We start from the raw sequence: 115,343 nt of genomic DNA on the forward strand, positions 1-115,343 counted from the left end.
AGTCCGCCGGCTTCCCGCGCTCGACTTGCATGTATTAGGCACGCCGCCAGCGTTCGTCCTGAGCCAGGATCAAACTCTCCGTAAAAAGTTTGATGCTGTGGCATCAGTGATGCCCTAAAAAAGTGTTGCTTTTGATTGGGGCTCTGGCTTGTCTTTCCTTTTCAAAGAACAATCTGTCGTTATTTTTGCGACTTTTATATGTTAACACCGCAGTGTTAATAAGTCAATAACTTTTTTCAACTGCCTAAGCAGCTTGCCGCTTTCGTTACGGCGACAAAAAATAATATATCATCGTTTCTTATTTGTACGCAACCCATTTTTATATTTTCTTTTAATTTTTTATATAAATGCCGGCTTTCGAGTCAGAAAGCCGGCAAAAAACTATCTACTCTTCGTGGGGGGCCTGGCTCCGCATTTGCGGAAACAAGAGCACATCTCTGATAGAAGCAGAGTTCGTCAGCAGCATAACCAGCCGGTCAATGCCTATTCCGAGCCCTCCCGTTGGTGGGAGTCCGTATTCCATTGCTTCAAGATAATCATAGTCCATCATGTGAGCTTCTTCATCTCCGGCTTCTCTTTCTTCCACCTGTTTTTCGAAACGCTCCCGCTGATCTACAGGGTCGTTTAATTCACTAAAGGCGTTTGCATGCTCACGCCCTACAATAAATAACTCAAAACGGTCTGTAAATCTGGGATCTTTTTCGTTTTTCTTCGCAAGTGGAGAAATAGCGAGCGGATGCCCATACACAAATGTAGGCTGAATTAGTTTCTCTTCAACAAAGTGCTCAAAGAATTCGTTAACCACATGACCGAAGGACATCGTTTCCCGGATAGGCACATTATGTTCTTTAGCTAGCGCTCTCGCTTCTTCGTCACTCATTTCTTGCCAGAAATCCACACCAGTTTCTTCTTTAACAGCGTCTACAATGTGCATTCTTTTCCACTGGTTGCCGAGTTCAATCTGTTCTTCCCCATATTGAAGAGTCGTGCTCCCGAGCACGTCTTCCGCAATCTGCACGATTAAGCTTTCGGTCAAATCCATAATATCTTCATAGTCTCCAAAAGCTTCATACAATTCCATCATAGTAAATTCGGGGTTGTGGCGGGTCGAAATTCCTTCATTACGGAAGACACGTCCAATTTCATAGACCTTTTCCATGCCTCCGACAATGAGTCGCTTTAGATGCAATTCAATTGCAATACGAATATAAAGCTCCATGTCCAGGGCATTGTGATGAGTAACAAACGGCCGCGCAGATGCTCCGCCCGGTATCGTATGCAGCATCGGTGTTTCCACTTCCAAAAAACCCTGGCGGTTCAAATGATTTCTCATAGATTGGATAATTTTACTCCGCATGATAAACGTGTCTTTTACTTCCGGATTCGCAATAAGATCTAAATAACGCTGACGGTAGCGCTGCTCAATATCCTGAAGTCCGTGGTATTTATCAGGCAGTGGGCGAAGAGCCTTTGTTAAAAGCGTTACTTCTGTTGCCCGCACAGATAATTCCCCTACATTTGTTTTAAATGCACGGCCCCGCACCCCAACAATGTCTCCGATATCCATATCCTTAAAGCCTTCGTACGCTTCGTCGCCGACTTCGTCTTTCCGCACGTAAATCTGGATCTGCCCTTCAAGGTCCTGCAGGTGTGCAAACCCCGCTTTTCCTTTTCCCCGCTTAGTAACCATGCGTCCTGCAATCGTAATATCCGTATTTTTTTCACTTAGCTCTTCTTTAGAGAAAGCGTCGAACTCCCGGTGCATGGTTTTTGAATCATACGTACGCGCGAAGCGTTGCCCAAAAGGATTTCTCCCTTCGTTAATCAATGCTTCTCTTTTTTCCCGCCGTACACGGAACTGGTCGTTCAGCTCTTGATCCTGGCTCATAGTAGTCTCCCCTTTAGATCGTTTTAATTTTCCTTCTATATAATTACCTTTTGCTTCCATTTTTATTCCGACAGTCATAAACAGAGCGGCTTCCCTGGAAGAAGCCGCTCTTAGTACAAATACTTATGCCATACTGGGAGCTTCCGTAGAACCGACAAAATTATATAGTGTTTCCGCCACTTCATCGCGTGTATTCAATTCATTTACTCTGCCCCGTACCTTAGAACCTCCGTGCATTCCCTTCAGATACCAGGCCACGTGCTTGCGCATTTCCCTTACAGCTACGTCTTCGCCTTTCAACTCTATCAAACGGTCCATATGCACGATACATACATCCATTTTTTCCTTCGGAGTCGGTTCTTCTTCCACAAGCTTTCCTGTCTCCAAATACTGGACCGTGCGGTAGAACATCCAAGGGTCCCCGAGAGCAGCACGGCCAATCATGACCCCATCCACTCCAGTTGTATCAAGCATCGCCCGGGCATCCTGAGGGGTAGATACGTCCCCATTGCCAATTACCGGAATATTCACTGAGTCTTTTACTTCCTTCAGTATGTCCCAGTTCGCCACGCCTTCATACATCTGCACCCGGGTGCGCCCGTGTACCGCAACGCCTTCACCACCAGCTGCTTCAATAGCCTGGGCGTTCTCCACAGCCAGTATATGCTCGTCGTCCCAGCCCATCCGCATTTTCACCGTTACGGGCTTATCTACTGCGCTCACAGCTGCTTTTACCATTTGATAAATTTTGTCCGGGTCAAGCAGCCACTTGGCCCCTGCATCACACTTAGTGATTTTCGGGACAGGACAGCCCATATTTATATCAATGATATCTGCATTTGTATGCTGATCCACTACTTCAGCAGCTCCAGCCATCGTTTCTTGGTCTCCGCCGAAAATCTGGAGACTGAGCGGTTTTTCCCTTTCATCCACGTAGAGCATCCGCATCGATTTTTCATTTTCGTGCAGTATTGCCTTGTCGCTTACCATTTCTGCGCACACCAGGCCTGCCCCAAATTCCTTCGCAATCAGTCGGAAAGCAGGGTTGCTGACTCCCGCCATCGGAGCAAGCACCACCGGGTTATTCATTTCTATGTCACGAATTTTTAACACCACAGCAACCTCCTATGTGTTGTCTTTATTTTCACGCGTCTTCTTCTATTAACAGATCGCCCCAGTAGACTACCTCGGCCCGTTCCTTCTCCGGGAGTTTTTTCACATACCAACGAACCGTCCTGTCCTCGTGAACAAAACGGTCCGGGGCAATATCAAAAAACGGCACCAGCACAAACGCCCGCTCAGTTAACCGGGGGTGCGGAATAATTAAATGCTCCTTGTTGATATTTTCTTCATCATAGATAAGAATGTCAAGGTCCACTGTCCTCGGTCCCCACCGTTCTTCACGTATGCGCTCAAGTTCATGCTCAATCCGGTGAAGCCTCTCCAGCAGTTCCTCCGGTCCGTAATCAGTATTCCATTCGGAAACCATGTTCAGAAAATGCGGCTGATCGGTCACTCCCACCGGCGCGGTTTCATACACCGGTGAAAGCTTTGTCAGCTTCATCTTTTCTTCCTGCTTCATACTCAGAACCGCCCGCTTTAAATACTCTTCCCGCTTCCCAAGGTTCGAACCCAGCGCAATAAAAACCTGGGGCATTATGGACGAACCCTGGTCATCTCGATGGCGACGTGATCATAATGGCCGGGGATGGGCGGATCCGGCTTAATCACTTTCACGTGAAGCTGCTCCACAATATTAAAACGCTCAAATATTGTTTCCGCAATCTTTTCAGCAATCGTTTCTACCAGACGGTACGTTTGATTTTCCACTGCCTCTTTAACCGCTTCAAATGCTTCGGCATAATTGACGCTTTTTTCTACATCATCTTTAGCAGCGGCCGGCTTTAAATCAGCTTCCAATATTAAATTCACACGAAACCGCTGGCCCAGCCTGTTTTCTTCTTCAAACACCCCGTGATAAGCGTAAAACTCCATTCCCTGCAAATGAATTTTATCCAACCGAATGCTCCTTTCTTACTCCAAGCATAGCGTCCATCATCCGGGCTACGCGCGTCATTTCTTTTACCTCATGCACACGGATGATATCGCACCCGCGTTCAATACCGAGGCTCACCGTCGCACCTGTGCCTTCCACACGGTCATGAGCTGGAAGCTCAAGTGTTTTTGATATGAGCGATTTACGGGAACTGCCAAGAAGCACAGGGTACGAAAGCGACGTAAACTGATCCATTTTCCGCATAGCTTCCAGATTCTGCTCATAGGTTTTTGCAAAGCCAATGCCTGGATCCAGAATAATGCGGTCTGCTTTGACCCCGGCCCGGTCGCAGATAGCTATGCTTTCATAAACATCCTGAATCATGTCAGGCATCAAATCCTCGTACTCCGTATTATCACGGTTATGCATTAAAATTATCGGCACATCGTATTCAGCTGCTATCCGGGCCATATCGGGATCTGCTTTCGCTCCCCATACATCGTTAATGATGTCCGCTCCGGCTCTGAGAGCTGCCTCGGCCGTGGAGGCTTTGTAGGTGTCCACACTGACAGGCACGCCTATCCATCCCCTCAGGGCTTCGAGTACCGGAAGGATCCGCCGCTGCTCTTCTTCTGCTTCTACAAATGTTGCCCCTGGGCGGGTTGATTCCCCGCCGATATCGATAATATCCGCTCCGTCCTCCACCAGCTTTTCTGCCTGCACGACAGCCCGCTCCACCTCGCTGTACCGGCCTCCGTCAGAAAAAGAATCCGGCGTCACGTTTAAAATTCCCATGACAAACGTTTTTTTGGAAAAATCAAGCTCCCAGCTTTTCCATCGCATTACCTGATTACGCATTTTCTCTCCTCCCTGTCGTGCCAGCTGTTATTTTGTCTCTCTTTCTTCCCGGTAGCGGCTGTGCAGCAGCTGGGCCGCTGAACAGCTCGGAAAATAACGATCTTCAAGGGCACGTACGAATGCAATTTCCTGAATAGAGTTCGTGACGAACATTTCTTCTGCTGCTTCTATATCCTGCGGGAGAAAGTAACCTTCCTCCACGATGTAGTCATTTTCATGTGCTAACTGTATCACAAATTGACGTGTAATGCCGTTTAAAATACCTGTGTCCACTGCCGGCGTATATAAAGTATTTCCCCTGCGCCAGAAAATATTGGACACCACTCCTTCAGCAGCATATCCTTGTTCGTTGAGGAAAATACCTTCCGCTTCCGGCCGGTCTTTCATTTCCTGCTTGGCAAGCCAGTTGTTCATATAATGATGGGACTTCATGCGCTCCCGTCCTTCCGGGCTGTTCCGTCTCAGCTGGAGCCACAAGGCGTCCTTTTGAATAGGTTCCGCTCCCGCTGCCGGAAGCGGCTTCATGTAAATAACAGTAACCGGATCAAGGTAGGGCGTTGTTTGAAGCCCCAGACCCCCGGGCCCTGCAGAGACGTTGTAGCGTACATAGGCATTGTGCAGCCCGTTGGCATCGAGCAGCTGCTGAATTTCTTCCTTGACCATTTCGCGTTCATAGCGGAAGACAATGCCGAGCTCTTCTGCGCTGGCTTCGAGTCTTTCCATATGAGCGTTCAGCAAAAACGGATGCCCATTATACACCCGAAACGTCTCAAACAAGCCAAGGCCATACATAAAACCATGATCAAATACAGAAAGACGAGCTTCGCCCGCCTTCTTTATCTCACCGTCTATATATACATACAATGCTACAGCACCTCTTCTGACTGCCGGTGCCGGTCCACAAAGCGCTTGAGCATCTGTTTTCCTTCACCGGTCATAATCGATTCGGGATGAAACTGCACGCCTTCCACAGGAAGCGCCCGGTGACGGATCCCCATAATCTCTCCGGCTTCCGTTTCAGAGGTAATGTCAAAGCAGTCCGGCAGCGTTTCTCTTTTCACTATTAACGAGTGGTACCTTGTAGCCGTTAATGGATTGGGGAGATCGGTATAAATACTTACACCGTCATGGTGGATCTCCGACGTTTTTCCGTGCATCAGCCGCTCCGCCCGTACAACATCGCCGCCAAAGGCCTGCGCAATCGCCTGATGGCCCAGACATACCCCAAAAATCGGGATTTCTCCGGCAAAGCGGCGTATCGCTTCGACGCTGATCCCCGCCTCATCCGGACTGCAGGGTCCCGGGGAAATCATCAGGATGTCCGGATTTAATTGGGCGATCTCCTCCACCGTAATTTGGTCGTTACGCCGTACTTCGAGTTCTTCTCCCATTTCTCCGAGGTATTGCACGAGATTGTACGTAAACGAGTCGTAGTTATCAATCATTAAAATCATGCGAAAATCTTCCTTTCTATTCTAATCTCAGCTCTGCTCATGAGTAATGCCGGCCTCTGCTTCACTTTGTCTTTTCGCTTCCCATAACGCTCTGGCTTTTTTGATTGATTCTTTGTATTCTGCTTTCGGGTCGGAGTCGATAACAACGCCGGCCCCTGCCTGAACGTGAGCGTACCCGTCCTTGGCAAGCATCGTCCGGATCGAAATGTTCAGCTCCGCATCCTTGTTGTAGCCTATCCAACCAAACGCTCCTGTATAGAAGCCCCGGCGCACCGGCTCAAGCTCTTCGATAATTTCCATCGTACGCACTTTAGGGGCTCCGGTGATCGTTCCTCCAGGAAATACTGCCCTTATCATATCATATACCTGCTCTGTTTCAGCAAGTATTCCTCTTACATTGGAAACGATATGCATTACGTGAGAATACCGCTCCACTGCCATTAATTCATCTACTGTTACCGAACCATAACGGCAGACCCGGCCGAGATCATTTCTTTCAAGATCGACGAGCATGACGTGCTCGGCCCGCTCTTTTTCCGTTCCCATTAATTCCTGTTCAAGCGCCATGTCCTCCTCTTCGTCTTTTCCTCGCGAACGAGTTCCGGCAATCGGGCGGGTGGATACCTCCGCGCCTCGTTTTTTAACCAGCAGCTCGGGGGAGGCACTGACCGTTTGCCAATCCGGGGTATGCATGTATCCCATATACGGGGATGGGTTCAGCTCCCTTAACTTCTGATAAATATGAAAGGCAGAGGTATGCAACAGCTGGGTCTGGCGGGTAGATAAATTCACCTGGAACGCGTCCCCGGCGGTAATATACTCTTTAATCTGTTCCACTGCTCCGCCGAACAATTCCTCGGAAAAAGAAGGTACCGACTTTTCAGCGGAGACAGCCTTCTCCGCTTCTAAACGCTCTTGCCCGGAAGACTTTTCCGCCGCCTCCAGCCATGCTTTTTTCCATCCTTCAACGAATTTAACGGTGTCTTCCCCTTCGGCATGTAAATGCCATACCCAAGTTTCCCCCGTTTTTTTATCATGGATGAAAAACAAATCGTAAAGAAGAAAATAGACATCCGGCATCCTCAAATCATCCACCGCCAGCTCCGGCAAATGTTCTACGTATCTGACATAGTCATAGCTTATCTGGCCGACTGCTCCTCCCTGGAAAGCCGGGAGAGCTGAAGCCGTGGGCAGATGGTACGGCTCCATCCATTTCGCCAACGCTTCAAGCGGGTCTCCCGCGTGCATTTCAGTACTCTCATGTCTATGAAAACTCGTCTCCCCATTTTTTCCTTCTATTACCGCAAAAGGGCGAAGAGCGGCGATATCGAGTTCGCCCTGGCGTCCACTTTCAAGCAGTACGTGATAAGGTTCTTCCCTGGCAAGAAACTCAAACGCCTGAAAAAACTGGTCATTCGTCTGAAAAAACGATGTCGTAGTCTGTGTATATGATTCTCCTGCTTGAGGCCCTCGGGCCAGTCGCTCATCCATTATGTTTATGCCCCCGGTTTTATCCAATTCTCTCTCTTTCACAGAAAATTCTCTTTATATTTTCTCCAAGTCTACGAAATTTTTTATAAAAAAACAATCAGAACGCTGTGATCCTCCCACCAATAGTATAGAACCTAAAAAAAGCCCGGCCCATTACGGGACACGGACTCTTTAAGGGTTTTTTGTTAGTCTGCAGTATCTTCAAATTGGTACAGCGGTGTACTCAGGTACCGCTCCCCGTTACTAGGAATCACAGCCACGACCTTCTTGCCTTTGCCGAGCTTTTTCGCTTCCTCAAGTGCAACGTAAATAGCCGATCCGGAAGAAATACCGCCTAAAATGCCTTCTTCGCGGGCAGCACGGCGGGCATATTCAAACGACTGCTCCGTCGTTGCTTCCGCAACTTCATCGTAAATATCCGTATTCAACGTGCCCGGTACAAAGCCAGCGCCGATACCCTGGATTTTATGAGGGCCTTTATTTCCGCCATTCAGAATTGGAGAATCGGCTGGCTCAATACCAACAATACGCATATCCGGGTAGTGCTCCTTCAGGAGACCGCCGGCACCGGAAATCGTGCCGCCGGTGCCAATACCCGATACAAAGGAATCAATCGGTCCGTCAATCTGCTCTAGCAGTTCACGGCCAGTGGTTTCACGGTGAATTTTCGGATTCGCTTCATTTTCAAACTGCTGCGGCATAAAGTAGCCCTTTTCTTCAGCGAGTTCATTCGCTTTGGAAATTGCACCACCCATGCCGTCAGGGCCAGGTGTAAGCACCAGTTCTGCGCCGTAGGCACGAAGAAGATTGCGACGCTCCATGCTCATTGTCTCCGGCATTACCAATACCGCTGGGTAGCCTTTGGCAGCAGCTACCATAGCCAGGCCGATGCCTGTGTTACCGCTTGTTGGTTCAACAATTGTATCCCCTTCTTTTAAGCGGCCATCCCGCTCGGCAGCTTCGATCATCGCAAGACCAATACGGTCTTTTACGCTGCTCCCTGGGTTCATATATTCGAGTTTCAAATAAACATCTGCATCGTTTTCCCCGGTTAAACGGTTTAGTTTTACTACGGGAGTATTTCCAATGAGTTCTGTAACGTTATTTGCAGCCTTCATTCATGCTCCTCCTTCAAACACCAAGTAAATTTATTGGTTTTATAATAGTTTAATCGTATCAATTTGGTCAACTTCTGTCAATCTGTAGATCAAAAGACGCAGAAATAACCTAGGAACGGTTTTCAATTTCTGCAGTTCGCTCTTTCAGGCGCTCCAGATCGTCTACGCTCAAGTGATAAACCTCATTGCAAAAGTGACATGTAGTCTCTGCTCCCCCGTCTTTTTCGATCATATCCTGAAGTTCATCGGTGCCAAGGGAAATAATCGCATTTTCTACCCGCTCTTTGGAGCACTGGCAGGCAAACTGTACCGGTTGCGTATCAAGCACATTTACTTCTTCGCCGAGGATAACATGAAGAATTTCCTCCGGGGTTTTGCCATGCTCAATCAGCTTAGATACCGGCGGCATCTGCTGGATTTGCTGTTCGAGGCGGGCCACGTATTCCTCTTCAGCATCCGGGAGTACCTGAATAATAAAACCTCCGGCTGCTTTTACGGAGTTATCCGGGTTCACAAGTACTCCGAGCCCCACAGACGAAGGCAGCTGCTCGGAATTTGCGAAGTAATACGTAAAATCATCTCCAAGCTCCCCGGAGACAATCGGCACATTGCCGGTAAACATATCACGCATGCCGAGGTCTTTAACGACTGACAGAGTGCCGTCTGTGCCGACGGCGCGTGCTACGTCTAATTTACCGTGTTCATTTAAATCGAAATGCACCTGCACATTGTGAGCATACCCACGGGTGTCGCCGGAAGAATTACTATCAACAATAATTGGTCCCATCGGGCCGTGACCTTCAATCTTAATGGTTAGTTTGTCGTCGCCTTTAAGCATTGCCCCCATCATGGAACCTGCCGTCATCGCACGGCCTAGAGCCGCCGATGCCGTGGGCCAGGCCTGATGGCGTCTGACCGCCTCGTCCACCATTTCTGTCGTGTGCACGGCGTAAGCACGGACCTGGTGATTAAACGCTGTTGCTTTTACGAGATAATCTTTCATCGCTTTATTTCCTTCCTTTCCACTCTTGCTCTCTATATCATTATATTATCTTTGAAAACCTGATTTATAGTATTGTACAAAACTGTTCGAAAAACAACTAATCCGCTTGCATTCTTTCTTTTATGCTATACCGCAGAACAGGCAGGAGAAAACATTTACTTCTTTTCGCATACAAAAAAGGATGCCTGCTTACAGGCACCCTTTTATATTAATCACGACGGTTCGTATCGTCACTATCGGAGCTCGAATCTGAAGAGGTTGTCGTTTTTTCAGAGGAATTGTCCTCCGAAGAAGATTCACCGCTGTCGTCTTTTAGGACATGGTCAGCCTGTTCCTCTTCACGCTTTTGCTCTTCGCTTTTTGTAGCGCCCATCTCTTCATCCGATTTATTCGAATAGTGATCCTCTGGAAGCTTACCGTCTTCAACAAGGGAGCGAATCTGCTCTGCGTCCAACGTTTCCAGTTCCAGAAGACTTTGAGCTACAAGCTCAAGCCGGTCTTTGTACTGCGTAAGAATCTGTTTACAGCGTTCATAAGATTCCATAATGATTCTTTGCATTTCATTATCAATTTCATGCGCAATAGCGTCACTGTAATTTTGTTCGTTCTGCATGTCGCGGCCGAGGAATACCTGGCCTCCGCTGCTCGAGCCAAACTGCAGCGGGCCAAGCTTTTCACTCATACCATATTCGGTAACCATACGACGGGCAATGTCTGTCGCACGCTGGAAGTCGTTGTGAGCACCTGTGCTCACTTCGTTAAACATAACTTCCTCTGCTACACGTCCGCCCAGCAGGCCGACAATTTTGTCTAACAGCTCCGGTTTGGTCATGAAGTAGCGGTCTTCCTTCGGAAGCATCATTGCATAACCGCCGGCCTGGCCACGTGGCACGATCGTTACTTTGTGAACCATATCCGCGTTTTCAAGCTTCATGCCGACAACTGTATGGCCTGCCTCGTGGTGGGCCACGATGTTACGTTCTTTTTCGGAAATAACGCGTGATTTTTTCGAAGGACCGGCAATAACGCGGTCGATCGCTTCTTCCACATGCGTCATTCTGATTTTCTGCATATCAGCCCGGGCTGCCACAAGCGCCGCTTCGTTCAGAAGGTTTTCGAGGTCTGCCCCGGTAAAACCAGGCGTACGCTGGGCGATAGCCCGGAAATTAACGTCTTCTGCGAGCGGTTTGTTACGCGCATGCACCTGAAGAATTTCCTCCCGGCCGTTTACGTCCGGCCGGCCGATAAGAATCTGGCGGTCAAAACGTCCCGGACGGAGCAGTGCAGGGTCCAGCACATCGGCACGGTTAGTTGCCGCAATGATAATAATACCCTCATTGCCGGCAAAGCCGTCCATTTCCACCAGGAGCTGGTTCAGCGTCTGCTCCCGTTCGTCATGGCCGCCGCCGACACCGGCACCACGCTGGCGTCCTACTGCGTCAATCTCGTCGATGAAAATAATACACGGTGAATTTTTCTTCGCGTTTTCAAAAAGGTCGCGTACACGGGAAGCACCGACACCGACAAACATTTCCACGAAGTCTGAACCACTGATGGAAAAGAACGGTACGTCTGCTTCTCCGGCAACTGCCTGGGCAATTAACGTCTTACCTGTACCCGGAGGGCCGACAAGAAGTACACCTTTTGGAATACGGGCACCAATATTGGAGAATTTCCGGGCGTCCTTCAGAAAGTCAACGACTTCTACAAGCTCCTGCTTCTCTTCTTCCGCACCGGCTACATCTTTAAAGCGCACTTTCTTTTTGTCTTCCTGGTACATCTTCGCCTTACTTTTACCAAAGTTCATCATTCGGCTGCCGCCGCCCTGGGACTGGCTGAGCAGGAAGAAGAACAGAAGGAAAATAATGATAAATGGAATCATCGTCGTAAGGAAGGTAACCCAGCCGCTCGTTTCTTCTTCCGGCTGTGTATCAAATTCGACAGCATTGCCGTTCGGGCCCTGCGCTGTCTGCAGCTGCTGTGTGGATTCATTCGTCATCGGAAGATACGATTCGTATGTCTCCGCATTTTCGGCGTTTTCACTCGTAGCAGCTGTTACATTATAAACTCCGCCCTCAGGCTGGAGCGTGATAGTAGCAAATTCGTTCTCACTAAGGCGTTCATTAAACTCTGTGCTGCTGATTGTATTTGTATCTCCACCATCGTTTTGGGCAAAGCTGATAATCCCTATAATTACCAGGAATAAAAAAAGCCAAAACACAGTGTTACGAAAAATTCGGTTCATTCCTGACCTCCTCCTGCATACATCGAAAGCTGCAATAATAGTATCATATTCACTTGTCTGTTCCTAATCATCCGCCTTGATAAATCTCCGGCTTCAACACACCGATATACGGCAGGTTCCGGTATCTTTCTGCGTAGTCCAGACCATACCCCACAACAAACTCGTCCGGCACAGTAAAGCCGACCAGGTCTGCAGTGAGGTCCACAACGCGTCCCTCCGGCTTGTCCAGAAGCGTTACTACTTTTAATGACCTTGCCCCCCGGGTCTGCAGAAGGCTGATTAAGTATTTAAGCGTACGCCCGCTGTCGATAATATCTTCAAGTATCACGATATCCCGGTCGTAAACCGTTGTGTCCAGGTCTTTAATAATTTTTACTTCCCCGGTAGACACCGTGCCCCCGGCGTAACTCGAAACATCCATAAAATCCATTTCAAGATGTATGTTCATACGCTTAACGATATCTGCCATAAAGGGAAGCGCTCCTTTTAATACTCCAATCACTAAAGGAAAACGCCCGTCGTATTCTTCTGTAAGCGTCGTGCCTAGTTCTTTAATTTTCGTCTGCAGCTCTTCTTCCGAAATTAGTATATCCTGTATTTCATCGTGCATCTGAATGTCTTTACCCTCCCAAGCGAATTTCATTCTTTCATCCGGGCTGTTTTTTAATAACCCCTATTTTGTAAAACTATAGTCACAAAACAGAAGCCGCACTACCACATTATAAGCCGCCATCATTAAAAATGGTCCGTTTTTAATCATAGCACGTATAAAGGGAATTTGCTTCCCTGCGCAAAAAATTTTCCGAAATTGTCACTTCTTATTTTAAGTGGCTGGTCCACCCTCTTCCCATACAAGGTATGCCGCTTCCTTTTCATGGCGAAAGGAGGCACGGAGGCCGGGGACCCATAAAATGCTTCCCTGCTCATCTGTAAATACGGGGCGGCGTGCACGCTCATGCTTTGGAACTTTTTCGTCTATAAACAGACGGTGGATTTTTTTAGCTTCTTTCATACCTGGTATATGTATTCGATCTCCTGCTCGTGGAGGTCTTACGTATAACGGGAACGAAAGGTTTTCTTCCGGTACGGCCACCCAAAAATCCGCGCCTTCCGGCCGCTCCCGGATCACTGAGGCACTGCTGCTGCCGTATTGATAAGTGCCAAAATCGGGGATTAATATTTGTTCAGGAGAAGATGCATCCGCATCTTTCCTGCTTAAAAACTCCAGTCTTCCGTAAGACTTCCGGACCAGCAGCTCTCCTGGCAAATGAAGTTCTCCTGAAGAATTAAAAGCAGAAGCAAAGCGAATACAGGAATCTACTAAAGAAGCCGAAATGCCTGTTTCTTCTGCAGAAAAATAATAATTCAATAGTAGCGAAACCGTTTCCCTTTGTAAAGCAAGAGGGGTTTCATGAAAAAAGTTTATGCATAATACTGCATAATTGCGTTCGAGCCTTTCTCCGTAGAAATGCAGTGAAGCCTCAGCCTGGCTGCGCATATAGTGCTGTTGATCCTTTTGCCATTCATATTTTTCCTGCACATGCCGGTGGATCGAAGGAAATTCTTTAGTCAGTGCTGGAATAATATGTCGGCGCACCCGATTACGCCTGTAATCGTCCGAATAATTGCTTTCGTCTTCCACATAAGGTACGCCAAGCTCTTTACAATAGGCCAGCACTTCAGTTTTTTTCACACCAAGCAGAGGACGCGCAACCTCGAAGTTATTCATTGCACGCTTTGGAGCGATCCCTTCTTCACCCAGAAGCGACCGGCCGGAAGCTGCCTGCATGATCATTGTTTCAAGTTGATCATCTGCATGGTGGCCAGTTATCAGCACATTGTAGTCAAACCGCTGCATGATACGAAAGAAAAAATCATATCGCTTTTGCCGTGCCGCTGCCTGTGTGGCTTTTTCTTCGGGGTCTTCTTTCATAAACAGCGCTGCAGAAAATAAAGGCAGGTGATGGCGCTCAGCCCATTCCCTTACCATCTGTGCCTCTGCCCTGGAGGCCTCCGGCCGGAAACCATGGTTTACATGGACAACCCCGAGAGTAAAATTATATTTATTCTGTAAGCTCTCTAAGATGGAAGCAGCTGCCATGGAATCTGGACCTCCGGACACTGCAGCCAGCACCTTCGATCCCGGGCGTATCATTTCCCACCTGGTGATCCACTCATCAACGATGCGTTTCATAACGCTGGCCCACCCCTTTGCCAATAGAAAATACCGAAAAGGCAAACACCAGCCCGGCTGCAATCGCAATCGCCTGGAGTACTGTTTCCACGCCTTGCTCGAGGCCATACAAATACCTCTCCTGCACAAATGCAAGCATTGTTTCATACGCCCGGCTGCCCGGGATGAGCGGGATAATCCCGGGCAGGCTGAAGGTTGTTACCGGTACTTTCATAAACCGGGCAAACCATTGGCTGACAAACGAAGCAAAAAAAGCCGCCACCGCTGCTGCAAAAACGAGCGAAAGTCCCAGAACCGGCATCAGCGAATAAATTGCCCAAGTACACACACCGATAAACCCGCCCCACCAGACGAGCCGGAGCGGAATATTAAAAATAATCGCAAAAGCGACTGTTGCTACAAAACAAAAACCCAGTTCAAATGCAAACATCGCCATTGTTATTTACCTCTTTCCCTCAAACTATACGAAAAAAATTGTGAGTGCCACTGCTACCCCGCCTGCTATAGACATACTTGAAACGGCCGCCTCTGCCCCTCTGGCCACCCCTGCAACTAAATCTCCCGACATTAAATCACGCACTGCGTTTGTCAGCGGCACACCTGGCACCAGGGGAATAATAGTACCTATAATTACCTGATTGGTATTTATTACAAGGCCCATCCGCACCATCAGCAGAGCAATTAAAGCACCCGTGAAGGACGCCAGAAATTCAGAGAAAAATTTCACCTTCAGCCTCATCTGGTAGCGCACGAGCGCAATCGCTGTTACAAGTCCTCCGAGGGCGGCTGGCAGCATATCCATAACGCTTGAGCCAATTAAATAGGAGAAAGCTCCGCCGCCGATACCTGAAGCCAGATAAATGAACCATACGGGATAATTCATCGGAGCCTCTTCAATTTCTTTTAACTGCTTCTTTACTTCTCTTGAAGTGAGAAGGCCATTCACATATTCCCTCGAGAGCTGGTTGACTGAAGTCACTTTACTTAAATCCTGATAACGCTCATCAATTCGGAGCATTTGTATATGATCACGCTGGTCTACAGGCGATTTAAATGACAAAAAAATAGCTGTTGTCGTAACAAAAGTGTTCACTTGCTCCATTCCGGCAGCTCGTCCCATTCTACGCATTGTATCCTCCACCCGGAACGTTTCTGAACCGTACCGAAGCATAAGCTGTCCGGCATGCAGACACATGGCCATAATGTCCTCTGTTTTTTCCACGTGCCTCCCCGCCCTTCCTCAATTATTATGTTAATGTGCTTTGGGTTAAAGTATAGAATACTCGTCAGCGGAACAAAAGTAGTTTTCTTATTGAAACCGCTTTAATTAATTGGCACAAAATAAAACCACTGCCTGATTAGCAGTGGAAACATTCAAATTATAAATTGGTAGCGGCGGAGGGGATCGAACCCCCGACCTTACGGGTATGAACCGTACGCTCTAGCCAGCTGAGCTACGCCGCCATTTATTGCGACATTGACGATTATAAATTGTTTTTATACTAAAAGTCAATATGCAAAATGAAATTAGTTTTCCGGCCAAACATTTTCCAAGCAAAGAGAGCCTGCCGTGCACTGGCAGGCTCTCTCCAGGGTTGGACAATTCCGGCATTACTTACGGGATTTTTTCCCTCGTTTTTCTGTATGCTTACGGATCGTAGCTAATCGCTCTTCACTGTCTTTCATGAAGCTGCTCATTTTGTCTTCAAAGCTTGCTGGGCGTTGAGGAGGCTTCGAGCCACCGCGCGGCCGGTCTCCACCGCTTTTCGGACGGCCACTGCCGCTGCTTTTCGGGCGGTCTTCCTGAGGGCGGTCCTGCGCCTTACGGATAGAGAGGCCTATCTTTCCATCATCCTCTACTTTCATCACTTTCACTGTCACTTCATCCCCAACGGACAGAAAATCACTGATGTTTTCCACGTATTTATCCGCGACTTCACTAATGTGAACGAGACCTGTTTTTCCCGGCTCCACTTCTACAAAAGCACCAAACTTCGTAATGCCGGTAACCTTACCCTGTACCTTGCTGCCCACTTCAATTGCCATCTAAAAAATGCTCCCCCTTATGGATCCTATATGAAATAAAAAAAGAGATAAATGCAAAAGAAAGAGAAACGCATCACGTTTCAATTTCTTTGTGTCCAAGTAATTATACTTGAAGCAAAAAAACAATGTCAATTAGATGAATCGCTTTCCGGGAGTTTATAAAGTGTTTCCCCTTCTTTAGTTAAATAATATTCTTCCCGTGCAACTTCCGCTATGTAATCAAGGTCATTATAATCCTTTACCTGTTGTTTCAAGTCTGCTTCTTTCTCTTCAAGGCTCACCATCTGCTCTTCCATCTGCTGTTGTTCTTCATTATTGGCTGCAATGGTCTGCCACTGTGAAAACAACGTAATGCCCATCAATATAACTACAAAGGCAGTAACGACCGTTAAAGCAGTCATTCTTTTTTTCAGTCCCCGGCGCTGTTTTTGGACGGCAGCTTCTTTCCGGGCATCGGTCTGTGTTTTTTGGTGGGAGTGCGGTCGATGAATGTTTGTTACTTTTTTCTTTTCTTCAATCAATCAAGAGCCCCTCCTTTGCTCGTCTATGCAAGCTTTGTTGTAAATCCCGGACTTTACAAACTATTTACAATTTTAGTTATGTTAATCATAACGGAGCAGCGAAAGAGTTTCAACACGGTTTTTCCTCTTTATGCCAGTTTTTCGCTTTATTTTTTCTATTTTCGCAGATTTTCTTCCACATAAATTAATAAAGCCGTCCCAAAAGGAACGGCCGTTCGTATTATTTACTTTCTTCTTCCATCAACGTATACATAGATTCAGCTTCGTCTTTTTTCGTTGTATCCTTAATAGTTTCTACTCTTAACTTCAACGTCTTTGAAGCAAAGCGTACGACAATTTCATCTCCTGGTTTAACCTCTGTGCCGGCTTTTGCCTGATTGCCGTTTACTGTAATCCTCCCCTGAGCAGCTACTTCTTTTGCAAGTGTTCTCCGTTTGATCAGCCTGGACACTTTTAAAAACTTATCTATTCTCATGCTAACGCTCCTCCTTCTTCGCTTCCTGCCACCATGCTTCCGCTGTCTGCAGAAAATTTTTTTCCTTCCAATCCCGGTTTTCTTCGATCATTTTCTGTTCAATATAGGAAAAACGCTGAAAGAATTTCTGATTTGTCTGTTCAAGCGCTTCTTCTGGGTGTACGCGGAAGAACCGGGCGAGATTAACGAGTACAAACAAAACGTCCCCAAACTCTTTCGAACTGTTTTGTTCATTCTTTGCCCGAAGCTCTGCTTTCCATTCCTCTATTTCCTCTTGGAGCTTATCCCACATTGGAGCATCATTGCCCCAGTCAAATCCAGCCTTTGCCGCTTTTTTCTGAATTTCATAGGCTCTCATCAGCGCCGGCATTGCTGGCGGAATATCGGCCAGTATAGAAGTTTTTCCACTTTCACTGCCTTTTTCGGCTTTTTTAATCTGTTCCCATTGAGAGTTTACTTCTTCCGGGGTCGTCGCTGCGGCGTCTGCGAAAACATGCGGGTGGCGGCGGATCATTTTTTCCGTTATTGATTCCACTACGTCATCGATAGTAAAAAAGCCTTCTTCTTCCCCGATTTGGGCGTGAAGCATTACTTGAAGTAAAATATCTCCCAACTCTTCCTGCAAGTTGTCGTCATCTTCTGCATCGATAGCACTTAATACTTCGTAGATTTCTTCGAGCAGATACCTTTTCAGTGATTGATGCGTCTGTTTTCTGTCCCACGGGCACCCGTCCGGCGCTCGAAGAGAGGCAATAACGCTGCGGAGTTTTTCCCAGTTGCCGAACCGGGCTGAAAAAGGCAATGGCGGCACATAGACTGACATTAGATTATCGACAAAATCCTCCCGGTCAAGCTCATACAGCGGAAGTTCCCGAAGCCGTTCTGCGGCAGTGCCCGCTCCGGAAATCATGTGCACCGGATGCTCTTCCGGATACAGCTCCATCAGCGTCAGCTTCACTTCTGAAGCCGTCATACGATCATACACCTGTGTAAGCAGCAGGTGGGTGGAGACTTGTACGTCCTCTCTTTCCAGCGCTGTTGCATCCAACAGCTGAAACCCTTCACTCGGGTCAAGCCGGAGTGCCGCAAAAACCGGATCCAGGAAGCTCTGGCCGCCTGCGATAACCACCCGGCACTTCTCTGCCTTTTCTGCCTCAAGCAGCTGCTGGACCACCATCTCCGCCACCAGCGGGTGACCCGGCACAGCATAACAGATGTCCCCGGACATCCCGGCAGCCTTCAGCAATTCTTCCGTCATGAAACCGTACGCCTGTTCAAATGAATCTGTCTGTTCGTAGATCTGGTCGAAGGTTTTATATTCCGGAAGCTCTTCTTCAAGCTCCTTGACCACCGGGTGTTCTCTGGTACGTAAATATAAAGGTGAAGCTGCACGGAGACGACGGTAAACGTCCAGGGGAAGCTGTCCAGCATCTCCGGCTCCAAGTCCTAAGACAGTAATAACCGGTCGTATGTTTGTATCATTCATTAGGAAATCTCCCTCGTTTCATTCGTGTTTCTGCCCTGCGGAAAACATGCTCCACTCCTGGTGCCCGAACAGTTTTAAGCCTTTGACGAGAACAAGACAAAGCACTACTCCGGACCCGGCAAGGCCAAGAGACCATACACCTGCATCCAGACGCCCACGGACGCTTTCGGCAGGCAGCTGCAACAACCATAGAACAGCACTAAGTAAAACTAGAAGAACCAGCCATCGAAAGCACCATCTGCTGGAAGGCCATAAGACCAGCCGGTGTTTCTGTAAAAGCACTACCTGCAGAAGGCTCGTCATAGCAAGCCCGGCAATCGTAGCCGCAGCTGCCCCCATAGCGCCGAAGGCCGGAATAAGTACTATATTTCCCACAAGCTTCAGTCCGCCTCCGGCCAATATTGCCCCCGCCGCCGTACGGACGTGGTCCGCCCCCTGGAGAATCGCGTTCGCGGTTACAATCCATCCACTAAATAAAAGTGACACAGCGAGTGCAGCCATAAGCTCTGTTCCTTTGCTGTTTTCAAACAGCATCACGTTCACAAAATCAGCCACCATATACAGGCCCACAGCTGCCGCTCCACCAATAACCAGGCTGATCCGGAGTGAAAGTCCACCAAGAAAAACTCCTTCGTTTCCGCGCAACGACGGGAGTACAGCTGCTGCTAGCGCCGTAGATACCACCGTGCCGAACTGAAGAAGCGGCTGTGCCCGGTCTAGTACGCCTTTTGTTTCTTTCGCCTCCCGGCCCGAAACACCGTGCGCCTCGAGGCCAGGAACTACAGTAAATGCATCGATCCACTGATAAAATATAAAAACCATTGCCCCAAGGCATACGACTACGCCAGGCACGAGCAGTTTCTTTACCATAGTTTTGTAACCTGCGACAAAGTTCCGGAAATGAAAAGGCAACGATGCACGACGATGGTGAGACCACCAGAGAAGCAGCAGAATCACCGCTCCGACGCCAGCGCCGGCTACGGACGCCCCCATCGCTCCAGCTCCTATATCATATACTCCCTGGCCGGCTGACACGGCCGCCCAAACAAATAACAAAATAAAGCTTACCCGGCACACCTGTTCCACTACATGCGACATAGCGGTCGGCTCCATCTTCCCTATGCCCTGATAGTATCCACGTCCAAGTGAAAGCACTGGCACGAGGAGAAATACGAACGAAGTTATCCGAAGCACCGGCGTAAGCTGCCTGTCCCCCATGCTGGCCGCCACCGCCGGCGCAAGAAAAAAAAGAAGCATAAAAGCCGCAGCACCCGCAGAAGTCAGCACCACCCCGGCTGCTTTCATTGTTTCCAGCCGGTCAAATGCTTTTTTCTGCTGTGCCATTTCCCTGGCCAGTACCGCCGGAAACCCGTAGAGAGCAAGAATCATTGCTATACCATAAAACGGATACGCCTGCTGATACACATAATACCCTATATCTCCAGTCATGTTCTGGTATGGAATCCGGTAAACGGCGCTGAATACTTTTCCAATCAGGGCAGCTGCTGTCAGCAGAGAAACGCTTTTCAGCAGATGGGCGAACGAGCGTCTGTCGTTTGTCATCTTCTATCCCCTCAATCTTCCCGCTCTACTTCGAAGACGTTGTTTCTTCCGGCTCTTTTTTTGCTTCCTGTACGCCTTTAACGACCGCCTGCACAGAGGTGAGAATTTTCATCTCTTCGAGCCGCTGGTGCTGTACTGATATTTGAATCTTTTTCCCGCTGGTGCCAATACCGATATGACGTCCCAGCTCATTTACAAGTCCGAACAGCGAAGCGCCATCTGCTTCACTGCTTGCTGCTTCTCCTACCAGAATAATGGTTTTGTTTGCTTCCTGGGAAATGGATTCCACTCCGGAAGCTACCGCGCGCAGACGAATATTACTGAGAATAAACAGCTTTTCCACCTCCACCGGGTATTCCCCGAAGCGGTCCATCATTTCACTCTGCAGGTCTTCCATATCATCAAGCGTTTCAAGCCCCCGGAAGCGCTTATACATCTCTATTTTCTGCTTGGAGTCGTCAATATAGAAATCAGGGATATAGGCATCTGCTTTCATATTCATTTCCATCTCCGGCTCCTGCTGCTTTGGCTGATCGCCCTTACGTTCTTCAATAGCTTCTTTGAGCATTTGCGAATATAAGTCAAAGCCCACGGATTCAATGTAGCCATGCTGCTCCGCGCCGAGCAGGTTACCCGTCCCGCGGATGGAGAGGTCTCTCATGGCAATCTTAAAACCGGAGCCGAGTTCCGTAAATTCCTTAATTGCCTGCAGACGCTTTTCTGCCACTTCAGAAAGCACTTTGTCACGCTGGTACGTGAAATACGAGTACGCTACGCGATTAGATCTACCGACCCGGCCGCGGATCTGATATAGCTGGGAGAGCCCCATCCGGTCTGCATTGTTAATAATAAGCGTATTTACGTTCGGGATATCGACCCCTGTTTCTATGATCGTTGTCGTAACCAACACATCTTTATTTCCCTCTAAAAATTCCACCATGACCGACTCAAGCTCCTGCTCATTCATCTGTCCATGAGCGTAAGCAACCTCCGCCTCCGGCACAAGCATAGAAATCTGGTCTGCCATCCGACTGATGTTATCTACCCGGTTATGCATAAAATACACCTGGCCGCCGCGGCTGATTTCGCGTTCTATGGCTTCTTTGACAAGCGTTGGATTATATTCCATCACATACGTCTGAACAGGAAAACGATTTTCCGGAGGCGTCTCGATTACTGATAAATCACGAACGCCGAGCATCGACATGTGCAGCGTTCTTGGAATCGGTGTCGCCGTCAGCGTTAACACATCAATGTTTGCCTTGAGCCGTTTGATTTTTTCTTTATGAGTAACCCCAAACCGCTGCTCTTCATCGACGATCAGCAGCCCTAAATCATGAAACTGTACGTCCTTGGAAAGTACACGGTGCGTCCCGATCACAATATCAACGCTTCCTGCTTTCAGTCCGCGGGTCGTTTCGTTCTGCTGTTTTTTCGTCCGGAAGCGGCTCATTAAGCCGATGTTGATCGGCTGGTCGGCGAAACGTTCTGTCAGCGTATCGAAATGCTGCTGGGCCAGAATCGTTGTCGGCACTAAAATGGCCACCTGCTTGCCATCCATCACTGCTTTGAACGCTGCCCGTATCGCCACCTCTGTCTTTCCGTAACCAACATCCCCACATAAAAGACGGTCCATCGGGCGTTCGCGTTCCATGTCTTCGCGGATTTCTTCAATTGCTTTTATCTGGTCCTCGGTTTCCTGGTAAGGGAACGCAGCAGCAAATGCCTGCTCCTCCATCTCGTACCGGTTAAAGGCGTGCCCTTTTGTAGCCTCCCGCTCTGCATACAGCTTGATCAGGTCGTCAGCGATATCTTCCACCGAGGACTGCACCTTACGTTTAACACGTTTCCAGTCGTTGCCGCCGAGCTTATAGATTTTAGGGTCCTTTTCTTCAGAACCTACATACTTTTGAACCTGGTCAATCTGCTCGACCGGCACATACAGTTTGTCGTTACCCGCATAGGATACATTTAAGAAATCCTGGTGCACGCCCCCAACATCAAGCGTTTCCATTCCCAGGTATTTCCCGATGCCGTGGTTTACGTGAACGACCAGGTCTCCCACCTGAAGCTCTGAATAGCTTTTAATGCGTTCAGCATTATTCAGCTTTTCCCGTCTTCTTGACCGGCGCACCTGCTTTGTAAACGTCTCCTGCTCTGTGATAACAGCAAGCTTTTCAAGCGGCAGCTCAAACCCGCTGTCGAGCCGTCCCTGCACGATGGCCGGGCGCCCCGGTGTAAATGGTCCGTCTTTCGCAGCCCGTTCGGCCTCTATTCCGTAGTCATCAAGAATTCTCTGCAGCCGTTCGAGCCGGTCCTTTGTCTCAGCAGCAAAGACGATACGAAATCCGCCATTCTGCCAACGTTCAATTTCATTTTTCAGCACCGGCAGCTGGCCGTGAAACTGCTGCATGGCCTTGCTCGTGATATTGGCCACCCGGCGCGGATGAAAATAGGATAAACTGCGGGTAAATAAAGAAAAAAGCACCTTCGGAAAATCAATATTTTTTATCAGCGTATGAAACGGTAATGAAAGCTGCATCTCTACTGGCAGCTCTCCCTGTTCCACCATATTTGTACGCCATTCGGCTTCTTCTTCATCTAACCGTTCTGCGGTTTCCTGCACCCGGCTCACTTCATCGATAAAAAGGATTGTTTCCTGAGGAAAGTACTCGCTCAAGGTAGCCGGCTGTTCATAGAAAAACTGCATATATTTGTATAAACTTTGAAAACGTACGTGCTGCAGCAGCTGCTCCCTTTCTTCCGAAAGGCGCTCCTGCACCTTCTGCTTTACTGTCTCGTCTTTAACCGTTTTCAGCGTTTTGCTGAGTCCCGCTTCGAGCTCCATTGCTGCACGCTGAAATTGCTCCGGATAAAGAATCGTTTCCTGGGCAGGACTGATATTCACTTCGGTGATCTGCTCAATTGTTCGCTGGTCTTCCGGGTTAAATAAGCGGAGGGAGTCAATTTCTGTATCAAACAGCTCCAGACGCACCGGGTTATCCGCCGTAAGCGAATAAATATCGATAATACCGCCCCGTATGCTGAATTCTCCGGGTGCAGCTACCATATCGGCCCGCTGATATCCCGAAGCATAAAGAAACTGCTGAAACTTATCCAGGTCAAGATCCTCCCCAGTATGCAGCGGCCATTGGGCTGCTTCCCACACGGCAGCAGGCGGCAGCAGGCGGCGCAGGCCGGCAACCGGGCTTACGACAATCCCATCAAAGCCGCTGACCAGACGGTCGAGCACTTCGATCCGCTGCGATCTCATTTCCGGGCTCGCCACCGCAATTTCAGCAGAAATCAGTTCATTAACCGGGTATAACAGCACTTCCTTCTCCGACCATTCCAACAAATCATCGTACAGTTTTTGCGCCTGATACAGCGTATGTGTCACAACCAGCTGAGGGTTTTGTGTCTTATCCTGGGCAAGCGCCATAAATAGTGTTCTTGCCGAGCCGCTGAGCCCTGAAATCAGCTGCTCCGGCACACCGTTTTGGAGATCACTGACAACTGCTTCGATCTCTGGGTTGGAGACCAATATTGATGGTAAACCCTTCATGCTCATTCCTCCCTATTCATGATGTTATTTTTTTATCACGCAAAAGGAGAGCGGAACGCTTCAGTCCCACTCCGGCCCTCTATTAATTAAACTCGTTCATTACTTCATCAAATGATTTACTGCTCCACGCTTCTGCTGACGCTGCCGCCTTCTTCACAGCTTCATCCATCTGCTTTCGCTCCCCGGGCGGAAAAGTACCCAGAACATAGTCAATGACAGACGCCTTCTCCGGTTTCCCGATACCAATACGCAGGCGCTTAAACTCCTTCGTACCTAAATGTTCAATTAATGACCGTATACCATTATGGCCTCCGTGACCGCCCTTCTTGCGCAGGCGAACCGTACCGGGCGCCAGGTCCAGGTCATCATATACTACTAAAATGTCCTCTGGCGCGGCTTTGTAAAAATCAAGCATCGGGCCTACTGCTTCTCCTGATAAATTCATATAAGTTACCGGCTTTACCAGTATTACTTTTTCGCCCCCTGCCATTGTTTCGGCAGTTTCGCTCTTCCATTTGCTTTTTTTCCATGATAGCTGCCACATGGAAGCAAGCTCTTCTACAGCTTCAAATCCGATATTGTGGCGTGTTTTTTTATATTTTTTTCCCGGGTTGCCTAACCCGACAATAAATTTCATGCTGGACCCCCGCTCTGCCTCGTACATATAGGTTGGACTGCTTCTTTGTATTATACTAAAAAAACTGATTTTTGACGTTCGAAACGATTGCAGTGCTTGTCTTATTTTAAGATATTTCAGCTTTACAGCATAGCATAAATAAAGATCGCAGGGCGCCTGTCGAGCAGCGTTGCCTGCGATCTTTATTTATGACGGAGAGCCTGAAGCCCTCCGTCGCTTTGATACAGAAATTATGAATTGTTATTGTCGTTGCCGCCTTCTTCAGAGCCGCCTTCTTCGGATTCTTCATCCGCATCTACAAGCTCAGGCTCTTCTACTTCTTCTTCGCCTGGCTCTTCCGGCTCTTCTTCCGGTACAAGAACAGTAACAATCGTTTCTTCCGGCTCGCTCGTGATCGTGTAATTCAGACCTTCTGGCAGATCTGCTACTTGGATGGAGTCGCCGATGTTCAATGTTGAAACGTCCACGCTGATGCTGTCAGGAATTTCAGCAGGCAGTGCGCTGACAGTAATATTGAACATCATGTGGGAGACAACGCCGCCTTCTTTTTCCCCTGGCGCTTCGCCCTCGAGGTTTACAGCAACGTCTGCTTCCATTTCGGAAGTCATGTCTACTTCAAAGAAGTCAACATGGATAAAGTAATCCTTAATAGAGTCCACCTGCATATCATGCACAATGACCTGGTGTTTTTTGTTTTCGCCTTCAATAGTCAGATCAATGATGCCATTCTTTCCAGCTTCACGGATCGTTTTTAAAAATGTAATGTTGTCGACAGAAATAGGCTGGCTTTCCGTTTTCTTGCCATAAATAACGGCTGGGATTGTGCCTTCTCTGCGTAGTTTTTTCGTCACTGACTGTTTTGTCTCAGGACGACGAGCTGCAGTTAACTGCGTAGCCATGGTATTCACCTCATAAGTTAAATTTTATTTTCACGTGTTCGCGTAATTTTGCCCACTTGAGACAGAATTATACCAGAATCCACATCAAAAATCAATGGCTTATTCAAACCATTGATTTTCTTGTCGATTAATTAAACAAACGGCTTACCGAAGTCTGCTCGAAGACGTTAATAATCGCTTTAGCCATAAGCGGGCCGACGGAGAGCTGAGTTACTTTATCAATATTTTTCTCTTCCGGAAGCACAATGGAATTCGTTACTACAAGTTCTTCAATCTTAGAGTTTTCAATTCTCTCTATGGCCGGGCCGGAAAGTACCGGATGAGTGCAGCACGCGTACACATGGTTTGCACCTGACTCAATTAACGCGTCTGCTGCGAGCGTAATCGTTCCGGCAGTATCAATAATATCATCAATAATAATCGCCGTTTTGCCTTTTACATCACCGACAATATTCATGACCTCTGAAACGTTCGGCCGCGGCCGGCGCTTATCGATAATTGCGATAGGCGCCTTTAAGCGGTCTGCCATTCTACGCGCTCGCACCACGCCCCCGTGGTCTGGTGAAACAATAACGAGGTCTTCCAAACCTTTTTCGTTGAAGTGACGGGATAAAATAGGTTCTCCCTGCAATTGATCCACCGGAATATCAAAAAATCCCTGAATTTGTGTTGCGTGCAGGTCCAGGCTTAAAATCCTTGTCGCTCCAGCTGTCTCCAGCAGATTGGCAATCAGCTTGGCTGTAATAGGTTCCCTAGCCCGGGCTTTGCGGTCCTGCCGTGCATAACCATAATAAGGGAGCACAACGCTGATCGTTTTTGCCGACGCCCGCTTCAAGGCATCAATCATGATTAACAGTTCCATAATATGCTCATTGGCCGGGTCTGAGGTCGACTGGACCAAAAAGACATCGCAGCCGCGGATACTTTCTTCGATATTTATCTGCACTTCTCCGTCGCTGAATCGTTTTACAGAACTAAGCCCCATTGTTGTGCCGATCTGCTCAACAATTTCTTCGGCCAGCCTTGGATTCGAGTTCAGGGTGAATACTTTCAAATTGGAGCGATCCATCGTGGACATTTTTTAATTCCCTCCGTCACTTGTTTTGCTTTTTACCTGTGTTTAATTTTTCACTTACATAGTTCTCTTTATTTGTCTGCCTTGACCTCGCAATAGAAAGGGCATCCTCCGGAACATCCGAAGTGATCGTGGAGCCAGCCGCTACGTAAGCGCCTTTCCCCACGTTTACCGGCGCTACAAGATTGGAATTGCATCCGATAAATACCTCATCTTCGATTTTCGTTAAATGCTTACCCGCACCGTCGTAATTAACAGTAATGGAACCACAGCCGATATTCACATTTTTCCCTACCTCTGCATCTCCGATGTAGCTTAGATGGGAGGTTTTGCTTCCCTGGCCGATAGAAGCTTTTTTAATTTCAACAAAGTTGCCGATTTTAGCTTCGTCCCCAATTAATGAGGCCGGGCGGACATGAGCGTAAGGCCCGATTTGTACCAAGTTCCCTACCTCGCTGTCTGTCACTGTCGATTGCCGGACCACCGTTTCGCTGCCGATGACAGCGTTGCTGATTTCTGAATGAGGGCCGAGCTGGCAGGAGGTTCCTACATGCACACTGCCACGAAGAATTGTTCCCGGCTCAATGACTGTATCAGCACCGATCACGGCTTCTTTAGAGATATAAGTATTCTCCGGATCGATAATAGTTACCCCCTGGCGCATCCAATGTTCATTAATGCGGCGCCTCATAGCTTTCTCAGCCTGGGATAAAGCCACCCGGTCATTCACCCCAATTGTCTCAGAAAAATCCGGAGTGGTCCAGGCGGCTACTGTTTCGCCCTTTTCCTGAAGTATGCCGATGACATCAGGAAGGTAATATTCCCCCTGTACGTTATTGTTATCTACCTGGCTGAGCGCATGAAATAATGCTTCGTTATCGAAGCAGTATGTGCCTGTGTTAATTTCCCGTATCCCTTTTTCCGTTTCGTCTGCATCTTTATGTTCCACGATCCGCACGACTTCTCCGCTGCTGTTCCGGACGACCCGTCCGTATCCGGCAGGTTCATCTGCTATGGCTGTCAGGATGCTTGCTTTTGCTTCCATTTGTTCATGATGGTCCATCAGTGCCCGCATCGTACTCCCCTGGATCAAAGGGGTATCTCCGCAAGCGACGATGGTTGTGCCTTTTTTGCCTTCAAGCAGCTTTTTAGTCTGCATCACGGCATGAGCAGTTCCGAGCTGCTCCTCCTGAAGCACATAAGAAGTACGCTCTTGTAAACGCTCCTCGACAGCTTCTGCCCCGTGGCCGGTCACTGTGACTAATTGATCGGCACCGGCTTCTTCGAGCTCATCCACGACGTGCTCCACCATCGGTTTTCCGCAAACAGGATGGAGTACTTTATAAAGACTGGATTTCATACGGGTGCCTTTCCCGGCAGCTAAAATAACGGCATAGCGATTGTTCATGTAGGTTCCTCCATATGCGCATTTTTGTCCATTAAGAATAATATCTTAAAAGCTGTAGGTTTTCAAGAATACACTATTACCTATTCTACATAATGAAAGCCCGCCTATCCACCTGATTTCGCTTACAGACCAAAATAAATAACGGTCCCTCTTTGAGACCGTTATTGCTGCGGTGGTACGTTATAATGTTACGAAGCGCCGGCTTCGTTAAAATTTTTTTCTGTAGGCTGTTCATCCTGCTCTTCATATTCTGCTAATACAGCGGATTGGATCTTCTCTCTTGCCGCTGACGAAATAGGATGGGCAATATCACGAAATTCCCCATCAGGGGTGCGTTTACTCGGCATAGCAACAAAGAGACCGTTATTTCCATCAATGACCCGGATGTCATGAACAACAAACTCTTCATCGAATGTAATCGAAGCAATGGCTCTCATTCGTCCATCAGTATTTACCCGGCGCAGCCTGACGTCTGTTACCTGCATGTTTTCACCACCTTTGATTTATTAACTCACCTGTCTCTATGTATCTCTCCAGCTGAACATGGAGAGGATGATTAGTGACTTCTATATTGCTCTGCAAAATCCTGCCTGGGTCTGTAATCACCCGCAAATATATTTAATTTTTAAGTATATAAACATATATCCAGTATAACGATGTTTTAATTATGTTACCACATCTTTTTACGCGAGCTAAAAGTCCTGTATTCAAAATTTTTTTCGTTATAACTCTTATCGGCTTATCTTGTGGCCTTTTCTACCCTTATCATAAAAAAACAGCGCTCCAGCTGCCATTAGCGCGATTCACGCAGGCAGCAAAGAGCGCTGTTTTTTTATGAAGACAGTAAAGCAATAACTTCGATTTCCACCTTTACATCCTTCGGCAGGCGGGCCACCTCCACACACGAGCGGGCCGGCTGATGTTCTTGGAAGTAAGATCCGTACACTTCGTTAATAACCGGAAATTCATCCATATCTTTTATAAACACTGTGGCTTTAATAACATGATTCAGCGAAGAGCCGGCTTCAGCGAGTACCGCCTGCAGGTTTTGAAAAACCTGGTGCGTCTGTTCTTCCACGCCGCCGCTTACAATTTCGCCTGCGGTCGTCAGAGGAATCTGGCCGGAGCTGTAAAATACGTTATTTACCTTAATCCCCTGGGAATACGGCCCAATGGCCTCTGGTGCCTGCTTAGTAAATACTTCCTTCATCTCGATCTCTCCTTTTCCAGCTTTGTTAGAAAGTTTCCGGGCACTACGCGGATGTTTTTCGTCTTTTCGTTTACCTCTTCTACCCGAGCAATGCTTACATAGTCGTCCACCAGCCGTTCGCCTGCGCCTTCAGCTTCTACGAGCACACCAATGCCTGCCACATTCGCCCGGAACTCTTGGAGTAGTTCTATCATTCCGCTTACTGTGCCGCCTGCTTTCATGAAATCGTCTACTACAAGGACATTGGATCCTTCCGGCAGGCTCCGGCGCGCTAAAGACATCGTCTGGATACGCCTCGATGATCCTGATACATAATTGATGCTCACCGTCGATCCTTCCGTAACCCGGTGATCTCTTCGCACAATGCTTACAGGAACGTCCAAGTATGTACCAATTGCATAGCCAAGCGGAATACCTTTCATTGCCACAGTAACAATGGCATCAATTTGCCGGTCCGCAAAAACAGAAGCAAACATCTTTCCTACTTCATTCATCGTGCGCGGACGGCCAAGGATATCCATCATGTATAAATACCCTCCCGGGAGCAGCCGTTCTTTGTTTTCAAGCTTCTCGCACAGCCCGTCGACAAACAATTCTGCAGTGCTTTTTTCCACTTTCGGCACATACTGCACACCGCCGCTCGCGCCTGCCACCGTCCGCAGGGCCCCCACGCCCTGCGTTTCAAAAATTTCTTTAATAATAGTCAAATCTTCACTTACCGAGGATTTGGCGGATTCATACCTCTCTGTAAAATAACCAAGAGAGATAAGTTCATGTGGATGCTGCAGCAAAAAGTTGGTCATATCCACCAATCGGCCGCTTCGTTTCAGTTTTTTCATGCTTACCTCCGTAAAATCCGAATATTTAGCAAGAATATACCATTTTTATACGGATTTTATCAAGCATTTCGGTTGTTCAACAGTCGAACCGCGTACACTTGGGAGCAGAAGCCGCGAAGCGCGTTATACACACGGCTCACTTTACTTTCTTTATCTACCAGCCCGAAAACGGTAGGGCCACTGCCGCTCATCAGCGCAGCATCCACTCCCGAATCAAGCATACGGGCTTTGATCTGGCCCACTTCGGGATACAGCGGAAGAGTGACCTCTTCAAGGGCATTGGATAAAGACTGGCAAAGTTGTTCATAATTGCCGTTCCGAATCGCTTCCACCATTGCCGGCGTCATTTCCTTACGTTTTTTAGCCGCGTCGATTCTGCGGTAAATCTCCCCGGTAGAAACACCTGTAGGAGGCTTAGCTAAAATTACCCAGCAGGACGGGGGCGGATCAATGTGTTCAATTCGCTCACCCCGTCCGGTAGCGATCGCCGTTCCTCCGTGCACACAAAAGGATACGTCTGATCCGATCAGCGCTCCTATTTCCGCCAGCTCCTCCGTATCTGCACCGATCTCCCACAGCTCATTAACCCCCCGCAGCGTAGCTGCAGCGTCACTGCTTCCTCCGGCAAGCCCGGCAGCCACAGGAATGTTTTTATGTATGAAGATCGACACGCCATAAGCAATCTGGTATTTATCCTTTAACAGTTTTGCAGCCTGGTAGGCCAGGTTTCTGTGGTCTTCCGGAAGAAAACCTTCTGACATCTGCACGACAATTTTTCCATCTTTTCTTCGCTCAAACTCCAGTCGATCAGCCAAATCCACCTGGGCCATCACCATTTTCACCTCGTGATAGCCGTCCGCCCGTTTACCTAAAACGTCGAGCGTCAGATTTATTTTCGCCGGAGCCTTTTTTGATAACTTCACCATCATTCTCCTTCTCTCATCTTCCTCCACGTTTACCGTACTTTCAACCTTCTAACATTTTAGTGGAAAAACAGCAGCATGTACAGCAGGAAAAGCTCTCCAGGATGCGACTGGAGCATGGAGCGCGGGAAACTAAAGTCTTACGCCCACTTCAGCAGGGCTCTGCCCACGCAAAAAAGCTTTCCGCTTAGCGCAGAAAGCCTGTATGCTGTCCGGGGACTGCATTCGTATGTGTTAGTTAAGCCTGAAGCTCTTCTTCTTCCGTTAGATACAGTTTGACTGTCTGGGTGAGTACATCTGTATAGCTGTAAGAAAGACGTTCGACAGGATGCTGGGCTCTGTCTAGTTTGACAATAAAGACGGAAGGATATGTTTCCTCTAAATAACCGGAACGTTCGACGGTTTTCTTGCGTCCGCCATTAGCAATCACCGTAACTCGTTTACCTACTTTTAAATCCAACGCTTCTTTAATCTCCACCAATGTTTTTCCCATTGTCTAACCCACCTCACTAAAAATCATGTTAACATAACTCGGGTTAGTTGTCAAAAATTTTTCATTATAACAATTCTTTAATTTGAATGTCAATTACTAAATCTTTCTTTTTGGCAAGGTCTTAAAATTCTTGAGAAAAAGGAGCAAGTTCATTGGCTAAAAGCGCAAACTCTTCCATAGAAAGCGTTTCGCCCCGCCTGCCGGAATCGATGCCGGTTTGTTCAAATACCTGCATCAGCCTGTCTTTCCCTTCTGTTCCAGTGAGCTGGTGAAGCAGGTTGTTCCAAAGAGTTTTTCGACGCTGCGTAAATGACGCCCGCACCACCTGGAAAAAGAATTCCTCGTTTACTACGTGCACTGGCGGCGCCTCGCGCTTTTTCAAACGAAGGATCAGTGAATCGACTCTCGGCTGCGGAATAAATACGGTTTTAGGAACAGTCATTACTTTCTCTGTTTCTGCAAAATACTGCACCGCTATGGACAGGGAGCCGTAGGCTTTTGTGCCTGGCACGGCCGCCATCCGCTCTGCCACTTCCTTTTGCAGCATGATTACGATATTTTTAATTGGCAGCCTTTGTTCAAGCAAAGCCATTAGAATAGGAGTCGTAACGTAATACGGAAGGTTTCCCACCACGGATATACTGCGGCATTCACTCATGCGGTTTTGAATAAACGGCCCGAGGTCCACCTGCAGAATATCGTGGTGGTGCACGTGCACATGCGGGTAAGGAGCCATCGTTTCTTCCAGAATCGGAAGCAGGCGCTGATCAATTTCAAACGCCTCCACCTGGCCTGCCTGTTTTGCGAGATGCTCTGTCAGGGCCCCAATGCCGGGCCCTACTTCTATGACTCCGTCTTCCCGCTCTATACCTCCTGCTTCTGCGATACGCGTTAAAATGTTTGCGTCGATCAAGAAATTTTGTCCCAGGCTTTTTTTAAACGAAAATCCGTGTCGCTCCAAGATGTCTTTTGTGCGGCCGGGGGTCGCTATATCCTTCACTCCTTTTCCTCCTCTTTCATTAATTGTTCATAAGCTGCAGTGAATTCAGCTTGACTGATCTGAAACATTTCCAGCCTTTTTAGAAGCTGCTTCCCATTGGCATAACCAATGTTCAGTATTTCCCCCAGGCGGGCCCGTTTCTCTCTTGAGCCTCTTCCGGCAAACAATCCCAGTTCCAGAAGCTCCTGCCTTGTTACTGCGGCTGTCACTTCTGGGTGCTCCTTCTCACTACGAACGTGTCTTAACGCCTCCCGGATCGTCTCCGCCGAGGCGTGCTCCACACCCAGGCTCTCGCCCGGGCGCCCGGATGCTTTATCTTTTGTTAAGAAAGCATGCCTGCAGCCCGGCACACGCCGGCTGACGATTCGGCGGATTCTCTCGCCCGGCACATCTGGATCGGTTAGAATGATGATTCCTCTCCGTTTCTGAGCTAGTTCAATCCGCCGCAGTGCCTCCTCGCTTACTGCTGAACCGTTTGTTTCAATTGTGTCCGCCTCCACAGCATTACGGACAGCTGCGGTATCAGATTTGCCCTCCACTACGATACATTCATAAATACGCACGGCTACCTTCCTTTGAAACCATTTTAGTCTATTTCTATGATACAGCCCGCCTTCCCATTTTATGGAAATAGCGGGCCGGATCCTCTTTTACAGACGAAAAAGCTGTTTAGCGTTTTTCGTCGTTTGTTCAGCCAATTCTTCGTACGGAATTTCCTTTAATTCTGCGATTTTTTCAGCCACCAGCTTTACATAAGCTGGTTCGTTTCGTTTACCACGGTACGGGTGGGGCGCTAAAAATGGACAGTCGGTTTCCACTAACAGCCGGTCCATAGGGATTTCTCTGCTTACTTCCTTTGGCAGTCTGGCATTTTTGAATGTAACCGGTCCACCAAAGGAGATATAAAAATTCATATCCATACAGCGCTTAGCCGTTTCGGCGGTTCCTCCAAAGCAGTGCATAATACCGCCGACTTCTCCTGCATTTTCTTCCTCCAGCAAATCGACAATATCATCATGAGCTTCGCGGTCATGAATAATGATCGGCATATTTACTTTCTTCGCCAGGTGTATCTGCCGGCGGAATACGTCTTTTTGCACGTCCTTCGGAGATTTGTCCCAGTGGTAATCGAGTCCCATTTCCCCGAGAGCCACCACCCGTGGATGGGCGGTGAGCTCTTCCAGCCAGACCAGGTCCTGCTCGGTCATGTCGACAGCATCAACTGGATGCCAGCCGACTGCTGCGTAAATAAAATCATACGTTTCCGCGAGTTCTATCGCTTTAGGGATCGTCTCCCTGTCAAAGCCGACGACCGTCATGTATCCAACCCCGGCTTCTTTCGCCCGTTCGATGGTTTCTGCGACTTCTCCTTCGAATTGTTCTACGTTCAAATGAACATGTGTATCAAAAAGCATCACGTTCTCGTCCTTTCCTTAATTTACGACCGACCCGTTTGGAAGAGTCTGGTCGATGGTAGCAAGCGTAAGCTCTTTTCCTTTGGAAGCAGCCAGAATCATTCCTTCCGACCATTCTCCCCGAAGCTTCACTGCTTTCAGATTGGTAACACAGATCACCTTCCGGCCCTTCAAGTCCTCCGGGGCATAATGCTCTGCGATGCCGGAAACGACCTGGCGCTTCTCATCGCCTACGTCGAGCTGGATTTTAAGCAGTTTATTCGCTTTTTTCACCGGCTCTGCTTCGATGATTTCTGCTACCTTCAGCTCGACTTTTCCGAAATCATCAATCGTAATTTCATTGCTTTCTTCCGCTTCTTCCTCTTGGTCTTCTTCCTCTTTTACCGTTCCGCCCATCGACTCGATAATATACTTCACTTCATCTTCGTGCTGGAGACGAGGGAAGACCGGAGTGGCCTTGGTGGCTACCTTGGTGCTTTCTTTTATATGCCCGAAGGATTTTGTCGTCTCCCAGTCCATAATTTCTTCATTTATTCCAAGCTGCGACCAAATACTTTTCGGTGTCTCTGTCATAAACGGCTGAATCAGTATGCTGATTACCCGCAGAGACTCTGCTAGATGGTAAAGCACAGAACCGAGCACTTCCCGCTCGCTCTCGTCTCGTGCAAGAATCCATGGCTGGGTTTCATCAATATATTTGTTTGTGCGGCTAATAAGCTGCCAGATAGCTGTTAAAGCTACCGAAAATTCCATTTCTTCCACCGCATCTTCCACTTTGACGACAGTAGAATCTATCAATTCAAGCAGAGAAGCGTCATATGGGCTTGCATCTTTTACGTAGGCCGGGATCGAGCCGTCAAAATATTTATTCACCATCGCTACAGTCCGATTTAACAGATTACCCAGATCATTCGCAAGGTCATAATTTAGGCGATCCACAAATCCCTCTGGCGTAAATACCCCGTCCGAGCCAAACGGCACTTCCCGGAGCAGATAGTAGCGCACGGCGTCCAGACCGTACCTGTCAACAAGAGGAATTGGATCAACGACGTTCCCTTTGGATTTCGACATTTTTCCATCTTTCATTAACAGCCAGCCATGGCCAAACACCTTTTTCGGCAGCGGCAGATCGAGTGCCATCAGCATAATCGGCCAATAAATAGTATGGAAGCGCACGATTTCTTTACCAACAATGTGCACATCTGCCGGCCAGTATTTTTGATATTCTTCATCGTGATCTGTCGTATAACCGAGCGAAGTAATATAGTTGCTCAGTGCGTCAATCCATACGTATACCACGTGCTCAGGGTCACTTTTGACAGGAATGCCCCATTCAAATGTTGTTCTCGAAATCGATAAATCTCCAAGCCCCGGTTTAATAAAGTTATTAATCATTTCATTTTTACGGGACTCCGGCTGAATAAACTCCGGGTTATCTTCATAAAACTGCAGCAGGCGGTCCGCATACTTGCTCATTCTGAAAAAATACGATTTTTCCCGCACCTTCTCTACTGGATGACCACTTTCCGGACTGAGGCCGGCAACCACGCTGCCAGCTTCATCGTACTGTTTGTCTTCAAGCTGGGTTTCTGTATAGAAGGTCTCATCCGGCACAGAATACCAGCCTTCATACTCGCTTAAATAAATATCCCCGTTGTCCTTTAGTTTTTCAAAAATGATCTGTACAGCATCACGATGGCGGTCTTCAGTCGTGCGGATAAAATCATCGTAGGTGATGTTTAATTTATCCCAAAGCTGTTTAATATTTCGTGCTGCCTCGTCGACAAACTGCTGCGGACTGACCCCGTTTTCTTCCGCTTTTCTTTCAATCTTCTGCCCGTGTTCATCGGTACCAGTTAAGTATTTTACATCGTAGCCCCTCAGGCGTTTATAGCGGGCAAGGGCGTCTCCGGCTACTGTCGTATATGCGTGTCCAATATGAAGCTTCCCACTCGGATAATAAATCGGTGTCGTTAAATAAAACGTGTTCTTTTCTTCTGGCATGTTTATGTCCTCCTTTAAAAGTGTGTAAAGGTCCTTCCAATATAAAAAAGCTCCCGTCCGCCAAAGGGACGAAAGCTGCGCTCACGTGGTACCACCCAAATTTCCGCTATTTTTACAAATAACGGCTTATTTCCAGGCACACCCGGCCCCGGAAGTTCAGCGTTAACGCCGCCGACGGCCCGTCTTTACTGTTTCAGCTCACACGGACGTCCTCCCGGACCATTTTCTCCATTTATGCCGCACCGGTTTCCAGCCTTCCCGGTTCTCTGTGCCGACCTCCATAGATACTTATCCATTCTTCAGACCATATATTTTCTACAATAATATACTATGTGTTTTTTCCCTTTTCGTCAAAAATATTTTTATTCGACAATTCGACAAAAATGTTTTCAACACAGTAAATATTTCCTTATTATGAAAAATTTCTTTCTTATTCCTGAATTATAGTTTTTTATTTCAAAAATAAGTATAAAAATGATAAATAATATTGAATTATTTAAATAAATCACTTTGAAATTTTTGTTAAATTTCACAGAAATCATGATTCAAATTCGTTGACGGTATTAGAAAACATTGGTATTGTTAGCATACAGATAGAAAATGTCGAATTTTGACGAATAAAGCTAAAATTAAGGAGGACCTACCAATGAAATCAACAGGTATCGTACGTAAGGTTGACGAATTAGGGCGTGTAGTTATTCCGATTGAACTCCGCCGCACACTTGAAATCCAAGAGAAAGACGCTCTTGAAATTTATGTGGACCATGACCGCATTGTATTAAAAAAATACAAACCAAACATGACCTGCCAGGTAACCGGAGAAGTGTCTGATGACAACCTTTCCCTTGCCGACGGTAAAATCATTCTTTCTCCTGAAGGAGCTGAGTCCATTATTAAGGATCTTCAGGAATACGTGCAAAATCATAAATCGAACGCTTAAGTTCATAAGAAGTCTTTCCTTTCGGGGAAAGATTTTTTTTAGGGTTTATTTAACCCATGGTATGCCGCATATACTTCCTGCTTTTTAACATTTCGACGCTGGGCTGTTTTTTTAATAGCTTCTTTGCTTGAAGCCCCCTCTTCCACATACTTCCGAACTTCCTCCTCCATCGGCACATCTTCTTCAGGTTCATGCAAATCAGGCTTTTCTACAATTAATACACATTCCCCTTTGACCTCTCTGTTTTCAAATGCGGCCGCCGCTTCAAGCAGGCTTCCACGGACAAACTCTTCGTGTTTCTTCGTTAATTCCCTTGCCACGACAGCGGGCCCATCTCCCCATTCTTCATGGAGAAAACGAATTGTACCGAGCAGGCGGTACGGCGATTCATACAAAATAACCGGCACACCGGATGGGAGACGGTGCAGAACTGAACGTATATCCTTTTTCTTTCGCGGCAGGAAGCCATGAAAATAAAAGCCTCCTCCTCCAAGTCCGGAAGCGGTTAAAGCTGGCAGAAGAGCATTTGCGCCAGGAAGAGGCACCACCGGCAGCTCTTTTTTTATACATTCCTGCACAAGCTCATTCCCGGGATCGGACACAAGCGGAGTGCCCGCATCACTTACCATCGCTACCTGTTTTCCTTCCGTGAGCCATTGCAGAATTTTTTCCTGCTTCTGGCGTTTGTTATGTTCATGGTAGCTTTCTAAATAGGTTTCTATCTGATAGTGCTGGGTAAGCTTTTTCGTTTGCCTGGTATCTTCAGCCAAAATATAGTCCGCTTCCTGAAGTATACGGACAGCACGAAAAGTAATATCCTCCAGGTTCCCAATTGGCGTTGGCACTAAATAGAGCATGCCCGTTCTCTCAGAAGCTTGAAAGCTGAACTGCTGGGTCATCGTGCGCCTCCTTTATTAATCGTTGTTTTTGACTTCGCGGAAGCTTCTTAAGGCGGTACTCTTCCTGCATCGCTTCTTTTTTTGTCGTAAACCGCCGAAGGTAAACGAGCTGCACCGGCCCCCTGCCCTTTGTATACTTTGCCCCCCGGCCTGCATTGTGCGCCTCCAGACGTTTTCGCAAATTGTTCGTATAGCCTGTATACAGACTCCCATCCCGACATTGAAGCATATAGACAACGTGCTTATTTTGTTCCATAGTAAGATTGAAACTCCTCTGTATATTCGCCGGAAGTATTATACACAATAATCGGCGGCAGGCATTCCAAACCAGGCTTCCCTGCTTTTATTCCTTCGACCAGCGCAATGTTTGCCGCTCGCTCTGCCTTTGGATGAATAAGCTGCATCCGCTTCGGCTCGAGACGATATTTCCGGTAATAATCAAACAGTTCCGCAATCCTCTCCGGACGGAGAACCATAGCCACCTTGCCTTTCTGCTTGGCTAAAAAAGCAGCCGCCTGAACGAATTCTTCCAGACTTCCATGCTCTTCATGGCGGGCATTTGCCATTTTTGCCTGTTTATTTTTCAGCGCTTCCTGACGAGTATCGAAATAAGGAGGATTACATGTTACCAGTGACCACTGATCTCCATGATAATTGGCACGGGCTTCCCGCACGTCCGCCTGCTCGACAGTAACCTGCCCGCCTGCCCCGTTCATGGCCATCGTTCGTCTCGCCATATCACAAAGTACGGACTGCCTCTCTACCCCTGTAATAGGGACGCGGCTGCGCTCTGTCAATAAAAGAGGAATAATCCCATTTCCAGTGCCAAGATCGATAATCTTTCCAACAGTTTTCGGTGCAGAGCAAAAATACGCAAGCAGCACCGAATCAATGGAGAACGCAAAAGCATTGTCCTGCTGGATAATAGGCTTTTTGGAGGGAGTGTGATCGATTCTTTCTCCCTTTTGTAATGTTTCTTTCACTGCCTCCGCCCCCTGATTTTATACTTTTTCCCAGGACCCACCTCATATGTCTACCTTCTGCTGATTTGCTTGCTGAAACGCCGCATAGCGCCCCTGTTTTTGAAGAAGTTCACTGTGTGTGCCCTGTTCTGCAATTTCTCCATTATCCATTACATAAATAGTGTCTGCTTTTTCGATAGTGTTTAAGCGGTGGGCCACTACGAAGGATGTACGCCCCTCCATTAAGCGTCCCAGCGCTTCTTGTATTCTCATTTCTGTTACTGTGTCCACACTTGACGTTGCTTCATCGAGAATTAAAATTTTCGGATCGGACAGCGCTGCCTTGGCAATGGAAAGCAGCTGCCGCTGGCCATGACTGAACCCGCTGCCTTCTTTTCCAAGCATCGTCTGGTAGCCTTCCGGAAGCCGCTCAATAAACGCATGGGCGTTGGCAGCTTTCGACGCTTCTATGACTTGTTCATCTGAAGCCTCCAAATTACCGTAGCGTATATTCTCCATTACAGTTTTTTCAAACAGAAAATCATCCTGCAGCACCACGCTCATCTGCTCCCGCAGGCGTTTGATATTCCACTCGGAAAGAGGAGTCCCATCCACGTAGACCTCGCCGGCTTCTGCCGTATAAAAACCAATAATTAAATTCATGACGGTCGTTTTCCCCGAACCGGTAGGACCTATAAACGCAGCCGTTTCTCCGGCATTTACGTGAAAATCAACGCCATGAAGCACTTGTTCATTTTCATAGCCAAATGAAACGTCCTGAAACTTCACTTCTCCAGAAACAGTTTTTGCTGTTCCTTCTTTTATCCGGTGATCCTCCCCTTTTTCGTCCAAAAACGAAAAAATCCTCTCGGCTCCGGCAAGCGCTGCAAAAAGGGCATTAAATTGGTTGGCTAAATCGTTCAGCGGACGGGTGAACTGACGGGAATACTCCACAAAAATAAAGATTGTACCGATAGTAACTGTCCCGATACCGTAATACGCCAAAATGCCTCCTGCGCCTGCGGTGACCGCAAAGTTGATATTGTTTAAAAAGTTCATCCACTTCGGAATAAACCCGGAATATGTCTGAGCCCAGAAACCTGCATGGCGAAGGCTTTCACTTTCCTGCTCAAACTCCTGCATCACGCGCGGTTCTTTAGAAAACACCTTTACGATCGACTGGCCGGAAATGGTTTCTTCAGCATATCCGTTTACTGCTCCCACTGCCTGTTGCTGTTTCTGAAACAACAGCCTGGTCCGTTTCGTAATCCAGCGAAGGCCAACAAACATGATCGGTAAAAACAGGAGCGTAAAAAAGGTAAGTAAAGGACTGATCACCAGCATAATAATGAGAATCCCTGTAAACGTCAGCAGGCTGGTCATGATCTGTACTACTGAAGTGTTTAACGTTGTCGATATATTATCCATATCATTGGTCATTCTGCTCATGATATTTCCGTGCTTTCGTTTATCAAAAAAAGAAATCGGAAGTGTCTGCAAGTGGGAAAACAGGTGGTAACGCAGCTTAAAAACCGCCTGTTGGGCGAGAGAGATCATCACATAGGTCTGGACGGTGCTCATGACTCCCCAGCCAATATACACGGCAAATAATAGTAATAAAACCGTTCCAAATCCGTCGAGCTGCTGCGGGACTAAATAATGATCAACAATGTGGCCAAGGAGCAGCGGGCCGGAAAGCATAAAGGCAGCAGTAAAAATTACACAGATAAAAACAGCGGTAAGCCGCCATTTCTGAATGGCCAGATAAGACCAAAGCCGGGCTGTCGTCTGTTTCCAGTTCTGTACCCTGTCGGTCCCGGGATGGCTGTCTTTCTTAGAAGGATCAATGTCCGGGTGTTTATACCGAAACGGTGAAGTGAGCCAGTGCTTTTTCATGTCGCCGCCTCCTTCCCGTACTGTGATTGATACAGCTGCCTGTAGAATGCAGACTCTCCATATAGTTCTTCATGGGTGCCAAAACCAATGACTTCCCCGTGCTCGAGAAGCAGCATTTTATCTGCTTTCAGCGCTGTGGAAAGCTTTTGGGTCACTAAAATGGAAGTACAAGAATACGCTTCAAGCGCGCCCAGAAATTCTGCTTCCGTTTCCGCATCCAGCGCACTCGTGCTGTCATCCAGAAGCAGGAGGCCAGGGTTGCGAAGCAACGCCCGGGCAATTGTCACCCGCTGTTTCTGGCCACCGGATAGATTCACCCCGTTCTGTCCGATCAATGTCTCCTCCTGCTCCGGCAGCGCACGCACCGTTTCCCCGAGCTGGGCCGTTTCCAGTGCTTTGTTTATTTCCTCAGTTTCCGCTCCCTCCAGTCCCCATTCTACATTCTCCCGGATCGTTCCTGAAAACAATTTTGCCTCCTGGGGCACATAGCCAATCTGGTTTCTTAAAGAAGTAATATTAAGCTCCCGGGCATCCGAATCATCGATGAGAAGCTGGCCGTTGGCCGGCTCATACAAACGAAGCATCAGTTGAAACAAAGAAGACTTGCCGGCTCCTGTCGCCCCAAGAACTGCCATTTGTTCCCCGCGTTTCACGTGAAACGTCACATTATTTAAAGCCGGAACCCGGCTCTCATTATAAGCAAAAGTTACATTCTCAAACTGAACATCTATGCTTCCTTCATCCTTCACGTTATACTGCCCCGAATTTTCTTTTTCGGTTCCTTCAAGTACTTCTTCAATCCGGGAAGCAGAAGTTCTTGCCCGGGCCAGCAACGTGATTAGCATACCCACAACACCAAGAGCCCCGGTCATTCGCGTGGCGTAATTAACTACCGCCACCACTTCGCCTACCTGAGCTTCATTGTTTTGCACAGCAGCTCCTCCAATCCAGAGCATGAGCACAATTGCAGCATTCATTAAAAACAACAGAATTGGCGAGGTAAGAGCGGTATAGCGAAATGCTTTGAGAGCGCTCGCCTGAAGGGCTTCATTCTCCATAAAAAAGCGTTTAATTTCATGCTGTTCCCGGCCAAATACCCGAACGAGCCTCAAACCACCAAGGTTTTCTTTCATTACCCTGTTTACTGCATCAATACGCTGCTGCAAACTGCCGAAATAAGTCATTCCTTTTCTCATCAGCCATGCGAGTATGAGCAATAAAAAAGGAATAAAAACCACCAGAATGAGAGCCATACGGGCGTTTACCACAAAAGCCATGATAGTCGCGCCAACCAACAGAAGCGGTGAACGAAGCATAAACCGCAACAGCATTACAATCATGTTTTGGACCTGGGTAATATCGTTGGTCAGCCTGGTAAGTAAAGAGGACTGCGGGAAGCCCTGCAGCTTTTCCAGACTTGACTCCTGGAGACGTTTATACATTTCATTGCGCAGATCAAAGCCGGTACTGTGCCCGACATGGTCAGCGAAAAAACAGTTCAGTACCCCAACACCAAAGCTGAGCAGGGCTAGGCCTGCCATCGAAAGTCCAAGGCTCACAACCAGGCCAAGGTCATTGTTTGCGAGACCTTCATCGATCAGTCGCGCAAGCAGAAGCGGCTGAAACAATTCAACCGACAATTCAATCAAAAGCAGAAAAAAAGACAACACCGCTGCTGCTTTATAAGGACGAACGTAACGTAAAATAGTTTTCATCAAAAGACTCCTTGCACATTTCTGCCCGCGTAATGAATTATTTATATTTTAGCACATGCCTATGATTAATTTCTTCTCTGTCCGGCACAAAAACCGGCCTTCTCCTCAGAAAAGGCCGGCTGGCAGCTACACGATGTCGAGTGGTTGTTTTGTCTGCGGCTTTGGAAAAGCGCGGTCCAGCATTTCCAGTTCTTCATTTGCCAGCGTCACACTTGCCGCCCCGGCATTCTCCCGCACATGTGCCGGATTGGACGTCTTCGGAATACTTAACACCATACCGGATTGAATGGTCCAGGCGAGGGCAATCTGAAGCGGCGTCATACTCCGGCGTTCAGCGATTTCTTGTAAGGTACGGCTTTCCCCAAGCGTTCGCCCTCCTCCCTGATCGAGCGGGCAATAGGCAATTACCGGCATCTGCTGCTCCTTCATCCACGGCATCAGATCAAACTCAATGCCCCTTGAAGCCAGATGGTACAGTACCTGATCGCAGACGGCGTTGTTTCCGTGCTCGAGCGATAGCAGTTCTTTCATATCCCTTACGTCCAGGTTAGAAACACCCCAACGCTTAATTTTTCCGTCTGCCTTTAATTTTTCCATATCCCGTACGGTCTCTTTGAGAGGGATACTCCCGCGCCAGTGAAGTAAATACAAGTCCAGCTGATCTACACCGAGACGACTGAGAGATCCTTCACAGGCTTCTTCAAGTTTTTTGCCGCCGGCATTATTCGGGAGAACTTTAGAAACGAGGAAAGCTTCCTCCCTCCTGCCTTTCACCGCCTCTCCGACAAGCTCTTCTGCTTTACCGCCGCCATACATTTCCGCTGTATCGATGACCGTCATTCCGCAATCAAGACCTGTACGAAGAGCCTCTATTTCCTGCTGCCTTAAACCGGAATCATCACCCATATGCCAAGTGCCCTGGCCAAGTGATGGTAGTACAGTGCCGTCCCGGAGAGTTACCGTACACGCCTGTACATATTCTTTAATAGTATTCGAGGTGCTGCTCATGGGTCATCCATCCTTTCACTCTGTTTTTTGTACCACCGGGAGCTTCTTTAAAAGCAAGTCAAACTTTTTACCTGTGCAGCTGTTTTTTCATTATTATCGTTTTTAACGGCGTTTCCATAAACAATTCTGTGAAGCGTTCCGTTTCCAGAAAGCCCTGCTTCTGGTAAAAAGCTTCGGCGCCGGCATTGCCCTCCTCCACATAAACCGTCATTAACTTTTTTTCGACAGAAACATATTCCATCCCAACATCAAACAGCTTCTGGCCCCACCCAGCCCGTTGATGCTCCGGCAGTACGTAAAGAGCTGCAAGCTCTGCCTCCTCCTGCTGCACCACATTGATATAGCCGATCAGCCTGCTCCCGGTAACAGCCGCTAAAAAAATGGATTCCCTGCGTTTAACGTCAAACATTTTTTTAGAATATGCAGCGTCGATAAACGCCTGCCTTGTCGAGGCCGGGATTAAATTTTCATATGTGTGCTCCCACGTTATTTCAGCTACCCGGCGCACCGCTTCATAATCTTCATCTTCTACTAGCCTGATCACTTTATGTCCTCCTATTTAAGAAACGTCTTCCTGAACGTCCTGAAGATATAAACGAAACCGCTTGTCTTTACAGACAGGCGGTTTCAGATAGCTTATGCTTTATTTTTGGTTCAAAAAGGAAAGACAGAATAAACAGTCTCCATCCGTACGCAGACTCCCATAATGCATATTACAAATGTGGAAGCCTTCATGGTACAGGCGGGCAAGGTTGTCATACCCTTCTCCCATACTGCTTGCCTGAATGCGGCTCGGGCCTGGCTGAGAGGTACCTCCGGCTAATTCCTTTTCCTGCACCTCTTCGCCGCTGTCCTCCACGCGCTGGCGCAGATGCTGATTTTCGAGTACGAGTGCCTGATTTTCTTCAATCAGCATCGCCAGCTGTTCTTTGAGCTCCCCCAATTCATCATGGAGTCTTCCGATCCGCTCTTCCATATGAATCACCTGGGAAAAGATTTCTTTTTTATCCACTCGCACCCCCCCTTTTCCGTCCGTATGGCTGTTATCCTGCGATGAAGCCTTCATCCAGCAGTTCGTCCAGTGAAAATTCCAACACTCTCTCTTCTTCTGCATAATTTACCTGGACGAGGCGTTCTAAAATATTGATGCCGGCTACTTTTCCTTTGCCTTCTGGAGTGTTGATATGTTCTCCTACGTCGGGCATTTCACGCTTAGCTGTTTCATAATGATCATTTTCATATTTCAAACAGCACATAAGCCTTCCGCACAGACCGGAAATCTTCGCCGGATTTAAGGAAAGATTCTGATCTTTTGCCATCTTAATGGAAACCGGTTCAAAATCTCCAAGGAACGTCGAACAGCAAAGCATTCTTCCGCACGGGCCTATGCCACCGAGCATTTTGGCCTCATCCCGAACACCGATCTGCCGGAGTTCAATTCTTGTACGAAACTGAGAAGCTAAATCCTTCACCAGCTGGCGGAAATCCACCCGCCCTTCAGCCGTGAAGTAAAACAAAATTTTATTTCGGTCAAAAGTATACTCCACGTTTACCAGATTCATATCCAGCTGGTGTGTGGCAATTTTATCGCAGCCAAGATCATATGCTTCCTGCTCCAACTGTTTATTTTCTTTAACAGCAGCATGATCATCTTCGTTGGCAAGCCTCATGACTTTTTTTAACGGCAGCACGACGTCGTCGCCGCTGACCTGTTTATTTTCAAGCACTACTTTTCCGTACTCAATTCCTCTCGCCGTTTCTACTATGACCCAGCTTTCTACCTGTGCGTCATGGCCATTTGGGGAAAAGTAATAAATCTTTCCCGCCTTTTTAAACCGAACGCCTACTACATCATGCAATGTCATGATCCCTCCTGTAACTGGATCAGCAGATGTTCCATTAGAAGCTGCGCATTCGCATTGGCCCGGAGCCGGCGCTTTGCTTCTAAAATTGCCTGCAGTCGGGCAACGACCTCCATTTCTGAAAAACGAAGGGCTACTCGTTCCAACGTCGCTTTTTGATCGAAGTATGTGATGTCATCCGAACCGTATGTGATCGACAGGAGGTCGCGATACCAAAAAAGCAGCATATCTAAGCCGATGTCCAGTTCTTCTCTATCTGAAAAATGTCCAAGCCATTTATCCTGTAGTGTCAATAATGCACTGTGAAGGCGCTGATGCACCTCTTCCGTTAATTGTATCACTAGATTTCGGCCCTGTACAATCCACTCAGCCTGTGCCGCCTCGTTTTCACGCTCTGGCACATGAGGAAGCTTTGCAAGCAGGCCGGCTGCAATTTCCCCTGTACCCTCCCTTTCCTGAAACAGACGGCGCCGCCGTTCAATGGACGGGGGAGAGAACGAAATCTTTTGGGCACGGGACTGGATAGTGTCCAAAAGGAAATGCGCATTCTCTGTTAATAAAATTGCCAGTGTCGGGCTTTCCGGTTCTTCGAGAAACTTCAGCAGGCTGTTGGCCGCACTTGCCGTCATCCGGTCCGCGTCTTCGATAATATAAATTTTTAACCGGGCTTCCATTCCTTTGTAAGTGAATTCTTTTTGAAGCATCTCCACTTGTGCTTTTTTAATCGAAGCACCTTCCGGCTGTAAAAACATTACTTCCGAATGATTCCCGTGCGTGATCCTGCGGCATTCCCGGCATTCTCCGCACGGCGCAGGGACGTCTTTTCCCACGCAAAAAAAGCGCTGTGCCATTAAAAGCGCTGTTTCGCGCTTGCCGGCACCCGCTTTTCCTTCAAATATATAAGCATGGGCCACGCGGTCTTTGTTCATGCTTCTTTCCAACAGCGACATTACTGTAGGCTGTTCTTCCTGCATGGCTTCCCAACTCATATTGATCTCTCCGTCTTTAATATTTTTCAAACTCTTCTACGTTTAATTGAAACACAGTCGCTCCGCCAACCTGCACTTCGACAGGATACGGTACATAGGAATCTGCATTTCCGCCCATAGGTGAAACAGGAGCGACGAGCTGTTCCCGGGTTTTGCAGTTTTCCTGGATGACTTTTTTTACTTCATCCACCTGCTCATCTTCCACGCCGATTAAAAACGTAGTGCTCCCGGCTTTCAAAAAACCACCAGTACTCGCGAGCTTGGTTGCCTGGAAATTTGCTTCTACGAGCGCATTAGACAACCGGTTACTATCTTTATCCTGCACCACAGCTACTAACAGCTTCATGCTCCGTACCTCCTATTTCGTCCAATTCCACAATATTTATTACTTTTATTTTACTGTATATACAGGAAAAAGTGAAGCATGCCAGCAAAACAGCCGTTTTTTTACACACGGGATCGATCCCTTAAGCCTACGACTTTTTTATCAATATACAGGAACAAATACACCAGAATTGAAGCCAGATATAAAATATGGAATACTTCAAGTAACAGTTTCCTACTTATGACATTGCTGATCTATTAGATTAACGAAGAAAGGAAGTTAGACTCATGCGCTTTCCCCGCTGGCTGATCCGGGCCGTCCTTATTACTGCCGTCTTATTAATAGGTTCAACAGCTATCGGTTATTCCAAGGCCGAAGACCCTTACCGGTCCTTTAATGGAATGGGAAGCAGTGTCTCTGTTGCTCCTTCTGATGATAAATTAGCTTTTACTTACATTAAGGACGGACAGGAAAAAATTTACACTTCCACCACTGGCGGTAAAAACCCCGAACCGGTTACTGACCTTGATCAGCCGCAGTTTTCGCCCTCTTTTCATCCGCATTCACCGGACGATATTCTGTTCTTATCCGAACAGAAAAACTCGGTTCGCTCTCTTTATACAGCAGAGACACCAAGCAGCCAGGTTGAACGATTAACCGGCAGTGAACTTCATGTGCGTGATGCTGCCTATTCCCCGGATGGCACGCTCATTTACTTCTTAGGCATGCCAGCGGAGGCATGGAAATCGGCAGGCCGAAACACGGAGGAAGGATTTAATATTTACTCCATGCCCGCGGACGGGGGAGCTTATAAAAAAATTACCAGTGAAAGCAAGTATTTGATGGGGAATATTTCTCCTGACGCTACGGGAAACATGCTTTTATACACATACACCGAAGGCCCTGAAGATGAAATACACGTAGGGATGAAAACCCTGAATAACAAAGTATACGAAGAACATATTGAATTTGCGAATAACCTCCCCGGAGGACTGTACAACCCGACAGCTTCGCCGTCAGAAAGCCTCTATGCCTACACAACCAATGTCGCTTCGAGTCAGGAGCCAAGCTACCAGTACGATTTATTTTTGTATGATCTTGAAGAGATGCAGGCTAAACGATTGACCAATCATGAAAGTAACATTGAATCTCCTTCTTTCTTTCATCACTCGAAGGATATTGCCTACATGCACCAGAAAAACTGGCCGGAGGAACCGGCGGAGTTTGAACTGCGTATCGTAAATAGCGAAACCGGGGCTGATGAAGTGGTGCCCGTCAATATGAATCAAGCCGGTGATTCGCTTCTTGCAGCAGGGCTTGGGGCAGCCCAGAAAGCCGTTAATGTATATGTGATTGGTTTTTTCTATACCCTGTTTGGCAGCTGGTTCATTATTGCTGCGCATAAAAAATACCGCCCGCTTCTAGTCGGGGCGGCAAGCACCGTAGCTGTCCTGGGAGTGTGGGTCTTCTGCCGTATTGGGGAAGCCTCTTACCCGTGGCTTGCTGCTGTCTGTTCAGGGCTGATAGTGCCGCTTTTAATCTGCACCGGCATCTTATTTCTATTCGGGTTAATCCAGTCGTATCGTCTGAATATCCGTGAATATAAAGCTTCCTCCCAGTAAAAAAGCAGCCAGGAGAAATATCTCCGGCTGCTTTTATCTATGCCTGCTTACGGTTTTTCCATTTCGCATACAGGTCGACCACCGTGTCGCCAATATCGCGTATTTGGGCCACCTGTTCATTTTCTTTCGTACGCTTTTGATTTTCGTGAAGTGTTTCTGTAGCTACTGCACGCGTCGCTATATGATATTTACCTACAGCTTCTTTGGACTCCTTCAGCGTATTTGTAAATTCCTGGATCGTCTCCATATCCCGATTGACGGAATCATTAATAACCTCCAGGCGCTGGGTCAGTGTCTCTGACTCATTGATTAAACCATCTGTTTTCTTTTGAATGCGCTCCATTGTTTCATTGATGGTTTTCATCTGGGAAGATGCTGCTTTAACAGCCTGCACTACACCGATAACTAACCAGACAAGTGCCAAAACAATAATAGCGATACTTACATATAAAATAGCAATCATCTGTCCGGCTCCTTTCTTGCGATATTTTCCTAAATACCTTTTCCCGTTTTTATTTTATAATATGTACTGAATTTATATTCGTCCTTAATTTTTTGCATTTAAGTAATTCTGGACTTTTTCCCGGCAGTCCTGAAACACTTTTTCCAACGGTTGCTCGGCGTCAATTCTTTTAATGCGTGACGGGTATTTTTCTGCTAGCGTCATATACGCTTCATGTACTTTTGAGTGAAACCGGGCGGCTTCATTGTCCAGGCGATTCCATTCCCTTTCTTCAGCCCGCTGGATTCTTGCTATCCCTTCCTCAGGGTCCACGTCCAGCATCAGCGTGAGATCCGGCATGCATCCTTCAATAGCAAAATCATTGACAGCTGCCACTGCATCCATGCCGAGGCCTCTTGCGGCCCCCTGGTAGGCGAGGCTGCTATCGACGAAACGGTCACAGAGTACTACAGCACCTTCGGCAAGAGCTGGAAAAACCCGTTCCACCAGGTGCTGGCGTCTTGCAGCAGCGTATAAAAGTGCTTCAGTACGTGCATCCATTTCTGAATATTCCGGCTCAAGCACCAGGCTCCGAATTTTTTCAGCAATCGGAATGCCCCCGGGCTCTCTTGTTTTTACCACTTTGAATCCGTTTTCCTGAAGCCATTTTTCAAGAGCTGTAATAACCGTCGTTTTTCCGGAGCCTTCCCCCCCTTCTAATGTAATAAAGTTTCCTTTGCTGGTATCCTGCATATAACTCTATCCTTTCTTCGTCTTTTTCACTTTTACAAAAAAACGATTTTCTTCTTTCCTGCCACCCTGCAGGCGTCCTCCGCCCTCCAAACGATTACGGACATATCGGATTCTCTCCGCCTTCAAGCTTTCACCCTCAAGCCAAAGAGGAATGCCCGGAGGATAGGGGATCAGCGGCGCTGCGGCGATTCTTCCCTCTGCGTTTTCAAGCCTCACCCACTCTTCTTCACCTCGCTTTTCTTCCCGTACTCCTTCGGAAAACCGCGGAAATAATGCAAGCATAGAAGAAGCCTGGTTCCGATGTTCCGGCCGGCGTTCAAGTCCTTCCCACACCCTTTTAACAGCCTGCCAGGGGAAATTAATGTCAGCGTTGGTTAAAGGGAGTGTCCAGAGCACATAACTGCTTCCGGCCAGCTCGGAATAGATATGCTTTTGCTCGAGAGCCTGCTGCACTTCCCATCCCGTGTATCCTGGAGGCACTGGTATCACCCATTTTAGTGGGTCAGCGGCTACAGCATCCGGCGGCTGTATCAGTCTGCGGCCAATGGCTGCTTCGAGCTGCTGCTTTTGAAACGAAAGCTGTTCAGCGTTCCAGCCCTGATGCTGTATCGTATGTACGTAATGACGGGCAGCGTCGAGGGAAGCAAGCAGCAGGTAAGAGGGGCTGCTCGACTGCAGTACTCGCAAATAATGCGATAAACGTTCGCGGGAGACCCGGGCGCCGAAGACATGCAGATACGCGCTCATGGTAAGAGCCGGAAGCATTTTATGCGCGGACTGGACGACCACATCTGCCCCCTGGGCAAGAGCTCCCTTTGGGAACAGCGGACTTGCTGCAAAGTGGGCTCCGTGGGCTTCGTCCACCAGCAGCACCCCCTCCTTCTGGTGCACAAACTCTGCAAGGGAGGCAATATCACTGCTCCATCCCTCATACGAGGGGGAGGTGATAATCAGCCCTTTTAGTTCCGGGTAACGAGCCCATGCCTCCACTAATATTTCCCGGGAAATACCGATGGGCATCTGGGTGCGTTCGTCTATTTCCGGGCGCGCAAATACTGCTTGCACGCCGGCAAGCTTTAATGCGTTCATTACTGACTTATGCGCGTCACGCTGCACGAGCACCTGCTCTCCCGGGGAAAAAGCGGCCAGCACCATCGCAAGGTTTCCCGTTGTAGACCCGTTAATTAAAAACCAGGTTTTTTCGGCTCCGAACACTTCCGCCGCCAGGTGCTCGGCTTCTGCAATCCCCTCTTCAGGCTCGTGCAGATCATCGAGTCCGGTGATTTCTGTAAGGTCGTAAGGAAGTATTCTTTCCCATTCCCGCAATGATACTGGGAAAACAGCGCCGTTTTTATGCCCCGGTACATGAAAGGACGCCGGTTGGCCCTTAATATGCTGCTGTACCATGCGTACAATAGGCTGATCCTGTTGGGAAGTCATGTTATTTACGCCCCCTTTTCATCTACCTTTTTATCTTAACATGAAAATTTGCCTGTTCTTTCTCTTTTTTTACTCGTGCTATACTATTCAGTGATTGAGATATAAAAGGAGAAATGCCCGATGAAAAGCATTGCTGTATTTTGCGGCTCCCGCCTCGGACGCGACCCTGTGTATAAAGACTCGGCAGAAGCTCTTGGCCGGGAGATAGCCTCCTCCGGCTGTGTACTGGTCTACGGCGGCTCCGATGCCGGAACCATGGGCCGGTTGGCGGATGCCGCCCTTGAAGCAGGCGGTGAAGTTATTGGAGTCATACCCGATAAACTTATCGAGCGCGAAATTGCCCATACGTCTTTAAGCAAACTTTATACGGTATCTACGATGCATGAGCGAAAAGCCAGGATGGCAGAGCTCGCCGATGGTTTCATTGCACTTCCAGGCGGCCCCGGTACTCTCGAAGAGTTTTTTGAAATGTTTACATGGGCCCAAATAGGTTTGCATCATAAACCGTGCGCCCTTTTAAATATTCACCATTATTACGATCATCTGCTTCAGTTTTTCAATCATATGGAACAAGAGCAGTTCCTCCCTGCTGACCACCGCGATAAAGTTATCGTTTCCTCCTCTCCGAAGGAACTTCTTCAACAGCTTTGCGAAAGCGCCGGGGCTGAAAAGAAATCCTACGAGTAGCAGGCGCACGGCCGGGCCTGCGCTTTCGTTTTGTCCATTAGCACTTCACTCGGCTAAACGCTTTGCGGAGCTTCATTTTTTTCGTTATGATAATAATAATTAAACAAATTATGCGGAGGAACCTATGCGAAAAAAAGTGTTTATACATATCGGTTTTCATAAAACAGCAACTACATTTCTACAGCAGAATGTATATCCTAAACTAAAGCAGGAAATCAAATACATACGGAAAAAACGAATTAATCAGGAACTGTATGATTTACGGCTGAAACGGCTGAACGACGAAAACATTCATACGATCCGCACGAACATTGAAGCGTTTATGGAGCCGGACAAGCCGGTGCTTATCTCCTATGAGGGCCTTTCGGGCAGCCCGTTTTCCCAAAAGAAATCAAAAAATAATCTAAAGGTGCTTGAAGACCTCCGCCGCACGTTTCCAGCAGATACATATGACACCCATATTATCGTCGGCGTCCGGGATCAGATTGACCTGTTAACTTCCCTTTATGTACAATATCTTCATCAGGGTGGGTACAAAAGTGCCAAAACCTTATTTAAAGATTGGGAAGACCACGGCATTCTGGATCATTACCATTATTACCACTATCTTCAGAAGGTTGAAGAGATTTTCGGCCCGGAGAATTATTATCTCCTCCAGTACGAAAATTTCCGCAATGATGAATACGGTCAGATTTTGCAGCTGCTTCAGTATATGGGCATCGACCGCGTGCCAAAATACAACCGCTCCAAACTGAACCGGAGCTATGGCGTCATGCAGGCGGTAATCGCCCGCAAACTGAACTATTTCGTTAAAACGCCGCTGAACCCAAAAGGAAAAATTCCCATCGCCAATATTCCAAAGGTCGGCATTGTGTCTCCACGTCGGCTGCTTCAAAATAACGCCAGCTTTGCTCTTCATTATAAACGCTACACCCTTCCGATAAATCTTCAAAAAGTGCTGCAGCTGAAGTATCAGGAGGATAATGAAAAACTTGCAGAAGCTTATCATATTAAGGACTATTCTAAAAGCTAACCGAAGAGCTGCGGCTCTTCGGTTATTTTTCAATCAATGCCAGCGTATAACGGCTCCTGCTTCCGGGCTCGTACAGGTTCACCGTATCCGTAGAATACTGCAGAATTTCAGCCTGGAATGGTTCTGATTCCCCAACCTGCACGTTAAAATCGTTTTCGTAGAGCAGTACCGTTACATCATGGTATTCCTCATGGGTGACCAGAAACGTAAATTCAACAAGCTGTTTTCCTTCTTCCGTACGATCGTATCTCCGCAACGTTTCCTCCTGAAACGCCCGGCTGTCTATATAAATCATTTTTTCCTCCTTTCATTCTCCACTTTATTTTGATCCATCAATCCCCTATGCACAATAAATATGCCCCTTCTGCTTTCCCGACAGTTTAAGCCCGCCCTCCTGGTGGTACGGTAAGGAAAGGATGTATATAATATATCGCCAAGCTGCAAAGAGAGGGGTATAAACATATGAACACTATCAAATCTTATATTAAAGAACTGATGGGCGAATTTAAAAAGGACGATCTCCCTTTACTTGCCGCTGCCCAGTCCTACTATTACCTGCTTTCCATTTTTCCAATGATGATTTTAATACTCACTATCCTCCCCTTCCTTAATATTGATTCCCAGGCCGTAGTCACGCTTGTACAGAATACTGCGCCAAGCGGTATGACATCTATTCTCGAGGAAAATATCCTGAGTATCGTGGAAACACCGCGGGGCGGGCTTTTCACTGTTGGTCTGATCGGCGCTTTATGGTCAGCATCAAACGGTATTAACGCCTTTATTAATGCCTCCAACACAGCTTATGATGTCGAAGAAACACGCTCCTTCTTTAAAGTCCGCGGCCTTTCCATTGCCCTGACGCTCGGCATGATTATTGCGCTTGCTGCCGCTCTTATTCTTCCCATATTCGGCAATCTGATTATTAATTTTATTAATGCCACTGTCAGCCTTCCACCACAGACGGCGCTGCTTTTTCAAATTCTGCGGTGGGTCGTAGCTTTGACCGTGATGTCAGCTGTGCTTCTCGTATTATATCGTTTTGCTCCTAACAAAACGTTAAAATGGAAAGAAATTCTCCCCGGTGCTATTACTGCTGCCGTGCTTTGGCAGCTAATATCTCTCGCTTTTTCCTTTTATGTCAGCAACTTCGGCAACTACTCTGCCACTTACGGAAGCCTTGGCGGTATTATTATTCTGATGCTTTGGTTTTTCCTGACCGGGTTGATTTTAATGATCGGTGCTGAACTGAACGTTATTTACCACCGCCGGCGAGGAAACTCCTCCTCTTCTTCCGAGTCCCCGGAACAAACGTAACCCCGGGAGTGCCGTTTCTTTCTAAAAGCTTAATAAGCTTTACCTTTACTGCAAAAAACAACAAGAGGAAGGCTCCTGCTGCCAGGAAGCCTTCCTCTTTTGCTTTATTTAGCTGATGCCTGATGAGTGCTGCTTTCCTGTAAAAACTGCATTCCCACCCATGTTTTACGGCCACGCTGCTGGATCCACTGGGTACGCGCATAGTTATCCGGAAAATGGTCTTCGCTTCCCGAAATATAGACAATATCCCCTGGCTGAATACTTTTAATGTTTTTCACCTGTACCCGGCAGCCGCTCATACTGTAATCCTTAACTATTGCTTCATGAATAACGTTGTTTACTTTTACAGTGGCAGACATATTCACCTGCTCCCGGACAGCCATTCGTTTTGCCTGAGCCGGCTGTTTTTCCGTTCCCCTGAAAAATTTCAGGAAGGCTCTGCCGAGGGATGACCGCTCGTAAATTCGCTTCGTATAAATATCTGTCATCTCCAAAAACATGACCTGAATCAAGCTCCGGTACTGTTCGAGGGTCACATTTTGAAATTTGCCTCCGGCAGCTGCAGCGTTTTCTGCCTGATCGCCGACCCATAATTTGTGTACGCGAAGGCCGTTAATCGGCCCGGCGCTTAGCGTAAACTGCTCTTCCTGTGAAAGCCAGGCCTTTGCTTCCGGGTTAGCTACTTCAAAACGCACCCCAGTCTCGCTTAAATCCAGTACTTTACAAGGAAGCTTTTTTCCTCCGGCAGAAACGGTGCCATCCAGTTCTACTTTGTGCCGTTCAGCCCCGCGAAAACGCGGACGTTCCACGGAAACCATCAAGGCCAGTACAAGAGCTACCGCATTATAAAGAATCCAGAAAATGTTAATATACAGCACGTCTTCATTTTGAAAAAGTGTCAGTGGTGTAACGAAGTGCAATAGCACTCTCGCCAGGGCAATAAAAGTAAGCGCAAGCAGTACCAGATAAGGAATACTGACCCTCCATAGAAACTGGCGGCGGTCGTTTTGAATTCCTTTGGCGGTGACATTAAACTTGATGTTTTTCCGCATAAACGCTTCTGTAATTACCGAGATAGCCATATACGGGGCCATTGCCACTTCATAAACATGACTCCATAGAACTGTCCGTTTTTGGTCGGACATTAACCGGAAGGCCAGCTGGGACGAAAGAAATGCCGGCAGCCAGTAAAGCACGAGCGTTTCAAACTCTGCATTCAGACTGTAAATGGAAAAAATCAAAAATAGCAGCGGCGCAAGCAGGAAAATCATTTTGTACACGCCGAAAAACCAATAATTGATGCCGTCCATATACAACAGCCGCTGCATGAAGGACAATCCTTTTATTTTCATCGGATTCCATTTCCGGGTAACTTGAATATTACCCCGGCACCAACGGTCTCTCTGCTTTAAAAGGTCGGCATATGTTTCCGGGGCAAGACCGACGGCCAGCGTTTCGTTTACAAATACCGTCTTTTGTTCCCCGGTTTGAAGGAGCATGCCAGTAGCCATGTCTTCGGTGATCACGCCCGTCGCAAATCCGCCGATATCCTCAAGTGACTGCCTACGGAACAAAGCATTGCTGCCTACGTACATAGTGGCATTAAAGCGGTCTTTTCCTTCTTCAAGCCGGCGCATGAAAAAGTCCTGCTCATTCGTAATATTGTCTTCAAAAAACAAATTATACTGAAAAGGGTCTGCGTTATAAAATACCTGCGGGGCCTGGACGAAAGACACTTTTTCATCCTTAAACTGCCCCAGGGTACGCTCCAGAAATTCGGCTTTCGGTACCATATCCGCATCCATCGTGACGACTATTTCTCCATCAGTTTTCGTTAACGCGTCGTTCAGGTTGCCGGCCTTGGCGTGCTCGTTGCCGGGCCTGGAAATATAGCCCACGCCTAAGCTTTCCGCAAGCCGGCGCACTGATTCTCTTTTCCCGTCATCACAGACGTATACCTTCAGCAGATCTTCAGGATAGCGCATCATTGTGCACGCAATCATGGTTCGCTTCAGGAGGTCTTCGGGTTCATTATATGTGGCAATGTACACATCGACTGTAGGCAGGCTTTCCAGCTCCGAGAGTGGAATATGTTCTCGCTTGAATGGTCTCCAGGATAAAATCGTAAACACAATTGACTGGAAATACCCCATTACTTCTGTAGCCAGTAAAAGAATCCCGGCGATGAAGCTGATAACACCAATTGTCGGGATCGTTTCAGCCGCCCGCCAAAAAAGATAAACAGCATTAACGATAAGAAAAAGGGAGAGCAGTATGTGCCGGGACCAAGTCCATCTTTTCGCCGAAAAATACAGCAGCATTAGTACAATTATTTCTGCGGTGATGATATACCAGAATGTGTCGCTCATGTCCTGCCTCCCTACTATAGCATTTGATTAAAAATAAACGTGCGTTTGATCCGTTCGTACGCAGGCTTTGCTTCCCAGCTGCTGTCAAAGAGCAACGGCTCGCCGCTTGCTGCCTCCTGCTCCGTGATCCAGCTTTCTGTATCACCGACACCCCAGACGGTGAGCCCTTTGCAGGAGGGCTCTTCCATACAGGCGCTCGTCACATCTGCATAAATATCTGCCTGCTTCTCCAGGCGTTCCTCACGGGAAGCATCCAGGTTCTGAAGTTTTACGTCCAGTTCCGTTACAGCTGTCTCAAAGCCCTCCGCCCCCCAGCGCCGGAGGTTTTTTTGCATTTTCTCCTTTGAAAACCTCGGGTCGGCAGCATCTATATGAGTCTGCATGCCAATACCATCAATTGGAACACCTTCGTCTTTCCACCTTTTCAGGGCTGCAAACATGGCTTCTGTTTTTTCATTTGTCATTTCGTTACCGTAATCGTTATAATACAGCTTTGCTTCCGGAGCCGCTTCACGTGCCCACTCGAAAGCCAGAGGAATGTATTCAGGCCCGATATGCTCCAACCAGATTGTTTCTCTGTAGCTTCCATCATCATTCCATGCCTCGTTGACCACGTCCCATTCGTTGACACGTCCCCTGTAGTGGCCGGCCATGGTCTGCACATGGTCTTTCAGCACCTCCCTGGCACTTTGTTCATCCACTACCGTTTCATAAACCCACTCCGGCAGCGCTTCTCCCCAAACGAGCGGATGGCCGCGAACCTTCATGTTATTCTGTTCGGCAGCTTGTACAATCTCGTCGGCTTTTTGAAAATTATATTCCTCCGGTGCTGGATGCGCAGCATCCATTTTCATCTCATTTTCCACCGTAACGCTGCTGAATTCTTCAACGAGCAGGCTTTCGTACTTTTCGTTTTCTGTAAGAGGGTCCCAGCGCACCGAAGCCCCGAGATAATGTCCGGTCTCCTCCGCATTTTTACCAAGCGAAGCGTTTGATTTCATTACAAACCATCCCCCTGCCCCCGCCAAAAGTAAGACCAGAAGCCCGACTGTTATAAAAAGGACCTTCTTCAAAGCAGCATTTTCTCCTTTTTATCTATTATCATTATAAAGACTTCCCTTTTAACTATTATTACCATTTATCTATGTATTTATTCTTAATGATACCATTATTTTTGTGTGTTAAGAAGCTTTCGTCCATACTTTTCCGTTTATGCATCTAATCAAGCTTCCATGTCCACAAACTAAAATAAACCGCGATTTCTTTTTAACAAAGCAGCTTTTGTGTATAAAAATTTTTGTTTTTTAAAGATTTTTGCGTAAAAACCTGTATTCTTGCATGATTTATGCTTATAGTGTAACTAGCAAATGCTAAGCAACAAGGAGGACCGTGTATGCTCGCTTTTGAACGCAGAGAAAAAATCCTGTCAACTCTCTACAGTGATAAAAAAGTATTCGTCGCTTCCCTGGCTTCAACGTTTAACGTTACAGAAGAAACAATCCGCCGTGACCTTGAAAAGCTTGAACGTGAAGGAATCGTTACCCGAAATTACGGAGGAGCTACGCTCAATGAACGAACGAGCGAGGATCTGCCGTATCAGACAAGAAATACGATCAATTTAGAAGAAAAAAGGGTCATTGCCCAGCTGGTGCCGCCGCTGATCAAAGACGGCTCGTCTATTATGGCCGATACGAGCTCCACAGTATATGAAGCGCTGCAGGTGCTTCAGCAGTCCAAAGATCATCTCACTATTATTACAAACAGTGTTTCTATCCTTCAGGACTTTGCTTTTTCTTCCTTTGATGTATTTTCTACTGGGGGAAGCCTTCGAAAAAATTCACGCTCCCTGGTGGGCCCTTCCGCCATTCGATCGGTGCAGCAGTACAATGTAGATGCTGCTGTTGTGAGCTGTAAAGGCATTTCAATGACACAGGGAATCATGGATACAAATGAGCCCGAAGCGGATTTAAAGCAGTACATGCAAAACCAGGCCCGGCAGGTTATTCTGCTTGTTGACCATACGAAGTTTGGAGCTGTTTCCCTGGTTAAAACGTTTCCTTTTGAACAGGTGGACTGTCTTTTAACCAACAAAAAACCTTCAGAGGAGTGGCTCGATTTTTTCGAGCAGCATCGGATCGAGGTTATTTTCCCTTCATAATAAAGCTCTGTCTTTCTGCAGGCGCAGAAAGACAGAGCTTTTAGTTAGGAACTAGTAAGGTGCCGGACAACGTCTTCGGCCATTTGATGGGTTTCCCATGCCTGTTCATACATATATTCCGGGATAATGTCCTGCTCCACAAAAGCCAGAAAGGTTGTAATAATCGTTTCAAAGCCGCGTTTTTTTAAAGTGGATTCCCAGTCGTTTTCTCCCTGATACCAGACATCTTTATTCTTATGCACGCTGACATCCCGGACATTGCTTACTGTTAATGTCTGCTCCTGGTTCATCACATCTACACGTTCAAGAGTAGTGCCGGCCTCGCGGTTCATAATCCCAAGCGCCGTCACATTGGGAGATTCAAGCTGAAGTGTCACGTGATGAAGAAGATCGTATTCTCCTTTACCGCTCACTGTCATATTTTCAATTGTTTCGGGAAACAAATACAACATCGTATCGATTACATGAATAAAGTCATCAAATACAAACGTGCGGGCGTCCACTGCCTGATGGCCCCGGTGTTTTTGTACAATAATCATATTCGTATCCTCTGCTTCCATCAGCTTTTGATAGGAAGGCGCATGCCGGCGGTTAAAGCCCGTCATTAACAGAAGCCGCTTCTCTTTAGCCTTAGTGAGCAATCGCTGGGCGGATTCGGCATGATACGTAATCGGCTTGTCCACATACACGTGAATGCCCATGTCGAGCAGCGCATCTATGATAGGCTCGTGAGCTACGGTGGCTGTATGCACAAATGCTGCTTTCATGCCGCAGCTCAGCCATTCGTCCATCTGTTGGTACGTATGCGGTATCGTATACGTATCAGCAATTTCTTTTAACGTATCCGGATTTCTTGTGTACACGTGCAGTTCTACATCTTTTAAATTACTTAAAATGGGGAGATACGCTTTTTTGGCAATATCTCCGATGCCAATCATTCCTATTTTCATGGTGTCCCCTCCCGGGCCTGAGTTCATCAAGATAACGGTTACAAAATCCACATAGTGGTTTTGAATACCTTCTTTTCTCAGAATACCATAAATTGTTTCTTCACCGTTTTCCATTAGTTCATTTATAGTAATTTTCTTTCTGTTCTGCTATTTTCTGTACTTCAGCACGAATTTGCTGGTAAGCAAGCCGGCCGCCAAGACAAAGAAGATCATCTTCTTTACTGTAGGGCGTGCGGAAGGCCAAATGCTCGATCTGCTTATCCAGATAAGCGGAGAGCACTGCGATTTCTTCGTTTTTCAAGAATCCCCACGCCCCTTTTCTACAGAAAGAATCTGCTCAAAGGAAACGTTGTAGTAGCTGCCCTGCTCGTCCTTCCAATGAATCAGCCGTTTGATATGGTCGATATACGTACAGGTACCTATAGTAACTACAGTGTTTTCTTCATTTTTCCAGTATAGTCTCAATTCGTGTTTTTCAGCCCAGGCTTTACGGAGAAGACGTTCTTTCTGTTTCCAGTCCTCTGTCTCCTTTTCCCATTCTGCCGCAATAATACGGGCGATTGTTTTCTGTTCTTCGTTCATCAGCATCACGTCCCCTTCAGAAAGAAGTATATTACCTCCATTATACAAGAACGTACGTTCGAAAAAAGGATATTTTTTACTAACTTATTATTTATATTGAAAAAACCGCTCTCTATAAGCATTTCTATAGGCAGAAAAAAATTTTTTCTTCATACTGGAGACAGCATATTTAAAGGAGGAAAATCATGCTGGTAGATATTTGGTTTGATGTAATGTGCCCGTTTTGCTACTTAGGGAAACGGCGCTTTGAGTCCGCTTTGGAAAACATGTCATTCAGGCACCAGGTACAGGTTGTTTATCACAGCTTTCAGCTAAATCCGGAGATGCCGAAAAATCCCGATTCTGATATCCATACCTTCCTCTCAGAGCAAAAGGGCATGGACCGGGAGCAGGTGCTTTCTTTTCACCGGCAGCTCACCGATCAGGCCCGTGACCTTGGCCTGGAATACAATATGGATGAAGCGGTGCCGGCCAATTCATTTGATGCCCACCGGCTGCTGCAGTTCGCTACAGAGCGCGGCAAAAATAACCGCATGACAGAGCGTCTTTTTCGTGCATATTTCACCGAAGCTAAAAACATTGCGGATATCGATACTCTTGTCCGTCTGGCCGGCGACGTCGGCCTCGTGGAAGAGGAGACAAGGGAACTGCTCGAGCTTGACGCCTACACCCCGAGCGTACAGAAGGATTTACAGGAAGCTTCCTATATAGGAATTGACGGCGTGCCTTTTTATATATTCGATGAAACGTACACTCTCTCCGGTGCCCAGCCGGTAGAAACATTTGAACAGGCCCTTCAGCAGGTTTGGGAGGAAAAGCAGCAGGCATAACAAGAAAAGCTCTTCCTTTTCCGGAAGAGCTTTTCGTATAAAGATGGGACGAAAATAAAGCTTCATACGCTTTTTCGCAGGGAAAACACATCTATACATGAAAAACAGGAGGGCCGGGCCATGCTTGCCATTAAAGTAAATCGTGCATTTCATAAATTAAACAAACACGCAACTCCCGCTGCTGGAACTGCACTAAAAAGAAACGAACCGATCGTAGTATATTTAACCAGCACCCAGGAACAGAAAATACAGGACGCTCTCTATTTTCTCGAAGAGGAGCAATTAATTTACTGCAGCAGAGTAGAAGAAAAAGGCAATACAGATCCCCGGATAGACACGGCGCTTGAGCTCATTCCCCTTCCGAGGCTGTTTAACGTTTTAGAGACATAAAAAAAGCCGCCCCGGGATACGGAGCGGCACAAAGAGGGGTTCCCTATCCAGTGAGATGAACCTGGGGGATCAACATCTTTTATGTTAGCCCCTTAATGTAATGCTTGTATGAAGAACCTGTTAATGTTTTGTTATTTTCCCCACAGTAAAAATAAAAGAACAAAAAATCATAATACCAATTCCAATGCCTCCGGCGAGCCAAAGAGCGTTTAACAGCGCCAGCAAGGTAAACATAAAGGTGAGCAGCATATACAAAACGGCTGTTCGCGGCTGCCAATAAGCCGACACGTGAAACAATTTCCCCTGAAAGCGGAGCACCGAATACATAATTGTATGCAGAAGAAAGCCAATAATAAACCAGCCCTGGAAGTTCGAAAACGGGATATCGTAATACCAGCCGCCTTCATTCCATATCCAGTACCCCTGCACCAGGTAATTTACAGGATCGAGCACAAAATCAATTCCGGTGACCAACAGTGCCCCAAGCAGCACATAAAAAACAAATGCTCCCCATCCGCGCAGGCGTGGAAGCAGGGCCAGAACGTACAGCATTAACGCATGTGACCCCGAAACGATAGCTACCCATGCTGCCCCAATGGTCAGTGGGACCCCGAGAATCATCGCGCCAAAATCAGAGGCGTATTCATAGCTCCCAAAAAAAAGGTTCAACTGCACGCCAATCCCTTCAAGAAACATCGAAAGCAGAAATATAACGGCAGTCAGCCCTCCCCCGGTTTTTCCCCCGTAGGATCGAATCAAAAAAAAGGCTCCAATTACTCCGGTTAAATACAAGAAAACGGCATTTGCCCACTCCAGCCATTCCGGGAGCAGGTCGAACGTAAGCAGCACAAGGCCGCATATGTACCAAAAGATAAAAAAACGAAACAATCCTATGTCGAACGATAATTTTTTCATTGGCCCTCCTGAAGTTTCAGACTATAAATGGCTGCCTCTTTCTATTTCCCGGGTAATACGTGTTTTAACTGTAATTTATAAAAAAAAGCAGAAAGCCCATAGGATTTTCTGCCTGCAAAGAATACTTCTTTATATTTTAAAGCAGCTGACTTCCTGCTGAAGATCTTCCGCCATGGCAGCGAGCGTTTCGGCGGCAGAGGATATCTCCTGCATCGAGGCGAGCTGCTCCTGTGTAGACGCTGCCACTTCTTCAGAAGAAGCAGCATTTTCCCAGGCAATCGAAGAAATATCTGAAGTCGAGTGGGAAATGCGCTCGACGCTTCCGGCCATATCGCGGACCGTCCCAGTCACTTCTTCAATTTTTGGTGCCATGTGCTCCATGCTGTCAAGAATCTGCTGAAACTGCCTGGACGTGTCCTCGGATACGGTGAGCCCCTGCTCCGCATTTTTTGACACGCCCTCCATTTGAATCACAGACTGTTTTGCGTCGTTTTGAATACTTTTAATCAGCGTACCGATCTGCTCTGCCGACGCGGAGGACTGCTCTGCAAGCTTCCGGACCTCTTCCGCTACGACAGCAAAGCCTTTTCCCTGTTCCCCGGCCCGCGCAGCTTCAATAGCTGCATTTAAAGCAAGCAGATTGGTCTGGCTCGCAATGCCGGTAATGACCTCGAGAATGCCGCCGATTTCTTTGGAGCGGTCCGACAAGGCCTGGATAACCTGGTTGGAGGCAGTGACAGACTGGTGGATGTCCTGCATTTGGGAAAGATTGCTTTTTACATACCTGCTGCCTTCCCTGGCTCTCTCCGCTGTCGCAGCTGAAAGCTGAAGCACGTTGTCAGTCCGTTCCTCAATTTTTTTCACACCGCCGCTCACTTCTTTAAGTGCGGCGCTGTTATATTCAATTTTTTCCGTCTGCCTTTCTGCCCCGCTTGCTACCTGCTCGGTAGCGACAGCTACTTCACTTGTCGCCTGGGACGTCTGTTCTGAGCTTGCTTTCAGCTGTTCAGACGATGAGCTCATATATTCCACAGACGCAGAAAGCTTGGTGAGAATGCCCCGCAGAGATTCCACCATATGATTAAAGCTTGCGGCAAGCGCTCCGATTTCGTCGCTGCTATTTACTTCCACCTGCTCAGTCAGGTCTCCGCGGCTGATTTTTTCAGCGGAAGCCTGCAGACGCCCTATCGGCTTTAGAATACTTTTCACAATAAAATAGACAAACAAAAGACCTCCAAGAAGTGCAGCGGCAATGACGATGCCGGTTCTCCAGAGAATTGGTGCTGCTGCCGCCTGAAACTCACTCGTATACAACGTGCCGCCGATCGTCCAGCCAGTCGTTTCGTTCTGTATGAATTCCATTTCTTTTTCTTCCCCGTCCAGCATGTAGGAAAAACGACCGTTATCCTGTCCTTCCATTTGGCTGTAAACGTGTTCTTCCATCGGTTCCCCTGCTTCAACATTTGGATTCACCATATAATTGCCCTGAGTATCTGCCATGACCACATACCCTTCTTTTCCAATATCCACTTCTTTTGCCAGGGATTCAAGGGAGGATAAATCGTAATCAATAGCCATTACTCCCGAGCCATCATTCAGCTGCTGGGTAATGGTTACAATCTGGGTATTGGTCGCTGCATCTACATAAACGTCAGTAAGCACTGCTTCTCCCCCGGCTTCCACTGCTTCTTGAAACCACGGACGTTCCGTGGGATCAAAATCTTCGGGCAGCTCCCCCTGATCCGACATGAACAGCGTTTTTCCCTCATTTGATCCCGTGTAAATGGAAATAACCTTGTTATGCGTTTGAATATAGTCATTAAAGGTATTGAGCATACGTTCTTCGGCTTCAGCGTCAGTAAATGATTCTTCGGTGACAAGACCGGCATAATGACTAATATCAGCAATTCTTGCTTTCATTTCTTCGTCAATCTGCTGATTGATCAAGCTGACGCTTTCCCCAGCATTGCTGTTCATTTGGCTTCTGACTTCATTTTTGGCAGAAGTGTAGGCACTGAAGCCGATAATAAGGCTAGGCACCAGCAGCACAAGAAGGAATGACACGTATAATTTTTTTCGGAATGTTAATGATGGCAGCATAGGCGTCCCCCTTTTTCTAGATAATTTTTTTATGTAATGTCTGCCCTCTACTATTATCGGCGTATTCTAGTGATTCTTTGGTGTTGAAATCGTTCTCATTCACACTGGTATAAAAAAATCCTCTCCGTGTATATAGGAGAGGAAAGCATGTTATTGATATTCAAGCTGCACACTGTTTAATGAAGCAAAAACACCATTTTTATGAATCAACTCTTCGTATGTTCCCTGCTCCGCAATGCGCCCGCTGGTTACTACCACAATATTATCGGCGTGCCGGATGGTCGCAAGCCGGTGGGCGATTACAATGGTCGTCCGGTTTTCTGCGAGCTGTGTCAGCGACTGTTGAATCAATGCTTCAGTTTCCGTATCAAGTGCTGAGGTTGCTTCATCCAAAATTAAAATCGGCGGATTTTTCAAGAAAGCCCGGGCAATTGCAATCCGCTGCTTCTGGCCTCCGGAAAGCTTCAGCCCACGCTGGCCGATCTCTGTTTCATACCCGTCCGGAAGCTCCTTCACAAAGCCGTCCAGGTTCGCCAGCCGGGCAGCTTCTTCAATCTCTTCTTCTTCAGCCGTTAAGCGCCCGTACGCAATGTTTTTCTTTAACGTACCGTTAAACAAGAATACATCCTGCTGGACCATGCCGATCTGGGAACGGAGGGATTCCTTTGTCATATTACGTATGTCTATCCCATTAATGGTCACAGCTCCGGCATCCACATCGTAAAACCGCGGAATCAGCGAGCTGATAGTCGTCTTCCCTGCGCCGGAGGAGCCGACGAAGGCAACGGTTTTCCCGGCCTCGACCGTCACGTTCATGTCCCGGAGCACCGGCTGGTTTTGATGATAGCCAAACGTCACGCCTTCGAGCTTAATGTCGCCTGTAAGTACCGGAGCCTCTGTTGCTTCCGGATGATCGACAATATCCTTTTCTGCATCCGTCATCTGTACAAACCGTTTAAATCCGGCCATGCCCTTTGGATACAGCTCTAAAATGGCGCTGATTTTTTCGATCGGCTTGAACAGCACGTTCACATACAAAATAAAGCCGACAAACTCCCCGTTTGTAATAGCGCCTGTGTAAACGAGCCAAGCGCCGTAAACGAGCACAGCCAGAATCATGAGACGGGTCGTTAAAAAAATAGTCGCTGTGGTGTAGCCCATCGTCCGGTAACCCGACAGCTTGGCCTGGCGGTAACGGTTGTTGTTTTTAGCAAACCGGTCGATTTCAAAGGCTTCATTTGTAAACGACTGCACGACCCTTGCTCCAGAGACGCTGTCCTCCACCCGGGCATTCACATCGCCAATTTCTGCATACATTTTTGTCCACGCTTTGTTCATCTGAATGTTCGTATAGGTAATAAGCGCAATCAAAAACGGTACAAAAACAAGAGCTACGAGCGCAAGCTGCGGGTTAATGGAAAACATAATCGTAAAAGCGCCCGCAAACGTCATAACGGCAATAAATAAATCCTCCGGCCCGTGGTGGGCAAGCTCTCCAATATCGAATAAGTCATTGGTGATCCGGCTGATAATATGGCCGGTTTTTGTATTATCAAAAAAGCGATACGACTGGCCCTGCACGCTTTTAAACAGCTCCCGCCGCATATCTGTTTCAATATTAATACCCAGCTTGTGCCCAAGATAATTGACGATATACTGCAGATAGGCACTGAACAGATAGACAGCAAGCAGACCGGCCGACACCCATACCACCAGATTCCAATCCTCCTGAGGCAGCAGGGAATCAATAAACCACTGGACCACAAGCGGGAAAACCAGATCCAAAGCCGCAACAGCGATCGCGCTGAAAAAATCAATGAAAAACAGCTGTTTATGAGGAAGGTAATAGGAATAAAAACGTTTAAGCATCAGAGTCTCCTCTTCTAATCAAATTCACGTAGAAATACTTCTCTTATTTTATAGAAATGCTGATGAAATTCAATCATTTTCTACCTTCATATTTCCATATAATGAAAATAATCATGAAATAATATGAAAACAGGCGCTCATCGGCATAAAAAGCACATATCAGCTAAAAAACAGCATTAATTATAGCTATTCTTTTTTATGTTTAATGGACAAATAAAGGAAATATGTTAATATAGATGCACTGAACGCCGTTAGGTATGTTGACCTTCCCGAAAACTTCCTAAGCTTCAGTATACAGCTGTAGAAGCTGTTTTTCTCTGTATATGCGGCGCTGTACGCCAAAAAGCCTGAAAGCATTGCTGCTTCCAGGCTCTTTTTTTTGATTTTATTTGGATGGCTGTTTTTCCAAAGCTTCGTTGTCATTTCGTTCATATGGCATGAGAAGCGGCTTCGGAACTGCCTTTTTCTTCGTAGCTTCAGAAACAATAAATATGAGAATAAAAGCAATGATCACAATCACCGTACGGAAAGGAAAAAGCACAATCCCGTCTTCAATCATTGGGTACGGAAGGAAGACCGGCAGGCCGATCGCGGGCTCCCCGCCACCAAGACGTAAAAAGACAGATACGATAAATGCCGTAAGAGAACCGTACACATTCGCATTTTTATAAAACAGCGCCATAGTCAGCTGCGGGAATAAAATACAAAAAATCAAATCCGATGCAAGGTACCACAGGGTATATACACTTCCAACATTTAAAGCAATCAGGGTAGAAGCCGCCCCGATAATCACAATCGAGGTCTTAATCACTTTTTTCAATTCATCGTTGGATGCTTCCGGACGAATCAGCGGACGGTATATGTTCCATGAAGCCATCGAGGATGCGGATAGAATCGAAGAGTCCATGGAGGACATAACAGCTGCGGCAAGAGCCCCGAGGCCAATCGCTGCTACCCATCCCGGCGTCAGATGCTGGAGCACCTCCGGCAGTACCATGGCCCCTGTTTCCGGAGCTGAAGTGCCAAAGGATGCCCAGTCAACATTATAGCCGATTATACCAATAAGAACAGCAGGGACAGCCGCAATAATACATACGACACCGGCAATGATCGAAAACCACATCGCCGTTTTTTCATCTTTAGCGGAAAGCACGCGCTGGAAATATACCTGCCAGGCAATGCCGCCGAAAATCAATAGAAAGGCATAGTCCCACCAGTTCCAGAAATAGTTGCCCCATTCCGGATGATTCCACCCGTCAAGCGGCGGAAAAAGGTTCGCATAGGACCCAAGATCTGCCTGATACTCGTTCCAGTTTACGCTCAAGCTGCCGGTGCTGCCAAAGGCAAACGGCAGCACTAGAAACAAACCGCCCAACAGCAGAATCATCTGTAAAAGGTCTGTATAAGCAACCGCCCACATGCCGCCAAATACGGTGTAGGCGATCGCAATAATGGCTGAAATAACAATCGACGTCGTAAAATTGATCCCTAAAATAGTACCAAATGTAGTGCCTAGTGCTGTTAGAATCGCGCCACTCCAGAACACTTCCCCCAGGAGCGCCGGAAGATACAGCAGACCACCCATTTTCTTCCCAAACCGCTGTTCGAGCGGATCAATAATGGTTTTGAATTCGTAGCGCCTCATTTTTCTGGCATAAAAAATACCGCCAATAATAAGACTGAGGGCATAACCCCAGGGCGCCTGGGCCCATACGAGGCCGTCAACGTATGTTGATTCTGCGGTACCGTTAATATAACCACCGCCTACCCAGGTGGCAGCCATGGTGAAAATCATGACTACAAGCGGTAGACTGCGTTTGGCCACCATCATGTCGTCGAGGGAATCAGATTTTTTAGCGGCAAAATAGGCGCCGACATAATACATCAAAGCATAGAAAACAAGCATGGCAATAAAGCCGCTCCACATCACTTCGTCACCAGTAGCAATTATGTAAATCAGTACCGCTGCTACCAAAAGGACGAATCCCAGACTCTTTATTAAGTTTAAATTTTTCTCTATCACAAGCAACACCTCAATTTTTTATAAAATTCTAAATATTTTGAAAAGTATCCCTAGAGAGATAATATAAAGCTGTTATCTCTCTTTTTCATCGTCTTCTTCAACTGGAATATATTTAAACAGCTCTCCCGTTTCAATAGACTCCACGAGACGACCCAGCCATTTATAGTACTTAATCGACTGGCTGAGAATTCGCTGAATCTCCCGGGCTTCTTCTTTTATGGAATCTTCTGCTTCTTCCGACTGAATCAGCATGTCTAGTTGTTCCCAGGCGCTTTCGATGGCGCTCAAGTTTGTCCGCACTTCTCTTTCCCATTGCTGGGTAAAAAAGTTGCTGAAAAAACGGAAGAAATCCTTTTCGGCTACGTAGGTCTGCTTTCGCTTTCCGCGCCGGTGTGTTTTTTTTACGACGTTAAACTCCTGCAGCTTCCGCACCCCGGTACTCATACTCGGTTTACTCATTCCGAGTTTTTCTCTCATTTCATCCAGCGTCATATCGCCTTCAACATACATTGTCCCATACAAAGTGCCAACGCTTCTTGTAACACCGTACAAATCCATGGTCTCTGCCAGGGAATCAATGATAATGTCTTTGGCGCTTTCGAGTGACTCCCTCCATTCATCCTGGTGATGAGAATCCGTCATGGGCCCCTCCTTTTCTATTAAAAAAATTCAATTTGTTAAATATTTTCTTCACAGTCTCTAATCTTAACGTATAAAAATTTCTTGTCAAATGCCTAATCAAAAATATTGGCCTGTGCTTTTTATGTTTATTCCCGGGGAAATAAAAAGCCTTCGGATATTTTCGCACGCGCGCGAGAGAGCCTCATAAATCTTTTTTAAATTTATTTCAGGGTAACAATTTCCGGCGTTTTCAAAAGGTTTCCAAGCAGTTCTTTGACAAGATGATTGAAAGCTGTTAGATTTAAATTGTTCAAAACGTTAAATATTTTTTTAACAAAATTAATACATAGGAGGCAAATATATATGGATATTCGCATGTACATTGACGGCGAATGGGTAGAAGCTGCTAACGGCGAAACCCGGGACATCATTAACCCGCTTGACCAAAGCATTATTACACAGGCAGTGGAAGGGTCCCGTGAGGACGCTGTAAAAGCAGTACAGGCTGCCCGCCGTGCATTCGATAAAGGCACCTGGGCCTCTATCCCCGCTTCGGAGCGCGGAGCGTATGTATTAAAAATTGCCCAGCTCATCGAGCGGGATAAAGAAGAACTCGCAGAACTCGAAACGCTCGATACTGGAAAAACTATGAGTGAAAGCCGTGACGATATGGATGATATCGCCGGGGTATTCCATTACTTTGCCGGCCTGGCCGACAAAGATGGGGGTGAATATATTGCTTCTCCGCTTCCAGACTCCGACAGCAAAATTGTCCGTGAGCCTGTCGGCGTATGCGGTCAAATCACCCCCTGGAACTACCCGCTTCTGCAGGCAGCATGGAAGATCGCGCCGGCTATTGCGACCGGAAACACCATCATTGTGAAGCCAAGCGAGATTACGCCACTTACGACCGTGAAGGTATTTCAGCTGATGGAGGAAGCCGGCCTTCCGGCGGGAGTTGCCAACCTTGTACTCGGAAAAGGCACAGACGTAGGGGCAGAGCTTTCCGAAAGCGTAGACGTGGACTTGATTTCCTTTACAGGCGGTATTGAGACCGGACGTAAAATTATGCAGTCCGCTACATCCAATATGAAAAAGATCGCGCTTGAACTTGGCGGCAAAAACCCTAACATTGTTTTCGCCGATGCTGATTTCGATCTTGCCGTGGATCAGGCCCTAAACGCTGCTTTCTTCCATGCCGGCCAGGTTTGTTCCGCTGGAGCACGGCTGCTGGTGGAGGAGTCCATCCATGATGATTTTGTCAACACGCTCGTCGACCGGGTGAAAAACATTCGTCTCGGCAGTGGACAGGATGAAGAAACACAGATGGGACCGCTTATTTCCGCAGAGCACCTGAGCAAGGTCGAAAATTATATCGAAATCGGTAAACAAGAAGGAGCAACAGTTGCTGTTGGCGGCGCACGCCCGAACGACGAAACACTCCAAAAAGGTTTCTTCCTTCTGCCGACGATCTTTACCGACTGCCGCACCGACATGAGAATCGTGCAGGAAGAAATCTTCGGACCGGTACTCACCGTGGAAACCTTCACCTCTGAAGAAGAAGCCGTGGAAAAAGCGAACGATACGGTTTACGGTCTTGCCGGTGCTACGTTTACCACAGACATCAGCAAAGCCGAGCGAGTGGCTTCCGGTCTTCGTCTTGGTACTGTCTGGATCAACGACTTCCATCCTTACTTTGCCCAGGCTCCTTGGGGCGGCTACAAGCAGTCCGGCATCGGCCGTGAACTTGGCAAGGTCGGCATGGAAGAGTATACCGAAACAAAACACATCTTCCGTAACACTAATCCGGAAGCTCTGAATTTTTTCTAGATCAACAGCAACAAATAAATACACACAAACTCCCTAAATAATCTCTCGTTTTTTCCGTTGAGTAAGTATCATTTTATTAATAACTCTCTACGAAATAACATAGTTGGAGCAAAAGTTATTATATAGCTTCACACACATCGTTACACAAAGAAAATCTTTGGGGGTGCACAATATGAGTGAAACATTTGATTATGTAATTATTGGTGGAGGCAGTGCAGGATCTATACTTGCGAACCGGTTAAGCGCCGATAAAAATAATAGCGTGCTTGTACTAGAAGCAGGGCGAAGTGACTATGCTTGGGACTTACTGATTCAGATGCCGGCGGCACTGCCGTTTCCAGCAGGAAAGAGTCTCTATGACTGGAAGTATCTGTCTGATCCGGAACCATACATGAACGGTCGCCGCATTAAGCATGCGCGAGGAAAAGTACTCGGCGGATCTAGCTCTATTAACGGAATGATTTACCAGCGCGGAAATCCCCTCGATTATGAACGATGGGGGGCAGATGAAGGTATGGATGAGTGGAACTACGCGCACTGTCTTCCATATTTCAAGCGGTTGGAAAACACGCTAGCGGCTGAAAAAGATGACGAATTCCGCGGGCAGGAAGGTCCGCTAAAGCTGGAACGGGGGCCAGCAACGAGTCCGTTGTTCCAAGCGTTTTTTGAGTCAGCTGTAGAAGCAGGCTATACGCGCACACCGGACGTGAACGGTTACCGTCAGGAAGGATTCGGACCGTTTGACAAGCATATCCATAAAGGCAGAAGAATGTCTGCTTCCCGTGCATTTTTACACCCGGTTATGAATCGGAAAAACCTTACTATAAGAACCCGTGCGTTTGTTGAAAGCATAGATTTTAACGGGACAAAGGCAGAAAGTGTAACATATCAACACAATGGCAAAACGCTGAAGGTGAATGCAGGAGAGGTCATTCTTTCCGGTGGCGCGATCAATTCTCCGCAGATGCTTCAGCTTTCCGGAGTTGGAGACGCAGAACACCTTCGTTCGCTTGGAATCGAGCCGGTAGCTGACCTGCCGGGTGTCGGTGAAAATCTGCAAGACCATTTGGAAGCATATATTCAGTATTCCTGCCCACAGCCGGTTTCCATGCAGCCAAGCTTGAATAAGTTGAAAATGCCTTGGATAGGTCTGCAGTGGCTTCTTGGCCGTAAAGGTCCCGCAGCGTCGAATCATTTTGAAGGAGGAGGATTTGTCCGCTCTAACGAAACTGTTCCTTATCCGAATTTAATGTTTCACTTTCTCCCAGTAGCAGTACGCTATGACGGCAAGAAAGCAGATACGAAGCACGGATTCCAAGTGCACGTTGGGCCAATGTATTCTGATGCACGAGGAAGCTTGAAGATCCGCTCCAGGGATCCAAAGGAGCATCCAAGCATGGTGTACAACTATCTTTCCACGGAACAGGATAGACGCGAGTGGGTTGAAGCGATCCGTATTTCCCGTGAAATCATGGCACAACCAGCCATGAAACCATTTAATTCCGGAGAGATTGCTCCAGGGGACGCTGTACAGACAGACGAAGAAATTCTGGAATGGGTTGCCAATGATGCCGAAACGGCGCTGCACCCGAGCGGTACTGCGAAAATGGGACCTGCTTCAGACCCAATGGCAGTTGTTGATCCGAAGACGATGAAAGTGCATGGAGTCGAAAATCTTCGCGTAGTAGATGCATCCGTCATGCCTTATGTGACGAACGGAAACATCCATGCACCAGTACTCATGATCGCTGAAAAAGCAGCGGATCTAATTCTTGAGCAACAGCCACTCGAACCGATGAATACAAAATTTTATCGTCACGGTGTTGATCCGTCGGATGCAGGGACAATTAAGTCCTAAAATAAAATATAAAAAGGATTCTTTTTATCCAGCGCAGCTTTTTGTAAAAGCCCTTGCTTTGGAAAAAAGGATTTTTTCATTCATTAAGGAGGTTTTTCCCATGAGCATGAATATGAAAGTCGAAAGCATGTTAAGCTATCATACATTTGAAGTACCCACGGCAATCAAACACGGCATCGGTGCCATTAAACATATTGGGGAAGAAATCAAAGCCTTCGGCTCTGACAAAGTACTGCTCGTCACAGACCCGGGCATCCATAATGCAGGTGTAACAAAGCCTGTCATCAAAAATCTTGAAGCATCTGGTGTAGAGATCGTTCTCTTCAACAAAGTAGAGCCAAACCCTCCCGTACGCCTGATTGAAGAAGGATCCAAATTTTACACAGCAGAAAACTGCAACGGCCTGGTCGCTGTTGGCGGCGGAAGCTCGATGGACACTGCAAAGGCTATCGGTGTTGAAGCTACCCACGAAGGCTCGATTCTCGATTACGAAGCTGCCGAGGGCAAAAAACCGCTCGAGCGCCGCATTCCTCCATTCATCACCGTACCAACAACAGCAGGCACCGGCTCTGAAGTAACCCAGTGGGCGGTAATCACAGACGAAGACCGCGAATTTAAATTTAACACCGGCGGACCGCTCATTCCGGCATACGTCACTATTATCGATCCGGAGCTGCATGTTTCCATGCCTCCGCATGTAACTGCAATGACCGGTATTGATGCGATCGCTCACGCGGTTGAATGCTATACAATGAAATTCGCCCAGCCTGTCACAGACGCAGTAGCGCTGCTTGCAATTGAGTACGCTGCAAAATATATCCGCCGTGCCTACGCCGACGGCGAAGACCTTGAAGCCCGTTACGGCATGGCCCAGGCAGCAATGCTTGCAGGGCTTTCCTACGGCAGTGAATCTGCAGGTGCTGCTCATGCCATGAGCCAGACACTTGGCGGTATCATTCCAGTAGCCCACGGCCAGTGCGTAGCAGCTATGATGGGGCCGGTCATGGAATACAACTGGAAAGGTGCACCCGAGCGTTTTGCACGTGTTGCCCAGGCCTTTGGCATCGACACGGCCCGGATGAGCACTGAAGAAGCAGCTAAAGCTTCTGTTCAGTATATGTATGAACTCGCAGAAGAGCTCGATATTCCTTCTCTCGAAGCACAGGGCGTAAATCCTGACATGACTGAGCGTCTTGCCAAAGAAGCAATGAACGATCCGCAGACAGAAGGCAACCCTCGCGACTTGAACGTATCCGACTACGAATGGATCTACAAGCGCTGCTTCCACCAGGTGCCAAAAACCGTTTAATTCCATTCTTACGCAAAAGCCGGAAAGAGGCAGATCCTCTTCCCGGCTTTTTTACTCTATGACATGGGTTTAAAACTCTTCGTACACCGCCGGGTCCTGATCATTTGTACGTCCGTCCGGGCGGGTTAGTGATGCAAGCAATTCCATTTCCTGCTCATCGAGCGAAAAGGAAAAGATCGAAAGGTTTTCAATCTGCCGGCGGGGGGACATTGATTTTGGTATCGGTACCGTACCCAATTGGTAATGCCAGCGAAGAATAATTTGAGAGACTGTTTTATTATGATTATTTGCTATTTTACGGATCGTTTCATCCTGCAGCACATCACTGGCCTTCGCCAGTGGACTCCAGGATTCGGTTTGAATATCATGCTTTTCATGCCATTTTCTTGACTCTTCCTGATTAAAATATGGGTGAAGCTCAATCTGGTTAATGCTTGGCTTCACGCCCGTTTCTTTTTCGAGATGCTCCAGGTGCTCTGGCAAAAAGTTGCATACTCCAATGGAACGGACAAGTCCCCATTTTTTCGCCTCAATCAGCGCCTGCCACGCTTCAACGTAATGTCCCTGCTTCGGGTTGGGCCAATGAATCAAATACAGGTCGTAATAATCCAGCCCCGCGCGGTACAATGACTCCTGAATCGCTGGTACAGCTTTTTCATACTCCTGGTAACGCCCGGGCAGCTTGGATGTGATCCGAAGCTCCTGTCTCGGAACAGAGCTTCGCCGCACAGCTTCTCCTACGGTCCCTTCATTTTCATAGTTGTAGGCCGTATCGAGCAGGCGATACCCTGCATGGATCGCCCGGTCTACAGCGTTGGCTCCTTCATTTCCATTTAACGCGTATGTTCCAAATCCGATAGCCGGAAGCGTCAGGCCATCATTCAGGCGGATCTCCGGAATGGAGTTGCTCATCAGTTACTCATCCTTTCCATAGCAGCTTGAAATATGGTTATGCTTTTACCCGGTACTTATCTTCCCTTTTTGGAATAGTTAATAACCTAAACTCCTGTTTATCAAATACACTAAAAAGCCGGATAGAGAATAAACCCTTCCCCGGCTCTTCAATTTATTTTAATATTATACAGTTGCTTTTGCCGAACATCCGACATTTTATACTAAGGAGTTTTTCAGCTACTCTTTTTTCATTTCCTCTAGCCGACCATGGTAAACTGCTCCGAGAAGATTGGAATGCTGCCGGAATTTAAAAGCCGCGATAGCGGGCTTGATTTTTCCCAATGGCAGGGATGCCATAATCACATCCAATTTTTCATTCACTTTTGTAATGAGGTCTTCACGTGCGCTTATGCCGCCGCCAATAGTAATTAATTCCGGATCATACATATACTGCAGGTTGTAAATCCCAGCCGCTACATAATAATAAAACTTTTCTACAGCCTCAACCGCCTCCTGATCGTGTTCATCTGCAAGCCGAAAGATATCTTCTCCCGTATAGTCTTCAGAATTTTTCTGTTTAGCATTCGCAAAACGGCGCACTAAGGCCTGTGTCGAGGCCAGCCCGCTCCACGTCTGGTTAAACCCCGGCTCCTCTGTATTTAACAGCATGTAGCCAAACTCGCCTCCATGTAGATGGTTTCCCCGGTGCAGCACCCCGTCCTTAATAATCGCCCCGCCAATACCTGTACCGATAACTACCGACAGCATATTCCGGGCCTCGGACCCTGCTCCTTTCCACACTTCCGCATATGCTGCACAATTCGCATCGTTTTCCATATATACCGGCAGCTGTACTCGTTTCTGCAGCAGGTTTTTTATGTTCGGACCATGTAAATAGGAAAGAGCGCTGGATCCCTGCACCACCCCTTCTTCGGTTACTGCCCCAGGCGAGCTCATCGTGACTGCCTTTACGGGAAATAATTTTTCTGAGAGCCTTCCCACTGTTTCCACTAAATCATCGATACTAACGGGGCTTTTGGTTTTTTCTTTTAATTGAATCGTGCCCTCCTCTGTGATTAAAGCATACTTCATAAAGGTTCCGCCCAGATCCACCGCCAGATACGTATTCATTTCATCCCCCGTTCTTTTTATTTGTAAGGTTCTTCTTCCACCTTAAGTTTACGGGTTTTAATTACATCTTGGAACCAATAGGCAGACTTTTTCATGGTTCGGTCCCGATTGTTATCCAGGTCGATGGAAACGAGGCCGTACCGGTTTTTAAACGCGTTCATTGGAGAGACATTGTCCGAAAAGGCCCACAGCATATATCCCCGGCAGTTCACGCCTTCGTTGACGGCCGCCAGCAGCCACGATAAATGCTCGGTAATAAACGCAATCCGGTAATCATCCTGAATAATGCCTTCCTCATTTTTGAATCGCTGTTCGTTTTCGACCCCCATCCCGTTTTCCGCAATAAACCATTCGATGTTTCCATACTCTTCTTTCATGCGGATCGCCATGTCATACATAATACGGGGAAAGATTTCCCACCCGCGGTAAGGATTCATCTTTTTCCCGGGGAGGTCGAAGGGGTCGTAATAGTACCTTGGATGAAACGGGACCTGCTCGTTCCACCCGGACGTCCGTGCCTGCACGCGGTGGGGAAAATACAAATTTAGTCCGACGTAGTCCACGGTATAGCTGCGGATCGTATCCAAGTCTTCCTCGGCCGCTGTAAAGGCAATATCGTGCTTGTGCATCATTTCATACAACTCTTCCGGATATTCCCCTTTGATTGTCGGATCCAGAAACATCCGGTTAAAAAACAGGTCATGCTTGTGCGCCGCTTCCTGATCATGAGGCGCTGTCGACCGGGCATATGTGACTTCCGGATTGAGGATGACACCGATTTTCGCTCCGGTGCGCTCCGCGAGCTGTTTTTCCCGGAACAATTTCACGACACGGGCGGTGGCAAGCGTTTTATGAAAGTTCCATTGCATCCATTTTTGAGTGTTTTGTTCAAACGGATAACGAATCGCATCCAAATACATGCGGGTCTGCGGCACGATGGGCTCATTAAACGTCAGCCAGTGTTTGACCCGGTCGCCGAGTCGGTTCATCACTTTCTCCGCGTATTTTTCAAACAACCGAACGACATGCTTGGATTCCCATCCGCCGTACCGTTCAAACAGCTCGGCCGGAATCTCGTAATGCTCAAGGCAGATCATCGGCTCCACGCCCTGGGCGATTAATTCGTCCACCATGTCTTCCACGTAGGAAGCATATTCTTCATCGACGATGGCGTTTTCATAATCGGTTAAAAACCGGGACCAGTTCACCGAGGTACGAAAATGCGTCAGGCCAATGGTTTTCATGTAGCTGATATCCTCTTTGTACCGATTCCGGAAATCCGTGGCTATGGCTGGCCCGTAGCCGTCATGCCAGACATGCCGATGGTTTTTATACCAAAGGTCCATGTAGGAATCCTGGCTTTCCTTCTTCCCGGACCAGCCCTCCGACTGCCAGGCCGACAGCGCGGCCCCAAGCATAAAATTTTTAGGAATAGTTACTGTATGAGTAGACATATTTTCAGCTCCTTCATATTCAAAATATCAGCCTTTTACAGCTCCCTGTGTCATGCCTTCAACAATTTGCTTTTCCATGAGCAGATAAAAAATGATTGTAGGGACCAGCACAAGAGTTAATCCCGCCATCTGAGCCGGATAGTTTGTTGTGTAGGCGCCTGCAAAGTTTGCCAGGCCGAGCGGCAGTGTCTGAAGCGCTTCGTCGCTGATAAGCACCAGGGCAAAGGCAAACTCGTTCCAGTTGTTAATAAAGTTGATGATAACTGCCGTAGCAATCGCCGGCCTTGTCATTGGCAGAATAATGGACCAAAAGATACGAAATACCCCGCATCCGTCCATAATCGCTGATTCCTCCATTTCCTTCGGAAAAGAACTCATAAAGCTGGTAAGTAAAAATACTGTGATAGGAAGGTTAAACGCCACGTACGGGAAGATCAGTGCCCAATACGTATTCAAAATCCCTAAATTCTGCATAAGAATATACATTGGCACAAGAGTGGCATGGATTGGAATCAAAAGGCCGATCACGAGAAATCCATAAATGAACTTTTTCCCCCGGAACTCAAACCTGGATAAAAAGTACGCCGCAAGCGCGCCCGAAAAAATAGAAATTAACACAGCTGCCGCTCCAACCAGTACGCTGTTAAAGAAGAAAGTGCCGATATTTGCCGTGACCCACGCATCCTGAAAGTTTTCAAACACCCACTGAGCCGGGAGGCCGAACGGGTTTAATGAAAAATCCTGGCTCGTTTTGAAAGCATTCATAATCATCCAGAAGATAGGGTACGCATTCACGATTGTAAATAAAATTAAAATGATATATACGAGCGTCCTACGGAGCTTTCGTTTTGTTTTTGCCACGGCGTCCCGGTCGACGGCAGTCATTTCTCTTGGCTCTGCTTTATTTCCCATCATATTTTTTTCTCCTTTCCTTATGCTCTCTTAACACCCATTACTTTTGTTGTGATTAAAATCAGGATCAGGCTGAATACGAGAATTAAAATCGAAAGCGCGCTTCCATACCCGTAGCTCAGGCCTTCAAATGTTTCACTGTACATATAGGTGGCCATTACTTCTGTGGAATGCGCGGGGCCGCCCTGGGTCATAACATAAATCAAATCAAATGTTTTTAAGCTGCCGCTTATGCACAAAACAATCGCGACCAAAATGACGTTTCGGATGGAAGGGAGCGTAATGTGTAAGATCTTGTGCCACTCCCCGGCCCCGTCAAGCTCTGCTGCTTCAAGCAGTTCCTTCGGAATCGTCTGGAGGGCGGAAAGGAAAATAATAAAGTACAGGCCAACAAACTGCCAAACTATCGTAATTAAAATAGCAAATATGGCGGAATCCGGGTCGCCGAGCCAGTTCTGCTGGAGAAAACCAAGTCCTGTAGTCTCCAGTAAATTGTTAAGAAGCCCCTGCTCTGAGTTGTAGATCATCCTCCATGTAATAGAGATTACAACAGTCGAAATAACCACTGGAAGAAAACCGATCGTGCGGAAGAACTTCGCTCCTTTAATTTTCCGGTTTAATAACAGAGCCAATCCCAGACCAATCGGAATTTGTCCAAGCACAGAGGCAAGTACCACCAAAATGTTATTACGCAGTGATAGCCAGAACGTCGAATCCTGAAAGGCAGTAACGTAATTTTCTATTCCGACAAAGTTCATAGCAGAAAACCCGTCCCAGGCCATAAAGGAATAGTAGAAAGAAATAAAAATCGGAATAATGCCAAACACCATATAAATAATCAATGGCAGCACTAAACCTAAACTAATTTTCCATGGACTTCTGAGCAAGTGCATTTTTTCACCCCTTTTAGAAAACGCTTACATTTAGATTATAAAAGGAGCTGCCGAGACAAAAAATCGACTTTTTTAACATAACATCCACATTTATTGAGTATTTGTTGTATTCATGGCGCGGTATTGCGTAGGGGTCGTTCCTTTATATTTTTTGAATACCTTCACAAAGTATTTGTATTCGCTGTAGCCGACATACTCGGCGATCTCAAATACCCGGTTTGACGTAGTCAACAACAGCTCTGAAGCTTTTTCGATACGCAGGGTATTTAAATAATCTGAAAAGCTCAGCCCCGTTTCCTGTTTGAATAATATACTGAAATAATTAGGAGTAATGAAATGGGTTTCCGCGATCGCTTTTGCCTGTAAATCATGCTGATAGTTGTGTTTCATGTAATAAAGCACCTGATCAATGATCCAATTGGTTTCCTTCCTGTTTGATAAAGCCCCGGCCATGCGAAGCATATCCTCCATGAAGAAGCTTTGAATATCTTCGGGCGTATTGTAAATACGCGTATCAACGTCCTGTTGAAGCTTAAACTCGTTGATATCAAATGTTCGTTCCTGGACTTGGGAAAACACTTTATTCTTTATTACTACTTCAAGCTCCCTCATTATACGGAAGACTGGATCAACGGCTGTATCTTTTTCGATTAGTTCATCAAATACTTCCTGTACCAGCTCTTTTGCTTCTGCCGCCTGCCCTCCCATAATACAAACGGCCAGCTGGTCTTTGAAGGCTTTTGAGGCAGAAAAAGAAGCTTCCTGAAGCTCATCATTCCCTCCCACTGTAACGCCCTTAGTGGTTCCTCTGATAAGGGTTAAAAGTGTGTCTGCTTGTTCATAAAGCACTCGTATGTCTTGAAAGGAGCCGGGGGCGGATAACGCTGCCTGCATTTTTATCCCTTTTGCTTCGACCTGCTTTTGAAGTTTTTCGAGGTGATCCTCTGTTACTGACAGGCTTGAGTCATCCCCGCAGCATACATATATCCATTCGTTCTCATGCTTCCATATACGGATGAACTGCTGGCTCCATACCGCAATTTTTTCTTCAATCATTGCCATCAAATGTTCTTTCTGCCCTTCCTGCTCTATTTTTTCCTTCCCACGGGCATATTCTTTTATTTCTGCGACCACTACGCAGCAGCTTTTATAGTGCTTCTCCCATCGATTAATTTCTTCAGTCGTAATATAATGACGAAATAACTGTTTTTGTATCGTAAGCTTTAGTTGCTCCCGAAGATCACTATAATTATTCTCAGAGAAACTTTTTTTATGCTGAAGACGTTTTACAATAGACAGCAGCTCTTCAATATCGATCGGCTTCAGTAAAAAGTCGTTTACCCCCAGCCGCAGAGCCTGTCTGGCATATTCAAATTCGTCATAGCCACTGAACATAATCACTTCCACATACGGATGAAGCGCTGTCAATTCTTCCGTTAAAGCAAGACCGTCCATGTTAGGCATGGTAATGTCCGTAAGAACTATATCTATTTTATGCTCGTTCAATATCTCCAATGCCTGCAGGCCATCATAGGCTATTCCTTTTACTTCTACATCAATGCTTTCCCAGTCGATCGTTTGCGAAAGCCCTTCACAAATCATAGGTTCATCATCCACGATCAATATTTTCGTTGCCATTTGTCTCCCCCTCCTCTTTGTTGAGGTGTGATTCATTATTTTTTTCTTTCAGAATAGGAAAACGGATCTGAATATGCGTTCCTTCTACCGCCGGCACTATATTCAGACCAAATCTCTCCCCGTAAGTATTGGCAATGCGTTTCTCAATATTTTGCAGAGCAAACCCTTGTCGTGACTCAGGCGCGCTGCTTTTTAATTCTTTAATATCCTCCGCTTCAATACCGACTCCATTGTCTATAACATCTATAATCAGCGCTTCTTCAAGCTGGTAAGCGCGAACCTTAATATGAATTGTCTGCTTCTTTGCCCCCATTCCATGCTCGATGCTGTTTTCAATTAAGGGCTGCACGATCATTTTCATCACCGGCACGTGCTCCAATCCTGTCTCTACAAACAACGAGTAGTGAAGCTTTGCCCCCATCCTTCTTTTTTGAAGCTCCAGATAACTTTTCGCACTTACTAATTCCTCTTCAAGGCCCACCCAGGTGTTGCCTTTACTTAACGTGTGCCGAAAAATCCGGGAAAGGTCTTCGATGCTTTTACCGGTATTTGGAGCTTTCTCTAGCCTCGCTGACCATCGAATCATATCCAGGGTATTATATAGAAAATGCGGATTGATCTGGCTCTGCATCGCCTTCAGCTCTGATTCCTTTGTTTTAAGCTCCAGCTTGTACTTCGTATTGATCAGTGACTGAATTTCCTGCACCATCCGGTTAAAGCGTCTGCTTAATGTTCCGATTTCATCCTTGGAAGCGGCTTCGACCCGGGCCGTAAAATCACCTTTTTCCACTCTTCGAATTTCTCGTGTTAATGCCCCGATCGGTTTCAACACGAACATGAAAAAACCTATAATGACAAGAATACTTAAAATAATGGTGCCAATGATAATTCCGGCAGTAATGTGACGTACGTTAGAAAGCTCTGTTGCTATATACGATTCTTTCACCATGGAAACAAGATATAAATCTTCGAGCTGCTTGGAAGAAACATAATAATCTTCACCGTTGTAGCTGTATTTGAAGGGCTCTTCCTGTTCATTTTTTATGCGCCGCATAAGAGTTTGGTCGGAAAAAGAACGCCCAGCGGTTTCTTTGTCTGCATGAAGCATTAACGTTCCATCTTCCCTCAACACAAATAAGTCGCTGGACTCATTTTCCAGGTCACTCATCAAGTAATCATACAATTGCTGCTCATTTAAGTGGATGCGTACCTCTCCTATCGAGTTGGTGAAATCATATCGGCTGTTAATCTGGCGAAACAGGCTGATCACTTTTTTCTCTTCAGTCGGAAAACCTGTCTGCACTTCATAAGGATCTGTCCACAGGACCTGTCCCTCCCGCTCTCTCGAAGCCGTGATCCACTTTTTATTTTCGTTTTCTATATAGTCCCCCATCATAATGGAACGTCCATTCTCTCCTTCAATAAACACGGACTGGAAGTAGTTTTTATTTGTTAAATGAAAGGTAAAAAATGCACGCAGATTTTCATTCATGTTGCTGAATTCTTCTACTGTGGCCTCCCCGTCTTCAAAGGTCAAATATTGATAAAATTCGTTATTATATATAATATATTCCGAGATATCCTCAATCTCTCTCATCGTATTATTTAAATCAGCTTCAATAGAGGAAAGGTTTTGGTTGGACGTTTCAAGCGCCTGCTGGCGGAGGATATTGTTGGATTGGTAAAAAAAGATGGCACTCACGGCTAAAATAGGGAGCGTAGCCAGACAGAGAAATATGATGGTTGATTTTGTTTTGAGGCTCCAGTCCTTTATTGGAAGCTTTTTACGCACTACACCGCCCTCCTTTCCTGGAACAAAAAGAAGGATAAACCTGAAATCCGGTCATCCTCCTTTTATTTAGTATATATGAAATCATGTTTGATAACAGAACGGCTTAATTATTCTACTTCGTCTTGCAGGGCTTCCCCAATTTCTTCCGGAGTCGTTTCTCCAAGGGTTAAAGCCTGCAGCTGGTTTTCAAGCTCATCATTTAAGCTCGGCGTAAGAGTGGCGTCATACACTGGCGCATTTTCGGCTTCCTGCGTAATTTCCATCATTTCATTTACTAGCGGATCTAGTTCATCATTTGGATTTTCCACATTCGTTGGCACAATCCGGCCCACTGATTGAAGTTCTTTAAACAATTCTTCGTTGTAGAGCCATTTTAAGAATTCTTTGGCTGCTTCTTTTTTCTCGTCAGAGATATCACTGTTAATCGCGCTTGCGCTTCCCATAGTATTTGAGATGCTGTTACGATCGCCTAAAGGAATAGTAGTAATGCCGATATCCTGATCTTCCTGTTTATTTTCGATAATTTCAGTAGCCGCCCAGTTACCGTCCATTACCATGGCGGACTCCTCCTGTAGAAACTGGTCTATCATCTGTATACTGTCAATCGTATTCAAATCGTTATTAAAAGCTTCCATGTTGTTCAATTCTTCGATGACTTCAAGGCCCTGAATAAACTCAGGATCAGTAAATTTTCTATCTCCATTTTCCACGCCCTCCAGGAAGTCAGGACCGGTAAATCGATCCGCTATTGTGGAAATGTAGACTGACTGCAAAACCCATCCTCCTGAATTCCCAAGAGAAATTGGAGTTACATCTTCTTCTTTCAAATCTTTGATAAGCTGCAGAAATCCTTCATAATCTTCAGGAAAGCTGTCATATCCGGCCTTACTCAGCATGTCCTTGTTGTAATATATAAAATGCGTCGGGTTACTATTCACCGGTACTGCGTATGTGTTGTCTTCTATTGTAAATTCATCAAAAGATCCTTCTTCCAGCAAACCACTGTCAAGCCAGTAATCTTCAATATCATCGATTGGCTCTACCGCTCCGGCTTCTACAAGCGGGCGCAGTTCTGCCCCTGGCCATACTTGGAATACATCCGGCAGATCTCCGCCGGCAGCCCTCGTATTTAACCTTGTACGATAATCATCATTGGGCGTTGTATTCACATCCAGCTGGATATCCTCATGTTCATCGTTGAATTTGTTTACTACCTCCATAAATGCTTCGAAGTCCGGACGGCCTGTGTCTGCCGATTTCCAGTAACTGAGTGTTACGACGTCGTCATCTCCTCCGCTGCCACTGTCATTACCGCAGGCAGCGAGCCCCCCAAGAGCCAGTACTCCGGCCAGTGAAGCCGCCACAGGCTTTTTCCATGTTCTCCCCATGATGTATCCCCCTCATTAATGTAATCGCTTTCAAAAGCAATCGTATCACGAGGGTTTCAATGAAGTAATACAATAAAATTTGAATAATATCTACTTTCTTAATCTGAGATTTTAGTATTATGTAAAAAAACCGCTCCAGGCTCCGGCAGTGCCAAAAGCCTGAAACGACTTTACTGTATTATTCCAAAGCAAACGGACTTGTTTTTACTTCATACCTCTGATGCCTTGCTTCTTTGAGTAAAAAAACATATTTGGCCTGATGAATTTTGAACTGGATCGTAAGCTCTTCCGAAGGCTCCACGCTTTTATTTAAAAGCCGCTGGTACTGTTCCATTTTTTCCTTCGCAGCGTAAATATGGTCCTTCAGCCGTTCGAGCTCCTTTTTTTTCAGCTTTTTTTTCAGTGGCATACAGATCCCCTTACAGTTCGCGACGTCCTTCAATGGCTTTTGATAATGTTACTTCATCAGCGTATTCCAAATCCCCGCCGATCGGCAGACCATGAGCAATTCTTGTTACCTTCATACCGGTCGGCTTTAGCAGCTTCGAAATATACATAGCTGTAGCTTCCCCCTCAATGGTTGGGTTCGTCGCAATGATCACTTCCTGAATCTGTTCATCCTGGAGCCGGGTTAACAGGTCGGGCACGTTAATATCCTCCGGCCCAATGCCGTCCATAGGGGAAATCGCCCCGTGCAGCACGTGATACAGCCCTGAAAATTCCCGCATTTTTTCCATGGCTATGACGTCTTTAACGTCCTGTACCACGCACACGACAGAGCGGTCACGCTGCTTGTCCTGGCAGATATAACATGGGTCCGTGTCGGTAATGTGGTGGCAGACCGAGCAATAAGTAAGCTCCCGCTTTGCGTTAACAAGCGCTTTGGCAAACTCAAGCACATCGTCTTCTTTCATATCTAATACATAAAAAGCCAACCGGCCGGCCGTTTTTGGGCCGATGCCGGGCAGCTTCATAAAACTGTCAATTAATTGCGAAATAGGTGTCGGATACTGCACCTGATCTCCTCCTAGAACATTCCGGGAATGTTCATTCCTTTAGTAAATTTCCCCATGTCCTGCTCAACAAGCTCATCCACTTTCTTCAGTGCTTCATTCATTGCTGCAAGCATGAGATCCTGGAGCATTTCGACATCATCTGGATCAACCACATCTTCATCAATTTCAATGTCTAAAATCTGTTTGTCGCCGGAAGCTACTACCTTTACAGCTCCGCCGCCAGCCGTTGCTTCTACTGATTTTTCCTTCAGCTCTTCCTGAGCCTTCTGCATATCCTTCTGCATTTTCTGCATCTGTTTCATCATATTTGCCTGGTTTTTCATTTTAATTTCCTCCTCATATTTAGTGATCCACCACTTCGACAAACTCAGAGCCGAAGCGCTTCACTGCTTCTTCCACCAGTGGGTCCGGTGGTTCTTCCTGTGAATTTTCCGGTGCTTCCGGCGCTTCACTTTCTGCTGCCTCTGTGCCATTTTCCTGCTGGTGCTGTTTGTACTCTTCCTTAATCCTTTCCCATTCATTTGAAAGGATCGTATACGGCTCCAGTTCTTTCCCCGTGATTTCCCGCAGGGCGTCAATAACTTCTTCCCGGAACTTTGTTTCAATCATATTGCGGTGCATTTCGTTTTTAAAAGACAAGAGCACGGCCGTTTCGTTGACAATCACCGGTTTGGAGTTGTTTAGCCAGGCGTGGCCGGGCACACTTCTTGCCCGCATTGCATTCATGACACTGTTCCATTGATTGGCAAGGTCCTGCAGCTCCTGCTTCGTCGCTGTTTTTAGGATTTCTTTGACTTTACCCTGGGAAGGGGAAGAAGTAGCTCCTTTTTTGGAAGCACGCTTAGCTGGTTCAGGCTTGGGCTCTTCCGCCGCCGGCGGGGCCTGCTCAGGAGCCGCAGGCGCCGCCGGTTTCTCTTTCAGGGCTTTTTCAAGCGACGCGATGCGGTTTTCCAGGCGGGTCGTTCTGTCATCGGAAGCCCCGCTTTCCGATACTGGAGCAGCCTCCTTGGCCGACGTGTGGCAGGACTGAATCAAAGCAACCTCCAAAAAGATTTTAGGATGGCTTGACCAGCGCATGTCCTGGTGAATTTTATTTAACTGATCAATCCTCTGGTAAATCCATTCTGCCGGCACCTCCGATGAAAGGGCTTCAAATTCCTGGTCAAGCGTGGCCCGGTCCAATAGCTCCTGCATGCCCGGAGCTGCCTGGTTCAGCAGCATATCCCGGAGATAATAGATGATGTCCTCCATAAAACGGACCGGATCTTTGCCTTCCTTCACCAGACGATCTGCAGCCTGCACTGCTTCAGCTGTATTCTGTTCTTTCAATGCACGTACGGTGTCTGTTAAAAACTGCTGCGACACCGCACCGGTGATTGCCAGCACGTCTTCTGCACGAACCGCTTCTTCAGCAAACGACATCGCCTGGTCAAGCAGGCTGAGGGCATCTCTCATGCCGCCTTCAGCCGCCCGGGCAATCAGGTAAAGCGCCTGTTCTTCCGCTGTTTCCTGCTGCTCCCCGAGTATATATTTCATGCGTTCCACCAGGGTTTCCGGCTGGATACGCTTAAAATCAAAACGCTGGCAGCGGGAAACAATCGTGAGCGGAATCTTATGCGGTTCCGTCGTCGCTAAAATAAAAACAGCATGCTTCGGAGGTTCTTCCAATGTTTTCAGCAGCGCATTGAAAGCCCCAGTCGACAGCATGTGAACTTCATCGATAATATACACTTTATAACGGATATCCCTCGGAGCGGCAATCACGTTTTCGCGGATATAACGAATTTCATCCACACCGTTGTTGGAGGCGGCATCAATTTCTATCACGTCAACGACTGAACCGTCCATAATGCCCGTGCAGGCGTCGCACTCATTACATGGTTCAGCTGTTGGAGCCTGCGCGCAGTTGATCGCTTTGGCGAAGATCTTAGCGGCGCTCGTTTTTCCTGTCCCTCTCGGCCCGCTGAATAAGTAAGCATGGGAGAATTTTTCCTGCACAAGGGCATTCTGAAGCGTTTTTGTAATATGTTCCTGGCCGACTACGTCTTCAAGCAGCTGCGGCCGCCACATCCGGTATAAAGCTTGATGGCCCAACCATGTTTCCCCCCTTCATTTCCGTTTCTTCCTTTATTCATTATACCTATTTATGAAGCTATTTTCAAAACTCAAACGCCGGGAGCTTGTACTTGAATATAAAAATAAAACGACCCCTGAGACGGAATCGTTTGAATGATATGTTTATAGAGCCGTGCACCTTTCTTCGACAATACTTTCATAAGCGTTACCTGCGCAGTTTGCTCGGCCCAGGCAGCTCTGCGGCACACGGAAGAGTCCGCTTACTGCTGCTTCCTTCCGGACCTGACAGGGTTCGCGGGTTTCCGTTGCGCAGAACCTGGGCGTCAACACCACTTACGCAGGGCAGACCCTACAAAAATAAAGCCTCGGAAAGGGATTCGGTCTTGCTATAGCGGATTGCAAGTACAGGGCACCGCTACCTCCCCACTTAGCACGGCAAATGGGTTCACTATATTTAGGCACTTCTTATCGAAGCGCATAATAAGTATATCTATTTTTTCAGTATTATGCAACCGATGAGGTTCAATCGGCAGACATAGATTTGTGCGGGCTTTTACCTGCTTCTTTTTCTTCCCACTCAGCGATTTTTTCTTTAATCAGATGAGGCGGCGTATGCATAATTTGTTCAGCCGGGACATTCAGCTTTTCAGACAACTTCTGTGCCGTTTCCACGGTAAATTGATTTGAACGCACTGGAAAACCCCCTGTTTATTCAATAATCCTGTTAAATATAGCACGGTACGCTTCTATATTCCAAATAGAATTAAACGACTGTAGAGCTATTCCCCGTTTTCTTTCTTTCTATTCTTTTTCTGATCTCTCATTTGGCGGAAAAATGAAATGAGGAGATCAGCACAAGCGGATCTTTCAACTTCAGCAGTAACGTCACAGCGATGATTAAAGCGCTCCTCCTGAAGAAGGTTCATCAACGTCCCGGCACAGCCTGCCTTTGGGTCATGTGCTCCAAAAACAACGGAGGGCACCCGGGCCTGCACAATAGCTCCCGCGCACATCGGACAGGGCTCAAGCGTGACGTAAAGTGTGCATTCTTCAAGCCGCCAGCTGTTTAAAAACGTACAGGCTTCCTGGATGGCAATCATCTCAGCATGAGCGGACGCCTGCTGATCTTCCTCCCGACGATTTCTTCCCCGCCCGATCACTTCATTTTGATAAACAATGACCGCGCCAATTGGCACTTCTCCTGCTGCTTCTGCTTGTTTTGCTTCCCGGATGGCTTCCTGCATCCAATATGTATGTAGATCCATTGCCATCTGCCCTCTTTTCCCTCGTAACGGATAGTGGCGTTAAAAAAAACTGCCGTCTGGGGCAGTTATCGCTGGTAAATTAATGGCGGAGGAGGAGGGATTCGAACCCCCGCGGGCCGCAAAGCCCCTGGCGGTTTTCAAGACCGCTCCCTTCAGCCAGACTTGGGTACTCCTCCGTGCTGAAAAATATGTAGCTTGGTGACTGACAACGATAATCATAGCACAGCCCTACCCGTTGATCAACCCATATTGAAAGAAAAATTCCCCGTTCCTTGATGAGTTTGGGAACGGGGACTTCCGTTTATACCGGAGCCTGCTGCTGCATCTCCTCAAATTCCTGGCTTGTGCACAGCACGTAATGATCCTTTGATACTTCCCGAAATTCAGGCTCTTCGCTCTGGTCATGATCTTCCGGGTTATAAGCCAGCCGGCGTCTCGTGCGTTCGTGGACCGGGTCAGGCTGGGGAATCGCAGATAAAAGTGATTTCGTATATGGATGCAGCGGATTTTTGTAAAGCTCTTCACTCGAAGCAAGCTCTACAAGACGGCCAAAATACATTACGCCAATACGGTCGCTGATATATTTCACCATAGATAGGTCATGAGCAATAAACAAATACGTTAACTCTTCTTCCCGCTGGAGCTTTTTCATTAGGTTGACGACCTGGGCCTGAATCGACACGTCGAGAGCTGAAATCGGCTCATCAGCGATAATAAATTCCGGCTTCACAGCCAGGGCACGTGCAATCCCGATCCGCTGGCGCTGGCCTCCGCTGAATTCGTGCGGGTAGCGCTCTGCGTGCTCCCGGCTTAGCCCGACCGTCTCCAACAGTTCATATACGCGCTGGCGACGCTCTTCTTTATCCTTTGCCAGGCCGTGAATATCGATGCCCTCCGCAATAATATCAATGACCTTCATCCGCGGGTTCAGCGATGAATATGGATCCTGGAAAATCATCTGCATCTGGCGGTTAAACTTCTTCAGCTCTTTCTTGGATTTCTTGCCCTGAACGTTTTCTCCCTTGAACAAAACCTCGCCGCTTGTCGCCTCGTACAGGCGGATAATCGAGCGTCCAGTCGTTGACTTTCCGCAGCCCGACTCTCCTACCAGCCCGAACGTTTCCCCTTTGTATATATCAAAATTCAAGCCGTCTACTGCCCGTACGACACTTTTTCTACCTGTTTTAAAGTGCTGACTCAGGTTTTTGATTTCCAATAATTTCTCATCACTCATATCTACTTTCCTGCCTCCCATTTCCCGTTCATCTCATCAATGCGCTGCTGTACTGAGGCGGGTGGTTGTACATCCGGTGAGTTTTCATGCAGCAGCCATGTCGCTGCATAGTGCGTGTCGGATACCTGAAACATTGGCGGCTGCTCTTCGTAATCAATTTTTAACGCGTACCGGTTCCGGGGGGCGAAAGCATCGCCCTCTGGCGGATGAAGCAGATCCGGCGGCGTTCCCGGGATGGCAAATAATTCTTCCTCCCGCTGGTCCACCGTCGGCATGGAACCAAGGAGGCCCCAGGTGTAAGGATGCTTCGGGTTGTAAAAAAGCTCGTCCACAGAGCCGATTTCTACAATCTTACCGGCATACATGACCGCGACCCGGTCCGCTACATTTGCCACAACGCCCAGGTCGTGCGTAATGAAAATAATCGAGGTTTCAAATTCCTCCTGAATATCTTTCATAATATCCAGAATCTGCGCCTGGATTGTTACGTCAAGCGCTGTTGTCGGCTCATCTGCAATCAATACTTTCGGGTCGCAGGCGAGCGCGATGGCAATGACCACCCGCTGGCGCATGCCCCCCGAAAACTGGTGCGGGTACTGATTCATTCTTGCCTCTGCATCGGGGATGCGCACCAGCTCCAGAAGCCGTACTGCTTCCTTTTTCGCTTCCTCTTTATTCATGCCCCGGTGCATCCGCAGCCCTTCCATCACCTGCGTTCCTACTTTCATCGTCGGATTGAGGGAGGTCATCGGATCCTGAAAAATCATCGCAAAATCCTTGCCGCGGTATTTAGTCATCTGCTTATCGCTCAGCTTGGCAAAATCCTCATTCCCGTATAGAATATTGCCGTTTTTAATATATCCTTTCGGTGCCGGAAGCAGGCCCATCAGCGCCTTTGTCGTTACCGATTTGCCCGATCCGGACTCACCTACGATTGCCAGGGTTTCCCCTTTTCCAACTGAAAAGCTGACGTCTCTTACAGCCTGCACTTCGCCGTTTGGCGTTTTAAAGGAAACACTTAAATTTTTTACATCTAAAATGGTTTCGTTACTCATGTTCGTTCCTCCCACATTCTAATCGCGCATCTTCGGATCAAACGCATCACGCATACCGTCAGCCAGAATGTTAAAGGCAATCATTAACACTGACAGTACAACGGCCGGGAATATTAATACGTGCGGGGTTGTCTGCAGGGCATCAAAGCCGTTATCAATCAGCACCCCGAGTGAAGCGTTCGGAGGCTGCAGCCCCAGACCAATAAAGCTCAGAAAAGCTTCAAAGAAAATCGCATTTGGAATCGTAAACATCGTGTTAATGATAATTAAGCCCATAGTATTCGGTACAAGGTGCTTAGTGATTACTTTTGAATTTGACAGTCCAAGCGTTTGGGAAGCCAGCACAAATTCTTCGTTTTTCAGCTTTAAGATTTCTCCCCGGACAATACGCGACATACCGATCCAGCCAGTAATCGCAATCGCAAGCGATATGGAGAGAATCCCCGGGTCAAGGACAACAATCATAAGAATTAAAATGACAAGGTTCGGTATACCGGAAAGTATTTCTAACAGACGCTGTAAAATGTTATCCGTTTTACCGCCAAAGAAGCCGGAAATACCGCCGTAGGCGACACCGATAAATAAGTCAAGCAGCGTGGCAATGAGAGCAATGAAAAGGGAAACTCTCGTGCCGTCCCACGTTCTTGTCCACTGGTCTCTTCCCAGCCGGTCCGTTCCGAACCAAAAGTTGGTTTCTTCTACTCCGGCTGCCGCGTAACTGTCCACGTTGACCTGCACCTGGGCAGAGCCTACAGAGCCATCGCCTTCGCTTAACGTTTCATATTGAACATAATCTTCGTTGCCGAACCGGCTTTCTGCGTTTGTTTGGGCCTGCTCCGCTGTAATATTTTCAAAAACATATGTTTCCTGGCCGTCCATACCCAGCCAGCCGATATTTTCAAGCACAGGAACTTTTGGCGGTAAATTTGACCGTGATAAGTCCTGCTCTCTCGGCGTATATTCATTCATCATCGGGCCAAAGATAGCAAAAAACACAATAAGTAATAATGCTATTAAAGAAATCATCGCTGCCACGTTTTTACGCAGCGCCCGGAAGGCATCCTGCCAAAACGTCCGGCTCGGACGGTTAATTTGCTCCATGTCCTCTTCCCGTACATCAGCTGGAGAGAATAGTTCTTTGTCGTATTTTCTTTCTTTCTCGTTTTCGTGCTGCATAACTTCTACTTCCCTCCATCCAGGCGGATTCTCGGATCAATGATGCCATAAAGAATATCGATGATTAGAATAATCAGAACAAATAAGAAGCTGAAAAACAGGGTCGTTCCCATGATCATTGGGTAATCGTTCGTCGTTACGGCGGTGACAAACTGCTCCCCGATCCCCGGTACTGCAAAGATCTGTTCGATAACAAGAGTTCCTGTTAAAAGACTTACTGCAAGCGGCCCCAGAATCGTAATCAAAGGAATCAGGGCATTGCGCAGTCCGTGCTTGAAAATAACTGCTGTCCAGCCGACGCCTTTAGCTCTTGCTGTAGTGATATAATCTTTGTTTAATACCTCCAGCATTTCTGTACGCATAAACCTCGCGCAAATAGCCATCGGAAATATAAGTAGCGCAATTGTCGGCATTATTGTATGAGCGAACGTTCCCCAAGTAGCAACCGGGAACAACTGCCACTGCACGCCCAGAAAATATTGGAGCAGCCCCGCAAAAATAAAGGACGGAATCGAAGTCCCGATAACCGCAAGCAGCGTAGAGCCAAAGTCTAAAATACCGTTATGAAAAATAGCCGCGACTAGCCCTAAAAGAGCTCCTAAAATCGAGCCAATGAAAAGCGCTTGAATGCCCAGCTGTAGAGAAGGGCCGATCCGGTTTCCAAGGATTTCGGTTACTTCCCGATTGTCAAACTGAAAGGAGATACCAAGGTTTCCCTGCACAAGCCCCAGCATATAGTCCACATACTGAAGCGGCACCGGTTTATCCAGGCCGTACTGTTCCAGCACAATCTGCTGTTGGGATTCTGACAAACGATCAGCCGAGCTCAAAGGCGTGCCGGGCATCAATTTCATTAAAAAGAATGTAACACTGGCGATAATAAATAAAGTAATCGCCATGTATACGATTCTGGTGGCAATATAACGTGCCATACATTTTTCCTCCTTGTAAATGTCGTGGTGTTAGTCATGTTGTGAATCCTTTAAGTTTAGGAAACAAGGGAAAAGAGAGCATAAGCCAATTATTATGGATATACTCTCTTGCCCCCTGAAAATATTATTTTATTTAGTTTTTATTCCTCTGTAGCATCTTCGTTGACGTAAGCCCACTTGTATTCAAAATCAGGCCCCGCAGCGTTAACGATAACTCCCTGCAGTTCCGGGTTCCAGAGATAAGCCTGGGCTTCCTGGTACATTGGAGCAATTACTGCGTCTTCTTCAATCAGAAGCTTTTCTGCTTCGAGGAAGTTGTCCCAACGCTCCTGCGGCTGGTCAGCTAACTCGTTGTTTGCTTCTTCAATCAAGGAATCGTATTCTTCACTGGAATAACCAGTGTGGTTATTGCCGCTATCTGTAACAAACAGGTTCATGAATGTGTTCGGGTCCACATAGTCAGGACCCCAGCCGGACATTAACAGGTCATAATCCATGTTAGTGTCACGATCGAGACGCTCCTGAAACGGCACCTGCTGCACGTTCACAGTTAACCCGTCCAGAGTGCCCTCTAACTGTTCCTTGAGATATGCACTAATGTTTTGAGCTGATTCAGTATCACCTGTGAGGTAACCTAGCTCTGCGCTATCGGCGCCAATTTCTTCAAGACCCTGCTCCCAAAGCTCCTGCGCCTGCTCTTTGTCAGTTGCTGAGAGGTTGCCGTTTACTTCGCGGAAATCTTCTTCTCCTTCAGGGCTGAAAACGAAGTTGCCCGGCATCAGGCCGCCCAGAGGCATGGAGCCGTTGTTTAAGATAGTATTTGTTAAGTCTTCTTTGTTCACGGCCATCTGGATGGCTTTACGAGTATTTTCGTTCGCAAGAATTTCATTTTCCTGGTTCATTTTAACGTACCAGGAAGTTGGCTGTTCTACTGCACGGTAGTCCTGGTTCGTGCTGTACTCATCCACAAATTCCGCAGTCAGCTCCGTGCGGTCCAATTCACCGGTTTCGTACAGGTTCGTGCCTGTGGAAGGTTCTTTGACTACCTGTACGTTGATTTCCTCCAGCTGTACAGTATCTGCATCCCAATAGTCTTCATTTTTCACGAATGCCATACTGTCACCGGTGTTCCATTCTTCCATTGTAAATGGTCCGTTTGTGAGCATATTATCAGGGTTCAAGGCATAATCATCACCCTGCTCTTCCACAAACTCTTCATTTAGAGGATAGAATGTCGGGAATGTTGTCAGAGATTCGAAATATGGCGTCTGTTTTTCAAGAGAAACTTCCAGTGTATGTTCATCTACAGCTTCCACTCCAAGTTCACTCGGCTCCATTTCGCCTTCGCTGATGGCAGTAGCGTTTTCAATGACGCCCCCCATCATATAAGGTCCGTACTCAGAAGCTGTCTCCGGATCTACCGCCCGCTGCCAGGAATAAACGAAATCCTCGGCTGTTACAGGGTCTCCGTTTGTCCAAGTAGAATCTTCCCGAAGATTAAACGTCCAAGTCGTTCCGTCTTCACTTATTTCCGGGTCGCCTGTAGCAACGCCGTCAGTGATTTCCGCATTCTCGCCAAGACGGTAAAGTCCTTCATAAATTTCCCCCGACCATTGGATGCCGAACTGGTCTGTAGTAAGTGAAGGGTCCATGGAAGGAATATCGCCCGACTGCGAGATGTTGATAACCTGCTCGCCGCTTGCCTGGCCTTCGCCGCCTCCATCACCACCGCCGTTGCCGCCGTCTCCGCCGGACTCTCCGCCCCCGCCGCCGGAACACGCTGCAAGTACTGTACTCGAGATTAATGCAGAAGCTAATACTGTCAATTTTGTCTTTTTCATAAGATATGTTGACCTCCCCAAAACTTTTATGTCTTTATTGTGTAAAATTTCTGTTTTCTCTGCATTCACAAAGTATACAAGATTTTGCGAATATTTTCATTAATTTTTTAATTTTTTGCGAAAATGAAAATTTATTCGTTTTGTCTATACGAAAAGCACTAATGTTTTTGTACACAGGGCAATTATTCGTAAATAAAATGATTCGTTCAGCGACGGCCTGCATTTATGCTATAATGATGGGCGTTATAAATATCCTGAAGGAGTTCCGCATATGCATTGGAAACTGAATCTCTCCGTATTCACCGCTAATTTAATAATTGCCGGCCTGCTGTTTTTCATTTTTTCTCCGGCATTCGGGCTGCTGAATGTGATTAATTATGTGTTTTATGTAGGGCTGTTTTATCTAATCGTTTTCATTGCAGCTTTTGTAATGCGCGGAGGATTTTTCGATGCTATTACTCACAGCTTTCGAAAAGTAGCTCATCGGCTCGCCCCCTCCAGGCCTTCAACTCAGGGCTGGGAACAACGGCTTCCGCCTTCTGAGGTCATCGAGACCTCTTTTTTCCGTGTTCTTTTCATTCAGACTGCGGCGCTTATTGCCCTGGATCTTTTACTGCTGGTTCTGTACTACACAGCAAATTAAATGCTCCCGGCTTTACCCTCGCTCGCGGTACCACCACCTTTAATGTTGTTCCGTTAAGGAGTTAAATAAGAAAAGGAATCCTTGTACTGCTTTAACTCAACGTTCACGTCAGCGTTCAAAATTCCATCAATTTGCGCTAAATCCCTGTTAACAAAATTCACTAAATCCTCGTTATTTCGAAAATAAGCCTGTAAAATTAAATCGTGGTTGCCGGAGAAAGCACCGACAAACCGCACTTCGGAAAAACGCTGCAGCTTACTCGCAATTTCGTCCTGCATTCCAAGCTTTGTGCTTAGCCCGATAATCGTCTGCACATCAAGGCCAATTTTATTTGGATTGGTATGTATGATAAATTCAAAGACGTTATAGCGGAGCATTTTGTTAATTCTTGAACGGACAGTCCCCTCACTCACTCCCAGGCAACGGGCGATTTCACTGTAGGATTCCTTGCCGTTTGCCTGCAGATACCCAAGTATCGACATATCTACTTGATCTAATGAAACGCTCATTGGCATCCCTTCTCTTTGTCTCATTCTCACCTTGATGACCGTGTATTCGTTATTACGAATTACCGAGATAAAACAATTAACATTAGTAATTTCGTAACAATTACCGGGGTGGATTAACGTAATTATAAGTAATTGTTCTTATTATTGCAATATTCGTGAAAGATTTTTATGAATTTTTTTGTAAGATTATATAACGATGTTATGATTCGAAAACAGGCCAAATATACTTTTCATACTACAATGTCAGCGCTTTCATTTCAATTGCTTCTTTGAAGTTATTTTGCATAACTATGAAAAACTCTGGCCGCCTAAAGCGTCCAGAGTTTTTTAAAATCTGCCTATTTCGCTGTAATGTATGCTTTATTGCCCATATATCCACGCAGCACTTCAGGAATCTTGATGCTACCGTCTTCCTGCTGATGGTTTTCCATAATTGCCGCCACTGTACGTCCAAGGGCGAGCCCAGAACCGTTTAGCGTATGCACGAATTCTGTTTTCGCCCCGCGGTCCCGTTTGAAACGAATATTGGCGCGCCGGGCTTGAAAGTCCTCAAAATTACTGCAGGAAGAAATTTCTTTGTAATCTTCGTAGCTTGGGAGCCATACTTCGATATCGTATTTTTTCGCGGCCGTAAAACCTAAATCTCCAGTGCACATGTTCATCACACGGTATGGCAGCTCAAGCAGCTGAAGCACTTTTTCAGCATGACCGGTCAATGTTTCAAGCTCTTTATACGACTCATCTGGTGTTGTAAAGCGTACAAGCTCCACTTTATTAAACTGGTGCTGGCGGATCAGGCCGCGGGTATCACGTCCCGCAGAGCCTGCCTCAGAACGGAAGCACGCACTGAACGCCGTATAGGCTTTTGGCAGTTCTTTACCTGCAAGAATTTCTTCGCGGTGCATGTTGGTAACAGGCACTTCTGCTGTTGGTACAAGGAAATAATCCTCTTCCTGGATCTGAAAAGCGTCTTCCTCGAATTTCGGCAGCTGGCCGGTGCCGGTCATGCTGCTTCGATTGACCATGTACGGAGGGATCAATTCTTCATAGCCGTGTTCATCGCTGTGCAGGTCCATCATAAACTGAATCAGCGCCCGCTCAAGGCGGGCTCCGGCGCCCTTATAAAACATAAACCGGCTTCCGGTTACTTTTGCAGCCCGTTCGGCATCAAGCATGTCTAAATCGACGCCGATATCCCAGTGCGGCTTCAGTGCAAAATCGAACACCGGCGGCTCTCCCCAGGCTCTAACTTCTTCGTTATCTGATTCATCCTCTCCGACCGGTACTGTTTCATGTGGAACATTTGGAATGGAAAGCAGAATCTGCTGCAGACGTTCATCCTTTTCACGTAGCTGTTCGTCCAGCTTTTTAACCCTGCCTGATACGTCCCGCATTTCCGTAATAAGTTCATCGGTGTCTTCTTTGTTTTTCTTTTTAGCTGCGATTTCATCAGATACAGTGTTACGTCGCTGCTTCAACTCTTCTGTTTCCTGGATCAGTTCCCGGCGTTCCCGGTCGAGCGCTTCAAAAGAATCTAATTCGCTAATGTCTTCATTTCGTTTCGAAAGCTGGGCTTTCACTGCATCAAAATCATTTCGCAATCGTTTAGGGTCAAGCATAAGTGTGTTTCCTCCTTGTATAGTTATCTATTTTATATATTATAAAAAAGCCCCGCCCCTGTGAATCAGGGACGAGACTTTAATTTCCCGCGTTGCCACCCTCGTTGCAGTAAACGTCACTGCCGGCTTTTCTTTCATCCGTTAACGGGGACAAGCCGAAAACGGCTACTGATGTTCACCGTTTTACTCCGGACGGGATTCCCCCTGCATTTTCATCGGTTCACACCAGCCACCGACTCTCTGAAGAAAAAATGCAGAAGTACTATTGTCCATCAACGCGATTGTATTTACACATTCACTGCCGCTTGCGCTTCCCGTACCATTTGTACGAAATACTGGTGAAATCTGCGGTCGTTCGTCAGCTCCGGATGAAAAGAACAGGAAAGCAGATGATCCTGCCGAGCTACTACGATTTCATCGTTATACTCTGCGAGCACTTCGACGTTTTGTCCAACTTCCGTAATCAGTGGAGCCCGGATAAATACTGCTTCGGCATCGTCTGCGACTCCGCGAATGGAAAGCCTGGTTTCGAAGCTTTCCCGCTGGCGTCCGAATGCATTACGCTGAACCGTCATATCCATCAGTTCAAGATGGCCTCCCGGCTCGCCCACCACGTCGGTCGCCATCAAAATCAGGCCGGCGCACGTGCCAAACACTGGCTTCCCTGCTTTGGCGAACGCCTGCAGCGGCTCAAAAAATTGATATTTTTCCACCAGACGCCGCATCGTCGTGCTTTCGCCTCCCGGAAATACCAGCCCATCAATTTCTTCAAGCTGTTCCGGCCGTTTTACGATAATAACTTCCGTATCAGGGGCCTCTAAACCTTTAACATGTTCACGAACAGCGCCTTGAAGAGCTAAAACGCCGATTTTCATCATGAGTAAAAACCCCCTGTATTATATTACTGGCTGCGGTCCTGCATGCGGTCAAAGCCTTCGAGCTGGGAAATATCCATCCCGGTCATTGCAGTACCCAGCCCTTTGGACAGCTTAGCAATCAGTTCGTAATCTTCATAGTGTGTTGTCGCCTCAACAATAGCCCGGGCAAATTTATCCGGATATTCGGATTTGAAAATACCGGAGCCCACAAATACACCGTCAGCGCCCAGCTGCATCATTAAAGCGGCGTCGGCTGGCGTCGCTATTCCGCCTGCAGCAAAGTTAACCACCGGCAGGCGGCCCTCTTCACGGATTTGAAGCAGCAGTTCGTACGGGGCACCAAGGTTTTTCGCTTCTGTCATTAATTCGTCTTTCGACAGGCCGATTACTTTGCGGATTTGAGACTGAATCAAACGCATGTGGCGTACTGCTTCCACAATGTTACCGGTGCCCGGCTCCCCTTTTGTACGAAGCATGGAAGCTCCTTCACCAATACGGCGGGCCGCTTCTCCAAGATCACGGGCTCCACAGACAAATGGGACTGTATATTCTGTTTTATCCATGTGGTACACATCGTCTGCCGGGGTGAGGACTTCGCTTTCATCAATGTAATCAGCACCCAGCGATTCGAGCACACGTGCTTCGACGATGTGGCCGATACGGGCTTTTGCCATTACCGGGATCGATACAGCCTCCATGACCTCCTGAACGATTGTAGGATCTGCCATGCGCGCTACGCCGCCAGCAGCCCGAATGTCTGAAGGCACCCGTTCAAGGGCCATTACAGCTACGGCTCCTGCCTCCTCGGCGATTTTCGCCTGTTCTCCGTTGACGACGTCCATAATAACGCCGCCTTTTTGCATCTCAGCCATGCCTCTTTTAATCCGATCTGTTCCTCTCTCTGCCATATTCCAGCCCTCCAGCTCCAATATTCTATCTTTTACCACCATTTTTTGTGGTGTAATAATAACGCTCAGTAGTCCTATTGTAACACTATACTATATCTGGATAAAGCATCTTGTTTTAAGCCAAAAAAGCCTTCAAGAAAGCTTTTATTCATCAGTGGCTCTGTTCTATAAACCGCTGAACAGATTGCCAATGTTCTGCACCATGTTACCAAACCATCCGCGCTTCTCCACGGCTTCTGCCGCTACCAGAGGTACTTCGGTACGGTTGGCTCTGCCCTGTATATAAGAGGCTTCACTGTTTGTAACAACTACTGTGCCCACTTCTTCGCCTTTTTCGATTGGGGCTTCATTTTTAGATACAGCAATCTCATATTCGGGCTCTTTATTCTCTGAAGAAATCAGCTCCAGTGCTTCTCCTGCTGCTACTTGTATGTTTTCTTCCTGGCCATTTTCTACTTCAATAGAGGAGTCCCTGCCGATTTCTGCTCCTTTTTCCACCAGCGTTTGGCTTTCAAGTTCCCGATCAGCATAATCGTACAGTTTAGCCGTTTCTGTAAAACGTGACATTTTTGTTTTTGCATTCATCACAACTGATATATATCTGTTTCCGTCCTGTTCGATCGTCCCGGTAAAAGCATTTCCGGCCAAGTCAGTTGTGCCTGTTTTCAGCCCGTCCACTCCTTCGTACTCCTGTTGGAGACCTGGAAGCATTTTATTCCAGTTAATCATCTCGATTGATTCTTCCGAATCTTCGTTGAATGTTTTTTTCGGCACGCCTGCCACGTCCAGCACTTCCGGATATTCATCCAACAGATGGTAAGCCAACAAGGCCGTATCGTTGGCTGACATCATGTTTTCTGCGCTCTTACCGCTTCCTTCCGGTGCATACCCCATCATTGTAGAATTATTCAGCCCGGTCGCGTTTACGAATTCATACTTCTCCATGCCAAGCTCCTCGGCCTGTTGATTCATCCGGTCGGCAAAAGCTGCCTCATTGCCCTCAATATGTTCTGCCAAAGCAATGGTTGCCCCGTTCGCAGAATAAATGGCCATAGCCTCGTAAAGTTCTTTGACCGTATAGGTCTCATCCTGACGAAGAGGCACATTTGATAAATTGGTTTGAAGAGAAAGTTCACGGACTTTCTCGCTGATTGCCACTTCATCATTCCAGCTGATATCGCCCTCTTCAACTGCTTTGTTTACTATGTATTCTGTCATCATTTTGGACATGCTGGCCGCAGAAAGCAGCTCTTCTGTATTATCTTCATACACTATCTGCCCTGTGTCTGCATCTATCATAATCGAAGCGCTTGCTTCTATATCAGGCTCTGCCGCTTGAACTGGCATACTGCCAAACGTCCAGATGACTGCAGCCGCTACGCAGGAGACCCCTGCTGTTTTCAGCTTATTTCTCTTCAATCTCTGCACCTCCGTGGTGTATAGCTATCGCATATTTTACCACAGCCTCACTTTAAAACATATCTGCCATTGTTCCTTTTATAAAGCCTTCCAGAACCGGCCGGGCAACAATATTTCCCGGGAAATATGCGCAGATACAAAAAAAGACGAAAGCTGGCGGCTTCCGTCTTCCATTATTATTAAGAGTAGTTTGGCGCTTCTTTCGTAATCTGTACGTCATGAGGATGGCTTTCACGCAGCCCGGCGTTGGTAATTCGTACGAAACGGGCATCTTCACGCAGGGAGGAGACCGTCGGGGTACCGCAGTAGCCCATACCGGCTCTTAAACCGCCAAGCAGCTGATGGATGGTATCCTTCAGCGGCCCTTTGTAAGGAATACGGCCTTCGATGCCTTCCGGAACAAGCTTTTGGCTGTTTTCCTGGAAATAGCGGTCCTTGCTTCCCTGTTCCATGGCACTCATCGAACCCATGCCGCGGTAAACTTTAAACTGCCGGCCCTGATAAATTTCACGCTCTCCCGGGCTTTCTGTTACTCCTGCAAGCAAGCTGCCGAGCATTACTGCATGAGCGCCGGAAGCCAGAGCTTTAACAATGTCGCCGGAATATTTAATTCCGCCGTCGGCGATAATTGGAACGTTATGCTTGTCCGCTTCTTCTGCACACTCATATACAGCAGTAATCTGTGGAACTCCGACGCCCGCTACCACGCGGGTCGTACATATCGATCCCGGGCCTATACCGACTTTTACAACGTCGGCTCCTGCCTCGATTAAATCCCTTGTGCCTTCAGCTGTAGCCACATTGCCAGCTATCAGTACTACCTCCGGATAGCTGTTCCGGATTTCTGCAATTTTATCAAGCACTCCTTTAGAATGGCCGTGGGCAGTATCAATAACAATCGCATCGGCTTCTGCTTTGACCAGAGCTTCCACACGTTTGTCTGTATCGGCGCTCACACCGACAGCTCCCCCAACGAGCAGCCTTCCCTGGGCGTCTTTTGCCGAATGAGGGAATTCGATGACTTTCTCGATGTCTTTAATTGTAATGAGCCCTTTTAACGTACCGTCCTTTTCTACAAGCGGAAGCTTTTCAATTCTGTGTTTCTGTAGCACATCTTCTGCTTCTTCCAGCGTAGTGCCAACCGGGGCTGTAATAAGGTTATTGGCGGTCATTACTTCTTTAATTCCAATCGAATAGTCTTCGATAAAACGAAGGTCGCGGTTGGTGATAATCCCCACCAGCTTTTGCTCCTCATCAACGATAGGAACGCCCGAAATGCGGTATTTCCCCATTAGATGCTCGGCGTCGAACACCTGATGGTCCGGATGGAGAAAGAAAGGGTTCGTGATAACGCCGCTTTCTGAACGTTTCACCTGGTCCACCATCTCTGCCTGTGCTTCGATGGACATATTTTTATGCACAATGCCAAGACCGCCAGCCCGTGCCATCGCAATTGCCATGTCTGCTTCCGTCACTGTGTCCATTCCAGCACTTACGACAGGAATATTCAAAGGAAGCTTGTCGGTTAACGAGGTGCGTACTGATACATCCCTTGGATGAATATCAGATCTTGCCGGTAACAATAAAACGTCATCAAACGTTAGCCCTTCTTGGGAAAACTTGTCTGCTCGCACGAATCTTCCTCCTTCAAAATGGGTAATTTTACAGGATTTTTCACTATCCTGAGGTCTGTAACTTATTTATTTCTAATATCTTATCACGTTTCAGCCAGTCTCAGAAGCAAAAGGAATATGTTTTATTTTTCCGAAAATTTATAAATAACTGCTAATATTTATGTAAAGGATTTCACTGTTTTTACTTCATACATAATACACCATGCTAGAGAACATGGTGTATGGCTAATGTTTCATTTAGTTGAACGACCTCTTTGTCCTTATCAAGCTGAACCAGCGGATATTCTATCTCCCGGCGGTCCAAATGCACAATGGAGGCCGTTCTGCCGTCGGCAAGCTGCACCTTCTTTCCAGTCATTACAGTTATGAACTGCTCTGTTAACGTTTCTATTACGGCGGGAGGCAGTTTTCCAAACGAATGGACTGCCAGCTCCTGCATCACATGAAACGCCGATTTTCCTTCGCTGTTCAGCCTCTCGCCTGCCATGGCGTGATACATATCCGCCGCTGCAACAAGGCTGCTCAGTACATATATTTTGCCGCTTTTCATTTTGAGCGGATAGCCGCTCCCGTCTTCTCGTTCATGGTGCTGCAGAATCGCAAGCAATACTTCATCACTGACCGTCCCGGCAGCCTTTGCCATCTGGTAGCTCTGAATCGGATGCTTATCTGCTTCCGATTGTCCCGACGCGGAATTTCTGGCCAGGGAAGCGTCACACAAGAGCCCGGCCAGTGCTGCGCCGACCCATTCCTTTCGGCTGCAGCCATGCTTTTTGGCCAGAAAGGCAGCTAGCAGAGCCACTGCGATTGCGTGATGGCTATCGTACTTTTCCTGATCTATAAACTGATAGCTCGTAAAAACGCTGGAGGCATGTTCTTCAAGACTTTCGAGCAGAGGAGCAAGGACCGCCCGGGCTTTTGTCATCTCAATGGCTCCCCCGGCTTTCCAAGAGCGCCACATAGCTTCATGGGCTTCTACCGCTGTATCATATATATCTTCAAATTCCGGCTGTTGATGCCTGCTGTTTACCTCAGCCTCTTTGACTGGTGAAAAAGGGTCGCCGTTAACGAGCACCGGCTTTACCTCAATGTACTCTATAAGAAACTGTTTGATAATTTCAACCAACTGTTCTGTTAATGCTGTTTGTTTTCTAACCACCGGCGTTTCGTTCACTGCAAAAACATCGTTCACCAGTACGCATCCGGGTACTGCCTGATTAATATGTATCCGCATGGAGCCTCCTCCACTTCTTCTGATATAGTACTTTCATTGTACTATTTTCCTTGAAAAATTCCATTATTTTCACTATTTTGATTGGATAATTTTAGAACAAGCTTCCATAAAAAAATACCCGGCCGTTCAGCATACGGCCGGGAGTTACACTATTCTTCTTCGGATTCTGCTGCCACGTTTTCTTCTTCGTTCACTTCGTGTTCGATTACAGGCGCTACTGTAGAAACAGCTTCCCCTTTATCAAGGCGGATGAGACGCACGCCCTGGGCGTACCGGCCGAGCCTGGAAACGTCGCCAACATGCATGCGGATAACTATTCCCTGGATAGTCATAACCATCAGGTCGATATCTACCGGTACGGAACGCATCGCTGCAAGTTCACCGGTACGGCTCGTAAGTTTAATGGCTTTTAGCCCTTTGCCGCCGCGGTTTTGTTTACTGAATTCTTCAAGTGATGTGAGCTTTCCATATCCTTTGTTCGTTACCATTAAGATCATTTCATTTTCCTGTGCAATGTCCATACCCACTACTTCGTCGCCATTTCGAAGCGAGATTGCTTTAACACCGGAAGCAGTCCGTCCCATCGAGCGTACATCCTCTTCCTCAAAGTGAATAGACATTCCTTGTTTGGTACCGATAATTAAGGAATCGTCCCCGGAAGTGAGACGCACACCGTGAAGCTCATCGTCTTCCCGGACATTAATAGCGAACAGGCCGCCTTTGCGGATCTTCGAAAACGCAGAAAGAACGGTTCTTTTCGAAATCCCTTTTTTCGTTAGGAAGAAAAGGTAAGCATTTTCCGAGAACTCCTCGATTGGAATGACGGTACTGATGTACTCCCCTTTATCAATCTGAAGCAGGTTGATTAATGGAATTCCTTTAGCCGTACGGCTTAATTCAGGAATTTCATATGCTTTCAGGCGATACACTTTCCCTTTGTTGGTAAAGAATAAAATCGTCTGGTGAGAATTAGTCGTAAGCAGATGCTCTACGAAGTCATCCTCGTTCGTGCCCATTCCTTGTACGCCCCGGCCACCCCGGCGCTGGCTCCGGTACGTATCAATCGGCATACGCTTAATATAGCCCTGGTGCGAAATGGTGACTACTACGTCTTGGCGCGGAATAAGGTCCTCATCTTCGATGGAGTTCTCTCCGGCTTCCAGGCGGGTCCGGCGGTCGTCCCCGAATTTTTCCTTCACCTCGGTAAGCTCTTCCCGGATAATTTCAAGCACCCGCTCTTCGTTGGCTAAAATGTCTTTCAGCTCGCGGATCCGCTCCATGAGCTCCCGGTACTCCTGCTCAATTTTATCTCTCTCGAGGCCTGTTAAACGCTGCAGACGCATGTCGAGGATGGCCTGCGCCTGATCTTCACTCAAATCGTAGTTTTCCATCAGGCCGTTTCTTGCAATCTCCGTCGTATCTGATTCCCGGATCAACTCAATCACTGCATCAAGATGATCAAGCGCTACCCGCAGGCCTTCCACAATATGAGCCCGGGCTTCTGCCTTTCGGAGTTCAAAAGCAGTGCGGCGCTGAATCACTACTTTTTGATGTTCAAGATAGTGGTACAGGCATTCTTTAAGATCCAGCACTTTCGGCTGGCCGTTAACGAGAGCAAGCATGTTAATGCCAAAGCTCGTCTGCAGGGCCGTTTGCTTGTATAAGTTATTTAAAATGACGTTGGCGTTGGCATCTCTTCGTACTTCCACGACGATCCTCATGCCGTTACGGTCTGATTCGTCGCGCAGATCAGTAATGCCGTCGATTTTTTTCTCGCGCACCAGCTCTGCAATACGCTCTACCAGCCGGGCTTTATTCACCTGGTACGGCAGTTCATCTACGATAATGGTTTCCTTGCCTCTTTTATCTTCCTCAATGTAAGCATGCGAGCGGATAATAATTGAACCTTTACCCGTTTGATAGGCTTTCCGGATACCGGAGCGTCCTAAAATGGAAGCAGCTGTCGGGAAGTCAGGCCCGGGAATGTATTCCATCAGCTCTTCTACCGTAATATCAGGGTTTTCACTCAGGGCGAGCACTCCGTCAATGACTTCCTCCAGCCGGTGCGGTGGAATATTGGTAGCCATTCCTACCGCAATTCCGGAGGTTCCATTAACAAGCAGATTCGGAAAGCGGGCCGGCAGCACCACAGGCTCCCGTTCGTTGCCATCATAGTTTTCCTGGTAGTCAATGGTGTCTTTGTTAATATCGCGGACCATTTCAAGCGATATTTTGGACATTTTCGCTTCAGTGTAACGCATCGCTGCTGCGCCGTCCCCGTCTACGGAACCAAAATTCCCGTGACCGTTAACAATTGGGTGGCGGTAGCTGAAATCCTGTGCCATCCGCACCATTGTTTCATAAACTGCAGAGTCGCCGTGTGGATGGTATTTACCGATAACATCACCAACGATACGGGCTGACTTCCGGAACGGTTTGTCCGGGGTCATGCCAAGTTCGCTCATTGCAAATAAAATACGCCGGTGCACCGGCTTCATTCCGTCACGAACGTCCGGAAGAGCACGGCTGACGATAACGCTCATCGCGTAGTCCAAAAACGAGGTGCGCATCTCTTCGCCAATACCGATCTCCGTGACTCTGGATTCGTTTTCTGCCATTGCAGTAACCTCCTACTTTCTATTCCATCAGGCTTAAATGCCTATTGTTGCTATATTCGATAGAAACCCCCGCTTAAATCTTTCGCGGGGGTTTCTTTGTGTCACCTTGATGCCGTCTCTTACACGTCGAGGTTCTGGACGTAATGTGCGTTTTCCTGAATAAAATCACGGCGGGGTTCTACCTGGTCTCCCATCAATGTTTCAAACACTTCGTCCGCCATCATAGCGTCTTCAAGCGTCACCTGCATCGTCGTCCTTGACTCCGGATCCATAGTAGTTTCCCAAAGCTGGGTCGGGTTCATTTCCCCGAGGCCTTTATAGCGCTGAAGATTTGGTTTTGGCTGTGCCGGAAGCTCTGCTAAGGCCGGCTGAAGTTCACGTTCGAAAAAGAGATAGCGGACGTGTTTGCCTTGCTGGACCTTATACAGAGGCGGCTGGGCGATATAAATATAGCCTCTTTCGATTAACGGCCGCATGTAACGGTAAAAGAAGGTCAGCAGAAGCGTCCGGATGTGGGCCCCGTCCACATCCGCATCTGTCATGATAATAATACGGTGATAGCGGGCCTTCTCGATATCAAATTCATTGCCGATACCTGTGCCAAGAGCCGTAATTATGGTTCTGATCTCGTTGTTGGCAAGAATTTTATCCAGGCGCGCTTTTTCTACGTTTAAAATTTTTCCGCGCAGCGGCAGGATCGCCTGGAAATGCCGGTCCCGTCCCTGTTTGGCCGAGCCGCCGGCAGAGTCGCCCTCCACGATATACACTTCACTGCTGGCCGCATCCTTTGAGGTGCAGTCAGCCAGTTTCCCCGGCAGCGAACTGACCTCAAGGGCGCTTTTACGCCGGGTCAATTCCCTGGCTTTCTTCGCCGCATCGCGGGCACGTGAAGCCATCAACCCTTTTTCTACGATTGTTCTCGCCGTATCCGGATTTTCACTCATAAATCTCGAGAAATGCTCTGAGAATAACGAATCTGTGATAGTCCGGGCTTCCCCGTTTCCTAATTTTGTTTTTGTTTGTCCTTCAAACTGGGGATCGGGAATCTTCACACTAACAATCGCCACCAGCCCTTCACGCACGTCGTCCCCGATCAAATTAGGGTCGTTTTCCTTGAAAAGACTGTTTCTGCGGGCATAATCATTAATAACTCTCGTCAGAGCCGTCCGGAATCCGGACTCGTGAGTTCCGCCTTCGTGGGTATTAATATTATTGGCAAACGAATACACATTGCTCGTGTACCCATTGTTGTACTGCATGGCAACTTCCACCTGGATGCCGTTGCGGTTCGCTTCAAGAAAAATCGGCTCTTTGTGGAGTGTGTCCTTTTGGCGATTCAGGTATTCCACAAAGGAAGCAATACCGCCTTCGTAATGGTAGGTCTGCACCTGTTCTTCTTCGGTGCGCTTATCGGTGCAGGTAATTTGGAGTCCGCGGTTAAGAAACGCGAGCTCCCGTACACGGCTCGTAAGTGTTTCGTATTCAAATTCGGTGGTTTCTTCAAAGATCTCCGGATCTGGTTTAAAACGGATCTTTGTGCCCCGTTTATCTGTCTTGCCTACATTCTCGAGATCATGCTGCGGAATACCACGGCGGTAAGCCTGTTGATAAATTTCGCCTTCACGGTGCACTTCAATATCAAGTGTTTCGGAAAGAGCATTTACTACGCTGGCCCCAACGCCGTGAAGACCGCCGGAAACCTTATAGCCGCCTCCACCGAATTTACCGCCGGCGTGCAGTACGGTCATAATAACCTCTACCGCCGGACGACCCATTTTTTCGTGCATACCAACAGGAACACCACGCCCGTTATCTTCTACAGTAATGCTGTTATCTTCTTCAACCGTAATATAGATCTGATCACAATAGCCGCCCATGGCCTCATCAATACTGTTATCCACGATTTCCCACACTAAATGGTGAAGTCCTCTGGACGTTGTAGAGCCGATATACATGCCTGGACGCTTCCGGACTGCCTCGAGTCCTTCAAGTACCTGTATTTGACTTTCATCGTATGAATTTTGGTTCATCGACAATCTGTTCACCTTCGCTTCCTGCGGGATCAACTCTCGCGTGTAGTCCGTAAATACCTGCGCTCGTTTTCATGCTTTTGCACGCTTAGTCTTCTTTAGCTGCCTGTATTTCTTCATGATATTCATCATATTCTGAAATAATCTGCGATCTGCGCTTCAGCGTTAAAGAAGAAATAGGTGAGAAATATACCTTTTCTTCCGTAACCACGACGGATTTTGCTTCAGAATCTGCGATTTGTTCTTTGTCGTCACTTTCGACTGCCTGCAGGAACTGCCGTGTGATGCTTGAAGAATTCTGGCTGTTACTATCTAAAATCGCAATAACGTCTTTCGAACGTATTACGGTGCCGTCGCCTAAATGTATAAACAATGTGATTCACCACCTACTGTTTTTCCAATTGACCCTTGCGGGCTGTAAACACGGTTGCCCGCTCGATTGTCTCGTGCTTGATGCTTTCAATGCTTGTCGTGGTAACAAAGGTTTGTACTTTCCCCTGAATCGCGTCCAATAAATGAGACTGCCGATGCTGATCAAGTTCCGAAAGCACATCATCAAGCAGAAGAATAGGATACTCTCCTACATAAGCGCGGATAAGTTCTATCTCTGCCATTTTCAGGGACAGGGCAGCTGTTCGTTGCTGGCCCTGGGAACCGTACGTTTGTACGTCCCTTTCGTTGACTAGGAGCTTCATTTCGTCCCGGTGCGGTCCTGCAAGCGAAAGCCCCCGGCGGACCTCATTTTCCCTGCGTCGGCCTAGCTCTGTACGAAGCTCTTCAGCAAGCACGGAGGGCTCCATCTCTGCATGAATGTTTGCAGAGGGGTCGTACCGCAGCTCAAGGCGCTCCCGGTTCTGTGTGATCCGCGTATGGATCTCTGAGGCCCATCGCTCAAGCTGCTGCAGGAAGCCGTAACGACGCTGAATTACCTTCACGGCTGCTTCAATGTACTGTTCATCAATTACTTCAAGCGTTAATTCCTGCTCTTGGCTGGGCACGGGAAACATGCCCTTCAGCAGCTGGTTGCGCTGCTTCAGAATGCGCTGATACTTGGAGAGGTCGTGCAGATACACCGGGCTGATCTGGCCGATCTCCATATCAATAAAACGCCGTCTCATATTCGGCCCGCCTTTTACAAGGTTAAGATCTTCCGGGGCAAACATGACGACGTTGCAGGCGCCTATATATTCACTTAGCTTTTTTTGTTCAATGCCGTTCTTTTTTACTTTTTTTCCTTTAGCAGAAAGAACGACTTCAAGATCAACGTGCCGCTGCTTTCGTTCTACTAAAGCTTCAATACGGGCAAAATCGTGGTTCCAGCCGATTAGCTCCTTATCCTTGGAGGTCCGGTGGGACTTCGCAAAAGCAAGCATATGAATAGCTTCCATCAAATTCGTTTTTCCCTGGGCATTTTCTCCAACAATAACGTTTACAGTGTTCTCTATTTGCAAAGCAATATCTTCATAGTTCCGATACTGCTTGAGCCGAATATTTTTTACATACACAGGCCTGTAGTCATCCTTCGCCGGTATCGATAGTGAAGGTTCCGTTCTCTTCGACTTCCACTACGTCTCCTGGATACAGCTTTCTTCCCCTGCGGGCTTCTTCTTCCCCATTCACTTCCACAGCGAACTCAGAGAGAAACCACTTCGCCATACCACCTGTATCGATGATTCCAGCTTCTTTGAGGAACTGGCCGAGTGTTATATATTCGGTTGTGATATTAATCGCCTCTCCCATATCGATCCTCCCGACGCCGGATATTCAAAGCATAATTATTACTTCTGCCTGTTTCCGAACATATTTCATTCATACTCTATATTTTACTAAAAATAAGCGAAAAATGCCAGTATATCGCACTATTCGTTTCACGTGCCCTGCCAGCACAACATAAGAAAAACGGCCTCCTGTTTTATACAAAAGGCCGTATACTCGTTTAACTTTAATACGTGCGTACCGGTGAGAATAAATGCAGCATTTGATCGTGGTCTGTCGGACGTACAACAAATGGGCTCATAGCTCCGGTGAATTGAATATGGATTTTTTCGCTGTCGATTACCTTCAGGGCATCTGTAATGTTTTTTCCGTTAAACGAGATGCGAAGTTCTTCTCCATCTATTTTATCACAATCGATGTTTTCCGTCACTTTTCCAATTTCAGATGAAACGGAGTTAATTTCAACTCGTCCGTCCCCGAGCGTTTTCAAGTTGATCACGTTGTTTTTTGTTTCTCTTGATAGCAGCAGTGCCCGGTCGAGGGACTGCAGCAGCTCTTTTGTGGACAACTCCACCCCGGTTTTGGTCTCGGAAGGAATCATATTTTTTGTTACCGGGTATTTCCCGTCGAGGAGTCGTGAATAAAACAGAAGATGTGGAAAACGAAACATTACCTGGGTTTCCGTAATAATAATTTCAACGGTGGAATCATCATCGCTCAGCAGGCGGCTTAACTCATTTAGACTTTTACCCGGGATAACAATATTAGATAAATCGGGCGCATCCGAACCTGCTTCAAGATTTGCTTTTCGGAGAGCAAGACGGTGGCTGTCTGTAGCCGTACAGATCAGCTCCCCGTTTTCGCTTTCGAGGTTTACACCTGTCAACACTGGCCGGGTTTCTTGCGCTGATACGGCGAAAACAGTCTGTCGGATCATATCCTTAAGCAGACTCTGTGGCAGGTGAAACATATTTGTATCATCAAGCTGGGGAAGCCTTGGGTATTCTTCAGGATCCAGGCCGTTCAGGTTAAACACGACCGAACCGGAACGAATCGTAGTCGCAAACTGGTCCTGTACAACAACTTCAACTTCCTCGCCCGGGAGTTTCTTTACAATTTCTGCAAAAAAACGGGCCTGAAGCACAATGCTTCCCTGCTCGTGCACTTGAACATACTGGTTATCGTTTTCTTCTGTCGGAATAAACGTTTCGATCGATATATCGGAATCACTTCCGGTTAATGTTACGCCATCAGCAGCGGCAACGATCTTGATACCAGTCAGTATTGGGATTGTCGTTCTCGAGGAGACAGCTTTATTTACGTTTTGTACATGTTGCACAAATTGATCTCGATTAACGGTGAAATGCATAGGTCATCTCCCTTTATATATATTGTTTTTAAAGTAGTAATAGTAGTAGGGCCTGTTAGTAATGTGGATAAATAAGGTTTGCACTGCCAGATCAGGGATTTCCACGTGTGAATAAGTTGTGTATAGCGTTGTGGTGTTATCCACACCTATGTGCGTAACTGATCGATGATTCCTTGAACGGTTTTCTGCAGATCCGTATCCGTAGACATTAAATTTGATATTTTTTCGTGGGCGTGAATGACGGTTGTATGATCCCTGCCTCCAAAAGCTTCACCGATTTTTGGAAGAGAGGCATCCGTCATTTCGCGGGAGAGGTACATCGCGATCTGGCGCGGAAAAGCAATGCTTTTCGTGCGTTTTTTCGCCTTTAATTCCGGTACAGGCATTTGAAACTGCGTCGCTACCCGTTCCTGAATATGCTCTATAGTAACCGTTTTAGGCTGGGCAGTGGGAATAATGTCTTTCAAAGCTTCAGCCGCCAGATCAGCATTCATATCCTGGTTGATCAAAGAAGAATAAGCGACGACGCGGATAAGTGCCCCCTCAAGCTCACGGATGTTTGTATCAATTTGGTTAGCAATATAAAGCATAACTTCATTTGGAATATCGAGCATTTCTGCTTTTGCTTTTTTGCGCAGAATAGCAATTCTTGTTTCCAGGTCCGGCGGCGTGATATCAGTGATCAACCCCCATTCAAACCGGGAACGGAGCCGGTCCTCAAGCGTTGGTATCTCCTTTGGCGGCCGGTCGCTTGAAATGACAATCTGCTTGCTTTCTTCATGAAGAGCGTTAAAGGTGTGGAAAAATTCTTCCTGTGTCTGCTCTTTTCCAGCTAGAAACTGAATATCATCGATAAGCAGCACATCGACATTCCGGTATTTGTTTCGAAAATGTACGGCTTTATTGTCCCGGATAGCATTAATAAATTCATTGGTAAACTTTTCAGAAGACAAATACATGACTTTGGCATTTGGATTATGGTCAATAACGTAGTGTCCAATAGCATGCATTAAGTGTGTTTTTCCAAGGCCGACTCCACCATAAATAAACAATGGATTATACGCTTTGGCCGGAGCTTCAGCTACTGCAAGTGAGGCAGCATGGGCAAAACGATTTCCAGAACCAATTACAAAAGTGTTAAACGAGTATTTATCATTCAGCATGCTCTTTGGAAGGTCCTGGCTGGAGGCGGGAGGTGCAGCCTTTGGCGGCGCTGGTTCGTTTTCTACCGGGGATTCAGCCTGGGGAATGACAAATTTCACCTGCAGTGCAGATCCGGTAATATCTTCTAAAGCGTCAGTAATCAGGTTTGTATATCGGCTTTCAAGCCAGTCACGGGCGAATTCATTCGGTGCTTCAATAATTACAGTGTCTCCTTGAAGATCCGAAGCTTCTGTCGCTTTTAACCATGTTTCATAGCTTGGCTTACTTACTTTTTCCTGCATTAGTTCCAATGTCTGGTTCCATAAATCAGTAATATTTTCCAATAAGGATGCACTCCTCTCGTACAGGCTTAGCAGTATACAGTGGCTTGGCTGGGAACTTAAATCCTTAGAAAGACGGAAAAGGCTTCTATCTTATCATGGTGAAAGAAAGAAACCCAATAAGTAAAATATGCGGAAAATGCATATTGCATGCGTTATAAAATTATTGTGCAATAATAATAAAATTATGTAAAAAAAGAAATACACATAATACACAAGGCTGTGAATAATATTATCCGGAGGCTGTGGAAAATTATCCACAAAGTTATCAACACGTGTGGATAAGACGTTGTTGTATGAAATGTTATTAACAGAAACTTAATCAATGATAGCAAATAAAAAGATGAATAACAACGGGAACATATTTGCTTATCCACAAACTCAAGAACTTGTGTATAGAAACTATCCACAACACTAGATTATGTGTACAAGTTGTTTATAATGCTGTGGGTGCTTTTTATGTTCGCTTTTGTTTATCCACACAATCGGTTAAATCAGATGTGTACAAACAAAGGAACCAGCTGCCTGTTTTCACAAGGGGATGGTTGACAGTTTTTCTTATTCTCTATATAATTTACGGGAATGTTTTCGAACGTTTATTACTCCTTGAGGAGGTGCGATACACTATGGGAAAACCAACATTTACCCCGAACAACCGGAAGCGTAAAAAGGTACACGGTTTCCGTGCGAGAATGGGAACAAAAAACGGCCGTCAGGTTTTGAAAAATCGTCGTCGTAAAGGTAGAAAAGTATTATCTGCATAAAAAGAGACCACGGATTCTATCCAGTGGTCTTTTTTTCTGTCTTCAGCTGGAAAGAAAAATACCGGCGGTTGTTAAAGGAAAAAGGGGGAAAACCGGGTAATGAAAAAGTATAATCGTTTAAAAAAGAATCACGAATTCAGCTATATTTTTGCGCACGGGACTTCCTTTGCCAACCGGCAGTTTGTGCTTTACACCTTAAAGAAGGAGGATCAGGTTCATTACCGTGCAGGGCTGACAGTAAGTAAACGCATGGGAAATGCCGTCATGCGCAACCGGATTAAGCGCTATCTTCGGGAAGCTGTATCGGAACTTGAGCCCCGCATCCCTGGAGGCTATGACCTAGTGGTTATAGCCAGAAAACCAGTAGCAGAGATGGATTACCATGAAACGAAAAAGAGCCTCACTCACGTGTTTAAAAAGGCTGGTCTATTAACCCCCAGCAAGGCAAAGCCACAAAAATAGGCACTCCTCTGCTCCCGGTTCTGTTCAGCATGGTAAAATGCTGACAAAGAGCAGGAATTTCCCGGGCTGATGGAGAATGTATTTAAAGTGCTAGAGGGGCTGACTCACCTGAATTATTTTTGCACATGATTGTACATGAAATCTTTGCCACAAAGAAACGTAAGGCTTCAGGAGGGCGGGCTGACAGTGAATCAATCGATGAAAATTTCCGGTAAAACAATAGAAGAAGCTTTAGATAAAGCTGTGCAGGAATGGGGAACAACAATAGACCGTATCGAATACCAGGTGCTTGAAGAACCACGAAAAGGGTTTTTAGGCATTGGAGCGAGGCAGGCTTACGTGGAAGTATCCGTGCGGGTTGATCCTGTAGAAGAGGCGGCGGCATACTTAAAAGATGTGGTTCAGGCTATGAACGTAGAAGCAGAAGTGGAAGTAAAAATCTCAAGAAAACTTATTTCGATGGAGCTCGAAGGTAATTCTCTGGGTCTTTTAATTGGAAAACGGGGGAAAACTCTTGATGCGCTTCAGCACCTTACGAACACGGTCGCCAACAAGCATGCCAATGCTAAACAGCATATTGTGCTTGATGCTGAAAATTATCGTCAAAATCGAAAAGAATCGTTGCAGCGGTTTGCGGAGCGTATGGCCGGGAAAGCTCGTCGGGAAGCCATTACGATTAAGCTCGAGCCCATGGATGCAGCAGAACGAAAAATTGTTCATCAAACGCTGCACCGGCACCCGGATATCGAAACGACCTCTACAGGCAAAGAACCGAGACGCCATGTGGTAATTACACCTGCCGCAAAAGAAAATCCAAAATAAATTTAACCACCGCCTGGGCTGCCAGGCGGTTTTTTGTTCGCAAGCCGTTTATACACAGGTTATCCACATGTGGATAAAAGTCTTTTGCGAAATGCTTTCATATGATATTCTATTTAGTTAGAAGCATAGAAGGAAAACGACGCGAGCGATGCCGAAAAAGGTGTCGTCCTTTTCGTGTGTCTAATAGACGAAGAAAAACCCAGGGAGGGTTGATGAATGGAAACAGACACAATTGCTGCGATTTCCACTCCGAGCGGGGAAGGGGCTATTGCAATTGTCCGCCTGAGCGGAGACGAAGCGCTTGATATTGCAGACCATGTGTATAAAGGCAAAAAATCTCTTCATGAAGTGGAAACTCATACAATCCATTACGGACATATTATTGACCCGGCAGATGGCTCTGTGATTGAAGAATCCATGATTTCTGTCCTGAGGGCCCCAAAAACATTTACAAGAGAAGACATTGTGGAAATTAATTGCCACGGCGGGCTGGTGTCGGTCAACCGGGTTCTTAATAACGTATTAAGTCAGGGAGCACGGCTGGCGGAGCCGGGAGAGTTTACGAAACGGGCGTTTTTGAACGGACGCATTGATCTCACCCAGGCAGAAGGTGTTATGGATCTGATCAGAGCTAAAACCGACCGTGCCATGCAGAGTGCTTTAAAACAGGTGGAGGGAAGGCTTTCCGAACGCATCCGTAAACTCCGCCAAAAGCTTCTCGAAACAGTAGCCAATGTGGAAGTGAATATTGACTACCCCGAATTTGATGCTGATGTCGTGACCACGAACGTTTTAAAGGAAAATGTAGCGTTTGTCGGCGAAGAGATTGATCAGCTGCTTGTAACGGCAAGACAGGGAAAAATTATGCGTGAAGGGCTTGGTACAGCGATTATCGGCCGCCCGAACGTAGGGAAATCCTCGTTAATGAATAACCTGGTGCATGAGAATAAAGCGATTGTAACGGAAGTCCCCGGCACCACCAGGGACGTGCTCGAAGAATATGTGAATGTCCGGGGAGTGCCTCTTCGTTTAATTGACAC

General features: G+C 47.1%; 108 protein-coding genes, 2 tRNA genes, 1 rRNA gene, 1 other RNA gene and 1 other annotated feature (1 of these 113 running past the window's edge). Of the genes, 16 read left to right on the plus strand and 96 right to left on the minus strand.

The annotated features are described in order from the left end of the window. The 36 genes from B5066_RS16885 to metG form a co-directional block, all read right to left on the minus strand. Positions 1-85 (minus strand): 16S ribosomal RNA (locus B5066_RS16885); the annotation flags it as partial. A gap of 300 nt (positions 86-385) precedes the next feature. Further along, the gene (gene lysS / locus B5066_RS02405; RefSeq protein WP_079475032.1) at positions 386-1,888 is read right to left on the minus strand and encodes a lysine--tRNA ligase; all 1,503 of its coding nucleotides are present in this window, start codon (positions 1,886-1,888) and stop codon (positions 386-388) included. A 123-nt stretch (positions 1,889-2,011) separates the two neighbouring features. Next, entirely contained in the window at positions 2,012-3,001 is a 990-nt protein-coding gene (gene dusB / locus B5066_RS02410) for a tRNA dihydrouridine synthase DusB (RefSeq protein WP_094908863.1), read from the minus strand. Between the two features lie 31 nt (positions 3,002-3,032). Then, entirely contained in the window at positions 3,033-3,545 is a 513-nt protein-coding gene (gene folK, locus B5066_RS02415; protein ID WP_079474377.1) for a 2-amino-4-hydroxy-6-hydroxymethyldihydropteridine diphosphokinase, read from the minus strand. Further along, positions 3,545-3,907 carry a dihydroneopterin aldolase gene (gene folB / locus B5066_RS02420; RefSeq protein ID WP_079474379.1) on the minus strand — a complete coding sequence of 121 codons (363 nt, stop codon included), beginning with the start codon at positions 3,905-3,907 and terminating at the stop codon, positions 3,545-3,547. Before folB ends, folK begins: the two co-directional genes overlap by 1 nt. Then, a complete protein-coding gene (gene folP, locus B5066_RS02425) occupies positions 3,900-4,742 on the minus strand; it encodes a dihydropteroate synthase (protein WP_079474381.1) in 843 nt (280 codons plus the stop codon). The genes folB and folP overlap by 8 nt, the downstream gene beginning before the upstream one ends. Before the next feature lie 27 nt (positions 4,743-4,769). After that, complete coding sequence (gene pabC, locus B5066_RS02430; protein ID WP_079474382.1) at positions 4,770-5,606, minus strand: aminodeoxychorismate lyase; 837 nt, start codon at positions 5,604-5,606, stop codon at positions 4,770-4,772. 2 nt (positions 5,607-5,608) lie between these two features. Continuing rightward, the gene (gene pabA, locus B5066_RS02435; RefSeq protein WP_079474383.1) at positions 5,609-6,196 is read right to left on the minus strand and encodes an aminodeoxychorismate/anthranilate synthase component II; all 588 of its coding nucleotides are present in this window, start codon (positions 6,194-6,196) and stop codon (positions 5,609-5,611) included. Positions 6,197-6,223: 27 nt separating this feature from the next. Continuing rightward, complete coding sequence (locus B5066_RS02440) at positions 6,224-7,687, minus strand: anthranilate synthase component I family protein (protein WP_079475034.1); 1,464 nt, start codon at positions 7,685-7,687, stop codon at positions 6,224-6,226. A gap of 185 nt (positions 7,688-7,872) precedes the next feature. After that, positions 7,873-8,805 carry a cysteine synthase A gene (gene cysK, locus B5066_RS02445; RefSeq protein WP_079474384.1) on the minus strand — a complete coding sequence of 311 codons (933 nt, stop codon included), beginning with the start codon at positions 8,803-8,805 and terminating at the stop codon, positions 7,873-7,875. Between the two features lie 109 nt (positions 8,806-8,914). Continuing rightward, on the minus strand, positions 8,915-9,808 hold the full coding sequence (hslO, locus tag B5066_RS02450) for an Hsp33 family molecular chaperone HslO (RefSeq protein ID WP_079474385.1): 894 nt from the start codon (positions 9,806-9,808) through the stop codon (positions 8,915-8,917). Positions 9,809-10,016: 208 nt separating this feature from the next. Further along, positions 10,017-12,053, minus strand: coding sequence for an ATP-dependent zinc metalloprotease FtsH (gene ftsH, locus B5066_RS02455; protein WP_079474386.1), 2,037 nt, complete (start codon positions 12,051-12,053; stop codon positions 10,017-10,019). Between the two features lie 67 nt (positions 12,054-12,120). Further along, positions 12,121-12,663 carry a hypoxanthine phosphoribosyltransferase gene (gene hpt, locus B5066_RS02460; protein ID WP_179124044.1) on the minus strand — a complete coding sequence of 181 codons (543 nt, stop codon included), beginning with the start codon at positions 12,661-12,663 and terminating at the stop codon, positions 12,121-12,123. 213 nt (positions 12,664-12,876) lie between these two features. Then, complete coding sequence (gene tilS / locus B5066_RS02465; protein ID WP_079474388.1) at positions 12,877-14,247, minus strand: tRNA lysidine(34) synthetase TilS; 1,371 nt, start codon at positions 14,245-14,247, stop codon at positions 12,877-12,879. After that, positions 14,231-14,683, minus strand: coding sequence for a threonine/serine exporter family protein (locus B5066_RS02470; RefSeq protein ID WP_233133439.1), 453 nt, complete (start codon positions 14,681-14,683; stop codon positions 14,231-14,233). Before B5066_RS02470 ends, tilS begins: the two co-directional genes overlap by 17 nt. Before the next feature lie 24 nt (positions 14,684-14,707). Beyond that, the gene (locus B5066_RS02475) at positions 14,708-15,469 is read right to left on the minus strand and encodes a threonine/serine exporter family protein (protein WP_079474390.1); all 762 of its coding nucleotides are present in this window, start codon (positions 15,467-15,469) and stop codon (positions 14,708-14,710) included. A 165-nt stretch (positions 15,470-15,634) separates the two neighbouring features. Continuing rightward, a tRNA-Met gene (locus B5066_RS02480) sits at positions 15,635-15,711 on the minus strand. Between the two features lie 147 nt (positions 15,712-15,858). After that, positions 15,859-16,293, minus strand: coding sequence for a S1 domain-containing RNA-binding protein (locus B5066_RS02485; protein WP_079474391.1), 435 nt, complete (start codon positions 16,291-16,293; stop codon positions 15,859-15,861). Between the two features lie 128 nt (positions 16,294-16,421). After that, positions 16,422-16,814: an FtsB family cell division protein gene (locus B5066_RS02490; RefSeq protein ID WP_079474392.1), complete on the minus strand. Its 393-nt coding sequence runs from the start codon at positions 16,812-16,814 to the stop codon at positions 16,422-16,424. 220 nt (positions 16,815-17,034) lie between these two features. Beyond that, positions 17,035-17,289: an RNA-binding S4 domain-containing protein gene (locus tag B5066_RS02495; RefSeq protein WP_079474393.1), complete on the minus strand. Its 255-nt coding sequence runs from the start codon at positions 17,287-17,289 to the stop codon at positions 17,035-17,037. A gap of 1 nt (position 17,290) precedes the next feature. After that, positions 17,291-18,775, minus strand: coding sequence for a bifunctional methyltransferase/pyrophosphohydrolase YabN (gene yabN / locus B5066_RS02500; protein WP_079474394.1), 1,485 nt, complete (start codon positions 18,773-18,775; stop codon positions 17,291-17,293). A gap of 18 nt (positions 18,776-18,793) precedes the next feature. Continuing rightward, positions 18,794-20,338 carry a polysaccharide biosynthesis protein gene (locus tag B5066_RS02505; RefSeq protein WP_079474395.1) on the minus strand — a complete coding sequence of 515 codons (1,545 nt, stop codon included), beginning with the start codon at positions 20,336-20,338 and terminating at the stop codon, positions 18,794-18,796. Between the two features lie 25 nt (positions 20,339-20,363). After that, the gene (gene mfd, locus B5066_RS02510; protein ID WP_079474396.1) at positions 20,364-23,903 is read right to left on the minus strand and encodes a transcription-repair coupling factor; all 3,540 of its coding nucleotides are present in this window, start codon (positions 23,901-23,903) and stop codon (positions 20,364-20,366) included. A gap of 82 nt (positions 23,904-23,985) precedes the next feature. Then, on the minus strand, positions 23,986-24,540 hold the full coding sequence (pth, locus tag B5066_RS02515; RefSeq protein ID WP_079475037.1) for an aminoacyl-tRNA hydrolase: 555 nt from the start codon (positions 24,538-24,540) through the stop codon (positions 23,986-23,988). Positions 24,541-24,770: 230 nt separating this feature from the next. Then, positions 24,771-25,439 (minus strand): 50S ribosomal protein L25/general stress protein Ctc, encoded by a 669-nt coding sequence (locus B5066_RS02520; RefSeq protein ID WP_079474397.1) that lies wholly within the window; start codon positions 25,437-25,439, stop codon positions 24,771-24,773. A 127-nt stretch (positions 25,440-25,566) separates the two neighbouring features. Beyond that, the gene (locus B5066_RS02525; protein WP_079474398.1) at positions 25,567-26,517 is read right to left on the minus strand and encodes a ribose-phosphate diphosphokinase; all 951 of its coding nucleotides are present in this window, start codon (positions 26,515-26,517) and stop codon (positions 25,567-25,569) included. Between the two features lie 16 nt (positions 26,518-26,533). Beyond that, on the minus strand, positions 26,534-27,922 hold the full coding sequence (gene glmU / locus B5066_RS02530) for a bifunctional UDP-N-acetylglucosamine diphosphorylase/glucosamine-1-phosphate N-acetyltransferase GlmU (RefSeq protein ID WP_079474399.1): 1,389 nt from the start codon (positions 27,920-27,922) through the stop codon (positions 26,534-26,536). 188 nt (positions 27,923-28,110) lie between these two features. Continuing rightward, positions 28,111-28,407: a septation regulator SpoVG gene (gene spoVG / locus B5066_RS02535; RefSeq protein ID WP_079474400.1), complete on the minus strand. Its 297-nt coding sequence runs from the start codon at positions 28,405-28,407 to the stop codon at positions 28,111-28,113. A 347-nt stretch (positions 28,408-28,754) separates the two neighbouring features. Then, positions 28,755-29,132, minus strand: coding sequence for a RidA family protein (locus B5066_RS02540; protein WP_079474401.1), 378 nt, complete (start codon positions 29,130-29,132; stop codon positions 28,755-28,757). After that, positions 29,129-29,971 carry a pur operon repressor gene (gene purR, locus B5066_RS02545; protein WP_079474402.1) on the minus strand — a complete coding sequence of 281 codons (843 nt, stop codon included), beginning with the start codon at positions 29,969-29,971 and terminating at the stop codon, positions 29,129-29,131. Before purR ends, B5066_RS02540 begins: the two co-directional genes overlap by 4 nt. 59 nt (positions 29,972-30,030) lie before the next feature. After that, the gene (gene ispE / locus B5066_RS02550; protein ID WP_079475038.1) at positions 30,031-30,894 is read right to left on the minus strand and encodes a 4-(cytidine 5'-diphospho)-2-C-methyl-D-erythritol kinase; all 864 of its coding nucleotides are present in this window, start codon (positions 30,892-30,894) and stop codon (positions 30,031-30,033) included. A 238-nt stretch (positions 30,895-31,132) separates the two neighbouring features. Continuing rightward, the gene (locus B5066_RS02555; RefSeq protein WP_022792872.1) at positions 31,133-31,387 is read right to left on the minus strand and encodes a Veg family protein; all 255 of its coding nucleotides are present in this window, start codon (positions 31,385-31,387) and stop codon (positions 31,133-31,135) included. 121 nt (positions 31,388-31,508) lie between these two features. Beyond that, a complete protein-coding gene (gene rsmA, locus B5066_RS02560; RefSeq protein ID WP_094908854.1) occupies positions 31,509-32,387 on the minus strand; it encodes a 16S rRNA (adenine(1518)-N(6)/adenine(1519)-N(6))-dimethyltransferase RsmA in 879 nt (292 codons plus the stop codon). Then, positions 32,384-32,950, minus strand: a complete 567-nt coding sequence (gene rnmV / locus B5066_RS02565) for a ribonuclease M5 (protein WP_079474404.1) — start codon at positions 32,948-32,950, stop codon at positions 32,384-32,386. The genes rsmA and rnmV overlap by 4 nt, the downstream gene beginning before the upstream one ends. An 87-nt stretch (positions 32,951-33,037) precedes the next feature. Then, positions 33,038-33,802, minus strand: coding sequence for a TatD family hydrolase (locus tag B5066_RS02570; protein ID WP_079474405.1), 765 nt, complete (start codon positions 33,800-33,802; stop codon positions 33,038-33,040). 18 nt (positions 33,803-33,820) lie between these two features. Next, positions 33,821-35,806, minus strand: coding sequence for a methionine--tRNA ligase (metG, locus tag B5066_RS02575; protein WP_079474406.1), 1,986 nt, complete (start codon positions 35,804-35,806; stop codon positions 33,821-33,823). A 646-nt stretch (positions 35,807-36,452) separates the two neighbouring features. Between metG and B5066_RS02580 the strand changes: the two genes are divergently transcribed. Further along, entirely contained in the window at positions 36,453-36,746 is a 294-nt protein-coding gene (locus B5066_RS02580; RefSeq protein WP_079474407.1) for a transition state genes transcriptional regulator AbrB, read from the plus strand. Between the two features lie 38 nt (positions 36,747-36,784). Here the strand turns inward: B5066_RS02580 and rsmI are convergent, their stop codons facing one another. The 11 genes from rsmI to B5066_RS02635 all read right to left on the minus strand — a co-directional run bounded on the left by rsmI (position 36,785) and on the right by B5066_RS02635 (position 46,423). Then, entirely contained in the window at positions 36,785-37,645 is an 861-nt protein-coding gene (rsmI, locus tag B5066_RS02585) for a 16S rRNA (cytidine(1402)-2'-O)-methyltransferase (protein WP_079474408.1), read from the minus strand. Next, entirely contained in the window at positions 37,614-37,901 is a 288-nt protein-coding gene (locus tag B5066_RS02590; RefSeq protein WP_079474409.1) for a GIY-YIG nuclease family protein, read from the minus strand. Before B5066_RS02590 ends, rsmI begins: the two co-directional genes overlap by 32 nt. Next, positions 37,888-38,628, minus strand: a complete 741-nt coding sequence (locus B5066_RS02595) for a tRNA1(Val) (adenine(37)-N6)-methyltransferase (RefSeq protein ID WP_079474410.1) — start codon at positions 38,626-38,628, stop codon at positions 37,888-37,890. The genes B5066_RS02590 and B5066_RS02595 overlap by 14 nt, the downstream gene beginning before the upstream one ends. A 42-nt stretch (positions 38,629-38,670) precedes the next feature. Continuing rightward, a complete protein-coding gene (locus B5066_RS02600) occupies positions 38,671-40,503 on the minus strand; it encodes an ABC transporter ATP-binding protein (protein WP_079474411.1) in 1,833 nt (610 codons plus the stop codon). Next, positions 40,500-42,218: an ABC transporter ATP-binding protein gene (locus B5066_RS02605; protein ID WP_079474412.1), complete on the minus strand. Its 1,719-nt coding sequence runs from the start codon at positions 42,216-42,218 to the stop codon at positions 40,500-40,502. The genes B5066_RS02600 and B5066_RS02605 overlap by 4 nt, the downstream gene beginning before the upstream one ends. A gap of 126 nt (positions 42,219-42,344) precedes the next feature. Beyond that, positions 42,345-43,226, minus strand: a complete 882-nt coding sequence (locus B5066_RS02610) for an aldo/keto reductase (protein WP_079474413.1) — start codon at positions 43,224-43,226, stop codon at positions 42,345-42,347. Between the two features lie 67 nt (positions 43,227-43,293). Beyond that, a complete protein-coding gene (locus B5066_RS02615; RefSeq protein WP_079474414.1) occupies positions 43,294-43,770 on the minus strand; it encodes a GNAT family N-acetyltransferase in 477 nt (158 codons plus the stop codon). Between the two features lie 99 nt (positions 43,771-43,869). Continuing rightward, positions 43,870-44,238, minus strand: coding sequence for a DNA replication initiation control protein YabA (yabA, locus tag B5066_RS02620; RefSeq protein ID WP_079475039.1), 369 nt, complete (start codon positions 44,236-44,238; stop codon positions 43,870-43,872). Positions 44,239-44,269: 31 nt separating this feature from the next. Continuing rightward, positions 44,270-45,085: a PSP1 domain-containing protein gene (locus B5066_RS02625; protein WP_079475040.1), complete on the minus strand. Its 816-nt coding sequence runs from the start codon at positions 45,083-45,085 to the stop codon at positions 44,270-44,272. Between the two features lie 2 nt (positions 45,086-45,087). After that, the gene (gene holB / locus B5066_RS02630) at positions 45,088-46,077 is read right to left on the minus strand and encodes a DNA polymerase III subunit delta' (RefSeq protein ID WP_079474415.1); all 990 of its coding nucleotides are present in this window, start codon (positions 46,075-46,077) and stop codon (positions 45,088-45,090) included. 16 nt (positions 46,078-46,093) lie between these two features. Beyond that, on the minus strand, positions 46,094-46,423 hold the full coding sequence (locus B5066_RS02635; RefSeq protein WP_079474416.1) for a cyclic-di-AMP receptor: 330 nt from the start codon (positions 46,421-46,423) through the stop codon (positions 46,094-46,096). Positions 46,424-46,689: 266 nt separating this feature from the next. Here B5066_RS02635 and B5066_RS02640 point away from each other — a divergent pair, with 266 nt between their 5' ends. After that, a complete protein-coding gene (locus B5066_RS02640) occupies positions 46,690-48,024 on the plus strand; it encodes a TolB family protein (protein WP_079474417.1) in 1,335 nt (444 codons plus the stop codon). 37 nt (positions 48,025-48,061) lie between these two features. On the opposite strand, the gene B5066_RS02645 is transcribed toward B5066_RS02640, so the two are convergent. From B5066_RS02645 to B5066_RS02655, 3 genes are all read right to left on the minus strand, one after another. After that, a complete protein-coding gene (locus B5066_RS02645; RefSeq protein WP_079474418.1) occupies positions 48,062-48,487 on the minus strand; it encodes a DUF948 domain-containing protein in 426 nt (141 codons plus the stop codon). An 84-nt stretch (positions 48,488-48,571) separates the two neighbouring features. Beyond that, positions 48,572-49,219 carry a dTMP kinase gene (tmk, locus tag B5066_RS02650; protein ID WP_079474419.1) on the minus strand — a complete coding sequence of 216 codons (648 nt, stop codon included), beginning with the start codon at positions 49,217-49,219 and terminating at the stop codon, positions 48,572-48,574. 6 nt (positions 49,220-49,225) lie between these two features. Then, positions 49,226-50,659: an aminotransferase class I/II-fold pyridoxal phosphate-dependent enzyme gene (locus tag B5066_RS02655; RefSeq protein WP_079474420.1), complete on the minus strand. Its 1,434-nt coding sequence runs from the start codon at positions 50,657-50,659 to the stop codon at positions 49,226-49,228. A gap of 120 nt (positions 50,660-50,779) precedes the next feature. On the opposite strand from B5066_RS02655, the gene B5066_RS02660 reads away from it, so the two are divergent. Next, the gene (locus tag B5066_RS02660) at positions 50,780-51,346 is read left to right on the plus strand and encodes an LOG family protein (RefSeq protein ID WP_079474421.1); all 567 of its coding nucleotides are present in this window, start codon (positions 50,780-50,782) and stop codon (positions 51,344-51,346) included. Between the two features lie 124 nt (positions 51,347-51,470). Beyond that, positions 51,471-52,379, plus strand: coding sequence for a sulfotransferase (locus B5066_RS02665; RefSeq protein ID WP_079474422.1), 909 nt, complete (start codon positions 51,471-51,473; stop codon positions 52,377-52,379). Positions 52,380-52,401: 22 nt separating this feature from the next. Here B5066_RS02665 and B5066_RS02670 read toward each other — a convergent pair whose 3' ends face one another. Continuing rightward, complete coding sequence (locus tag B5066_RS02670; RefSeq protein WP_079474423.1) at positions 52,402-52,674, minus strand: DUF3219 family protein; 273 nt, start codon at positions 52,672-52,674, stop codon at positions 52,402-52,404. A gap of 167 nt (positions 52,675-52,841) precedes the next feature. On the opposite strand from B5066_RS02670, the gene B5066_RS02675 reads away from it, so the two are divergent. Beyond that, positions 52,842-53,693: a YihY/virulence factor BrkB family protein gene (locus B5066_RS02675; protein ID WP_079474424.1), complete on the plus strand. Its 852-nt coding sequence runs from the start codon at positions 52,842-52,844 to the stop codon at positions 53,691-53,693. A 104-nt stretch (positions 53,694-53,797) separates the two neighbouring features. On the opposite strand, the gene B5066_RS02680 is transcribed toward B5066_RS02675, so the two are convergent. Then, positions 53,798-56,062, minus strand: a complete 2,265-nt coding sequence (locus tag B5066_RS02680; RefSeq protein WP_079474425.1) for a glycosyltransferase — start codon at positions 56,060-56,062, stop codon at positions 53,798-53,800. Between the two features lie 14 nt (positions 56,063-56,076). Then, on the minus strand, positions 56,077-57,063 hold the full coding sequence (locus B5066_RS02685; protein WP_143745384.1) for an endo-1,4-beta-xylanase: 987 nt from the start codon (positions 57,061-57,063) through the stop codon (positions 56,077-56,079). Positions 57,064-57,455: 392 nt separating this feature from the next. Here B5066_RS02685 and B5066_RS02690 point away from each other — a divergent pair, with 392 nt between their 5' ends. Further along, positions 57,456-58,220, plus strand: a complete 765-nt coding sequence (locus tag B5066_RS02690; RefSeq protein WP_079474427.1) for a DeoR/GlpR family DNA-binding transcription regulator — start codon at positions 57,456-57,458, stop codon at positions 58,218-58,220. Positions 58,221-58,264: 44 nt separating this feature from the next. On the opposite strand, the gene B5066_RS02695 is transcribed toward B5066_RS02690, so the two are convergent. From B5066_RS02695 to B5066_RS02705, 3 genes are all read right to left on the minus strand, one after another. Then, on the minus strand, positions 58,265-59,170 hold the full coding sequence (locus B5066_RS02695; RefSeq protein ID WP_179124017.1) for a Gfo/Idh/MocA family protein: 906 nt from the start codon (positions 59,168-59,170) through the stop codon (positions 58,265-58,267). 118 nt (positions 59,171-59,288) lie between these two features. Further along, positions 59,289-59,471, minus strand: coding sequence for a hypothetical protein (locus B5066_RS02700; protein ID WP_079474429.1), 183 nt, complete (start codon positions 59,469-59,471; stop codon positions 59,289-59,291). Continuing rightward, positions 59,468-59,752 carry a hypothetical protein gene (locus tag B5066_RS02705; protein WP_143745385.1) on the minus strand — a complete coding sequence of 95 codons (285 nt, stop codon included), beginning with the start codon at positions 59,750-59,752 and terminating at the stop codon, positions 59,468-59,470. The genes B5066_RS02700 and B5066_RS02705 overlap by 4 nt, the downstream gene beginning before the upstream one ends. 185 nt (positions 59,753-59,937) lie before the next feature. Here B5066_RS02705 and B5066_RS02710 point away from each other — a divergent pair, with 185 nt between their 5' ends. Further along, positions 59,938-60,582 (plus strand): DsbA family oxidoreductase, encoded by a 645-nt coding sequence (locus tag B5066_RS02710; RefSeq protein WP_079474431.1) that lies wholly within the window; start codon positions 59,938-59,940, stop codon positions 60,580-60,582. 120 nt (positions 60,583-60,702) lie between these two features. Continuing rightward, complete coding sequence (locus B5066_RS02715) at positions 60,703-60,972, plus strand: hypothetical protein (RefSeq protein ID WP_079474432.1); 270 nt, start codon at positions 60,703-60,705, stop codon at positions 60,970-60,972. A gap of 120 nt (positions 60,973-61,092) precedes the next feature. Here B5066_RS02715 and B5066_RS02720 read toward each other — a convergent pair whose 3' ends face one another. The 5 genes from B5066_RS02720 to cudC all read right to left on the minus strand — a co-directional run bounded on the left by B5066_RS02720 (position 61,093) and on the right by cudC (position 68,521). Further along, on the minus strand, positions 61,093-61,887 hold the full coding sequence (locus tag B5066_RS02720; protein WP_079474433.1) for a carotenoid biosynthesis protein: 795 nt from the start codon (positions 61,885-61,887) through the stop codon (positions 61,093-61,095). Between the two features lie 129 nt (positions 61,888-62,016). Further along, on the minus strand, positions 62,017-63,987 hold the full coding sequence (locus tag B5066_RS02725) for a methyl-accepting chemotaxis protein (RefSeq protein WP_079474434.1): 1,971 nt from the start codon (positions 63,985-63,987) through the stop codon (positions 62,017-62,019). Positions 63,988-64,137: 150 nt separating this feature from the next. Beyond that, positions 64,138-65,856 (minus strand): ABC transporter ATP-binding protein, encoded by a 1,719-nt coding sequence (locus B5066_RS02730; RefSeq protein WP_079474435.1) that lies wholly within the window; start codon positions 65,854-65,856, stop codon positions 64,138-64,140. A 385-nt stretch (positions 65,857-66,241) separates the two neighbouring features. After that, on the minus strand, positions 66,242-67,831 hold the full coding sequence (locus B5066_RS02735; protein WP_371862278.1) for a high affinity choline transporter 1: 1,590 nt from the start codon (positions 67,829-67,831) through the stop codon (positions 66,242-66,244). A gap of 120 nt (positions 67,832-67,951) precedes the next feature. After that, the gene (gene cudC, locus B5066_RS02740) at positions 67,952-68,521 is read right to left on the minus strand and encodes a choline uptake/conversion transcriptional regulator CudC (RefSeq protein ID WP_079474436.1); all 570 of its coding nucleotides are present in this window, start codon (positions 68,519-68,521) and stop codon (positions 67,952-67,954) included. Positions 68,522-68,863: 342 nt separating this feature from the next. Between cudC and betB the strand changes: the two genes are divergently transcribed. The 3 genes from betB to B5066_RS02755 all read left to right on the plus strand — a co-directional run bounded on the left by betB (position 68,864) and on the right by B5066_RS02755 (position 73,497). Further along, positions 68,864-70,330: a betaine-aldehyde dehydrogenase gene (gene betB, locus B5066_RS02745; protein ID WP_079474437.1), complete on the plus strand. Its 1,467-nt coding sequence runs from the start codon at positions 68,864-68,866 to the stop codon at positions 70,328-70,330. 172 nt (positions 70,331-70,502) lie between these two features. Next, positions 70,503-72,188, plus strand: coding sequence for a choline dehydrogenase (gene betA, locus B5066_RS02750; protein WP_079474438.1), 1,686 nt, complete (start codon positions 70,503-70,505; stop codon positions 72,186-72,188). 100 nt (positions 72,189-72,288) lie between these two features. Then, positions 72,289-73,497: a choline dehydrogenase gene (locus B5066_RS02755; RefSeq protein ID WP_079475042.1), complete on the plus strand. Its 1,209-nt coding sequence runs from the start codon at positions 72,289-72,291 to the stop codon at positions 73,495-73,497. 69 nt (positions 73,498-73,566) lie between these two features. On the opposite strand, the gene B5066_RS02760 is transcribed toward B5066_RS02755, so the two are convergent. The 21 genes from B5066_RS02760 to B5066_RS02860 form a co-directional block, all read right to left on the minus strand. Beyond that, on the minus strand, positions 73,567-74,409 hold the full coding sequence (locus B5066_RS02760) for an aldo/keto reductase (RefSeq protein ID WP_079474439.1): 843 nt from the start codon (positions 74,407-74,409) through the stop codon (positions 73,567-73,569). Between the two features lie 219 nt (positions 74,410-74,628). Continuing rightward, on the minus strand, positions 74,629-75,522 hold the full coding sequence (locus B5066_RS02765; RefSeq protein ID WP_079474440.1) for an ROK family protein: 894 nt from the start codon (positions 75,520-75,522) through the stop codon (positions 74,629-74,631). Between the two features lie 17 nt (positions 75,523-75,539). Then, positions 75,540-76,976, minus strand: a complete 1,437-nt coding sequence (locus B5066_RS02770; protein ID WP_079474441.1) for a glycoside hydrolase family 1 protein — start codon at positions 76,974-76,976, stop codon at positions 75,540-75,542. A 27-nt stretch (positions 76,977-77,003) separates the two neighbouring features. Then, positions 77,004-77,891, minus strand: a complete 888-nt coding sequence (locus tag B5066_RS02775) for a carbohydrate ABC transporter permease (RefSeq protein ID WP_233133258.1) — start codon at positions 77,889-77,891, stop codon at positions 77,004-77,006. Between the two features lie 17 nt (positions 77,892-77,908). After that, positions 77,909-78,781 carry a carbohydrate ABC transporter permease gene (locus tag B5066_RS02780; protein WP_079474442.1) on the minus strand — a complete coding sequence of 291 codons (873 nt, stop codon included), beginning with the start codon at positions 78,779-78,781 and terminating at the stop codon, positions 77,909-77,911. Positions 78,782-78,871: 90 nt separating this feature from the next. Continuing rightward, positions 78,872-80,419, minus strand: a complete 1,548-nt coding sequence (locus B5066_RS02785) for a response regulator (protein ID WP_179124018.1) — start codon at positions 80,417-80,419, stop codon at positions 78,872-78,874. Further along, positions 80,391-82,211, minus strand: a complete 1,821-nt coding sequence (locus B5066_RS02790) for a sensor histidine kinase (RefSeq protein WP_079474444.1) — start codon at positions 82,209-82,211, stop codon at positions 80,391-80,393. The genes B5066_RS02785 and B5066_RS02790 overlap by 29 nt, the downstream gene beginning before the upstream one ends. Before the next feature lie 107 nt (positions 82,212-82,318). Beyond that, positions 82,319-83,599, minus strand: coding sequence for an ABC transporter substrate-binding protein (locus B5066_RS02795; protein WP_079474445.1), 1,281 nt, complete (start codon positions 83,597-83,599; stop codon positions 82,319-82,321). Between the two features lie 178 nt (positions 83,600-83,777). Continuing rightward, positions 83,778-84,008 (minus strand): YaaL family protein, encoded by a 231-nt coding sequence (locus B5066_RS02800; RefSeq protein WP_079474446.1) that lies wholly within the window; start codon positions 84,006-84,008, stop codon positions 83,778-83,780. Between the two features lie 10 nt (positions 84,009-84,018). Then, positions 84,019-84,615, minus strand: coding sequence for a recombination mediator RecR (gene recR / locus B5066_RS02805; protein WP_079474447.1), 597 nt, complete (start codon positions 84,613-84,615; stop codon positions 84,019-84,021). A gap of 11 nt (positions 84,616-84,626) precedes the next feature. Beyond that, positions 84,627-84,938: a YbaB/EbfC family nucleoid-associated protein gene (locus B5066_RS02810; protein WP_022792923.1), complete on the minus strand. Its 312-nt coding sequence runs from the start codon at positions 84,936-84,938 to the stop codon at positions 84,627-84,629. A 19-nt stretch (positions 84,939-84,957) separates the two neighbouring features. After that, positions 84,958-86,709, minus strand: a complete 1,752-nt coding sequence (gene dnaX / locus B5066_RS02815; RefSeq protein ID WP_079474448.1) for a DNA polymerase III subunit gamma/tau — start codon at positions 86,707-86,709, stop codon at positions 84,958-84,960. Between the two features lie 152 nt (positions 86,710-86,861). Beyond that, positions 86,862-87,127: signal recognition particle sRNA large type (gene ffs, locus B5066_RS02820), an RNA gene on the minus strand. 86 nt (positions 87,128-87,213) lie between these two features. Further along, a complete protein-coding gene (locus tag B5066_RS02825) occupies positions 87,214-87,384 on the minus strand; it encodes a YycC family protein (protein WP_079474449.1) in 171 nt (56 codons plus the stop codon). Between the two features lie 86 nt (positions 87,385-87,470). Beyond that, positions 87,471-87,956 carry a tRNA adenosine(34) deaminase TadA gene (gene tadA, locus B5066_RS02830; protein WP_371862277.1) on the minus strand — a complete coding sequence of 162 codons (486 nt, stop codon included), beginning with the start codon at positions 87,954-87,956 and terminating at the stop codon, positions 87,471-87,473. A gap of 83 nt (positions 87,957-88,039) precedes the next feature. After that, positions 88,040-88,132 (minus strand) — tRNA-Ser (locus B5066_RS02835). A gap of 125 nt (positions 88,133-88,257) precedes the next feature. Next, complete coding sequence (locus B5066_RS02840) at positions 88,258-89,190, minus strand: ABC transporter ATP-binding protein (RefSeq protein WP_079474451.1); 933 nt, start codon at positions 89,188-89,190, stop codon at positions 88,258-88,260. Positions 89,191-89,192: 2 nt separating this feature from the next. Further along, complete coding sequence (locus tag B5066_RS02845) at positions 89,193-90,245, minus strand: ABC transporter ATP-binding protein (RefSeq protein ID WP_079474452.1); 1,053 nt, start codon at positions 90,243-90,245, stop codon at positions 89,193-89,195. Positions 90,246-90,263: 18 nt separating this feature from the next. After that, on the minus strand, positions 90,264-91,421 hold the full coding sequence (opp3C, locus tag B5066_RS02850) for an oligopeptide ABC transporter permease (RefSeq protein WP_079474453.1): 1,158 nt from the start codon (positions 91,419-91,421) through the stop codon (positions 90,264-90,266). Between the two features lie 5 nt (positions 91,422-91,426). Next, positions 91,427-92,353: an oligopeptide ABC transporter permease gene (gene opp3b, locus B5066_RS02855; RefSeq protein ID WP_079474454.1), complete on the minus strand. Its 927-nt coding sequence runs from the start codon at positions 92,351-92,353 to the stop codon at positions 91,427-91,429. A gap of 140 nt (positions 92,354-92,493) precedes the next feature. After that, positions 92,494-94,194, minus strand: coding sequence for a peptide ABC transporter substrate-binding protein (locus tag B5066_RS02860; protein WP_079474455.1), 1,701 nt, complete (start codon positions 94,192-94,194; stop codon positions 92,494-92,496). 271 nt (positions 94,195-94,465) lie between these two features. Between B5066_RS02860 and B5066_RS02865 the strand changes: the two genes are divergently transcribed. Beyond that, entirely contained in the window at positions 94,466-94,837 is a 372-nt protein-coding gene (locus tag B5066_RS02865; RefSeq protein WP_079474456.1) for a DUF3899 domain-containing protein, read from the plus strand. Between the two features lie 53 nt (positions 94,838-94,890). Here B5066_RS02865 and B5066_RS02870 read toward each other — a convergent pair whose 3' ends face one another. The 14 genes from B5066_RS02870 to dnaA all read right to left on the minus strand — a co-directional run bounded on the left by B5066_RS02870 (position 94,891) and on the right by dnaA (position 112,258). Further along, positions 94,891-95,346 carry an Lrp/AsnC family transcriptional regulator gene (locus B5066_RS02870; protein ID WP_079474457.1) on the minus strand — a complete coding sequence of 152 codons (456 nt, stop codon included), beginning with the start codon at positions 95,344-95,346 and terminating at the stop codon, positions 94,891-94,893. A gap of 338 nt (positions 95,347-95,684) precedes the next feature. Next, positions 95,685-96,965: a serine--tRNA ligase gene (gene serS, locus B5066_RS02875; RefSeq protein WP_079474458.1), complete on the minus strand. Its 1,281-nt coding sequence runs from the start codon at positions 96,963-96,965 to the stop codon at positions 95,685-95,687. 64 nt (positions 96,966-97,029) lie between these two features. Further along, positions 97,030-97,250 (minus strand) — a binding site (T-box leader). A gap of 2 nt (positions 97,251-97,252) precedes the next feature. Continuing rightward, the gene (pdxT, locus tag B5066_RS02880; protein WP_079474459.1) at positions 97,253-97,843 is read right to left on the minus strand and encodes a pyridoxal 5'-phosphate synthase glutaminase subunit PdxT; all 591 of its coding nucleotides are present in this window, start codon (positions 97,841-97,843) and stop codon (positions 97,253-97,255) included. A 23-nt stretch (positions 97,844-97,866) separates the two neighbouring features. Further along, positions 97,867-98,751: a pyridoxal 5'-phosphate synthase lyase subunit PdxS gene (pdxS, locus tag B5066_RS02885; RefSeq protein ID WP_079474460.1), complete on the minus strand. Its 885-nt coding sequence runs from the start codon at positions 98,749-98,751 to the stop codon at positions 97,867-97,869. A gap of 165 nt (positions 98,752-98,916) precedes the next feature. Beyond that, a complete protein-coding gene (locus B5066_RS02890) occupies positions 98,917-100,170 on the minus strand; it encodes a D-alanyl-D-alanine carboxypeptidase family protein (RefSeq protein ID WP_079474461.1) in 1,254 nt (417 codons plus the stop codon). A 179-nt stretch (positions 100,171-100,349) separates the two neighbouring features. Then, positions 100,350-101,804, minus strand: a complete 1,455-nt coding sequence (gene guaB, locus B5066_RS02895) for an IMP dehydrogenase (RefSeq protein ID WP_079474462.1) — start codon at positions 101,802-101,804, stop codon at positions 100,350-100,352. Positions 101,805-102,009: 205 nt separating this feature from the next. Continuing rightward, on the minus strand, positions 102,010-103,038 hold the full coding sequence (locus tag B5066_RS02900) for an HD-GYP domain-containing protein (protein ID WP_079474463.1): 1,029 nt from the start codon (positions 103,036-103,038) through the stop codon (positions 102,010-102,012). A 149-nt stretch (positions 103,039-103,187) separates the two neighbouring features. Then, positions 103,188-105,656 carry a DNA gyrase subunit A gene (gene gyrA, locus B5066_RS02905; RefSeq protein WP_079474464.1) on the minus strand — a complete coding sequence of 823 codons (2,469 nt, stop codon included), beginning with the start codon at positions 105,654-105,656 and terminating at the stop codon, positions 103,188-103,190. Between the two features lie 119 nt (positions 105,657-105,775). Next, positions 105,776-107,692: a DNA topoisomerase (ATP-hydrolyzing) subunit B gene (gyrB, locus tag B5066_RS02910; protein ID WP_079475044.1), complete on the minus strand. Its 1,917-nt coding sequence runs from the start codon at positions 107,690-107,692 to the stop codon at positions 105,776-105,778. A gap of 82 nt (positions 107,693-107,774) precedes the next feature. After that, positions 107,775-108,059: an extracellular matrix regulator RemB gene (gene remB, locus B5066_RS02915; protein ID WP_079474465.1), complete on the minus strand. Its 285-nt coding sequence runs from the start codon at positions 108,057-108,059 to the stop codon at positions 107,775-107,777. A 13-nt stretch (positions 108,060-108,072) separates the two neighbouring features. Then, on the minus strand, positions 108,073-109,191 hold the full coding sequence (gene recF / locus B5066_RS02920; RefSeq protein ID WP_079474466.1) for a DNA replication/repair protein RecF: 1,119 nt from the start codon (positions 109,189-109,191) through the stop codon (positions 108,073-108,075). Positions 109,192-109,201: 10 nt separating this feature from the next. Next, positions 109,202-109,426, minus strand: coding sequence for a S4 domain-containing protein YaaA (gene yaaA / locus B5066_RS02925; protein WP_079474467.1), 225 nt, complete (start codon positions 109,424-109,426; stop codon positions 109,202-109,204). Between the two features lie 202 nt (positions 109,427-109,628). Further along, positions 109,629-110,771 (minus strand): DNA polymerase III subunit beta, encoded by a 1,143-nt coding sequence (gene dnaN, locus B5066_RS02930; protein WP_079474468.1) that lies wholly within the window; start codon positions 110,769-110,771, stop codon positions 109,629-109,631. Positions 110,772-110,917: 146 nt separating this feature from the next. Further along, positions 110,918-112,258, minus strand: coding sequence for a chromosomal replication initiator protein DnaA (dnaA, locus tag B5066_RS02935; protein ID WP_079474469.1), 1,341 nt, complete (start codon positions 112,256-112,258; stop codon positions 110,918-110,920). Between the two features lie 623 nt (positions 112,259-112,881). Here dnaA and rpmH point away from each other — a divergent pair. The 4 genes from rpmH to mnmE form a co-directional block, all read left to right on the plus strand. Beyond that, entirely contained in the window at positions 112,882-113,019 is a 138-nt protein-coding gene (gene rpmH, locus B5066_RS02940) for a 50S ribosomal protein L34 (protein ID WP_079474470.1), read from the plus strand. Positions 113,020-113,118: 99 nt separating this feature from the next. Further along, a complete protein-coding gene (gene rnpA / locus B5066_RS02945; RefSeq protein ID WP_079474471.1) occupies positions 113,119-113,481 on the plus strand; it encodes a ribonuclease P protein component in 363 nt (120 codons plus the stop codon). 186 nt (positions 113,482-113,667) lie between these two features. Next, complete coding sequence (gene jag, locus B5066_RS02950; protein WP_244897336.1) at positions 113,668-114,303, plus strand: RNA-binding cell elongation regulator Jag/EloR; 636 nt, start codon at positions 113,668-113,670, stop codon at positions 114,301-114,303. 216 nt (positions 114,304-114,519) lie between these two features. Further along, positions 114,520-115,343, plus strand: partial view of a tRNA uridine-5-carboxymethylaminomethyl(34) synthesis GTPase MnmE gene (mnmE, locus tag B5066_RS02955; protein ID WP_079474473.1) — the 5' portion only. Its footprint extends 553 nt past the window's final position; the window shows 824 of its 1,377 coding nt (coding positions 1-824); its start codon is at positions 114,520-114,522; its stop codon lies off the right edge, out of view.

This window comes from Marinococcus halophilus, assembly GCF_900166605.1.
Classification (GTDB): domain Bacteria; phylum Bacillota; class Bacilli; order Bacillales; family Marinococcaceae; genus Marinococcus; species Marinococcus halophilus.

Coding starts and splice junctions, on each gene's coding strand:
- B5066_RS02870 (WP_079474457.1), bottom strand. CDS start 95,346: ATGAGCGTTTCATTAGATCAAGTAGATATGTCGATACTTGGGTATCTG.
- B5066_RS02765 (WP_079474440.1), bottom strand. CDS start 75,522: ATGAATACGTATCTGGCGGTGGATCTGGGCGGAACCTTTATGAAGTAT.
- B5066_RS02605 (WP_079474412.1), bottom strand. CDS start 42,218: ATGAAAACTATTTTACGTTACGTTCGTCCTTATAAAGCAGCAGCGGTG.
- B5066_RS02710 (WP_079474431.1), top strand. CDS start 59,938: ATGCTGGTAGATATTTGGTTTGATGTAATGTGCCCGTTTTGCTACTTA.
- B5066_RS02800 (WP_079474446.1), bottom strand. CDS start 84,008: ATGCCACTGAAAAAAAAGCTGAAAAAAAAGGAGCTCGAACGGCTGAAG.
- B5066_RS02470 (WP_233133439.1), bottom strand. CDS start 14,683: ATGGCGATGTTTGCATTTGAACTGGGTTTTTGTTTTGTAGCAACAGTC.
- B5066_RS02695 (WP_179124017.1), bottom strand. CDS start 59,170: ATGAAAATAGGAATGATTGGCATCGGAGATATTGCCAAAAAAGCGTAT.
- B5066_RS02705 (WP_143745385.1), bottom strand. CDS start 59,752: ATGAACGAAGAACAGAAAACAATCGCCCGTATTATTGCGGCAGAATGG.
- tilS (WP_079474388.1), bottom strand. CDS start 14,247: ATGAAACGCATCGTTGATGAGTGGATCACCAGGTGGGAAATGATACGC.
- yaaA (WP_079474467.1), bottom strand. CDS start 109,426: ATGGGAGAGGCGATTAATATCACAACCGAATATATAACACTCGGCCAG.
- B5066_RS02725 (WP_079474434.1), bottom strand. CDS start 63,987: ATGCTGCCATCATTAACATTCCGAAAAAAATTATACGTGTCATTCCTT.
- lysS (WP_079475032.1), bottom strand. CDS start 1,888: ATGAGCCAGGATCAAGAGCTGAACGACCAGTTCCGTGTACGGCGGGAA.
- B5066_RS02685 (WP_143745384.1), bottom strand. CDS start 57,063: ATGAAATCAAACGCTTCGCTTGGTAAAAATGCGGAGGAGACCGGACAT.
- opp3C (WP_079474453.1), bottom strand. CDS start 91,421: ATGCAGCACGAAAACGAGAAAGAAAGAAAATACGACAAAGAACTATTC.
- cudC (WP_079474436.1), bottom strand. CDS start 68,521: ATGACGGATTCTCATCACCAGGATGAATGGAGGGAGTCACTCGAAAGC.
- B5066_RS02785 (WP_179124018.1), bottom strand. CDS start 80,419: ATGGCAACGAAAATATTGATCGTGGATGATGAACCTATGATTTGTGAA.
- B5066_RS02690 (WP_079474427.1), top strand. CDS start 57,456: ATGCTCGCTTTTGAACGCAGAGAAAAAATCCTGTCAACTCTCTACAGT.
- purR (WP_079474402.1), bottom strand. CDS start 29,971: ATGAAAAAACTGAAACGAAGCGGCCGATTGGTGGATATGACCAACTTT.
- B5066_RS02505 (WP_079474395.1), bottom strand. CDS start 20,338: ATGACAAACGACAGACGCTCGTTCGCCCATCTGCTGAAAAGCGTTTCT.
- B5066_RS02525 (WP_079474398.1), bottom strand. CDS start 26,517: ATGTCCACGATGGATCGCTCCAATTTGAAAGTATTCACCCTGAACTCG.
- betB (WP_079474437.1), top strand. CDS start 68,864: ATGGATATTCGCATGTACATTGACGGCGAATGGGTAGAAGCTGCTAAC.
- B5066_RS02810 (WP_022792923.1), bottom strand. CDS start 84,938: ATGAAAAACCAGGCAAATATGATGAAACAGATGCAGAAAATGCAGAAG.
- B5066_RS02865 (WP_079474456.1), top strand. CDS start 94,466: ATGCATTGGAAACTGAATCTCTCCGTATTCACCGCTAATTTAATAATT.
- folP (WP_079474381.1), bottom strand. CDS start 4,742: ATGCGTAATCAGGTAATGCGATGGAAAAGCTGGGAGCTTGATTTTTCC.
- opp3b (WP_079474454.1), bottom strand. CDS start 92,353: ATGGCACGTTATATTGCCACCAGAATCGTATACATGGCGATTACTTTA.
- B5066_RS02645 (WP_079474418.1), bottom strand. CDS start 48,487: ATGATTGCTATTTTATATGTAAGTATCGCTATTATTGTTTTGGCACTT.
- B5066_RS02840 (WP_079474451.1), bottom strand. CDS start 89,190: ATGAGTGATGAGAAATTATTGGAAATCAAAAACCTGAGTCAGCACTTT.
- betA (WP_079474438.1), top strand. CDS start 70,503: ATGAGTGAAACATTTGATTATGTAATTATTGGTGGAGGCAGTGCAGGA.
- spoVG (WP_079474400.1), bottom strand. CDS start 28,407: ATGCAGGTAACAGACGTCAGGCTGCGCCGGGTAAATACTGATGGACGA.
- ftsH (WP_079474386.1), bottom strand. CDS start 12,053: ATGAACCGAATTTTTCGTAACACTGTGTTTTGGCTTTTTTTATTCCTG.
- B5066_RS02555 (WP_022792872.1), bottom strand. CDS start 31,387: ATGGGAAAAACATTGGTGGAGATTAAAGAAGCGTTGGATTTAAAAGTA.
- pabA (WP_079474383.1), bottom strand. CDS start 6,196: ATGATTTTAATGATTGATAACTACGACTCGTTTACGTACAATCTCGTG.
- pth (WP_079475037.1), bottom strand. CDS start 24,540: ATGAAATTTATTGTCGGGTTAGGCAACCCGGGAAAAAAATATAAAAAA.
- B5066_RS02600 (WP_079474411.1), bottom strand. CDS start 40,503: ATGAAAAAGCACTGGCTCACTTCACCGTTTCGGTATAAACACCCGGAC.
- B5066_RS02900 (WP_079474463.1), bottom strand. CDS start 103,038: ATGCGGATACATATTAATCAGGCAGTACCCGGATGCGTACTGGTGAAC.
- B5066_RS02485 (WP_079474391.1), bottom strand. CDS start 16,293: ATGGCAATTGAAGTGGGCAGCAAGGTACAGGGTAAGGTTACCGGCATT.
- dnaN (WP_079474468.1), bottom strand. CDS start 110,771: ATGCATTTCACCGTTAATCGAGATCAATTTGTGCAACATGTACAAAAC.
- B5066_RS02640 (WP_079474417.1), top strand. CDS start 46,690: ATGCGCTTTCCCCGCTGGCTGATCCGGGCCGTCCTTATTACTGCCGTC.
- B5066_RS02760 (WP_079474439.1), bottom strand. CDS start 74,409: ATGAGCAACTCCATTCCGGAGATCCGCCTGAATGATGGCCTGACGCTT.
- rnpA (WP_079474471.1), top strand. CDS start 113,119: ATGAAAAAGTATAATCGTTTAAAAAAGAATCACGAATTCAGCTATATT.
- hslO (WP_079474385.1), bottom strand. CDS start 9,808: ATGAAAGATTATCTCGTAAAAGCAACAGCGTTTAATCACCAGGTCCGT.
- B5066_RS02440 (WP_079475034.1), bottom strand. CDS start 7,687: ATGGATGAGCGACTGGCCCGAGGGCCTCAAGCAGGAGAATCATATACA.
- rpmH (WP_079474470.1), top strand. CDS start 112,882: ATGGGAAAACCAACATTTACCCCGAACAACCGGAAGCGTAAAAAGGTA.
- rsmI (WP_079474408.1), bottom strand. CDS start 37,645: ATGACCCAGCAGTTCAGCTTTCAAGCTTCTGAGAGAACGGGCATGCTC.
- B5066_RS02860 (WP_079474455.1), bottom strand. CDS start 94,194: ATGAAAAAGACAAAATTGACAGTATTAGCTTCTGCATTAATCTCGAGT.
- B5066_RS02780 (WP_079474442.1), bottom strand. CDS start 78,781: ATGCACTTGCTCAGAAGTCCATGGAAAATTAGTTTAGGTTTAGTGCTG.
- B5066_RS02590 (WP_079474409.1), bottom strand. CDS start 37,901: ATGGAACAAAATAAGCACGTTGTCTATATGCTTCAATGTCGGGATGGG.
- B5066_RS02720 (WP_079474433.1), bottom strand. CDS start 61,887: ATGAAAAAATTATCGTTCGACATAGGATTGTTTCGTTTTTTTATCTTT.
- B5066_RS02755 (WP_079475042.1), top strand. CDS start 72,289: ATGAGCATGAATATGAAAGTCGAAAGCATGTTAAGCTATCATACATTT.
- B5066_RS02670 (WP_079474423.1), bottom strand. CDS start 52,674: ATGATTTATATAGACAGCCGGGCGTTTCAGGAGGAAACGTTGCGGAGA.
- B5066_RS02495 (WP_079474393.1), bottom strand. CDS start 17,289: ATGAGAATAGATAAGTTTTTAAAAGTGTCCAGGCTGATCAAACGGAGA.
- hpt (WP_179124044.1), bottom strand. CDS start 12,663: ATGCACGATGAAATACAGGATATACTAATTTCGGAAGAAGAGCTGCAG.
- tmk (WP_079474419.1), bottom strand. CDS start 49,219: ATGCAGGATACCAGCAAAGGAAACTTTATTACATTAGAAGGGGGGGAA.
- folK (WP_079474377.1), bottom strand. CDS start 3,545: ATGCCCCAGGTTTTTATTGCGCTGGGTTCGAACCTTGGGAAGCGGGAA.
- B5066_RS02665 (WP_079474422.1), top strand. CDS start 51,471: ATGCGAAAAAAAGTGTTTATACATATCGGTTTTCATAAAACAGCAACT.
- B5066_RS02540 (WP_079474401.1), bottom strand. CDS start 29,132: ATGAAGGAAGTATTTACTAAGCAGGCACCAGAGGCCATTGGGCCGTAT.
- pdxS (WP_079474460.1), bottom strand. CDS start 98,751: ATGGCAGAGAGAGGAACAGATCGGATTAAAAGAGGCATGGCTGAGATG.
- B5066_RS02795 (WP_079474445.1), bottom strand. CDS start 83,599: ATGGGGAGAACATGGAAAAAGCCTGTGGCGGCTTCACTGGCCGGAGTA.
- B5066_RS02570 (WP_079474405.1), bottom strand. CDS start 33,802: ATGCTTTTTGATACACATGTTCATTTGAACGTAGAACAATTCGAAGGA.
- holB (WP_079474415.1), bottom strand. CDS start 46,077: ATGAGTTGGGAAGCCATGCAGGAAGAACAGCCTACAGTAATGTCGCTG.
- B5066_RS02660 (WP_079474421.1), top strand. CDS start 50,780: ATGAAAAGCATTGCTGTATTTTGCGGCTCCCGCCTCGGACGCGACCCT.
- B5066_RS02680 (WP_079474425.1), bottom strand. CDS start 56,062: ATGAGCGACACATTCTGGTATATCATCACCGCAGAAATAATTGTACTA.
- B5066_RS02580 (WP_079474407.1), top strand. CDS start 36,453: ATGAAATCAACAGGTATCGTACGTAAGGTTGACGAATTAGGGCGTGTA.
- glmU (WP_079474399.1), bottom strand. CDS start 27,922: ATGAACAATCGCTATGCCGTTATTTTAGCTGCCGGGAAAGGCACCCGT.
- B5066_RS02610 (WP_079474413.1), bottom strand. CDS start 43,226: ATGAGCAGCACCTCGAATACTATTAAAGAATATGTACAGGCGTGTACG.
- mfd (WP_079474396.1), bottom strand. CDS start 23,903: ATGAAGGGTTTACCATCAATATTGGTCTCCAACCCAGAGATCGAAGCA.
- B5066_RS02635 (WP_079474416.1), bottom strand. CDS start 46,423: ATGAAGCTGTTAGTAGCTGTGGTGCAGGATAAAGATAGTAACCGGTTG.
- B5066_RS02775 (WP_233133258.1), bottom strand. CDS start 77,891: ATGATGGGAAATAAAGCAGAGCCAAGAGAAATGACTGCCGTCGACCGG.
- pdxT (WP_079474459.1), bottom strand. CDS start 97,843: ATGATGAAAATCGGCGTTTTAGCTCTTCAAGGCGCTGTTCGTGAACAT.
- metG (WP_079474406.1), bottom strand. CDS start 35,806: ATGCCAGAAGAAAAGAACACGTTTTATTTAACGACACCGATTTATTAT.
- B5066_RS02675 (WP_079474424.1), top strand. CDS start 52,842: ATGAACACTATCAAATCTTATATTAAAGAACTGATGGGCGAATTTAAA.
- yabN (WP_079474394.1), bottom strand. CDS start 18,775: ATGAATGATACAAACATACGACCGGTTATTACTGTCTTAGGACTTGGA.
- cysK (WP_079474384.1), bottom strand. CDS start 8,805: ATGAAGGCTGCAAATAACGTTACAGAACTCATTGGAAATACTCCCGTA.
- B5066_RS02520 (WP_079474397.1), bottom strand. CDS start 25,439: ATGGCTACGCAGTTAACTGCAGCTCGTCGTCCTGAGACAAAACAGTCA.
- B5066_RS02730 (WP_079474435.1), bottom strand. CDS start 65,856: ATGCTTAAACGTTTTTATTCCTATTACCTTCCTCATAAACAGCTGTTT.
- B5066_RS02770 (WP_079474441.1), bottom strand. CDS start 76,976: ATGTCTACTCATACAGTAACTATTCCTAAAAATTTTATGCTTGGGGCC.
- gyrA (WP_079474464.1), bottom strand. CDS start 105,656: ATGGCAGAAAACGAATCCAGAGTCACGGAGATCGGTATTGGCGAAGAG.
- serS (WP_079474458.1), bottom strand. CDS start 96,965: ATGCTTGACCCTAAACGATTGCGAAATGATTTTGATGCAGTGAAAGCC.
- B5066_RS02845 (WP_079474452.1), bottom strand. CDS start 90,245: ATGAGTAACGAAACCATTTTAGATGTAAAAAATTTAAGTGTTTCCTTT.
- tadA (WP_371862277.1), bottom strand. CDS start 87,956: ATGGATCTACATACATATTGGATGCAGGAAGCCATCCGGGAAGCAAAA.
- B5066_RS02655 (WP_079474420.1), bottom strand. CDS start 50,659: ATGACTTCCCAACAGGATCAGCCTATTGTACGCATGGTACAGCAGCAT.
- B5066_RS02715 (WP_079474432.1), top strand. CDS start 60,703: ATGCTTGCCATTAAAGTAAATCGTGCATTTCATAAATTAAACAAACAC.